This is a genomic window from Microbacterium sp. UBA1612 (assembly GCF_002321605.1).
Classification (GTDB): Bacteria; Actinomycetota; Actinomycetes; order Actinomycetales; family Microbacteriaceae; genus Microbacterium; species Microbacterium luteum.
Window position 1 is genome coordinate 14145 of the sequence record NZ_DCMW01000006.1, and the last position, 112278, is coordinate 126422.

A 112278-nucleotide genomic window follows, 5' to 3' on the forward strand; every position below is an offset into this window, starting at 1 on the left:
GCAAGCAGGATGTCAGGAGTTCGAATCTCCTAGGCTCCACAATGAAACGCCCCGGCTCCTGCCGGGGCGTTTTCGTGTCCGATTCCCTCTCCATGCAGACGGATAGTCTGTCGTCATGGACATGCGGGTCGCGGCTTACGCGGTGATCGTCGATGACGGTCGCCTGCTGCTGGCCCACTGGATCGAGGGACGACGAGCAGCCTGGACGATGCCCGGGGGCGGTCTCGAACCCGGTGAAGACCCCGAACGAGCCGCACGCCGCGAGGTGCGGGAAGAGACCGGCTATCGCGTCGACATCGACGAGCTGCTCGGCATCCACTCCCGTGTCATCCCCGAGGGGCGGCGCCTCGCAGACGCTGCGGGCGGCCCGCTGCACACGTTGCGCATCGTCTACCGCGCCCATGTCACGGGCGGTCGACTGCGGAACGAGGTCGACGGCTCGACGGACCGAGCCGAATGGTTTCCGATGAGGACCGTGCGCAACCTGCAGCGCGTGCGTCTGGTCGACATCGCCCTGCGGATGGCGGGCGAGGGATGATCACACGCTCTCGAGCGGCTTCGTGATGTCGGCGACGATCGCATCGTAGGCGGCGATGAGCTCGTCGGCCTCGACGAACATGCTGTATCCGTGAGCGCCCGCTCCCATCGCGATGCGCTCCCCCACGATGGTCTCATCGACGAAGATCGGCAGCGCCGTGCTGCTCCCGACCGGCACGATCGTGCCGCGCTCGTACCCCGTCGCCGCGAGCGCCTGCTCCGGCGGAGCCAGCTGGAGCCGGTTCACGCCGACCAGCGCACGCAGCTTCGGCCAGGAGATCGCCCGGTCCCCGGGCACCAATGCGAAGAGGTACGTGTCATCCGAGCGCTTGACCACCAGGGTCTTCACGATTCCACGTGGCGGGATGCCCAGAAGCGCCGCAGCCTCCGCGAGACTGTTCGCGGCCGGGCGTTCGCGGAAAGACACATCGAGCCCGTGCGCCTGGGCGGCGTCACGGGCTCGATGAAGTGAAGGCGGCGTCTCGATCACGCGTCGGGAGCGCGCAGCGGGTCGTCGGCGACCCACAGCTCGTCATCGGCGCGAAGCGTCTGCCACGCAGCGTAGAGGACACCCGCCGCGGCGGCGACACCGAGGAGAATGGCGATCACCCCGCCCGCACCGATGCCCTTGCGCTTCGGCTCCAGAGCCGCGAGCTTCTTGGCGAGCTTCTTCTGCACGTCCTTGCCGTACTTGTCGGCCTTCTTGGCGTACTTCTTCGAATCGATCTCGCCGAATCCCTTGCCGGCCTTGAGCCGGCCGCGAGTGTCGTTGGCGGCATCCCACACCGACAGCGCCGAGCCCACCAGGGCACCGGTTGCCGGCACGACCTTGTCGCTCAACACGTTCTTGGAGTAGGCCAGGCTCTTGTCGACGTACGGCGCCGCGTACTTGCCGTAGGCCTGCTGCACCTGAGGAACGATCTGCTCGCGGTTGTAGTTGCCGAGCTGACGACCGGCCTCGCGGGCGATGCCCGCAGCCTCGTCCACCAGCACCTGCTGCGAATCCCACACCTTGTTCGCGTGCTTCTGGAGCTTGCGGAGTTCCTTCTTGCGCTTGCGGCTCAGGCTCACGGGGCCCTCCCTAAATCCGGGACTGTCGGTTCGTCCCCATCTTGCCAGACGCATCCGGTGGACGGAGGGCCTTGCACGCAACTCTGCGAGAATATAGACATGCCTCAGCACACCGCCGTCGCCACACTGCACACCAACCACGGCGACATCGTCGTCAACCTGTTCGGAGATCACGCCCCGCGCACGGTGAAGAACTTCACCGGGCTCGCCGACGGGACCGGCTCCTGGACTCACCCCTCCACCGGTCAGCCCGGAGAAGGCCCGCTGTACAAGGACGTCGTCTTCCACCGGATCATCCCCGGCTTCATGATCCAAGGCGGTGACCCCCTCGGACAGGGAGTCGGCGGCCCCGGCTACACCTTCGACGACGAGATCAACGGCGACCTGAACTTCAACGAGCCCTACAAGCTCGCGATGGCCAACGCCGGTCTGCGCCGCAACGCCCTCACGGGCAAGCCCGAGGGCACCAACGGCTCGCAGTTCTTCATCACCACCGACCCGACCCCGTGGCTGCAGGGCAAGCACACCATCTTCGGTGAGGTTGCCGACGACGAGTCGAAGAAGATCGTCGACGCGATCAGCAAGGTCCCCACGGCCGCCGGTGACCGCCCCATCGAGCCCGTCGTGCTCGAGTCGGTCGATATCGTCGCAGCCTGACGCCTCGCCGCGATCTTCCATGACCTCGGCCGACTTCCAGCGGAACACCGACAACTACTGCTATCGCCACCCGGACCGGCAGAGCTTCGTGCTCTGCCAGCGGTGCCTGCGGACGATCTGTCCCGAGTGCCAGACCCAGGGGGCGGTCGGTGTCATCTGTCCGGAATGCATGGCCGAGCAGCGGAAGAAGCAGACTCCCGCTCAGCGCAAGGCCGAGCGGCGCTGGTCCCGACCCCGGGCGGTCGCCACCTACGGCGGCCGCCCGGTGGTCACCTACGCCATCATCGCGATCACCGCGTTCGCGTTCCTGCTCGGGCTGATCCCCGGCTTCGGGGATCTCGTCCGTGGCTCGCTGCTGTTCTGGGCGCCGAGCATCTATCCGACGCTTCCGGTGCCGTTCCAGCCCTGGACGGTCCTCACCGTCGCACTCGTGCACTCGAGCTTCTGGCACATCGGGCTGAACATGCTGGCACTGTGGCTGATCGGCCGCAGCCTCGAACCCCTTCTCGGTCGCTGGCGGTTTCTGACGCTGTACCTGCTCAGCACGCTGGGCGGTTCGGTCGCGGTCGCACTCCTGTCGTTCCCGACCCAGGTCGTCGGCGCATCGGGCGCGATCTTCGGACTGTTCGGTGCCCTGCTCGTCATCGGACGCCACCTCGGTGCGAACGTCACCGGCATCGCCATCATCCTCGGATTGAATCTCGTCATCGGGTTCATCCCGGGCTTCAACGTCTCGTGGCAGGCCCACGTCGGCGGGCTCGTCGTGGGGGCACTCGTCGGACTGATCTTCTCGGTGACGCGGTCCCCCCGTCGGCGCGCTCTGCAGATCGCGCTGCTCGCCGCCGTGGCGCTGGGCCTGGTCGCGCTGCTCCTCCTTCCGCCGGTTCTCTTCTTCTGACGACGGAAGTTATCCACAGTTTCATCCACAGGTGGGGATGAATCACACGCGTGTAATTACCGTCGAGGGAAAAGAAAAACACCGCCCCATCGGGGACGGTGTCGTTCGTCGGACCGGGCGGTCAGCGCCACCGCGTCGTCATGAGGAATCCCACGAAGGCGATGCCGAACCCGATCACGAGATTCCACGCACCGATGCCGGGGATCGGGAACTGGGTGCCGCTCAGGTAGAAGACCAGAACCCATGCGAGACCGAGCAGCATGAGGCCGAGCATGATCGGCTTGAACCACACCGGGTTCGGTGCCGGCTCGCCCTCGGGGCGTTCCGCCATCGCATCGTCTTCTCGTCCGGGTCGTGCCATGCCGACAGTCTAACTGCCAGGCCTGCCACAGCATGCGGTCATTAGACTCGCCGTGTGGGCGAGCAGACCAGTGCCGAGCAGCAGCAGGCAAACCCTGCTGTGCGCGACCGTTCCCGACGCCGGCGCCCGCGTCGCCGCACCTCTGTGACCGGAGTGATCGGCGAGCTGCTGATCACCGCCGGCATCGTCGCGATGCTCTATGTCGCGTGGCAGCTGTGGATCGGGGACTTCATCTACGGGGCGCAACGCAATGCCGCCGGCGCAGAACTGTCCGAGCAGTGGGCGCAGCAGGCGCCCCCCCTCATCCCCGAGCCGTCCGCTTCGCCCGAGGACGACGTCGAAGAGGATGTGGCGCAGGAGATGGAGATTCCCGTCCTCCCAGAACCGGCCGACACCGAGATCTTCGGTGTCATGCACATCCCGCGCTTCGGCGACGACTACGCCGTCGAGATGGCCGGCGGGACCTCGCGGGCGGGAACCCTGGACCCGATCGGAATCGGGCACTATCCGGGATCGCCCATGCCCGGCGAGACGGGGAACTTCGCCGTCGCCGCCCACCGCACCACGTACGGCAAGCCCTTCAATCGCATCGCCGATCTGCAGGTCGGCGACGCCATCGTGGTCGAAGTGGAAGAGGGCTGGTACACCTACCGCTTCCGAACGCTCGAGTACGTCACGCCCACCGAGGTCGATGTGCTCGCCGCCGTGCCGCAGGTGCCGAGCGCCGAGGCGAACGGCAAGTACATCACCATGACCAGCTGCAGTCCGATGTACTCGCTCGCGGAGCGCATCGTCGCGTACGGCGTCTTCGAATCGTTCACGCCTCGCGACGCGGATGATCCTGCGGCCCTCCCCGAAGCCCTGACCGAAGGAGTGCCCGCCTGATGTATGCCGCGCTGTGGCGGATCCTCCCCGGTCCGTGGTGGATCCGTCTGTTGCTGGTCCTCGTGCTGCTGGCCGCCGTGCTGTACGGGCTGTTCTTCTACGCGTTCCCGTGGATCAGCGAGTTCGTCAATCCGCAGGAAGTCACCGTCGAGTAGCCGCCGCGACCGGATCAGGAGGAGCCGGAGCAGTAGGTCAGGGTGATCTCGGAATGCACGGGCACCTCACCGGGAGCGAGTGACTGCGACCGCACCACCGGAGGTGCGGATGCTGCGCACGACTGATCCTCCTGAGTGAGGACCGACAGCCCGACGTCTTCGAGCTCACGCGTCGCGGCTTCGACGGTGTAGCCGGTGACGTCGTTGATGACGACGCGACCGCTCGCGACCGTGAGGTCGACGGTCGTCCCGACCGGAACCTCGTCGCCGGCCGTCTCATCAGCCGAGATCACGATGCCCTCGGCGAGGTCGGGATCATTCGTGCGATTTATCGTGCCCACGGCGAGACCGGCGTCCTCGAGCGCCTGCACGGCCGCATCCTGACCGAGTCCCTCGAGAACCGGGACTTCGGCCAGCTCCTGCCCGGTCGAGACGAACACGTCGACCTCCTGCCCCGGATTGACGGAGGTCTCCGCCGCCGGCTCGGTGCGGATGACATTGCCCTCGGTGACATCGGCACTCGATTCGGACTGCTCCACGGCAACCAGATCGAGCGCGGCCAGGGACTCCTCGGCGCGTTCGAAGGTCATGCCGGAGACATCCGGAACGACGCGAGCCGTCGACGGCGCCTCGGTGGTGGGCCGCACCGAGAGTGCCCAGAACAGCACCGAGATCAGCAGCACCGCGATGATCGCGACGCCCGCCCAGATCCAGGCGATCGGCGGACCCGGCTGGGTTCGCTTCATCGTGGTGTCCGTGCTGAGCTGACGCAGCGACCGGGCGGTCTCGGCGGCTTGGCGCGGGTTCGGACCGTAGAGCTCGCTCGTGAGAGCGCCGACCTGCCGCTTGGACGGGGCCTTTCCGTCGACGGTGGCGTCGAGGGCTTCACGGAAGCCGGCAGCATCCTGATAGCGCTGGTAGGGGTCCTTCGCGAGAGCGCGGAGCGCGATCGCGTCGAGCGAGCGCGGAACCGACTCGTTGATCTCGCTCGGCGCGACCGGGGTCTCACTGACGTGCTGGTAGGCGATGGCCACCGGCGTCTCACCGCGGAAAGGCTGCTTGCCCGACAGCAGCTCGTAGAGCACGACACCCGTCGAATAGAGATCGGCGCGTGCGTCGACCGGGTCGCCCTTGGCCTGCTCCGGCGAGAAGTACGCGGCGGTGCCGAGGATCTGCGTCGTCTCGGCGACGGTGGACGACGAATCCGAAACGGCGCGGGCGATTCCGAAGTCCATGACCTTGATCTGACCGGCCTCGGTGATCATGACGTTCCCGGGCTTGATGTCGCGGTGCACGACACCGGCGCGATGGGAGTACTCGAGAGCTTCGAGGATGCCGTCGACATATCGCACGGCGTCATCGACGGGTACCGGACCGTCGGCGATCACATCCTTGAGCAGGCGACCCTTGACGAGCTCCATGACGATGAACGGCACGGCGCGGGTGGACCCGTCGGGATTGCGTTCGGTGTCTTCGCCGGCGTCGTAGACGCGCACGATAGCCGGGTGGGACATGCGGGATGCGGCCTGTGCTTCCAGCCGGAACCGCGTGCGGAAGGAGTTGTCGTCGGCGAGTTCGCGATCGAGGATCTTGATGGCGACCTCACGGCCCAGCGTCAGATCGTACCCGCGGAAGACGGTGGCCATGCCGCCACGTCCGATGTTCTCGTCGACGCGGTAGCGTCCCGAAAGCACGCGTGGTTCAGCAGTCACGTTCACTCCCCCGGTGTTTCCGTCCCCAGCCTAGTCGACCTCGATCCCGGGCCAGCGGTCCGCCAGGTGGCGTCAGGGTGTGGGGGAAGCCGTCGGTGCCGGCTCGATCGTCGCGGTGGCTTCGCCGGAACCGGGCGACTCGCGCTGACCGGCCTCACCGCCGCTGCACGTGACGGTGTAGGTCACGATGACCGTGCCCGTCGCGTTGTTCGGCACGGTCAGCTGCGCGTTGCGCTCGCTCTGACCGAAGGAGGACTCGGACTGCCCGTTGGAGAAGGTCCCGTTGGTCGCCGTGAGGTTGTAGGAGCTCGGCGATCCCTCGCCGGCCGGACAGCTGTATCCCTCCCACGTGACGGTGAGGGTGTCGCCGGGTGCGACGGTCTGCGCGTCGAGTGACGGCGTCGCGGGCGTGGGCATCTCCACCTGGTCGCCGTAGGCGGTCAGGGTGATCGTGGTCCCGGGCTCCACGCGGCCGGTGGGGTTCACCTCGTAGATGATCCCGACCTGGTCGGCGGTGCCGGCGGCATTGCCGGTCTGGCAGTCGGCCACGAGGTCGTTCTCCTCGAGCACGCCGCGCGCGGCGTCGCAGGTCTGGCCCGTCAAGCCCAGTGCGCTCACGTCGACCCGGTCCTCGGTGGGCGTGGGGGTCGGCGTGGTCTGCGTCGGGGTGGGGGTGGCCGACGACGTCGTGGTGGTCGGCTCCGGTTCCGGATCCCCGGCGAAGAAGAGCGCCCAGAGCGTGCCGCCCAGCACCAGCACGAGGAGGATGATCAGGGCGATCAGCGGCCACGTCCAGGGGCTGCGCTTCTTCTTCTCCGGCTCCTCCTCGCCGTCGGCGAGCGGTGCCGCGGCGGTATCGGTCGGCAGCAGCTGCGTCGCCGCGGCGGTCGCGCCCCCGGCGGTGAGCAGCTGAGTGACGTCGTCACCGGCCTCGCCGCCCGCGATGGCGGGTACGGCGGATGCCGCCGCGGCGAGGTCGCCGCGGCGCAGCGCCGTCGCCGCGCGGGCCACCGTCGCGGCCGAGCCGGGACGCTCCTCGGGCTTCTTCGCGATCATCGCCGCGACGAAGTTCTGCACGGGCTGCGCCACGGTCGCCGGAAGCGGCGGCGCCTGCTCGTTGATCTGCGCCATCGCGATGGCGACCTGCGACTCGCCCGTGAAGGGACGCTTGCCGGCCAGCGACTCGTAGGCGACGATCCCGAGCGAGTAGATGTCGGTCGCGGGCGACGCCGGGTGACCCGAGGCCTGCTCGGGAGAGAGGTACTGCACCGTGCCCATGACCTGGCCGGTCGCGGTCAGCGGCACCTGGTCGGCGATGCGGGCGATGCCGAAATCGGTGATCTTGACCCGGCCGTCGGGGGTGATCAGCAGGTTGCCCGGCTTGATGTCACGGTGCACGAGACCGGCGGCGTGTGCGGCCTGCAGGGCGGCCGAGGTCTGGGCGACGATGTCGAGGGTCTTGTCGGTCGAGAGGGACGTCTCACGCTCGAGGATCGTCGAGAGGGCCTCGCCGGGAACGAGCTCCATCACGAGGAAGGCGCTGCCGTTCTCCTCGCCGTAGTCGAAGACGCTCGCGATCCCCTCGTGGTTCACGAGCGCGGCGTGCCGGGCCTCGGCGCGGAAGCGCTCGAGGAACCCGGGGTCCCCCATGTACTCGTCCTTGAGGATCTTGATCGCGACGGTACGCCCGATGACGTGATCGGTGGCCTCCCACACTTCGCCCATACCGCCGACGGCGATCCGCGAATCCAGTTCGTAGCGCCCGCCGAAGGTCGCACCCTGCGTCGGTCTCATTGTCCCAGCACCGCCTCCATGACCTGCTTCGCGATGGGCGCGGCGATCGTGTCGCCACTCCCGGATTGCCCTTGACCGCCACCGTCTTCGACCACGACCGCTACGGCGATCTCCGGATCTTCTGCGGGGGCGAAGCCTGTGAACCAGAGCGTATACGGGTCATCCGTCCCGTTCTCTGCGGTGCCGGTCTTCCCGGCCACATCCACTCCGTCTATTCTTGCACCGCCCGCAACGCCGCTTTCGACGTTGTCGACCATCATCGTCACCATCTCCGCGGCGAGGTCGGACTCCAGGGCGCGACCGAACTCGGTGTCGTCGAACGTCTGCTGCACCGAGAGGTCGGGACCGATGACGCGGTCGACCATGCGCGGATTCATGACGATGCCGTCGTTGGCGATCCCGGCAGACACCATCGCCATCTGCAGCGGCGTCGCGGTGACCTGCCCCTGGCCGAAGCCGCTGAGCGCGGTCTGCGCGTCGTCGAGGCCGCGGGGATAGCTGGAGGGTGTCGAGGCGAGCGGCGTCTCGAAGGCGACGTTGAAGCCGTACTTCTCCGCCTCTTCGAGGATCGTCTGGTCGCCGAGTTCCACGGCCAGTTCGGCGAAGGGGATGTTGCAGCTGAGGCGCAGAGCATCGGCGATCGTGACCGTGTCGCCCGATCCGCACGCGCCGCCGGAGGCGTTGCGGATCACACTGGACGAGCCGGGGAGCGTGTACGTCGACGGGTTCGGCAGCTCGGACTCGGGGGTCCAGTCCCCCGTCGCGAGGGCGGCCGAGGCGGTCACGAGTTTGAAGGTCGATCCCGGTGGGTTGAGGTCGCCGCCGATCGCCCGGTTGGACAGCGGCTGCGCCGGGTCGGACTCGAGCTGGTCGTAGAGGTCGAGCACCGCCGAGGTGTCGTGCGAGGCGAGCGCGTTCGGATCGTAGTCGGGGCTCGTGACCATGGCGAGGATGCGGCCGGTCTCCGGCTCGATGGCGAGGACGGCACCGGTCAGGTCGCCGAGTGCGTCGTAAGCGGCCTGCTGGGCCGTCGCGTCGAGCGAGAGCACGACGTTCGAGCCCGCCGCCGGCTGCCCCGTGATGATCCGCTCGATGCGCGAGAGGAACTGCGTGCTGCCGGTGCCGCTGAGCTCCGCGTTCATCGCCTGCTCGATGCCCGTCGCCGATCCGAGGACGGGATTGATGTATCCGGTGACCGGCGCCCAGACGTTGGCGTTCTGATAGACCCGCTGCCAGGAGTAGACATCGTCGGACGGCACCGATGACGCGATCGCCGCGCCGCTGGCGATGATGGATCCGCGCTGCACCTCGTAGGAGTCGTAGAGCGCGCGCGTGTTGGCGGGATTCTCCGCCAACGCATCGGCCTGCACGACCTGGATGACGCTCACCGACGTGAACAGGGCGAGGAACATCGCCAGCAGCACGATGCTGAGGCGGCGCAGTTCGCGGGTCATCCGATCACCACCCGGGGCTTGTTGCGGACGGCGTCGGAGATGCGCAGGAGGAGGGCCACGATGAGCCAGTTGGCCACGAGGGAGGATCCGCCCGCCGCGAGGAACGGCGTGGTCAGACCCGTCAGCGGGATGACCCGGGTGACACCGCCCACCATGATGAACACCTGGAGGCCGATGGTGAAGGCGAGTCCGGTCGCGAGCAGCTTGCCGAAGTCATCCTGTCCGGCGAGTCCGATGCGGATGCCGCGGCTGATGAAGACCATGTACAGGCAGAGGATCGCGAAGACGCCGACGAGGCCGAGCTCTTCGCCGAGGCTCGGCAGGATGTAGTCGCTTTCGGCCACCGGGGTCAGCTGGGGCCGGCCCTGACCGAGGCCCGTGCCGATGAGGCCGCCCTGCGCGAGGCCGAAGATGCCCTGCACGAGCTGATAGCTCGGGCCCTCGATCGTGTCGGGGTTGAAGGCGTCGAGCCAGTTCGAGAAGCGCTCGCCGACGTAGGGCAGCACGCGCGAGGCGAGGAAGGCCCCGAGTGCGGCGAGGGCCACCCCGATGAGGGCCCAGCTGGTCTTGCCGGTGGCGACGTAGAGCATCGCGATGAACATGCCGAAGATCAGGATGCCGGTGCCGAGGTCGCGCTGCATCACGATGATGCCGAGGGAGACGACCCAGACCACGAGCACGGGGCCGAGTTCGCGCGCGCGCGGCCATGTCATCCAGAGGAAGCGGGTGCCGGTGGAGGTGAGCGACTCGCGGGTGCGCACGAGATAGCCGGCGAAGAAGATCGCCAGGGCGATCTTGGCGAGCTCACCGGGCTGGAACGACACGAAACCGAGCGAGACCCACACGTCGGCGTTGGCGTCGGTTCCGAGGCCCGGGATGAACGGGAGGAGAAGGAGGAGCAGACCGATCAGGCCCGACAGATACGTGTAGCGGAACAGCACGCGATAGTTGCGCAGCACCAGGACGAGAGCGATGGCGCCGGCCAGGGCGATCGCCGCCCACGCGAGCTGACGGGTCGAGAAGGCATCCCACCCCGTCGCGTCCTTGGCGAGGTCGATGCGGTAGATCATCGCGAGGCCGAGACCGGTCAGCAGCGTCGCGATGGGCACGACGAACGGGTCGGCCGACAGCGCGACGAACCGCAGCACCACGTGGAGTGCGAGCACCAGCAGGGTGACGGCGCCGGTGTAGATGAGGAAGGTGCCGTCGATCGCCCCGAGCGCGCCCAGCTGCACCAGGGCGACCGCGGAGCCGTTGATGAGGGTGGCGAAGAGGATCAGGGCCAGCTCGCGGTTGCGTCGGGTCTGCGGAACGCGGATCTTCCGCAGCGCCCGTACGACCGCGGTGTCGGTGGAGACCTGGCCGGTCTGGTCGGTGGGCGCGCTCATCCGTAGGCCTCCGCGGTGTCGCGCAGGCGATCGACGATCACGTCCGCCGCCTCGAGCGAATCGGCCGAGATCGTGCGCTCGACGGTGCTGCGGGTGAACGACGGCAGATCGTCGAGATCGATCCCGGTATCCCGGTAGACGGTGGACAGCGAGATCGGACCGATGTCCTGCTGGATGCCGCGGTAGATCACCACGGTGTCCTCGTCAGCGCCGATGAAGTACCGCGTCTGCGTCCACTGATAGGCCACGACACCGGCCGTGGCCAACAACCCGAGGACGAGCACGAGACCGACGATCCAGCCGATGCGCCGCCGGCGCGCACGCCGGCGATCCTCTTCGATGAGCTCTTCGAGGAAGTCGGCGTCGGGCTCGAAGTGCGTCGGCTCGTTCGCCGCCTGACGGTTCGGATGCAGCCAGCTCGACCGGCCGGGGCGAGCCGCGGGCACCTCGATACCGGCCGGTGTGGAGGCCGATCCGACGATCGTCGCGGTGCCGGTGAAGATCGGATGCGCCCCGCCCACGTCGACGATCACGATCGTGACGTTGTCGGGCGCTCCGCCGTCGAGTGCCTGCTTGAGCAGCGCGTCGGCGGTTCGCCCGGGCGCGTTGCCGGCGGCGAGGGCCTTCTCGGTGTGCGCGTCGTCCACGACTCCCGAGAGTCCGTCGGAGCACAGCAGCCAGCGGTCGCCGGGCTGGGTGGGCATGATGAACGTGTCGATCTCGGGATCGGGATCCATGTCGCCGAGCACCCGCATGAGAACCGAGCGGCGCGGGTGGTATCGGGCTTCCTCGGGGGTGATGCGACCCGACTCGACGAGGCGCTGCACGAACGTGTGATCGGTGGTGATCTGGGTGAGCGAGCCGTCGCGGTAGAGATAGATGCGGGAATCGCCGATGTGCGCGATCACCGCGAGATCGTCGACCATCACCAGGGCGCTGACCGTGGTGCCCATCCCGGCCAGCTCAGGACGGCGGCCGACGGTGTCGATCAGTTCGGTGGCGCTGTCGGCGATCGCATCGCGCAGGGCCCGCTCCGCGTCTGTCGGCGAATCGAACGGGTCGTCGTCGAGGTGCTTCAGGCGATGGATGACCAGTGCCGAGGCGACGTCGCCGCCCGCGTGCCCGCCCATGCCGTCGGCGACGACGAACAGGTTCGACCCGGAGTATCCGGAATCCTGGTTGTTGGAGCGGACCTTCCCGGTGTGGGAGATCGCCGCGCTCGAGCCCTGAAAGACCATCCGTGTCGACTCCGCTGCTTACTTCCGCAGCTCGAAGGTCGTCGCCCCGACCTTGATGGGCGCGCCGATCTTGATGGGCACCGGGGCGCTGACCCGCGTGCCGTCGTGCCACGTGCCGTTGGTCGAGTCGAGGTCTTGGATCATCCACTGCTCCCCGCGCTGAACGAGACGCGCGTGGTGGCTGGAGGTGTAGTCGTCGCGGATCACGAGACCCGATTCGCTGGAGCGGCCGATCGTGACGGTGTCGTCGCCGAGAGGCACCTCCAGACCGGCCTTCGGGCCGCTGGTGATGACGATGCGCGACACGGCGTCGCGCGTGGCCATGCCACCCGCCTTGGACGGCGCCGTGGAACGGGCGACGGCGGCGGTCGGCGCGTCGGGCGACGACGCGGGAGCCTTCGTCGCGGCGCCCGCCGCAGCCGGTTCCGGCATGCGGCGCACCTTGACCCCGAACAGGTCGGCGCGCAGGGAGTAGACCACCGCGAACACGAAGAACCACATCAGCACCAGGAATCCGATGCGCAGGAGGAGCAGGGTCAGTTCGCTCACGACAGTCCCTCGCGCTGGTCGAATACCCGGGTCGCGTCGCTCACGGGACGCGACGGGCGTGACGGCGCCGCGTGTGCGACGACATGGAACACGATATCGGTGCGGCCGATGGTGATGGTGGAATCCGGGGCGAGGGAGGCTTCGCCGACCTTCACACCGTTGAGCTTGGTGCCGTTGGTCGAGCCGAGGTCGCGCACCATCGCGCGCTCGCCGTCCCATAGGATCTCGACGTGCTTGCGGCTGGTGCCGCTGTCGGAGATCGTGATGTCGGCGTCGCTGCCGCGCCCGATCACGGTGCGCGACGCGGTGAGCGGGTGACGTCTACCCTCGACGTCGACGACCGCGCGCCACGACACGCGCCCCTGCGCCGTCTCGGAATCGACGCGGAGCGTGCCGGTCGAGACCGATTCGTCCCGGCGGAGCTCGATGGTCACCGCGCCCGCGAAGCTGTAGCCCTGCGCACGCGCGTGCTTCTTGACGAGGCCGTCGAGCTCGTCGAGCAGCGCGGGTCCGACCGCGGCCATCTTCTCCTCATCGGCGGGAGACAGCCGCACGGTGAAGGTGTTCGGCGCGAGGATGCGGTCGCGGCTCACGACGGCGGCCTTCTTGTCGAGCTCGGACCGCAGCGCCGAGGCGATTTCGACAGGCTGAATTCCGCTGCGGAAGGTCTTCGCGAAGGCGCTGTTCACAGCGCGTTCGAGTCCCTTCTCGAAGCTGTCCAGTAGTCCCACGGGGCTCCTCAGGCAGGCAGACGGTTCGGTACATGCTAATTGCACACGCTGAATGCACCATGGTGGTGTCATCCCGTGGCGGGTCGCCCGATGCGTCGGGCCGCGTTCCCTCGTGTTATTCTCGGTTGGTTGACGCGCTCGATGTGTATTCGAGCGCTTCGCGCGAGTGGCGGAATAGGTAGACGCGCTGGCTTCAGGTGCCAGTGCCCGCAAGGGCGTGGGGGTTCAAGTCCCCCCTCGCGCACCCAGAGAAACCCCCGGTTCTCCGGGGGTTTTCGCGTTCCCGCCTCCCGTCGTTCCCGCCCCGGCGCGGCCCGGCGCGGCCCGGCCTGTCGAGAAACGCCTTTCCGCGCGAGACACCGCGCGACGCGTGGTTTCTCGGGCCGAATGTGGTTTCTCGCTGTGGTCGCGGGCGGGTCACTCGAGGACCGGAGCGAGGGTGAGCGTGATCTCCTCGACCTCGCGTCCGAGGGCAGGTGCGAACGACATCGTGCGCGACACCTCGGTGAAGCCGGCCTTGGCGAGCACCGCCAGAGAGGCGGTGTTGGATGCGGCCGCGCGGGCGAACAGCGGGCGCTCGGGCTCCCGCGAGATGAGCAGGCGCAGCGCCTCGCTCGCGACCCCACGTCCCCATGCGTGATGCGCGATCCAAAAGGTCACCTCGCGGTCGCCGTCGACGGTGAACAGCGCCGCCGTCCCGGCGAAGCCGCCGTTCTCGGTCACGACGTACATCTGCACGCCGTCGGCGGCTCGCTCGCGGGCGATCCAGGCGTCGAAGGCCTCCCGGTCACTCGGGTCGGCCGCGGTGAAGGCGGCCATATCGACCGCATCGGGCGTGCGCATCATCTCGAAGACGGCGTCGAGGTCGTCGTCGCCGAGGTCGCGGAGTTCCACGTGTGCAGCCACGACACCAATTTAGTCCCCGACCGCATCGACCACGCGGTCGCGCGTCAGTCCAGTCCGTAGACGGCGCGAACCGCGCGCTCGGCGCGGATGCCGTCGCGAGCCAGAAGGGCGTCGCGCAGCTCGCGGTACTTCGCGGTGCGCTCCTCGACATCGGTGAAGTACGGCTGCCATTGGCTGGTGTATCGGCGAATCGCCAGCTGCGCTTCCTTCATCACCTTCAATCGCATGACGTTGCCGGCCGTGAACATCAGGTGCGAGAACAGGCGCCACGACGCCTGCACGATGGCCGGGTAGTCGTCGGAGGCGGAGGCTTCGACGACGACGTCGGCGAGATCGACGGAGGTGGCGATGTCCTCGTCGCTCCCGCGCTTCATCGCGAATCGCGCGGCGTTCGCGGCCGAGAGCACCAGGAACTCCCGGACGTCTTCGCGGCTCTTCTGCGAGGGGATCGACACGCGGGTGTAGCGGTTCGGCGCGACCTCGACCAGGCCCACGCGCTCCAGGCGCTGAAGCGCCTCGCGCACGGGGGTGCGCGAGACCCCGAGGCGTCGGGCGAGTTCGTGATCTCGCAGGCGCTCGCCCGGTGCGAGGGTGCCGTCGATGATGGCCTCGCCGACGCGCGCGTACACCTCGTCACCGAGGACGGTGCCGCGAGGATCGAAGGGCCGGAGCGACTCGGACATGTCGTCGGCCAGTGTAGGCCGCGGGTCTGGGAGCGACCCCGCCTTCGCAACGTTTGGGTCACTGTCTGAAACGGGGGGTGTGCCGGAGGGCCACGTTCAGTAGCGTGTACCGTGATTCGCGCCGAACGTGCGCGGACACCCAGTAAGAACGGCACGTCATGAGCACGCAGGGTACGGTCAAGTGGTTCAACGCGGAGAAGGGCTTCGGCTTCATCGCTCCCGATGAAGGCGGCGCAGACGTCTTCGCCCACTACACCGCGATCGAGTCCAAGGGATACCGCTCCCTCGAAGAGAACCAGCGGGTCGAGTTCGAGATCGCCCAGGGGCCCAAGGGTCTCCAGGCTGAGGCCATCCGACCCCTCTGAACCTGAATCCGCGGCCCGTCCGCGGATTCGCGGCGGAGCCCGGTCCGTATCCTCGGACCGGGCTTCAGTCGCGCTCGCCGCGCACGAGCTCCAGGCCCGCGCCGGCGAACTGACGCAGCGTCGCGTCGGGCAGGAAGGCCTTCGTGAGCCCCGCGGCGATGGCCGGCAGATCCCCTTCGTCGCGGTAGAGCAGATACATGGTCTCGTACCGCGGATTGAACTTCTGCTTGAAGCGGTGCAGTGACCGGAAGCCGTAGACCGGCTCCAGCGTCTCGGCGAGCCGGTCGGTGAGGTCGGCGATGAGGCCCGCGTCGGCGGGATTCTCGTGCGCGAGCGGTGCTCCCGACAGCGACAGGATCTGCGCCCCCTCCTCAGCGAAGTGCCTGGCGGACGAGCCGATCAGGAATTCCATCACCGGCCCGAAGCCGCCCTCGCGGCGGCGCATGAGATCGAGGGTCCACCCGCGCACCACACCGTCCGGGCCGTACACCGGCAACCAGGACAGGAACCCGTCGACATCTCCCTTCGGCGACAGCGCGAGCGCCAGCCGCACCTCGGGATCCCGGGCCTCGGTGAGGGTTCCGAGCGTGAAGCCCATCTCGGGGAGGCCCTTGTCGCCCACCCACATCTCCGAGATCGCGCGGATCTGCTGCTGCACCCCCCACGGCTCGTCGCCGTACCGCGACATCCGAAAGGTCATCTCCTCGCGACCCGCGCGGTTCAGGGAGGACCGCACCGAGTTCCACGCCTTGCCCTTGAACTCCAGACCAGGAAGATCGACGATCGTGTCGTCGGCGACAACGAGGGAGCGCCACCCGGCGGGGATCGCGGCGCGCGTCGCCTCTCCCGCGCTGAAGAAGCACGGTGTGAGCGCCGCGCGTTCGGCCGCGTCGATGAAGCCCCGCACCACATCGGGGCGACCGGCTTCCGGACCGAGGGGATCGCCGAGCGCGATGGCGACACCGCGGCGGTTCTGGAATCCGACGACACCGCCGGCGATCGTCGCGTACGACATGTCGGACCACGTTGTCATCCACGACAGTGTGCCGCCGCCGTCGGTGCGGATCACGTCCTTCACCTCGGTCACGGTGGGTGGGGTTGCCGTGCCGAGGCCGGTGCGCCGGCGAACCGCGAACGCGCGACGCACCCACAGGATGTAGACGAGCATCAGCAGCCACATGACGGCGCTCGTCATCGCGAGTTCGGTCTCGGCGTCGATGACGGCCTCGAGCTGCGCTTCGCTGGCGACGATGATGACGGCGAGGACCAGGGCGCCGGTGAGCACGTTCAGCGACGCCAGCACGATGCTCACCACCCACGCCCATCGCCGGCCGCGGCGCATGCCGTTGGCGACCAGGAGGATGATCACGACGTCGATCGCCGCATCGAGGTAGCCGCCGGATGCCGGCTCGGTGGGACCGAACATCCCGTCGGTCGGGACGAGGAGCACGACCACCTGCACGGCGCCGATGACGACCATGCCGAAGAACGCCAGGAACCGCTGCTCCCGCACGCTGGAGCGCTGGACGGTGAGGGACCGATCGACGAACAGCACGAGCAGCACGGCGAGCAGATGCTCGACATCGGCGATCTGGCCCCAGAAGAGCAGCGCGAGGAAGGACAGCGCGATCAGCAGCAGCCACGCGCGCACTCGCCAGGGAGAGACGAAGAGACCGACGGCCGCGGCGATGCAGGCCATCGTGCCGCCCGAGGCGCCGACATCGAGCGCGGCGGCTTGCGTCTGCGCCCATTCCCACGGAGCCATCGCGGCCAGCCACAGCACGAGCGCGGTCGCGAGCACCGCGAAGGCCTGCCCGATGGCGTAGTAGAGGAGTGCGACGCGTAATCCGCGGCGGTACTCCAGGTAGGCCATGCCGGCGAAGCTCGAGATCGTGAAGATGTAGACCCACGGCTGGTTGACGAAGAACGTGCCCGTCACGACCGTCCACCATCGTCCCTCGGCGAACGCCGGCAGGCCGTAGGCGACCGCATCGAACAGGTCGTTCTCTTCGAACGGAGACCACAGTCCGCCCCACACCACGCCGACGATGAGGATCACGCCGATGAAGGTGAGAGTGGCTGGCATGCGCCGGATGACGGCGAAGACGGGGCGGGACGTTTTCGTCGAGGCCTCACTCATGGCCCTCACCCTATCGAGCGGGATGCGGCGCGCGTGGCTGCGGATCAGGCCTTCGGATCAGTGGCCGTGCAGGCGGTCGTAGTCGGCGAGGGCCTTCGCGTCCTCGGCCTCGCGCATGGCGCGGCGCGCGGCGTCGAGCGCGGCGACCGGGTCGGCGGATGCGCGGGCGTTGGCGAGCTCGCGCTGCGCGGAGCGGAGTCGCGATCGCGCGTCCGCGCTGCCGTGGGTGTGCGTGGCGACCGCCTCGGCCATCGCCACCGCGTTGCGGGCGGCCGCGAGGGTTCCGGGCAGGGCCGTGCGCGCGCCACGGAGTCGCTGCTGCGCCGTGCGGGCATCGCCCAGCGCGAGGTCGAGTCGATCGCGCAGCCGGGCGATACGGTCGATCGTCCACGTCGGGCGACGGGCGGCATCCCGTTCGAGGGCGTTCAGGTCCGCCTCGATCGCCCGCACCTCATCGGCCAGGCGATCGGCGTCGTCGGGGGGCAGCGATCCTCGCGACAGCACCGCCTGCCGCATCGCCGTGCGCGTGGCCTCGAACTCGCCCGAGAGGGCCTGCGAGGCCTGCGTGATGAGGCGATACGACTCTTCGAAGGCGCGGGCGTCGGCCTCGGCCTGGCGCAACGCGCGTTCCGCCGCTGCGATGTCGGCCAGGGCATTGCGGGACGGGTCCTCGGCGGCCGCGGCCGCCGCATCGAGTCGTACCTGCGCTTCGGCGGCTTCGGTGACGGCGTTGGTCGCGGCATCCGATGCGGTGCGCCATTCGTCTTCGGCGAAGCTCGCTGCGAGCTGATCCAGCAGCGGGGCGGGGTCGCCCATCGAGGCGCGCAGATCGTCGAGGCGCCGCCGCGTGGCGGCCAGCTGAGAGCCCGCGGTGACGTGGCGACCCATCCACTCGACGTGGTCGGAACGGGCGTGGCGGATGGCCGTGGCGGCCTTGTCGGCCTGCTCGCGGATGCGCGCGGCGCCACGGCGCACCTCAACCGGCGTCGCGGCCGGCAGGGAGATCGTGCGGTACAGGTCGAAACCCGCGTCGCGGGTGTGCTGCGCCGTCAGGCGCGCGCGTCGCAGTGAGGCCGGGGCGTCACCGCCGTAGAGCGCGCCCGACAGTCCCACCTCGAGCTCGAGCTCCGCGATCGCGTCGTCCAGGCGCACCAGAACCGCGCCCGCTTCGAGGCGCTCCGCCTCCGCGCGCTTCCGCGCGGCGGGCGAGCGGCGTGCGCGGCGCACTCCCCACACCAGCACGGCGACCGCCAGCGCCGCGACGCCGAAGACCACAACAGCCGGGATGACCCAGCCGATCACCGTGCCTGCGACGTCATCCATCGGCGTCGGTGAGGAGCAGCAGGTCGCGCAGCTGAGCCACGTCGTCGACGGCGGCCTGGGCACCCTCAGCCTCGTGCGGCCAGCTGAAGCCCCAGCCGACGAAGATCACGGGCACGTCGTGCGCCGCCCCGCCCTCGACGTCGTGGTGCCGGTCGCCGACGAGCACCGGTCGCGACGTGTCGACACCGGCCGCCGCGAGCCGCCGCAGCGCCTCGGCGACGATGTCGGCCTTCGTGGCGAGCGTCTTCTCGTCGGGGGTGGATCCGACCGTGGCGGTGAAGCACGGGGCCAGATCGAAGTGGTCCATGAGTGCCGCGACCTGGTTCTCGGGCTTGGAGCTGGCGGTCGCCTGCGGGATGCCGCACGCGTGCGCCTCCTGGATCAGCTCACCGACCCCCGGGAAGAGCTTCGCGCCGGTCGTGTATCCGTCGGCCTTGCCGAGCGTGCGGTAGAACGCGACGGCCTCGGTGGCCTGCTCGGGGCTCATGCCGACGTTCGTCTGGAACGACTCGTACATGGGAGGGCCGATCCAGTGCACCAGCTCGGCGCGGGTCGGCTTGGGCTTGCCGAAGTGCTCGAGGGCCACGGTGAGGCGACGCAGGATGCCGTCGGACGCATCCACGATGGTGCCGTCGACATCCCAGAGGATGCAGGTCCAGGGGGAGCGTGTCGCCATGCTCCCAGACTACGGGGCCGGGAAGCGGCCTCGCGTCGGCAGCCGGCGCGCGGGACCGCTCAGAACAGCCGCGGTGCGCCCGACTCGATGCCCTTCATGCCCTCGTAGTCGAGGGTGACGCAGCGGATGCCGCGGTCGGTCGCGAGCACCTTCGCCTGCGGCTTGATCTCCTGCGCGGCGAACACGCCGGTGACGGGGGCGAGGTGCGGATCGCGTCCGAGGAGCTCGAGGTATCGCGTGAGCTGCTCGACGCCGTCGATGTCGCCGCGCCGCTTCACCTCGACGGCGATCGTGCCGCCTGCGGGGTCGCGCAGCAGCAGGTCGACGGGGCCGATCGCGGTCGGGAATTCGCGGCGCACGAGCGTCAGGTCGTCACCGATCACGTCGACCTGCTCGGCGAGGAGGCGCTGCAGATCCGCCTCGACGCCGTCCTTCTGCAGGCCCGGGTCGAGACCGAGCTCGTGCGAGGTGTCGTGCAGCACCTCGTAGATCCGCACGAGCAGGGCGTCACCGCTCTTGGCGTGCGTGACCCGCCAGTGCTCGAGAACGCCGGCGCGCGCGGACTCCTCGTCGGGCTCCTCGACCTCGAGACGGCACGGGGGGCTCATCCAGTTGAGCGGCTTGTACGAGCCGCCGTCGGAGTGCACCAGGAGGCTGCCGTCGCCCTTGTGGACGAGCAGGCGCGTCGCGAGGGGCAGGTGGGCGGTGAGGCGCCCGGTGTAGTCGACCGAGCAGCGGGCGATGACAAGACGCACCCGACGAGCCTAAACCCGACCCGCACCCTCATGCGGGTGGCCTGCTCCGACGGTGGCGCCGGCGATGGGACGGGCGGCACCGGACGCGAGACCCGAGGCGACCACGAGCGCGACCAGGATGAACAGCGTGTTCAGCAGTCCGATGTGGTCGCTGATGAATCCGAGCGCCGGCGGACCGGCGAGGAACGCCACGTAGCCGATCGTCGCCGCCGCACTCACGCGGGCCGCGGCCTTGGCGGGGTCGTCGGCGGCGGCGGACATCCCGAGCGGGAACCCGAGCGAGGCGCCCAGACCCCACAGCGCCGCGCCGACGAAGACGAGGGGCAGGCTCGGGGCGAGGATGAACAGCAGAATGCCGACGGCGGCCGTCGCCGAGAGCACGCGCAGGGTCGCCACCCGGCCGAAGCGATCCACAAGCGGGCCGCCAAACACGCGCACGACGGTCATGGAGACGGAGAAGACCGCCAGCGCGGCGGCCCCGAGCGTGGCGCCGCCGCCGTGCTCCTCGCTGACGCCGAGGGCCAGCCAGTCGTTCGCGCCGCCCTCGGCGAACGACATCCCGAGCATGATCACGCCCAGTGCGTAGGTGCGCGGCTCGCGCCACGCCGACAGGGACAGGGCGAGCCGCGCCCGCCAGCCGGGCCGGTCGTCGACGGCGGGATCGCCCGCGACCTCGCGCCGCGGCACGTTGGCGAACGATGCTGCAGCGATGACGACCACGATCGCCGCGATCACGGCGGCATGCACGGCGACGGTCACGTCGAGGCCCGCGGCCAGCGCCCCGAGTCCCGCGCCGATCACGGTGCCGAAGGAGAAGAACGCGTGGAACAGCGGCAGGATCGTCTTGCCGGACTGGGTCTCGATCGCGGCTCCCTCGACGTTCATCATGACGTCGACGGCGCCGTTGCCGAAGCCGAAGAGTGCGAGCCCGATGATGACCACGGGGAAGGATCCCCAGACGTCGGTGCCGAGGCCGATGAAGACGACGCCGGCGGCGAAGACGAGCATCGCGCCGAACATGCCGCGACGGGTGCCGAAGCGGGCGATGATCACGGATGCCAGGGACAGCCCGACGATCGATGCGACGCCCATTCCGAGCAGCAGCAGACCGATCTGGCTGTTCTCGATCCCGAGCGCGATCTTGATGTCCGGGACGCGCGACGCCCACGTCGCGATGCTCAGTCCGCTCGCGAGGAAGATCGCGAAGACGGCGGTGCGCCAGCGCACGTACTGCGCGCGGGTCAGGGGCAGATCCATGACGTTCATGGTACCGGTGAAACGATTCGCATCGAAACGATTCGAGACGGGAGAGGCCGAGCGCTACGATCGACGCAGGATGAGCGCGCGCAGAGCCACGATCGCCGACGTCGCCCGCGAGGCGGGCGTCTCGCCGTCGACCGCTTCCGTCGTCTTCAGTGGCAAGACCCCGGTCACCGAGGCGACGCGGGCGAAGGTGCGCTCCGCCGCAGCCCGCCTCGGCTACGCCGGACCCGACCCCCGCGCGGCCTCCCTGCGGCGCGGGCGCAGCGGCATCGTCGCGGTGGTGTTCGAGGAGCACCTCGGCACTGCCTTCCTCGACCCGGTGAAGACCCTCATGATGGATGGGCTCACCGACGAGGTCGCGCCCCTCGGCGCGGGCCTGCTGCTGCTCCGCGACCACGATCCCTCCGGCGCCGGCCCGTCGCTGACGACGGCGCCGATCGATGCCGCCGTGCTGATCGGCTGCAGCGGGATGCTGCGCGAATCGCTTGCGACCGTGACCGCCCGCGGCCTCCCCGTGGTCGTGATCGAGGGCGACGCGGGCGAGAGCGTGCCGCGCATCATGCTCGACAACCGCGACGCGCAGCGCCAGGCCGCCAGTCACCTGCGCTCGCTCGGTCACCGCCGCGTCGTGGTGCTCTCGCTTCCCACGCGGTCTCAGCGTCCGCGCGGATGGGTGGCCGCCGACGAGCCGGTCGAGGTCGACGTCACGCGCGACCGCCTCGCCGGCGCGCGGGATGTGTTCCCCGACGCGTCGGTGTACGCCGCGGGGGCCAGCTCGATGGACGAGGGCTTCCATGCCGCCCGCGACATCCTGAACGTACCCATCGATCGCCGCCCCACGGCCATCATCGCTCAGAGCGACCTGCTCGCCGCCGGGGCGGTACGGGCGGCCGAAGACCTGGGGCTCCGGGTGCCCTTCGACGTCAGCGTGACGGGGTTCGACGGCGTCGCCGTGGACGGTCTCGCACCCCATGAGCTCACGACACTCGTGCAGCCTGCGCTGGAGAAGGGCCGTGCCGCCGGTCGCGCGGTCGCCGCGATGCTCGAGGACGCATCGCCGCCGACGATCACGTTCACGTGCGAATTCCGCGTCGGGAATACTACGGCCGAGCCGGCGGCGTTCCGGGATTGAGCTGGTCGACGGGCGCGCGACGTCGGCAGCTCGACGAGGCCACGCGCGCCTCCCCTCCCGGTAGAGTGGACGTACAGACCCCCTATCGCCCGAGCCGACGGTGATCACCGTTCCCGGCTGACGACTTTCGAGGAGGCCGCCATGCTGGTCCTCCTTGCCGCGTTCGCCGTCGTCCCGCTGGTGATGCCGTGGCTGGTACACCGCCTCGGGGCGCGCGCGTTCCTCATCGCCGCGCTGCTCCCGACCGCCGCGTTCGTGCAGGCCGCCGCGCAGACAGTGCCGGTCATGTCGGGAGAGATCCCGTTCGAATCCGTCGCGTGGATCCCGCCGCTCGGCGTCGACCTGTCGATGCGCATGGACACGCTGTCGTGGCTGATGACCCTCGTCGTCACCGGCATCGGTGCTCTCGTGCTGGTCTACTGCCGGTGGTACTTCGCCGACGGCGGTTCCGGGCTCGGGCAGTTCAGCGCCGTGTTCCTCGCCTTCGCCGGGGCGATGTACGGGCTCGTCCTCACGGACGATCTCGTGGTGCTCGTGATGCTGTGGGAGGTCACGAGCGTGCTGTCGTACCTGCTGATCGGGTACTACAACCGGCGCGCGTCCAGCCGTCGCGCCGCCCTGCAGGCGCTGCTCGTGACCACGCTGGGCGGTCTGGTGATGCTGATCGGCGTCGTGCTGCTCGTGGTCGACGCCGGCACCTCGAGCATCTCGACCATCCTCTCCGAGGCCCCGACGGGGCCGATCGTCGACGCCGCGGTCGTCATGCTCCTCGTGGGCGCCCTGTCGAAGTCCGCGATCTTCCCCTTCCACTTCTGGCTGCCGGGCGCGATGGCCGCCCCCACGCCCGTCAGCGCGTATCTCCACGCCGCGGCGATGGTGAAGGCGGGCATCTATCTCATCGCCCGCTTCGCACCCGTGTTCGCGTTCTCACCCGTCTGGCAGCCGATCGTCATCGGACTCGGCGTCTTCACGATGCTCCTCGGCGGATTCCAGGCGCTCCGCGAGACCGACCTCAAGCGCATCCTCGCCTTCGGAACCGTCAGTCAGCTCGGCTTCCTCACCGTCGTCCTCGGATACGGCACGCGCGACGCGATCCTCGCCGGTCTCGCCCTGCTGCTCGCGCACGCGCTGTTCAAGTCGGCGCTGTTCCTGGTCGTCGGCATCATCGACCACCAGCTGTCCACCCGCGACATCCGCGAGATCAGCGGACTCGGACGTCAGACGCCCGTGCTCGCGACGGTCAGCATCGTCACGATCGCCTCGATGGCCGGCGTCATCCCGACCCTCGGCTTCGTCGCCAAGGAGGCCGCGCTGACTGCGCTGCTGAACGATGCCCTGCAGGGCGCCCCCTTCGCGATCATCGCGCTGGCCGGCGTCACACTCGGCTCGGTGTTCACGGTCGCCTACGGCATCCGCTTCATCTGGGGAGCGTTCTGGACCAAGCGCGACGCCGAGGGCGACGCGCTCACGCCCGTCGAGTGGCCCCGCCCGCCGATCGGCTTCGTCGCCGTGCCGGTCGTGCTGGCCGTGCTCACCGTGGTCGCGGGGTTCGCCTCCCCCCTCCTCGACGCCGTGCTCGCCCCCTACGCCGACACCGCGCCGGCGGCCGCCCCGGGTCTCACCGCCCCCGAGGAGACCTACCATCTCGAACTGTGGCACGGGCTCGAGCCGGCGCTGTTCCTCTCGCTCGGCACGCTCGCCCTCGGCGCCCCGGTGTTCTGGAGCACGAAGCGCCGACCCTGGGGTTCGCGGATGCTGCCGTTCAGCGCGCCGGATGTCTACAACGCCGCGCTCCGCGGCGTGGCACGGCTCTCGGTGGAGGTCACGAGCCTCACGCAGCGGGGCTCGCTCCCGATCTACGTCGGCACCATCTTCGTCGTACTGGTGGTCGGTGAGGCGGTGGCGCTGTTCGCCGGATCGGAGTGGCAGGCGGAGCTCGACGCGTTCCAGACCCCCGTGCAGCTGCTCGTCGCGCCCATCATGATCATCGCGGGGCTGATCGCGGTCCGTGCCCGCAAACGCTTCACCGGCGTCGCGCTCGTATCGGTCACCGGCTTCGGCATGGCGCTCCTGTTCGCCTCGAGCGGTGCGCCCGACCTCGCCCTCACGCAGATCCTCGTCGAGACGGTCACCCTCGTCGCCTTCGCGCTCGTGCTGCGCCGCATCCCCTCGCGTCTGGGGCAGCACAACGCCTCGGTCCGGCCGATCGCGCGCGCTGTGCTCGCCGCCGGGGTGGGCGTGACGATGGCCGCGATCGCGATCGTCGCGACAGCGTCGCGCGTGGCCGACCCGATCTCGCGCGAGTGGCCCGACCTCGCCTATGACATCGGGCACGGTCGCAACGTCGTCAACGTGGCGCTGGTCGATATCCGCGGGTGGGACACCATGGGCGAACTCACGGTGCTCGTTCTCGCGGCGACAGGTGTCGCCTCGCTCGTCTTCGTCACCCACCGCTCCGACACGCTGTCGGAGTTCACCGAGCCGCTGCCGCGCTTGGACGCGCGGCGTCAGCCCCTCATCGAGACGGACGAGGGCGTGAAGCCCCGCACCGACAGCTCCGAGGGCCGCCGCCTGGCCTGGCTGCTCGGCGGCACGCGCGTGCGGGCGGAGAACCGCTCGATGATGCTCGAGGTCGTCGTCCGCATCCTCTTCCACACGATCATCATCGTGTCGCTGTACCTGCTCTTCGCGGGGCACAACCTGCCCGGCGGCGGCTTCGCCGGCGGGCTCGTCGCGGGCATGGCCCTCGTCATGCGATACGTCGCGGGAGGACGGTACGAACTCGGCGCCGCCGCTCCGACCGACGCCGGACGCCTGCTGGGCATCGGCATGACCATCGCGGTCGGGTGCGCCATCCTGCCCCTGCTGTTCAGCGCGCCGCCGCTCACCCGCTGGTTCATCGAGGCCGAGACCGAACTGCTCGGTCACGTCGAGTTCGTCACGTCGACACTGTTCGACGTGGGGGTCTATCTCGTCGTCGTCGGACTCGTGCTCGATGTGCTCCGCAGCCTCGGCGCCGAGGTCGACCGGCAGGCCACCGCCCAGCGCAGCGAGGCGGTGAGCGTCCGGTGACCGTCTCGCTCGTCCTCATCGTCATCATGGCCGTGCTCTTCGCCTGTGGCGTCTACGCGATGCTCGAGCGCAGCCTCACCCGTGTGCTCATCGGCTTCCTGCTGCTGGGCAACGCGGCGAATCTCCTGCTGCTGATCGTCATCGGCCAGCCCGGGATCGCCCCGTTCTACGGCGCGGGCGAGGCCGACCAGATGTCGGATCCCCTCCCGCAAGCCCTCACGCTGACGGCCATCGTCATCACGTTCGCGATCTCGGCCTTCCTGCTCGCCCTCATCTACCGCTCCTGGCAGCTCGGGCAGGCCGACACGGTGCAGGACGACGAGGCCGACCTCGCCGTGCGGGCCCGCGACGCCGAGGCCGAAGAGGTCATGGACGACGAGACCGAGCTCGAAGACGACGACGCCACGACCGACTTCATCGGCACCGCGACCTCACCCATCCGCGTCGTGCACAGCCGCGACTTCCCGGGCGTGCGCGACGACGCCCCCGTCGATCGCCCGCGGCGCGGCCCCGCCGACCCCTCGCGGGCATCCGAGAGCGAGGACGGCGCATGATCGCCCTCGTTCCGCTCCTGGTCACGCTGCCACTGCTCGGCGCGGCGATCGCGCTCATCGCGGGAAAGCATCGCCGCGTGCAGGTGGGGGTCTCGGTCGTCACGCTCACGGTGGTGTGTGCGATCGCGGCGGTGCTGCTGGTCGTCGTCGACATCGGCGGCAACCCGCTCGCGGTCTCGGTGGGCGGCTGGCCCATCCCCTTCGGGATCGTGCTCTACGTCGACCGGCTGTCGGCGCTGCTCATCGTCGTCTCGAGCATCGTGCTGCTGGCCGTTCTGCTCTTCTCGGTCGGTCAGGGCGCGGCGGACGGCGACGACGACACCCCGGTGTCGATCTTCCACCCGTCGTACCTGATCCTCGCCGCGGGCATCTTCAACGCGTTCATCGCAGGTGACCTGTTCAACCTCTACGTCAGCTTCGAGATCCTGCTGGTGGCCTCGTACGTGCTGATCACGCTGGGCAGCACGGAATCCCGCATCCGCACCGGCGTCGTCTACATCGTCGTGTCGCTGGTGTCCTCCATCCTCTTCCTCTCCGCGATCGCGATGATCTACGGCGCGCTCGGCACCGTGAACATGGTGCAGATCGCCGAGCGGATGGGGGAGCTGCCTCAGGAGACGCAGACGGTGCTCCACCTGCTCCTGCTCCTCGCCTTCGCGATCAAGGCCGCTGTCTTCCCCCTGTCGTTCTGGCTCCCCGACTCGTACCCGACCGCTCCCGCCCCGGTGACGGCGGTGTTCGCCGGGCTCCTCACCAAGGTCGGCGTCTACGCGATGATCCGCACCGAGTCGCAGCTGTTCCTCGACAACGACCTCAACCTGCTGCTGCTGATCGCGGCGCTGGCGACGATGATCGTCGGCATCCTCGGCGCCCTCGCCCAGGCCGAGCTGAAGCGCATCCTGTCGTTCACGCTCGTCAGCCACATCGGATACATGGTGTTCGGACTCGCGATCGCGACACCGCTGTCGATCGGCGCGACGATCTACTACATGGTCCACCACATCGTGGTGCAGACCACGCTGTTCCTCGCCGTCGGCCTCGTCGAGCGGCAGGCGGGGTCGACCTCGATCCTGCGCGTGAAGGGCCTCATGCGCGGCGCGCCCCTGATCGCGGCGCTCTACTTCATCCCGGCCATCAACCTCGGCGGCCTTCCGCCGTTCTCCGGATTCATCGGCAAGTTCGCGCTCTTCGACGCCGCCGCCGAGGTGGGGACCCCGATCATGATGGTGATGATGGTCGGCGGCATCGTCACCAGCCTGCTCACCCTCTACGCCCTCATGCGGGCGTGGAACCTGTCGTTCTGGCGGGAAGAGGACGACTCGGCCGAGACCGAAGCGCGCATCTCGTACCTGGATGCCGCCCCGGAGGCGTCCGTGCAGACCGAGCGACGCGTCATCCCGCGCATCATGACCGCCTCGACGACGGGCATGGTGGCCATCACCGTCGCGCTGACGGTGTTCGCCGGGCCCATCTACGACGTCTGCACGCGGATCGGATCGGCCCTCCTCGAGCCGATGACGCTCGTGCAGCTCGAGCAGGACGAGCAGGAGTCGGAGTCATGACCTCGACACCCGTGGATCGACGCACGGCCCGCCGTGGCGCCCTGGCGCGGGCCTGGCGTCAGCTGCCGTTCCTGCTGTGGCTGGTCGCAGTCTGGATGCTGCTGTGGGGGCAGTTCACGCTCCTGGCGTTCCTCACCGGCCTCGTCGCGGCACTGCTGGTGACGCGCGTCTTCCGGCTGCCGGCTGTCGAGCTGTCGGGCCGGGTCAACCTCTGGTACGGCGCGATCTTCATCGTCACGTTCCTCGCCGCCCTGGTGCGCGGCTCGCTCACCGTGGCGTGGCAGGTGATCTCGCCTCGGCCGGTGCCCCGGTCGGCGATCATCGCCGTGCCCTCGGTCGTGGCCGACGACCTCATCATGACGCACACCGCGATCACGGCCTCGCTCATCCCGGGATCGCTCGTGATCGACATCGACCGCGACAGACGCGTGATGTATCTGCACGTGCTCGGCGTGCACAACCTCGCCGACGTCGAGCACCAGCGCGAGCACGTGCTGGTGTGGGAGCGGCGCATCGTCCGCGCCGTCGGATCGCGCGCCCAGGTCGAGCAGATCCGCGAGGCCGAGCGCACGGCCGCGGAGGCGGCCCGCCCGGCCCGGAACCGGGAGGGACGATGACCGACATCCTGCTGTTCGCGATCTACGCCGTCTTCACCGCCGCTGCGCTGCTGGCGCTGTGGCGCATCGTGGTCGGCCCGTCGATCCTCGACCGTGTCGTCGCATCCGACGTGCTGCTCACCGAGATCCTGTGCGTGCTCGGCGCCGAGATGGCGCTCAACGGCCACACGCGCTCGCTGCCGGTCATGCTCATCATCGCCGCGGTCGGGGTGTTCGGGTCGATCTCGGTCGCCCGCTTCGTCGCGAGAAGGGACAACGTGGAACGATGACGACGTCGCTGCCCTTCGCCGTTGCCGCCGAGACGGTGGGATCGGCTTACCCCGCCGACGGCTGGATCGACGTCGTCGCGCTCGTGCTCATCCTCGTCGGCGCCGGGCTGTGCCTGACGGCCGCGATCGGCCTGCTGCGGCTGAAGGATGTGCCCTCCCGCCTCCACGCGGCGACCAAGCCGCAGGTGCTGGGCCTCATCCTCATCTGCATCGCCGTCGCGCTGTCGCTGCGCTCGTGGCCCGTCGTGGCCTTCCTGCTGCCGGTCGTGCTCATCCAGATGGCCACGTCTCCGCTGTCGGCCCACGTCATCGGCCGGCAGGCCTATCGCAACGGGACCGTCGACGAGCCCGGCCTGATCGTCGACGAGCTCGGCGGGTCGACCCAGACGCCCCCCGGCGCCGGCGGCTGACCCGCGCGAGCGGCATCCACCCGAGCGCCGCCCCTGGCCCGAGCGCCATCCCCGGCCCGGGCCCATGCGGGCATCACACCCGCACGCATGTCGGAGAATCACGCGGATGTCGGAGGATTCGGCCGAAAACCTCCGACATCGGGCCGAATCTCCGACGTCGCAGGTGGAGCAGTCCGACGTCGCGGGGCGGATCAGTCGGACGATGCGGGCGTCAGTCGGCGCCGAAATCGAACGACGCGGCCTCGTTGGCCTCGTCGACGGCCTCGGCGAGCTCCTCGCGGTCGGCGTCGTAATCGATGGCGTGCTCGGTGATCTCCTGCGCGCCGCCCTTCTCCAGCTCGCCGACCAGCTCTCCGGTCGCGCCGCCGATGAACCCGGCGGCGGCGTAGTGCTCGAGACGGAAGCGCGAGTCGGCGATGTCGAGGTTGCGCATGGTGAGCTGGCCGATGCGATCGGTCGGGCCGAAGGCGGCATCCCCGACGCGCTCCATCGACAGCTTCTCGGCGGCGTACGAGAGCATCGGAGACGACGTGTCGAGGATGGTGTAGTCCTCGCCGCGGCGCAGACGCAGGGTGACCGAGCCGGTGATCGCCGACCCGACCCACTTCTGGATCGACTCGCGCAGCATGAACGACTGCGGCTCGAGCCAGCGTCCTTCGTACATCAGGCGCCCGAGGCGCCGACCCTGCTCGTGATAGGTCGCCAGGGTGTCTTCGTTGAGGATGCCGTTGACCAGGCGCTCGTACGCGATGAACAGCAGCGCCATGCCCGGCGCCTCGTAGATGCCGCGCGACTTCGCCTCGATGATGCGGTTCTCGATCTGGTCGCTCATACCCAGACCGTGGCGCCCGCCGATGGTGTTCGTCTCGCGCACGAGGTCGACCGGGTCGGAGTACTCGACGCCGTTGATGGCGACCGGGCGGCCCGCGTCGAAAGCGATCGTGACCTCCTCGGTGTCGATCTGCACCGACGGATCCCAGAACTTCACGCCCATGATCGGCTCGACGATCTCGAGCGACACGTTCAGGTGCTCCAGCGTCTTCGCCTCGTGGGTGGCGCCCCAGATGTTCGCGTCGGTGGAATAGGCCTTCTCGGCCGAGTCGCGGTAGGGGAAGCCGTGCTCGACGAGCCACTCGCTCATCTCCTGGCGGCCGCCGAGTTCGGTGACGAAGTCGGCATCCAGCCACGGCTTGTAGATGCGCAGCGCGGGGTTGGCGAGCAGACCGTAGCGGTAGAACCGCTCGATGTCGTTGCCCTTGTAGGTGGAGCCGTCGCCCCAGATGTCGACGCCGTCCACCTTCATCGCCCGCACGAGCATGGTGCCGGTCACGGCGCGGCCGATCGGGGTGGTGTTGAAGTAGGTGCGTCCGCCCGAGCGGATGTGGAACGCCCCGCACGCGAGGGCGACGAAGCCCTCCTCGACGAGCATCGTCTTGCAGTCGAGGAGCCGCGAGGCCTCCGAGCCGTACTCGGTGGCGCGGCCCGGGATCGACGCGATGTCGTCTTCGTCGTACTGACCGAGGTCGCCGGTGTAGGTGTAGGGGATTGCGCCCTTGTCGCGCATCCACGCGACGGCCACGGAGGTGTCGAGACCACCGGAGAAGGCGATGCCGACGCGCTCGCCGACGGGTAGGGACTGGAGGACCTTCGACATGCCCTCCACCCTACCGATCCGCGTGCACCGGCCGATCCACGGGTGCGCGGCGCCGGCCCACCCACACGACGCCGTAGGCGACCACGACGATCGCTGCGGCGATCCCGACGACGTACACGGCGACGCCGGCATATCCGGGCGGCACGAGGCCGGGGTTGTTCGGGTTGAGGAACGGGTAGGGATACCAGTACCCCGGGCCGATCGTCGGATCGGTCACGAGCGGACCGCGCACGAGCGTGTAGATCACCCACGCGATCGGGAACCCGAGCACCCACAGGGTGTCGCGCCAGGCGAGCGGGCGGCGCCGCACCGCGACGAACGCATCGGCGAGCAGGAACAGCGGAGCGACCACGTGGAGAACCTCGTTGGACCACGGCACCGGTTCGGACCCCTGCGGCAGCTCCACGCCGCGCAGCAGGATGTTGTAGACGACGCCGGTGATCACCATGTAGGTCGTCACCGACACGAGCGCGATCGCGAGGACGCGCGGTTCGCGGCGGCGCTCGCCGCCGGCATCCCTCCCGCGGGTGAGGAACCAGACGACGGCCCACGTCAGCACGATCGCCGACGACACGTTGGAGAGGATGGTGAAGAAGCTGAAGAAGTTCGCGACGGTGACGCCGAGGTCGCGGCCGTACTCCAGGGCGGATGCGATGGATGCGGCCAGCTGACGCGCCACGGCGGCGAGGATGACCACGGCCATCACGCCGCGCAGTACCGTCCAGACGCGTTCGGGTGACATGGGCGTCACGCTATCCGCTTCGGGGCCCGCCAAGGTCGGAGAATCGCGCCGATGTCGGAGGTTCTGCGAGGAATCCTCCGACATCGGGCCGATTCTCCGACCTCGGGTCACGCGGCCGGGGTCACGCGGCCGGGGTCTCTCGGGCCAGGGTCACGGGGCCAGGGTCACTCGCCGTCGGGGTCCGCGGGCTTCGCGCGTGTGGGCGACGCGGGCGGCGCCTGCTCCCGGCTCGTCGTCGCCTCGGCGAGGCCCTCGCCGACGCCGCGGCCGAAGGTCTGGCCCTGGATGAGCGCGGCGAGGTCGATGCCGGTGGCCGCCTCGACGCTGTCGAAGACGGATCGCATCGCCTTTGCGCTGTCGCCGCCGATGACGCTTGATGCGCCGTCGTCGCCGGAGCCGCCGATGATCGACACGTTGCCGATCGCGGCGTAGCCCTTGGCGAACTCGGTCATGATGGCCGGCAGCACCTCGAGCACGCGCTGCGACAGGAACGCCTCCTGGTTCGACGCGATGGCCTCCGCCTCGGCCTGGACGGCCGCGGCACGGGCTTCACCCTCGGCACGGATCGCTCCGGCCTCGGCCTGCGAGGTGAGGCGACGTGCCTCGGCCTCGGCATCGGCGCGGGCGCGCAGCGCGCCGGCCTCACCGGCGGCCTTCGCCTCGGCGGCCGCTGCTTCACCGGCGGCGCGTGCCTTGTCGGCTTCCGCCTGCTGCTCGGCGATGCGCGTGCGCGCCTCGGCCTGCTTGACCTGCTCGATCGCGGCGGCCTCGGCCGAGCGCTCGCGCGTGTAGAGGTCGGCCTGTGCGCGGGTCTCCGCCTCGTAGCGCTGCGCATCGGCGACGCGCTTGACGTCGGCGTCGAGCTGGGCCTGCTTGTTCTCGGCCTGCTGCTGCAGCACCGCCTGCTCGGCCTTCGCGCGCGCCAGCTGCTCGGCCTGCTCCGCCTCGGCGCGGGCGCGACCGACACCTGCCGCCGCGTTGGCGGTGTTGGTGTCGAGCGCGGTCTGCTCGATGAGGTTCGCTTCGTCGTTGGCGATGTTCTTCTGGTTGATCGCGCGGTCGGCGTTGGTCTGCGCGATCTCGGCGGCCTGACGCTTGGCCTGGATCTCCGGCGAGCCCAGTGACTGGATGTACCCGACGGAGTCCGTGATGCCTTTGATCTGGAACGAGTCGAGGATGAGACCCTGCTCGGCCAGCTCGTGCGAGACGTCGGCGGCGATCTGATCCGAGAACTTCTTGCGCTCGCGCATGAGCTCGACCACCGACAGCGTCGCGACGATGCCGCGGAGGGCTCCCTCGAGCTGCTCGGTCGTGAACTGCTCGATCGCGGCGTCCTGCGAGGCGAAGCGCTCGGCGGCGCGCCGCACGAACAGGGGATCGGAGCCGATCTTCACGATCGCCACGCCGTCGACGTTCAAGGTGACATTGTCGAGCGACTGCGCCTCGGCGTTGAGCATCACCTGCCGCGATCGCAGCGAGATGATCTCGTGCCGCTGCGTGATCGGGTTCACGAGCGACTTGCCGTTGACGATGACGGTCACCGGCGACTCCGAGAGTTCGGAACGGCTGGAGCCGTCGGCATCCAGCACGGTGCTCTGCACCTTCTGCTTGCGACCCGAGATGACCAGCGCCTCATCGGCACGGGCGACCTTGATCCAGCTGCGTGCGAACAGCAGCAGGATGAGGCCGACGATGATGACCGCGACGACCGCGATCCCGACGATGATGAGAATGCCGACGAATCCGGCGACTTCCATGAAACCCCCCATTGAGAAGGGTGCGCCGGCTGTGCGCACCCGCTCACACCCTGCCAGAACGCCGCCGCCACCGCGCCCCCTTTCTGTAGCACGCGGTACCTGTCCGCGCGCAAGCGGGTCCGCCCGACCGCCTCCCGCACGTTAGCGTGGTCGGCGGCGCGGCATGAGTTCCGCGTGCACGGCACCCGACGCGAGAGGAATCCATGGCAGTGGACACGAAGAAGATCTCGCTGGTCGGATCGATCTCCCTCGGAACCGGCGTGATGATCGGCGCGGGGATCTTCGCCCTCGTCGGACAGGTGGCGGGCATCGTCGGTCCGTGGTTCCCGCTGGCGTTCCTCATCGGCGCGGTCGTCGCCGGCGTCAGCTCCTACTCCTACATCCGGTACTCGAGCGTCAACCCGTCGTCGGGCGGCATCGCGATGCTGCTCAAGGGCGCGTACGGCCCAGGCGTGATCGCCGGGTCGTTCTCGCTGTTCATGTACGTCTCGATGGTGGTGGCCGAGAGCCTGCTGGCGCGCACCTTCGGCACCTATCTGCTGCGTCCGTTCGGGCTGCAGGACTCCCCCGTCCTCGTGCCCGTGCTCGGGATCGCCGCGATCGTCGCCGCGACGATCGTGAACCTCGTCGGCAATCGTTTCGTCGAGGGTTCGGCGACCACCACCGCGGTGCTGAAGATCCTCGGCATCGCGGTGCTCGCCGTCGCCGGGCTCATCGGCGCCGCCGCGTCCGGCGGCCTCTTCTCGAGCGAAGGCTCGGGCGAGTCATCCGGCCTGTGGGGCCTGCTGGCCGGGTCGACGCTGTGCGTGCTCGCCTACAAGGGGTTCACCACGATCACGAACCAGGGCGATGACATCCGCGACCCGAGCAGGAACCTCGGTCGCTCGATCGTGCTGTCGATCCTCATCTGCACCGTGCTCTACCTGCTCATCACCCTGTCGGTGGATGCGAGCATCGGCGCGGAGGGGGCGGTGGATGCGCGCGACTACGCGCTCGCCCAGGCTGCCGAGCCGCTTTTCGGCGCGTGGGGCGTGGGCATCACGGTCGCGATCGCCGTGGTCGCGACGCTTTCCGGTCTGCTCGCGAGCCTGTACTCCGTGTCGCGCCTGTACGCGATGCTGCAGGACATGCGGCAGGCGCCCGCGCTGCCCGATCGCATCCCGCGGCAGCCGCTTCTCATCACCGCCGGCCTCGCGATCGTGGCGACGGCCTTCCTGGATCTCACGCAGATCGCGTCGATGGGTGCGTTCCTCTACCTGACGATGGACATCGCCGTGCAGTTGGGCGTCATCCGTCATCTCCGCGACGAGATCGACGCGAAGCCGTGGCTGCCGGCGATCACGATCATTCTCGACCTGGCGATCCTGGTCCCGTTCACGATCTTCAAGGTGCAGAGCGATCTGCTCACGGTCGTGATCGCCGCGGCGGTTGCGGCGGTGATCTTCCTCGCCCAGATCATCACGGTGCGTGCCCGCTCCCGCGCCGACGCCGCCTGAGCACCTCGCCGGACGCGCGAGGAAAACACGGGAGCCGGGCGCGCGCAACCCCCTGGCACCGAAGCGGAAGGTGGTCGATCGTGACGGCATGAGCGATGAAGACGACCTCCCACAGCCGAAGGACCACCTCCCGCCGCGCGACGAGCGCGAGCACGACGTTCCCCAGGAGACGTATCCCGACGGCGGCGCCCCCGAGGGCGAGGCCGGTGTCTCGCCCGAGACGGCCGCCGAGCCCGACAAGCCCAACCGTCACGGCGTGGATCAGATCCCGCCGCGGGGCCGCTGAGTCGGCGAGTTCGCCTTCGCTTGTCACTGAACGCCCTCACTGCGCGCTGAAGCGACCGATGGTGACAGGCGAACGCGTGGTGCGCGGTGCGCGAGGTCAGCGTGGCAGACGCGGGACCGAGGCCACGAGCTGCCTGGCGTATGCCGTGCGCGGCGCAGTGAGCAGGTCGACCGTCGTTCCTTGCTCGACGATGCGCCCGTCGCGCAGCACCGCGGTGCGCTCGCAGACGGCGGCGACGGCGCTGAGGTCGTGCGAGACCAGCACGAGGGCGAGCCCGGTCTCGCGGCGCAGGTGTGCGAGCAGGTCGATCACCTGAACACGGGTGGTGAGGTCGAGCGCCGAGACGGGCTCGTCGGCGAGCAGCACGCGCGGGCGCGAGACCAGGGCGCGCGCGATCGCGATGCGCTGGCGCTGACCCCCGGAGAACTCGTGCGGGTATCGCCGCATCGTGTCGGCGTCGAGGCCGACCGAGGCGAGGGCCTCGGCGACGGATGCGCGTGCACGGTCGCCCGACGCGATCCGCAGGGAGCGCAGCGGCTCCCCGACGATGCGGTCGATGCGCTGGCGGGGGTCGAGGGACGAGTACGGGTCCTGGAACACCGGCTGCACCGTGCGACGGAAACGGCGCATGAGCCGTCGGTCGCGGCGATCGAGCGGAGCGTCGTCGAACACGACGCGGCCGGCGTCCGGTGAGTCGAGACCGAGCAGCAGCCGCAGCGCGGTGGACTTGCCGGCACCGGACTCTCCCACGAGGCCGATCGCCTCGCCGGCTCCGACCGAGAGGGAGACGTCGTCGAGCACCGGGGTGGCGCCGTAGCCGAATGCCGCGTTCTCGAGGGCGAGAAGGGTCATGGCGAGTCACCTCCTGACCCGGGGGTCGCATCGAGTGCGGCGTCGAGATAGCGGGCGCTGTCGACGAGCGCACGCGTGTACGGATGCTGCGGGTCGCGCAGCACGTGGCCCACGGCGCCTTTTTCGACCACGCGTCCGTGCTGCAGCACGAGGGCGCGATCGACCATGCGCGAGACGACGGCGAGGTCGTGGCTGATGAACAGCAGGGCCATGTCGCGCTCGGCGACCAGGCGCTCGAGGAGAGCGAGCACGTCGTTCTGCACCGTCACATCCAGCGCCGTGGTCGGCTCGTCCGCGATCAGCAGACGCGGGTCGGCGGCGAGGGCGATCGCGATCGCGACACGCTGGCGCTGCCCGCCGGACAGCTCGTGCGGGTAGGCCCGCACGATCCGCGCTTCGACGAGTGAGACGTCGGCCAACGAGCGGGAGACGGCCTCGCGCAGGTCCGCACCGCGCAGACCGCGGTGACGGCGGAGCGGCTCGGCGATCTGTCGACCCACGCGCATGAGCGGGTCGAGGGCGGACAGCGGCTCCTGGAAGACGATCCCGGCGACGGGGCCGCGCAGGCGGCGCGTTGCGGCATCCGTCGATCCGACGATCTCGTGTCCGTCGAGCCGGGCGGAACCGGTCGCGACGACGGCATCGGGAAGGAGGCCGAGGACGGCCAGGGCGGTCATCGACTTGCCCGAGCCGGACTCGCCGACCAGGCCGACGCGCTCGCCGGCGCCGAGGGCGAAGGTCGCGTCGTCGACGAGGGTCGTGTCGCCGGCGCGGAGCGTGAGATGCGAGACGTCGAGGAGGGTCATTGGCCCCTCCGTCTCGTCGGATCGGCGACATCGCGCAGGCCGTCGGCGAGGAAGTTGACCCCGAGCACGAGCACGATCACCGCGACGCCGGGCGCGATGGCCCCGACCGGGGCGGTGAGCACGGTGCCCTGCGCCTCCTGCAGCATCCGGCCCCACGACGCGTTCGGCGGAGGTGCGCCCAGTCCCAGGTACGACAGGCTCGCCTCGGCGAGCACGGCCACGCCGAACTGCAGCGCGAGGCTCACCGCGAGGGTGGGCGCGATGTTCGGCAGGATGTGGTGCCACACGATCCCGGCGGTTCGCGTGCCGCTCGTGCGTGCGGCCGTCACGAACTGCTCCTGCAGCACCCGACGCGAGAGGATGCGCGTGAGGCGAGCGATCACCGCCGACATCGCGAGGCCGATCGCGAGGATCGCGGAGCCGAGCGACGGACCCTGCACGGCGACGACGAGCATCGCCAGCAGCAGCACCGGGAAGGCGATCACGACGTCGAGCCCGGCCGAGAGGGTGTCATCGAGCCACGGCCGCGCGAAGGCGGCGGCGAGGCCGATCGCGGTGCCGAGGACGGCGGCGATCGCAACGGCGCCGGCCCCGACGGCCAGGGCGATGCGGGCGCCGACCATCAGCTGCGACAGCAGGTCGCGGCCGAGGCGATCGGTGCCGAGCGGATGCGCGGGGCTGGGAGCGCTCAGGCGTCCGCCGCTGATGTCGGTGAGGGGATAGGGCAGCCACACGAGCGACACGAGGGCGACCACGACGACCGTCGCCGTGAGGACGAGGCCGATGACGAGGGTCGCGCGCCGGCGCCGCGGCGGGCGCGCGGCAGCGGCTCGCGGCGCGGTGGAGGCCGGTCCGGAAGCGGTCTGCACGGGCGCGGTCATCGCAGGTTCCCCGAGATGCTCGTACGCAGACGCGGATCGATGAGGCGCTGAGCGATGTCGGCGGCGAAGCCGACCAGCACGACGAACAGCGTGCTGACCACGAGCACGCCTTGGATGTTGGCGAAATCGTGCTGCTCGATACCGGTCAGCAGCATGTTCCCGAGCCCCGGAAGGGTGAACACGCTCTCCACGACGACGGCGCCCAGCAGTGTCGTGGACAGCTCGATGCCGAGCACGGCGATCACGGGCACGGCGCCGTTGCGCACACCATGCCGGAGCAGCGCCTCGCGCATGCTCGCCCCGCCGGCGCGGGCGGTGCGCAGGTAGTCGCTGCCCAGCACGTCGACCGTCGCCGAGCGCACGTAGCGCGACAGCGACGCGCTCATGACGAACGCGATCGTGATCACGGGCAGGGCGAGGGAGCGGAGGGCGTCGGCCGGGTCCTCCCAGTCGTCGCGGGGGAAGCCGCCGGAGGGGAGCATCCCGAGCTGCAGCGCGAAGATCCACACGAGGATGACGCCCACCCAGAACACCGGCACGGCCACGCCGAGCTGCGAGAAGCCCGACAGGGCGATGCCGTACCACCGGTCGGCCTTCATCGCCGCGGTGACGCCGATCACCAGGGAGAGCACGAGGGCGAGGGCGAACGACAGCAGCGTCAGCGGGATGGTCACCCCCAGCCGCGCGGAGATCTCGGGGCCGACCTCGCGCGAGCTGATGAACGACTCCCCGAGGTCGCCCCGCAGCAGCTGCGCCGACCACGTGGCGAACTGCTGCCACACCGGCTGGTCGGAGCCGACCTGCGCGCGTGCCGCCGCGATCTGCCCGGGAGTCGCGTCCACCGACAGCAGCGCGTTCGCGGGGTCGCCGGGCAGCAGGCGCAGCAGCACGAAGATGACGACCATCGCCACCGCGAGCGAGAGCACGAGCAGGGCGGAACGGCGCAGCAGGTAGATGAGCATGAGGGGAGGATGCGCCGGTGCCGGGTGCGAGCGCCCGGCACCGGCGGCGGGTCAGTTCTTGACGATGTCGTAGACGAAGAACTGCGAGTTCAGGCCGTTGACGGGGTAGCCCGACAGGTCGCTGTCGGCGACGACGATCTGCGGGTAGAGGTAGAGCCACACGCTCGCGGCGTCTTCGGCGATCTGCTCGTTGACCTGCGTGAGCAGCTCGGTCTGCTGCTCGACCGTCTCGGCCTGCTCGGCCTCGGCGACCCACTGCTGCACGTCGGCGTTGTCGTAGCCCCAGTAGAAGTCGGGGTTGCCGTACCAGACGACGTCGCGGTCATTGACGTGCTCCTGCAGGGTGGCCTCGAAGTCGCGCTCGGCGAACACCTTGGTGTACCACTCGTCGGCGCTGATCGTGTTGATCTCGACGGTGATGCCCACCTCGGCCAGCTGCGCCTGGAGGAACTCGGCCACGACCGGGTGCGGGTCGTAGCTCGGCGTGTCCAGGGTGAAGGTGAACCCGTCGGCGTAGCCGGCGGCATCCAACAGCTCGCGAGACAGCTCGGGGTCGTACGGGTTGACGTCGGTCAGGTCGACGTACCACGGGTCGGTCGGGGGGACCATCGAGCCGATGAGCGTGCCGTAGTCGCCCCAGATCGAGGTGAGCAGCTGCTCGCGGTCGATCGCGGAGTAGACGGCCTTGCGCACGAGGGCGTCGTCGAAGGGGGCCACGCGGTCGTTGAAGGCGAGCAGCTCCTTGGTGGTCGAGGTGCCCTCGCTGACGGTGAAGTCGGCGTTGTCCTCGAACTGCGCGAGCGAGTCGGGGTTCTGGATGCTCGTGACCAGGTCGATCTCGCCGCTGAGCAGCGCGTTGTTCTCGGCCGTCGCGTCGGTGAAGTAGGTGAAGACGACCTCGGCGTTCGCCGCGGCCTCGCCCCAGTAGTCGTCCCAGCGCAGCAGCGTCAGGGTGGATCCCTGGCGCCACTCGTCGAGCGTGTACGGACCGGTGCCGTCGGTGGTCTCGGCGCTCGCCTCGGGACCGGTGATCCACACGTAGCTGAGGTTGTAGGGGAACGAGATCGATCGCTCGGACAGCTCGAAGACGACCGTCTGGTCGTCGGGAGTGGTGATCTCGCTGATGGGTCCGAAGCTGGACTTGCGCGCCGACTGCGAGTCCTCGGCGATGACCGCCTCGACGCTGGCCTTCACGTCGGCGGAGGTGAGAGGTGCGCCGGAGTGGAACGTGATGCCCTCGTGCAGCGTGACGGTGTAGGTGAGGCCGTCTTCGCTCAGCTCGGCCGACTCGGCCAGCAGCGGCTCGACCTCGCCGTCGTCGGTGAGCTTGTACAGACCCTCGTAGACGTTGCCGTTCAGCGCCTCGGTGACGCCCTGACCGCCGCCCTGGGTGTTGCTGAGGTTCTGCGGCTCGTACAGCGAGCCGATGGAGATCGTGGCGTCGTCCGACGAGGCGTCGCCGGCGGCGTCGCCACCGGTGCTGCATCCGGCGAGCACGAGCGCCGAGACGGCGACGGCGGACAGGGCGAGCAGGGGCTTTCTCATACGGATACTCCAGTGCTGTGCATGCTGTGGTGCGGGGGAAGATGCGGCTCAGGCCGCGGAGATGTCGAAGCCGTCGCGGAACACGACGTTCTTCTCGCCGGCGGGCACCCGGAAGGGGAACCGGTTGGACGCCGGAGGCAGGGGGCAGTTGAACTGCGCCGAGAACCCGCACGGCGGGACGAAGGCGCGGTTGAAGTCGAGCACGACGGTTCCCGCAACGCCGGCCGCGTCGGCATCGCGCGGTACGAAGAGGAATCGTCCGGGCCCGTAGGTCTCCGACCCGTTCGTCGCGTCGGCGAACACGAGCAGCAGCGTGCCGCCGTCGTCGAAGGCCGCGAGGGTGAATTCCTCGCCGCGGATCGTCACATGGATGTCGCCGGGGACGACGAGATCGCGGGTGCCGCCGTTGTCGCGGATGTGCTCGAAGGGCACCGTGCGGGCGGACCCGTCGCCCTCGACCGGGGTGAAGCGGCCTTCGATGACCCAGTCCGGGTCGTAGCCGAAGGCATCGATGTGCTCGAAAGCGCGGATCGCCGCGGAATCGGCATCCCAGCGACGCAGCCCGTATTCCGGTTCACCCGTGTCGATCGACGTGCGCGAGAGCTCGGTGACGGTCACGGTCGGGCCGGCGACGGCCCGCTCGGCGTCGACGTCGGGGCGGGTGGCGCCGCTCCAGCGGGTCTCGACGAGAGCGAGGTTTCCGGTGGCGGCGGTCACGGTGCGGGCGCGCTGGTCGCGCCAGCGGGCATGGTCGGAGGCAGACATGTTCGGGGATGATTCTCTCGCGTGCGGCGGTGAACGGCACATCGGCCGTCACGGGTGGTAATGCGGCGCGAGCGCCGGGTATTCCCATCCGCCGCCGGCCGTCGCGGCGAGCACGCGAGCATCGCGCCGATGCCGGGATAATGGTGGCGACGTCGATCCCTGCGAGGTGTTCATCCGTTTTGACGGTGGAAGAGTCAGCCGCGACCCCTCACCTTGTCGATGCCGGCGCGGTCAGCGACCTGTACATCTATCCGATCCGCGGTCTGTCCGGACAGAGACTCGAGCGGGTGACCGTCGACCCCGATCGGGGATTCCCCTTCGACCGGTGCTGGGCGCTGCCGAAGCGTGAGGCGGCCGAGGCCGCATCAGGCGACCGACCGCTCACCTCCGCCGAGGCCTACGGGCTGACGGTCTTCCCGCGTCTCGCAGGCGTCTCGACGCATCTGGATCCCGAGACCGAGAGACTGCGTGTGCACGTGCAGGAGCACGTCGTGCTCGATGTGTCGTTGCGAGATGACACCGACGTGCGGGAGGCCGAGCGCTTCTTCGCGCGGGTGCTCGACCTCGACGAGGCGGACCGACCCCGCCTGGTGCGCCGCGCGAATCGCACCTTCAACTTCTCCTACACGGCCTCGGTCTCCGAGCATCTGACGTGGGCGTGCCACCTCGTCAACCTCGCGTCGATCCGTGATCTCGAAGAGCGCATCGGGCACGAGGTGGACCCGCGACGCTTCCGGGCCAACCTCTACGTCGATCTCGGCGAGCCGTGGATCGAGCGCGACCTCATCGGGAAGGAGTTCCGCGCGGGCGAGGTCGTGCTGCGCGGAGAGATGATGGCCGCGCGGTGCGCGGCGACCGAGGTGAACCTCGAGACGACCGAGCGTGACCTGCCGATCCCCCGCCTCCTGAAGCAGCACTACGGCCACACCGACCTCGGCATCTACGCGAACATCCTCTCGGGCGGCGACCTGGCGCCGGGACTGCCGGTCGCGGTTCCCGCCGGGATCGGAGCCGGGCGCCCATGACCCGCGGTGAGACCGACATCCCGGTCGTCGTCACCGGCCGCCGCCGTCTGGCCCCGACGATCGACGAGTTCACCCTCGCCGCGGCCCATGGTGGTGCGCTGCCCGCATTCGAGGCCGGGGCGCACATCGACGTCGAGACTCCCGGCGGCCATCGACGCAGCTACTCGCTGTGCGCTCCGACCGCCGCTCGTCCGCGGGCGTACACGATCGCGGTGGATCGCCGTGCCGACGGCGAGGGCGGCTCGGTGAGCATGCATGACCGTGCCGCCACCGGCTCGCCGGTGCGGATCTCCTCGCCGAGCACGGGGTTCGACCTTCATCCGACGACGCGCCGGGCGGTTCTCATCGCCGGCGGAGTGGGAATCACCGCCGTGCGCGGAATGCGACGCGACCTGCAGGAGGCGGGGGTGGCGAGCACTCTCGTCTACCTCGTGAGAGACCGATCCGCGGCGGCCTACCTCGACGAGCTCAATGCGCCCGATGTCGTCGTGCACGCCACCCGCGAGCACGATGGGCGACGATTCGACCTGTGGCCACTCCTGGCCGACCCCACCGACAGCGAGGTCTACTGCTGCGGACCGGCGCCGCTCATGCGCACCGTGCGGGCCATGACGATGCACTGGCGTCCCGCGCGGCTGCACTTCGAGGACTTCGTCGGCGTCTCCGCGGTCGACCCGTTCGCCCAGCCCTTCACCGCCGTGTGGCAGCCGACCGGCGAACGCGTGTCGGTCGGCAGTGACCACTCCCTCCTCGACCGGCTCACCGAGAACGGAATCGCCGTTCCGAGCTCGTGCCGGTCGGGAACGTGCGGGACGTGTCGGGTGCGCCTGATCTCGGGGACCGCGCAGCACCGCGACATCGTGCTGGAGAACCACGAACGCTCCGACCGCCTCATCACCTGCGTCTCGCGCGCCGAGCGCGAGATCTGCATCGGTCCTGCCTGACAGCGCCGCGGGGCGCGTCGGTGCGGCTGACTAGACTGGGACGGGACGGTGGCACCGCCGGTGCGCGTCCTGCCGGCGTCGTGCGGCGTCGGACCGCCATTCGAGGGGGCTCTCCCATGCCAGGCATCGTGATCGTCGGCGTCCAGTGGGGCGACGAGGGCAAAGGCAAGGCCACCGATCTGCTCGGTGACCGCACCGACTGGGTCGTGAAGTTCAACGGCGGCAACAACGCCGGCCACACCGTCGTCATCGGCGATGAGAAGTACGCGCTGCACCTGCTGCCCTCCGGCATCCTCTCCCCGGGCGTGAACGCCGTGATCGGCAACGGCGTCGTCGTCGACCTCGAGGTGCTCTTCGACGAGCTCACCGCCCTGCAGGCCCGGGGCCTGGACACATCGCGTCTGAAGGTCAGCGCGAACGCGCACATCATCACGCACTACCACCGCACCCTCGACAAGGTCACCGAGCGCTTCCTCGGCAAGCGGCAGATCGGCACCACCGGGCGCGGGATCGGCCCGGCCTACGCCGACAAGATCAACCGTGTGGGCATCCGCGTGCAGGACCTGTTCGACGAGAACATCCTGCGTCAGAAGGTCGAGGGCGCGCTCGACCAGAAGAACCACCTGCTCGTGAAGGTCTTCAACCGCCGCGCGATCACGTGCGACGAGGTCGTCGAGGAGCTGCTGTCGTACGCCGAGCGGCTGCGCCCGATGGTCGCCGACACCGGCCTCCTGCTCGACGAGGCCCTGAAGCGCGACGAGGTCGTCGTCTTCGAGGGCGGCCAGGCCACGATGCTCGATGTCGACCACGGCACCTACCCGTTCGTGACCTCGTCGTCGGCGACCGCCGGGGGAGCCGCGACCGGATCGGGCGTCGGACCGGGGCGCCTGGACCGCATCGTCGGCATCGTGAAGGCGTACACGACCCGTGTCGGCTCGGGGCCGTTCCCCACGGAGCTGTTCGACGAGAACGGCGACTTCCTGCGCTCGCGCGGCTTCGAGTTCGGCACGACCACCGGCCGCCCGCGCCGCGTCGGCTGGTACGACGCGCCCATCACCCGCTACGCGACGCGCATCAACGGCATCACCGACCTGGTGCTCACCAAGCTCGACATCCTCACCGGCCTGGACCGCATCCCGGTCTGCGTCGCGTACGACGTCGACGGCACGCGCTTCGACGAAGTGCCCGTGAACCAGACCGACTTCCACCACGCGAAGCCGATCCTGGAGTACTTCCCCGGGTGGAAGGAAGACATCTCCGGCGCCCGCAACTTCGACGACCTGCCGCAGAACGCGCAGGACTACGTGCTCGCGCTCGAGGGGATGAGCGGCACCCGCATCTCGGTGATCGGCGTCGGGCCGGCTCGAGACGCGGTCGTCGTGCGGCACGACCTGGTCTGACGGCTCGCCGCATGCGGTTCTTCACGGGCGGCTACACCGCCGACATGGGCGGTGAGGCCACCGGCATAGGGATGCTGCACGCCGGCTCGGCCGACACGGCCTACGTCGACGGCGCCCTCGGGTTCGGCGGCGACGTGGTGGCGGCCGACTCTCCGTCGTGGCTCGCGGCGCATCCCACCCGCGACGTCATCTATGCGGCGCTGGAGAAGACCGGCGCCGTGCAGGCCTACGCCCGCACCGGTGACTCCACGCTCGTGCCGCTCGGCGCCGCGGTTCCGGCCGGCGCAGCGACGTGTCACGTCGCGGTCGCGCCCGACGGTGGCAGCCTGCTCGCCGCCTGCTGGGGCGACGGCTCGGTGGTGCGGATGACGCTCGACGCGGAGGGCCGCCCGACCGACCCGCGTCGTGCGCCTGCCGCATCCGACCCCTACGACGCCGAACCCGACGTCGACGCCATCCGCACTCAGGTCCTCGGGGCGACGGCCGAAGAGGCGGGTGAGGTGCCCTCGGCGCGTCCCTCCCGCGCGCACCAGTCCCGTTATCTTCCGGACGGCACGGTCGTGACGACCGACCTCGGCCTCGATCTCGTGCGGGTGTGGCGGCCGGTCGACGGGCGACTGCGTGCGCATCAGCAGGTCGCGCTTCCTCGCGGCTCCGGCCCTCGGCACACGGCCTGGCATCCGAGCGGGCACCTGTACGTCGTCACCGAGTTCTCGCGCGAGGTCTTCGTGCTCGCCCCGGATGCGACCGGAGCGTGGCGCGTCCTCGGCGGCGTGCCGCTCGGCGGCCTCGCCGGCGACACGGGAGCGGAGATCGCGCTGGGGCGCGACGCCGCCTTCGTCTATGCGGGCCTGCGTGGCAGCGACACGATGGCCGTGCTCCGCGTGCGGGGTGGGGGCGATGCGCTCGAGCCGGTGGCGCTTGTCGAGACCGGCGTGGTGTGGCCACGCAACCACGTCGTGGTGCGGGACACGCTGCTGGTGGAGGGGGAGCGCTCGCACGAGGTGGTCTCGTTCACCCTCGATCCGCGTACCGGAGTGCCCGGGCGCATCCGGCACCGCACGACGGTGCCCTCGCCGACGCACCTGCTGCCGGTGCGCTGATCCGCGGCCCGCGTTTCGTCTCGTCGCTCCGCTCCTCGCTCAACGACCGGAAGGGCTTCGGTTGGCGGGTGTTGTCGTTTCGGACCGTGCATGCGACATCCCGTGACAGGTGAACGTCGGTTGCGCGGGTTTGGTTGACGCTGGCTGCCGATATGTGGCGGGGATGCGACATCCGGTGACAGGTGAATGGGTCAAGACGAAGGCAGGCGGGGCTTCGGTTGCCGAGGGTTGTCGGTATGGGGCGGGGATGCGACATCGCGTGACAGGTGAATGGGTCAAGGCGAAAGCCGCGGGAGCGGCGGCGTCTGGGTTCGCTGGCGCTGGATGTCCTCGGGGACGGGCGACAGCTCGGCGCGGGCCGGCACCCCTCCTAAGGCAGCACGATCTCGAAGTCGGGATCGCCGGGGTCGAGGACCGAGAACAGCGACTCCAGCACTCCTGCATCGCCGTCGATCTGCAGCCCCGGCGACGACGTGTCACCGGCGGCGAGGGCGATCATGCGGGCCTTCGTCAGCGACAGGTGCAGCGCGGCATCCGATCCCGGCTCCCTCTCGAGGTAGATCAGCACGCCGTTGCGCAGCGTCACCCGGAAGCTGCGGCCGAGGTCGGTGAAGGTCAGGTCGGTGACGAGGTCGAGATCCCACGCCTTCGGCCCGTCGACAGTGATGGCGAACGCGTCGAGCAGCTGCTCCGGCGTCAGCTGCGCCACGATCGTCGGCGCACTCGTCGATTGGGGTGTTCCGAAGCTCCCCGACTGCAGCTCGGTCGCTCCGGAGAGGAAGAAGTTGCGCCACGTGCCGTTCTCGGAGCCATAGCCGAGCTGCGTCAGCGTCTGCGCGTACAGCTCCCTGGCTGCGGCGTGGTCGGCGTCGGTGAAGATCGCGTGATCGAGCAGCGTCGCCGCCCACCGGTAGTCGCCGCCGTCGAAGGCGGTGCGTGCGAGGGTCACGACACGATCGATGCCGCCCATCGCGTCGACGTATCGCTTCGCCTGCTCGGCGGGAGGATGCGGCCACAGTCGAGCGGGGTTGCCGTCGAACCATCCCATGTACCGCTGGTAGACCGCCTTGACGTTGTGGCTGACCGAGCCGTAGTAGCCGCGCGCGTTCCAGGCGTTCTCGAGGGCCGGCGGAAGCTGGATGATCTCGGCGATCTCGGTGCCGGTCAGGCCCGTGTTCAGCATCCGCAGCGTCTGATCGTGCAGGTAGGCGTAGAGGTCGCGCTGGGTCGACAGGAACGACACGATCTCATCGTGTCCCCGCGTTGGCCAGTGGTGCGACGCGAAGACCACATCGGCGCGGTCGGCGAACACGTCGATCGCCTCGGTCAGATAGCGGGACCACACGTGCGGATCGCGCACGAGCGCACCGCGCAGCGTGAGCAGGTTGTGCAGGTTGTGGGTGGCGTTCTCCGCCATGCAGAGGGCGCGGTAGCCGGGGAAGAAGAAGTGCATCTCAGCGGGGGCCTCGGTTCCGGGCGCCATCTGGAACTCGATCGGCACGCCGTCGATGACGTGACTCTCGCCGGTCCGTGTGATGGTGAGGGTCGGCGGGATGAGGCCGACGGTGCCGTTGCGCGACGTGGTCTGCCCCAGACCCGCGCCCACCTGGCCCTCGGGTCCGCGGGCCAGGGCGGCGCCGTACATGTAACCGGCGCGACGCCCCATGGCGGTGCCGGCGTAGACGTTCTCTTCCACCGCGTGCTCGACGAATCCGTCCGGCGCGATGACGGCCACGGCTCCGGCATCCACCTCCTCCTCGGTGGTCACGCCGAACACCCCGCCGAAGTGATCGATGTGACTGTGGGTGTAGATGACCGCCCGCACCTCACGATGCCCGCGGTGCTGCCGATACAGCGCCAGCGCGGCGGCCGCGGTCTCCGCCGAGATCAGCGGGTCGATCACGATCACGCCGGAGTCGCTCTCGACGAAGGTGACGTTCGACAGGTCGAATCCGCGCACCTGGTAGATGCCGTCGACGACCTCATAGAGACCGTGCTTGGCGACCAGTGTCGACTGGCGCCAGAGGCTCGGGTTCACCGAGGTCGGGGCTTCACCGCCGAGGAAGTCGTAGCTCTGGCCGTCCCAGACGACATCGCCCGCCTCGTTGCGGATGATCATCGGATCGATCGTGCCGAGGAAGCCTCGGTCGGCGAGCTCGTGGTCGCGGGAGTCGTGGAACGGAAGCGTGTTCGTCAGCCGCGCGTGCTCGGCAGCGATGGTGGGCGAGGGCTCTGTGGAGGTCATGATGCTCCTTTCGCCTCGATCATGGCCCGATCGAGCGAGCGGCGAAAGGCCCTCCGCGACCTACACCTTGGCGTCCTGCCGGGGGATCAGCACCTGCTTGATGATCAGCAGGATCGAGGCCGTCACCGGGATCGCGACCAGGGCACCCAGCAGGCCAAGCAGCGTGCCGCCCACGAGGGCGCCGATGACCACGAGCGACCCGGGGATCGAGATCGTGCGGTTCATCACGCGCGGGGTAAGTACGTAGGCCTCGATCTGCATGTAGACGAGGTAGGCGGCGGCGAAGATCAGCGCCAGAAGCGGGTCGGCGAACAGCGCGACGGTCGATCCGATGATCCAGAACAGCACCGGACCCACGAGCGGGATGATCGTGATGCAGAACGAGGTGACCGCGAGCAGGGCGGGGAAGGGCAGCCCGAGGATCAGGTACATGATGAACGTGAACGTCGCGTTGAAGAACGCCAGGATCACCATTCCCATGAGATAGCCGCCGACGGAGTCGGTGATCTGCTCGGTGAGGTCGGCGATCCCGGCGCGATTGCGTGCCGGAGCCAGGCGGTAGAAGGCCTGCTTCATCGTCGGCAGCGACGCGAGGAAGTACAGGCTCAGCACGATCACGATGATCGCGCCGGAGATGCCCGTGGCGAGGGAGATGCCGGCCTGCAGCACGCCGCCGCCGATGGCGGCGATGTTGCTCGGATTGGTCACGAAGCTCTCGACCTCGCCGAGGATGTCGCCGAGCGAGTCGCCGAAGTTGTCCTCCGCCCAGAGGAAGACGTCGCTCTGCATGAAGTTGTTGATCAGGGTGGGGATGTCGGTGATGAACTGGGCGATCTGCTCGACGACCGTGGGCAGGATCAGCAGGAGCACGCCGGCGAGCACGATGGCGAACCCGAAGTAGACGATGACGATGCTCCACACCCGCGACACGTTCTTGCGCTCGAGCGCGCGCACCACCGGGTCGAGGCCGAGCGCGACGAAGAGGGCGAACGCGATGTACACGATGACGGTCACGATGTTGGTCACCGCGATGCCCAGCGCGAGCGCGACGAGGCCGCCGAGCACGGCGTAGAAGCCGACGGCGAACGGATTGCGCAGTCCGAACCAGCGCGCCGGTTCGCTCTCCTTCGGGGGCGCCGCGGGTGGCGTCGCGGCGTCGTCGGGCGAGTCGGTAACCTCGGTCATGCTCACACTCTATTGCTGAGCCCGCCGCGCCGAGGAGGACGACATGACCGAGACGCCCGAGCAGACCCTGCTGCGGCTGCGCGCCACGATCGACAACATCGATGCGGCGCTCATCTTCGTGCTCGCCGAGCGCTTCCGTGCGACCAAGCAGGTGGGTGAGTTGAAGGCCGATCACGGGATGCCCGCATCCGACCCCTCGCGCGAAGAGCAGCAGGTCGCGCGCCTCCGACGCCTCGCCGAAGAGGCCGACCTCGACCCGGCCTTCGCCGAGAAGTGGTTCAACTTCGTCGTCGCCGAGGTCATCCGTCACCACACGGCCGCCGCCGACGCCCGCTGACCACGATGGCCGCCGAACTCCCCATCGGGACCCTGCTCGAATCGAGCGACGGCGCCCACGCGCACGTGCTCGCCCGCAAGCTCAACCGCCACACGTTCTGGTGCGGCCAGAGCGGGTCGGGCAAGACCTACGCGCTCGGCGTGCTGCTCGAGCAGGTGATGCTCGAGACCGAGCTTCCCCTGGTCATCCTCGACCCCAATTCGGACTTCGTGCGTCTCGGGGAGATGCGGGCGGGCGCGGATCGTGCATCCGCCGACGAGCTGCGCTCGCGCGACGTGCGCGTGCTCGGCAGGAACGGCGACCACGACCTTCGGGTGCAGTTCACGAACCTGCCGCTGAAGTCCAAGGCCGCGGTCGCCCAGATCGATCCGATCCTCGACGCCGACGAGTACAACCACCTGCTGCGCCTCGAAGACGAGGTGCACTCGATCGACGACCGCGACCTCGTCGCCCACCTCCGGGCCAAGGGGTCGGCGGTGCACGACAAGCTCGCCAATCGCCTCGAGAACCTGGGGATCAGCGAGTGGGATCTGTGGGCGTGGGGCGGACGCAACGTCGGCGACCACCTCGACGAGCGTGCGGATGCGACCGTTCTCGACCTCGGCGGGTTCCCCACACCGGCGGAGTCGCGGGCTGCCGCGCTCGCCGTGCTCGACCATCTGTGGGAGCACCGCGAGGAGCGCGTCGGACGGCTCATCGTGATCGACGAGGCGCACAACCTCTGCCGCCCCGACCCGTCGACCCCCGTCGAGCGGCTGCTCACGGAACGGATCGTGCAGATCGCCGCCGAGGGCCGCAAGTACGGACTGTGGCTGCTGCTGTCGACGCAGCGCCCGTCGAAGGTGCACATCAACGCCCTGTCGCAGTGCGACAACCTCGCCCTCATGCGGATGAGCTCGCCGAAGGACCTCGCCGAGCTCGCCGACGTCTTCGGCTACGCGCCGGCGTCGATGCTGGAGCGCTCGTCGGCGTTCACGCAGGGGCAGGCCCTGTTCGCGGGCGGGTTCGTCGATTCGCCCGTGCTGGTGCAGATGGGCGCGCGACTGACCGAGGAAGGCGGCTCCGACGTCGCCGTCCCCCTGCGCTGACCGGAACCGGCGCAGAGGGACGGATCGTGGCGGACGGCCTCAGGGTGTCGCGCGACGAAGGGTCAGGAACGATCCCGCTGCGAGCACCACGGTCAGCAGCAGTCCCCACAGGGTGATTCCGACCGCCCCCTGATCCGCGAACCAGGTGAACACCTGCCCCCAGGCGTCGAGGCGCCCGATGACCCACATCACGCCGACGAGCAGCAGTGCCAGCGCCGTGTAGACGAGCGCCACCCACAGGGGCCCGAAGCGCTTGTAGAGCGTTGCCGAGGCGAAGCCGATCGTGAACACCAGCACCGTGAAGGCGAAGTAGAACAGCCACGCGGCCCACCATCCCGCTTCCCAGATCCAGGTCAGCTGGAAGAAGTATCCGTTCATGCCCCAGCCGCCGGTGGCGTCTTCGAGGAACCCGCCGATCACGAACACCGTCGCGAGCAGGATCGCGGTGATCGTCGCGGTGGCGAGGGTGCCGAGATAGAACTCGCGTCGCGTGATGCTGAGGGCCTGGGAGAACGGGAAGGTCATCGTCAGCGCCTGGATACCGACGAACAGGAAGTACCACAGCGGCGCGTGCGCGCTACCGCCGTAGAACGGTCCCGGAAGGCCCGAGCTGCTCAGCAGCGCGTAGATCGCGAGGGTCACGACGAAGGCGCCCGTGAGCACGATGAGAGGCACCCAGACGTAGGTCTGGCGATTCACCAGCTGCAGACGGATGACGTTCAGGGTGCGGTTCATCGCGACACCTCCGGGGATGCGGTGCTCGACGCGTGCTGCGTCAGTCGCACGATCAGCTGCTGGAGCGATACCGGGGCGACCTCGAGGTCGGCCTCGACGAGACGCCGGCGGTCGTCGTCGGTGAGGGCGCCGAGCACGGTCACGCTCGCGACGCGGCCGAGGCTCTCCCGGTGGATCACCTCGCGGCCGGCTGCGAAGGCGTTGACGGCCGCAGCATCGCCGACGATGTTGGCGGCACGATCCCGCACGTCGTCGGTGCTCTCGTCCATCAGGATCCGGCCCTCGTCGATGACCAGAACGCGCTCGATGAGATGGGAGACCTCGTCGATGAGGTGACTGGAGAGCACGACCGTGCGCGGATGCTCGCTGTAGTCCGCGACGAGCCGGTCGTAGAAGATCTGCCGCGCCACCGCATCCAGCCCCAGGTAGGGCTCGTCGAAGAACGTGATCTCGGCGCGCGAGGCAAGACCGATGATGACGCCCACCGCCGAGAGCTGGCCGCGGGAGAGCTTCTTGATGCGTCGCTTGAGAGGCAGGCGGAAGGCGGCGACGAGCTCGTCCGCCAGCGCCTGGCTCCAGTTCGGGAAGAACAGCTTCGCGGCGCGGAACGCGTGCAGCGGTGTGGCGTCGTCGGGATACTTCTGGCTCTCGCGCACGAAGCACATGCGCTGAAGCACGTGCGCATTCTCGTAGGGCTGCTGGCCGAACACGGTCACGTCACCCGACGTGGCGAAGTTCTGCGCGGTGAGGATCGACATCACGGTCGTCTTTCCCGCGCCGTTGCGGCCCAGGAGCCCGTAGATGGTGTCCTTCTCGATGGTGAAGCTCACGTCGTCGACCGCGACGGTGTCGCGATAGCGCTTCGTGAGGCCGTTGACCTCGATCACGGCGGTCATGGTGTGGTTCCCCCTGTTTCGGTTCGGTCGGTCGCGATGGTCTGGTCGGATGCGGCGGCTCGCTCGCGCACGAGCCGGCCGAGGTCGTCGGGCCCGAGGCCGAGCTTGCGCGCCTCGACGAGGAGCGGTTCGACGTAACGGTCCGCGAAGGCGGTGCGGCGCTCGTCGAGGAGCCGTTCGCGGGCTCCGGGCGCGACGAACATGCCGATTCCGCGGCGCTTGTGGAGCACCCCTTTGTCGACGAGCATGTTCACTCCTTTCGCGGCGGTGGCCGGATTGATGCGGTAGAAGGCGGCGAGCTCGTTCGTCGACGGCGCCCGCCCCTCTTCGGGAAGGCTGCCGTCGACGATGGAGTCTTCGACGCTCTCCGCGATCTGCAGGAACAGCGCCCTGCCTTCTTCGATCACTTGCGCCCCCTCGGTTCATTAGTTGACTAACTAACCATGCAACAGATTGAGGTGACCTGTCAATAACGATGGGGTTACCTTCTGCTGTTCGTCTTTGCCCCACCCCGGGGGCTGGGGTTAGGCTGTTTGTCGGGCCTCGTGCCCCGATGACGACCAGTCCGCGGTCGGCGCAGGTCGATTCCTGGGGAATCCCCGCGCAGAGCGTATGGTCGACGGTCTTGGTGACGAACCCGATGTGAGTCGCCGGTTGCGCAGGTGCTCCTTGTACTGCGCTCTGCGCCGATGACCGTCACCCGGACGTAACCGAAAGCCGATGCGTGGGCACCGCCCGCGCGGTCGCTGAGGTACGAACGTGACATCCGATCTAGCCATCGAGGCGAAAGGCCTCTTCAAAGTCTTCGGGCGCAACGCGCGCGGAGCAGTGGACAAACTGAAGAACGGTGCGAGTCGATCCGAGGTCGCGGCGCAGGGTGCGACGGCCGCGGTCATCGACGCCGGCTTCGACGTGAGGCCCGGCGAGATCTTCGTGATCATGGGCCTCTCCGGCTCGGGCAAGTCGACCATCATCCGCATGCTCAACGGACTCCTCGAGCCCACCGCCGGAGACGTGCTCGTGCAGGGGCAGAGCGTGACGAAGGCCTCCGACGCCGAGCTGCGCCGGATCCGCCGCAGCTCGATCTCGATGGTCTTCCAGCACTTCGCTCTCCTGCCGCACCGCACGGTCATCGACAACGCCGCCTACGCGCTGGAGATCCAGGGCGTCGGCCGCGATGAGCGCCGGGCGAAGGCGCAGGAGATCCTCGAGAAGGTGGGCCTCGGCGACCGCGCCGAGGCGATGCCCGACGAGCTCTCCGGCGGCATGAAGCAGCGCGTGGGGCTGGCCCGCGCCCTGACCGCCGGCACCGACATCATGCTCATGGACGAGGCCTTCTCGGCACTCGACCCGCTCATCCGCCGCGAGATGCAGGAGCAGCTCATCGAGCTGCAGCAGGAGCTCGGCCGCACCATCGTCTTCATCACCCACGACCTCAACGAGGCCATGTTCCTCGGCGACCGCATCGCGGTGATGCGCGACGGTCGCATCGTGCAGAACGGCACGCCAGAAGAGATCCTCACCGACCCGGCCAACGACTACGTCGCGCAGTTCGTGCAGGATGTCGACCGCACGCGCGTGCTCACCGCGGCGTCGGTGATGGAGCCCCCGGTCGCCGTCACGCCGCTGCACGCCGGCGCCCGCGGTGCACTGCGCATCATGCGCGACCTGCAGGTCGGGGCCGTGTCGGTCGTGGAGAGCCGCAGCAAGTTCATCGGCTCGGTGACCGACCGCGACGTCATCCGCGCCGTGAAGAACGGCGACACCGACCTGCGCGGCATCTTGCGCCAGGATCAGCCGGTCGTCCACCCCGACGAGCCGCTCGCCGAGATCGTGGAGCGCGCCGTCGAGAGCCCCGCCCCGATCGCGGTCGTCGACGACAAGAACCGCCTCATGGGTGTCATCCCGCGTGTCACCCTCCTCGCCGCCCTCGGGAACGTGCCCGCGGTCACGCGGGAGAACCCGATCATCGACGTGCCGGTCTCGGTGCCCGCGAGCGAGCTCGACAGCACGCTCGCGACCGTGGAGGCTGCCCCGGCGGCGTCCGCACCGACGGAAGGAGGCGTGTGATGGACACTTTCCGCCTTCCCTTCGGCGAGTGGGTCGAGGCGATCGTCGACTTCATCGGCGTGGTCTTCGGATGGCTCTTCGACGCCATCTCCGTGGTTCTCGGCGTGGTCTACGAGGCGCTCGACTGGGTGCTGATCACCCCTCCCTTCTGGGTGATCATCCTTGTCTTCGCCGCGCTCGCGTGGTGGATCAAGGGATGGAAGCTCGCCGTCGGCACCGCCCTCGGACTGCTGTTCATCGTGCTCGTCGACCAGTGGGACAACGCGATGGACACCCTGGCCCTCGTGCTGGTCGCCTCCGCGATCGCGGTCATCATCAGCGTGCCGACGGGCATCTGGGCCGCTCGCAACGACACGGTTTCCCGGCTCGTGCGCCCGGTGCTCGACTTCCTGCAGACGATGCCCGCGTTCGTCTACCTCATCCCCGCCATCATCTTCTTCGGCGTCGGTGTGGTGCCCGGCATGATCGCGACGATCCTCTTCGCCCTCGCTCCCGGCGTGCGGCTGACAGAGCTCGGCATCCGTGGCGTCGACGCCGAAGTGGTCGAGGCGGGCCAGGCGTTCGGTGCGACCAGAGGCCGCATCCTGCGCCAGATCCAGCTGCCCCTCGCTCTGCCGAGCATCATGGCCGGCGTCAACCAGGTGATCATGCTCAGCCTGTCGATGGTCGTCATCGCGGGCATCGTCGGCGCCGGCGGCCTGGGCGGCGAGATCACGCGTGCCATCGGCCGCATCAACGTCGGTCTCGGGTTCGAAGCCGGTGTGGCGATCGTCATCCTCGCGATGATGCTCGACCGCATGACATCGGCCCTCGCCGACAAGGGTGGGGCGCGTGCGAAGCGTCGCAAGAAGACGTCGCCCGACAACTCGACAAAGGATACCCAGGCTTCCGCCGAGACCGCCCAGCCGGCCGGCGCGCAGGCCTGATCGACTCGCGGGCGCCACAGCGACCGCGACCCAAGACCAGGCGGGTTCATCGCCCGCCGGAGGCGTCCGAGACACGGACGCCTGACAACACGACCAGTCCGCGAACAGCACGCGGATGGAGAGGGAGTCAACATGATGACCAAGAGAAAGCACCTCGCAACCGGAATCGCCCTCGCGGGCGCCTCGGCCCTCGTGCTCGCGGGCTGCAGCTCGGACTCGGGCGACAGCGGCTCCGACGCGGGCGGCGACACCTCGGGTGCCGACCGCGCCATCGAGCTGGCCGTCTTCAACGGCTGGGATGAGGGCATCGCGGCGTCGTACCTGTGGGAGGCCATCCTCACCGAGCAGGGTTACGACGTCGAGCTCACCTATGCCGACGTGGCCCCGGTCTACGCCGGTCTCGCCGGCGGCGACTTCGACCTCGTGCTCGACACGTGGCTGCCGGTCACCCACGCCGACTACATGGAAGAGTACGGCGACGACCTCGAGGACCTCGGCGCGTGGAACGACGAGGCTGCCCTCACCATCGCGGTGAACGAGGACGCCCCGATCGACTCGCTGACCGAGCTCGCCGAGAACGCCGATGCGTTCGGCAACGAGATCGTCGGCATCGAGCCCGGCTCGGGCCTCATGCGCATCACGAGCGAAGAGGTCGTTCCGGGTTACGGCCTCGAGGACATGAACCTCATCGAGTCGTCGACCCCGGCCATGCTCGCCGAGCTGCAGTCGGCCACCGACGCCGGCGAGAACATCGTCGTGACGCTGTGGCGTCCGCACTGGGCCTACGACGCCTTCCCGATCAAGGACCTCGAAGACCCCGAGGGCCTGCTCGGTGACGCCGAGGGCATCCACTCCGTCGCCGCGACGTCGTTCGCCGACGACTTCCCCGAGGTCCACGAGTGGATCTCGAACTTCGAGATGGACAGCGAAACCCTCTACTCGCTCGAGAACGCCATGTTCAATGAGTACGACGGTGACGACTACGGTCCCGTCGTCGAAGAGTGGATCGCGGACAACCAGGAGTGGGTCGACTCGCTGACCTCCTGATCCCGTTCCTCCTCGAGGACCCTGCGGGGCGTCCGGCTTCGGCCGGGCGCCCCGTTCTCGTGTGCTGGACGAGAGAGCCGGATGCGCGGGTCAGGGGGCCGGAGCGTCGGGCTTCGGCGGTGGGGCCGTGCCGGGTGTGATCTCCAGCGCCACCTTCTTCTCGAGGCGGTCGACGGCGTCGTCGGAGACGGAGATGAGGCCGTCGAGCTCCTCCCGCACCCGCTTGTACGCCACCTGGCGCTCCGCCGGGGTCGCCGCCTGGTCGACCGCGACCGCGAGCAGCTGCTGGGCGGTGTCGAGACGCTTGCGCTCGGCCGTCGAGAACGTCGAGTCCTTGAGGCGCCGCGCGTCGCGTTCGGCGAGGTCGAACGCGACCTCGTAATCCGTCACGGCATCCCGGTACTCCGTCAGCTCCTCGCGGCTGACCTTCGCGGATGCGGCCGCCGGCCGAGCGTTGTCGGCCACGCGCTTGGCGCGGAGGAACGCCGCCGTCAGCGGCTGACGCCCGTCGCTCATCGCGGGGAAGGCGATGAGCTTCGCGACATCCAGCTCGTACTCGAGCCACCGGTGAGTGACGTCGTCGTGGGCGGCGAAGAGCTTCTCGAGCTGCTTGGCGGTCGACTCCTCCGGTGCGGGTGCGTCGGATGCGGTCGGCGCGGCCGAGATCGGCACGCCGCGCGTGGCGGCCTTCACCTCGCCCTTCGCCTTGATGATCTCGAGCCGCCGCTTGTGGCGCCGGCGGGCGCCACGCTCCCACGCGCTGCCGGCCGAGGCCAGCACGCCGAATAGTGGGAACGCCAGCCACCAGTAGTTCCCGAGGAAGGTGAAGAACGGCTCCACCCTGCCATGGTATCCGCGGCCGCCGGGCCGGCTACGGGCGGGGTGGCTCGACCGGCGGGGGGCCTTCGCGGCGCGCGGTGCGCCACGCATCCTGCTCGGCCACGCGGAACGCGGCCTCGGCGGCGGCGACGGCCTCCCGGTAGGCGACGAAGTCCTCGGGGGCGACCCTGGCACGAGGGTCGGCGGGGCGCAGCGCCCGAGCATGGTGCTCTGCGGCGACGAACTCCGCCGTGACGGGGTGGCGCGCATCCGACATCTGCGGGATGGCGACGGCGCGCGCGGCGTCGGTCTCGTACTGCATCCAGCGCGAGGTCAGCATGTCGTGGCGGGCCATGAGACGCGCGAGCGGGAGGCGGGTGTCGTCGCCCTTGCCCGGCGATGCGGAGACCGCGCGCAGCTGTGCACGGGCGGCCTTGACGCCGGTGCGCTTGGCCCGCAGGGTCATCCACGCGACGCGGTGTGCGTGCTTCGCGCGCTGGAGCTCGTCACGGGCGACCGGCACACTGATCGCGCCCGGGGCGCCCGGGTTGGCGCGGGCGGTCTGCAGCGCGGCACGGGCGGTGCGCATGTCGGCTCGAGCCGACATCAGCGCCGTATACGCACGTGACATCTCGTGGCGCGCGGCGTCGAGCTCGAGCCGTCGCGCCCGCCGGCGACCGCTCGTGGCGACGCCGTACCCGGCCGCGCCCGCACCGATCGCGGTGGGTGCGACCCACCACCAGGCGCCGAGCAGCTCGAACCAGAGGTCCACACTGCCATGCTAATCAGCGGGCGAGCGCGGCGCTCGGATGCCGGACGGCCGCGGATTCAGGCGAACAGCAGGGTGAAGATGGTGGAGCCGCCGGCCACGAGGATCAGCGACACGATGGTCACCCACGCGACGATCTTCATGCGCCGCTGGCGGGCCTCGCCGTAGCCGGCGTATTCGTCGTCGTCGGACATGGTTCCTCCTACGCGGTCGGTTCGGCGATCGTCGCGCCGAACGCGGCGGGAAGTGTCGCGGCGGAGCGCTCGCGGAGCTCGGACACGGCGACGGTGAAGACATCCTGCACCTCGAGGGCGGCCCCGCCGTCGGCCGGGACGTCGGTCACGCCGATGCGCAGCACCGGATAGCCGCGGCCCTCGCAGAGGCCTCGGAACTTGACGTCCTCCTCGCGCGGCACCGACACGATCACGCGTCCGGTCGACTCGCCGAACAGCGCGGTCGCCGCATCCACCCCGTCGCGCTCGCTGATCTCACGCAGCCACACGCGGGCGCCGACACCGAATCGCATCGTCGCCTCGGCGAGGGCCTGGGCGAGGCCGCCGGAGGACAGGTCGTGGGCGCTCGAGACGAGACCCTGCTGCGACGCGGCGTGAATGAGCTCGGCGAGCTTCTTCTCGCCGGCCAGATCGACCGCCGGCGGCAGGCCGCCGAGGTGGCCGTGGATCGTTCCCGCCCACTGCGAGCCGCTCAGCTCGGTCGCGGTGACGCCGAGCAGATAGATGTTCTCGCCCGCATCCTGCCAGCCCGAGGGGATGCGGCGGGCGACGTCGTCGATGATGCCCATCACGCCCACGACCGGGGTGGGGAAGATCGGCTGGTCGCCGGTCTGGTTGTAGAACGACACGTTGCCGCCCGTGACGGGGATGCCGAGCTCGAGGCATCCGTCGGCGAGGCCCGCGACCGCCTGCGAGAACTGCCACATGACCTCGGGGTTCTCGGGCGAGCCGAAGTTCAGGCAGTCGGTCACGGCGGCGGGCACCGCGCCGGTGACGGCGACGTTGCGGTACGCCTCCGCGAGGGCGAGCTTGGCGCCCTCGTAGGGGTCGAGCTGGCAGTACCGGCCGTTGCAGTCGGTGGCGATCGCGAAGCCGAGGCCCGATTCCTCGTCGACGCGGATCATGCCGGCATCGTCGGGGAAGCTCAGGGCGGTGTTGCCCAGCACGTAGTAGTCGTACTGGTTGGTGATCCACGACGTGTCGGCGAGGTTCGGGCTGGCGACGAGCGTCAGGAACTGCTCGCGCAGCACCTCCGGGTCGATGCTGCGGGGGAGGGCCGCGGCCGACTCCTCGCGCAGGCTGTCGATCCACGTCGGGTAGGCGACCGGACGCTCGTAGACCGGGCCGTCGACGGCCACGGTCGAGGGGTCGACGTCGACGATCTGCTCGCCGTGCCAGAAGATCTGCAGGCGGCCGTCTCCGGTGACCTCGCCCAGCACGCTGGTCTCCACATCCCACTTGCCCACGACGGACAGGAACGCGTCGAGCTTCTCCGGGGCGACGATGGCCATCATGCGCTCCTGCGACTCGCTCATGAGGATCTCCTCCGGCGTGAGCGACGGGTCGCGCAACAGCACGTTCTCGAGGTCGACGCGCATCCCCGAACCGCCGTTGGCGGCCAGTTCGCTGGTCGCGCACGAGATGCCGGCGGCGCCGAGATCTTGGATCGCCTCGACGAGCTCGCCCTGGTAGAGCTCCAGGCAGCACTCGATGAGCACCTTCTCGGCGAACGGGTCGCCCACCTGCACGGCCGGCCGCTTGGTCGGGCCGCCGTCGGCGAACGTGTCGGAGGCGAGGATGGATGCCCCGCCGATGCCGTCGCCGCCGGTGCGGGCGCCGAAGAGCACGACCTTGTTGCCGGCGCCGGTGGCGTTGGCGAGCTTGACGTCTTCGTGGCGCATGACGCCCACCGCGAGCGCGTTCACGAGCGGGTTGCCCTGGTACACCGGGTCGAACACCGTCTCGCCGCCGATGTTCGGAAGCCCGAGGCAGTTGCCGTAGAACGAGATGCCCGACGTGACGCCGTGCACGACGCGGGCGGTGTCCGGGTTGTCGATCGCGCCGAACCGCAGCTGGTCCATGACGGCCACGGGGCGCGCACCCATCGAGATGATGTCACGCACGATGCCGCCGACGCCGGTCGCGGCGCCCTGGAACGGCTCGATGTAGCTGGGATGGTTGTGCGATTCGACCTTGAAGGTCACGGCCCACCCCTCGCCGATGTCGACGACGCCGGCGTTCTGACCCATGCCGACCATGAGCTTCTCGCGCATCTGGTCGCTGACCTTCTGGCCGAACTGGCGCAGGTAGATCTTGCTCGACTTGTAGGAGCAGTGCTCGCTCCACATCACCGAGTACATCGCCAGCTCGCCCGATGTCGGGCGGCGGCCGAGGATCTCCCGGATGCGGTCGTACTCGTCGGGCTTGAGTCCGAGCGCGCCGTAGGGCTGCTCCTTCTCAGGCGTCGACTGGGCGTTCTCGACGGTGTCGGCGACGGGGCGCGACGACGCGGAGGTGTCGGAAGGAGAGGTCATGCGGCTGAGCTCCAGGAATCACGGGCGCCGGACGATCCCATCCTAGATGGCGGCGATGATCCCGTGGTGCCGGGCACGTCGTCGCCCGGCAGGGCGGGCGGCGGGTCAGAAGCTGCGGCGGCCGGACACGTACTCAGGCCAGCGGATGACGGCGTCGTCGCAACCTGCGGAACTCCGGGGTTGGTTGGCGTGCCCCTGGGCGTTCAACCTGAATAAGTGCACGTGTAGGTGCGAACAGCGGACGGCGAGGGGTGCGATGGCTGCGGACGAGAAACGACCGGACACCGGCTGTTTGGTGCTTGACGGGCGAAGCGTCGGTCGCTAACGTACAACCAAATGGTTGCACAAACGGAGCTCACCGATGACGAGATCGACCGCGTCTTCCAGGCGCTCGCGGCGGCTACCCGCCGCGACATCCTGCGGCGCACGCTCACCGGAGAGCATTCCGTCTCGGCCCTCGCGCGCGACTACGACATGTCCTTCGCGGCGGTGCAGAAGCACGTCGCCGTGCTCGAAGCCGCGCAGCTCATCATCAAGCGCGCGGAGGGACGCGAGCGCCTCGTGCGCGCGGATCCGGCCATGATCGCCCGCGCTCGCGCTCTGCTGGCCCGCTACGAAGAGATCTGGCGTGCCCGCATCGACCGCCTCGACGCGCTCCTGGCCGAGCCCGAAACCCCGCCGTCATCCACACCCACGCCGCCACCGGCATCCACCATCTGAGGAGCACGCCATGCCCGTCACCGCCGTCACCAGCGATCCAGAAGCTCTCACCATGACCCTCGTGGGCGAGTTCGCCGCCCCCGTCGACAGGCTTTGGCGAGCGTTCACCGAACCGGCTCAGCTCGAGCGCTTCTGGGGCCCTCCGGGCTACCCCTCCACCTTCCGCGAATTCGACTTCGCGCCCGGCGGCCGTGCGTCGTACGTCATGACCTCCCCGAAGGGCGAGCGCTTCGGCGGCGTCTGGGAGTTCGTGCAGATCGACGACGGATCCTCGTTCACCGTGCTCGACTCCTTCGCCGACGAGCACGGCGTCGTGAACGCCGACATGCCCACCGGGAGGATGGTGTTCACCTTCGAGGCGACCGACGCCGGATCGCGCCTGACCAGTGTGAGCCACTATCCCTCGGTCGAGGCGCTCGAGCAGGTCGTCGCCATGGGCGCGGTCGAGGGCTCGACGCTCGCGATGAACCAGCTGGACACCGTGCTGCAGGGGCTGCGCGAGTACGCGCAGGGCAAGGGGACCCGCACCGAGATCCTCACCGACACGCACGTGCGCATCACCCGCCTCATCGACGGCCCGCGCGAGCTGGTGTGGCGTGCGCACACCGAGCCCGAACTCATGAAGCAGTGGCTGCTGGGCCCGGACGGCTGGCGCATGTCGGTCTGCGAGATCGACCCGGCCGTCGGCGGACGCTACCGCTACGCGTGGGAGCCGCTGGAGGGCACCGAGGGTGAGCCGTTCGGCTTCGACGGTGAGACGCTCGTGAGCGAGGCCCCCCGCCGTTCGGTCACGACCGAGCACATGACAGGCACCGACTTCCCGTCGACGACGAACGACCTCTCCCTCTATGAGGAGGACGGCGCAACGCTCACCACCACGCTGATCGAGTACCCCGACAAGGAGACCCGTGACATGGTTCTCGCCACCGGAATGACCGACGGCATGGAGGCCAGCTACGCCCGCCTCGAACGCGAGCTCATCTCCGCCTGACCAGCGCGCAGGCAACGCGACGGGCTCCGGTCTTCCCCGGGGCTCGTCGCCTACGATGGCGGCGTGGACTTCTCGTTCGACTTCACCCCGGACCTCATCGCCGTCTTCCTGACGCTGTTCGTGCTCGAGGTCGTGCTCGGGGTCGACAACGTCATCTTCATCTCCATCCTCGCTTCGAAGCTCCCGCAGGAGCAGCAGGCCCGCGCACGCAACCTGGGCCTTACGCTGGCGATGCTGATCCGCGTGGTGCTGGTGCTCTTCGCGGGATGGATCATCACGTTGACCGAGGAGGTCTTCACCCTCTTCGGCATGGGCTTCTCGTGGAAGGACATCATCCTCATCGCCGGGGGTCTCTTCCTCGTCTACAAGGCCGTGACCGAGATCCACCACAAGCTCGAGGGGGCCGAAGACGAGCACGGTGCGGGCGGCAAGGTCGCCACCGTCACCTTCGGCTCCGTCATCGCGCAGATCCTGCTGCTGGACATCGTCTTCTCGCTCGACTCGGTGATCACCGCGGTCGGGATGACCGAGAACCTCGTGATCATCATCACGGTCGTGGTGCTCTCGTTCGGCATCATGCTCTTCGCCGCCCGGTTCATCTTCGCGTTCGTGAACAACCATCCGACGGTGAAGATGCTCGCCCTGTCATTCCTGCTGCTGATCGGTGCGTTCCTCGTCGCGGAAGGCTTCGGCTTCCACATCGACAAGGCCTTCATCTACGGCCCGATGGCGTTCGCGATCTTCGTCGAGGTGCTGAACCTGGCCTACAGCTCGCGCAAGGCCAAGCGCGAGCAGAAGACGCCGCACGCCGTGCAGCTGCGCCCCCGCTATGTCGACGTCGACGAATCGGTCGCCGTCGGAGCCGCGCTGTCGAAGAACCCGGCATCCGGATCGGTGGGTCTGTCGGGCAAGCCCGTCGCCGGCGCATCCGACCCCGAGGAGCACCGCACCGGCCTGGGCTGATCCCACCGCCGGCACGCGCCGAGGAGTAAGGTGCGGGCATGGCGGATGCGACGGCGATCCACACCCGCGGCCTGCGCAAGGCCTACGGTGCGCACATCGCGCTGCACGGCCTGGATCTGACCGTCGCGAGAGGATCGGTCTTCGGCCTCATCGGCCCCAACGGCGCGGGCAAGACGACGACCCTGCGGCTGCTGCTGGATGTGATCCGGCCCACCGACGGCGAGATCACTGTGCTCGGGCAGTCGCCGCGTGCCGGCGGCGCGGCGCTGCGACGACGCATCGGATTCGTGCCGGGAGAGCTGCGCCTGGAAGGACGCGTGAAGGGCGGCGCGCTCCTGCGCCACCTCGCCGAGATCAGCGGGCCGGTCGAACCGGGCATGATCGAATCCCTCGCGGAGCGCCTGGGTCTGGACCTCACCCGCCCGGTGCGCACCCTCTCCAAGGGCAACAAGCAGAAGCTCGGGCTCGTGCAGGCCTTCATGCACCGGCCCGAGCTCCTCGTGCTCGACGAGCCGACCAGCGGCCTCGACCCGCTCATCCAGCGCGAGTTCCTCGCCATGGTGCGCGAGGCGTGCGACGCGGGCCAGACGGTGCTCCTCAGCTCCCACGTGCTGAGCGAGATCCAGCAGGCCGCCGATGACGTCGCGGTGCTCGCCGACGGGCGGCTCGTCGCCGAAGGGGATGTCGCGTCGCTTCGCATCGCGAGTGTGCGGCGCATCCGAGCCATCGTCGAGGGCGCCGCCGAATCCGTGCGCGACGCGCTCGCGCCGACCGGCGTGGAGGACATGGCTGTGCGAGCGGTGGGGAGCGACATCCACCTCGCCGCCACGGCGCGCGGCGACATCGACCCCGTCGTCAAGGCGCTCGCGCGCTTCACGGTGCGCGAACTCACCGTCGAGGAACCGGACCTCGAGGAGTCCGTGCTCGACCTGTACGGACGCAGGGCGAACGGCGACGCCGCGCGCGGCGGCTCGGGCGGTGCGGCATGATCCCGATCCTCCGCCGCTGGCTCGTCGACGGGTGGCGCGGAACTGCCGGGTGGTGCGCCGGGATGATCGTCGTGATGGCGGTGTACCTGCCCCTCTTCCCGTCGATGCAGACCCCCGAGCTCGCCGGAATGCTCGACAGCCTGCCGCCGGAGCTCGTCCGCACCCTCGGCTACGACGACATCACCTCCGGCGCCGGATACACCCAGGCGACCTTCTTCGGCCTCGTCGGCTTCGCGCTCATGGCCGTGGCCGCGGTGTCGTGGGGCGCATCCGTCATCGCCGGTGCGGAGGAGTCGGGTCGCCTCGAGCTCACCATCGCCCACGGCGTCGGTCGGGTGCAGTACGCGCTGGAGAGCGCCGCGGCCGTGCTGGTGCGCGTGCTCGTGGTCGGCGCCGTGGTGCTCGCGACGCTGCTGGTGCTGAACGAACCGTCGCAGCTCGATCTCGAGGTGGGACGGATCGTCGCCGAGGTGGCGGCGTGGACCGGGCTCGGCTTCCTCTTCGCCGCGGTCGCGCTCGCCGCCGGCGCGATCACCGGCGCGCGGTCGTGGGCGATCGGCGCCGGAGCGGGAGTGGCCGCGGCGTCGTTCGTCGTGCAGGCCGTCGCGAACAACAGCGAGGACCTCGCCGACCTCGAGCGCTTCTCGCCCTTCTTCTGGGCATACGGGCAGTCGCCGCTCGGGAACGGGTTCGATGCGCCCGGCCTTGCGCTCCTGTGGGGCTTCGCGCTGGCCTTCGTCGCCGTCGCGACGTTCGCGCTGCGACGGCGCGACATCCTCGGCTGACCCGGCGGGTGCGGTGCCGGCACGGCTCAGGCGCGGGTGAGGTTCAGGCGCGGGCGAGGGTGTCTTCGAGGGCGACCCACGCGAGCATCGCGCACTTGACGCGTGCGGTGTACTTCGACACCCCCGACAACGCCGCGGCGTCGCCGAAGGTCTCCTCGTCGAGCGGGATGGCGCCGCGCGAGCGCAGCGCCTCACGGAACTTCTCGATGAGGACGTGGGCGTCGCCGACCGGCATCGGGGCACCGTCGGCGAGGTCGCGCTCCTCATCGACGAGCGCGACGAGCATCGACGCCGACGCCTGGGAGATGGAGCAGCCAGCGCCGTCCCAGGTGATGTCGCGGATTCCCGCGCCGTCGTCGGTGAGCCGCACCTGCAGCGTCACTTCGTCGCCGCAGATCGGGTTGCGCTGGTGCGAGATCGCCGACCGCTCGGTCGCCTCGGCGATCCCCTTGCCCTTCGGGCGCTTGGAGTGGTCCAGGATCAGCTCCTGGTAGAGGGATTCGAGACTCATCAGACCTCCCCGAAGAACGGGCGGATGCCGGCGACGGCGTCGAGGAAGGCATCGATGTCGGCGTCGGTGGTGTACAGGGTGGCGCTCGCCCGCACCGATGCGGTCATGCCGAAGCGCCGGTGCAGCGGCGCGGCGCAGTGGTGTCCGACGCGCACGGCGATGCCGCGCGCATCCAGGAACTGCCCCGCGTCGTGCGCGTGCACGCCCTCGACGTCGAACGCGGCCAACGCCACGCGCTCTGTGCCGTCGGCGTCGCCGAGCAGGCGGATGCCGGGGATCTCGCGGAGTCCGTCGCGCATCCGTCGCTCCAGGCGCGCTTCGTGCGCGTGGACCGCGGGCATGCCGACGTTCTCGAGGTAGCGCACGGCGGCGGCGAGCCCCACGGCCTGCGACACCGGCTGCGTGCCCGCCTCGAAGCGCTGCGGCGCGGGCAGGTAGTCCGCCTCGTCGAGCGTGACGGTCGTGATCATCGAACCGCCGGTGAGGAAAGGCGGCAGCGCCTCGAGCACGTCCGCGCGGCCGTAGAGGCCGCCGATCGCGTTCGGGCCGAGCATCTTATGGCCCGAGAAGACGGCGAGGTCCACGCCAGACGCCGGCAGGTCGAGGGCGAGATGCGGCGCCGACTGGCAGGCATCCATCAGTGTCAGAGCGCCGACCTCTCGCGCCAGGGCGACGACCCGGTCGACCGGGTTGACGATGCCGAGCACGTTCGACACGTGCGGGAAGGCCACGACCCGCGTCCGTGCGCCGATGATCTCGGCAGCCGCGTCGAGGTCGAGCGTGCCGTCGTCGTGCACTCGGATGTGGCGCAGCAGCGCTCCGGTGCGGGCCGCGAGCTCCTGCCACGGAATGAGGTTCGCGTGGTGCTCGCTCTCGGTCACGACGATCTCGTCGCCGGGTCGCAGCGCGAACCGGGCGCTCGCGGGAGCGCCGCGGCCGGCGGTGGCATTGCCGATCGCGTACGCGACGAGGTTGATGCCGGCGGTCGCGCCGGAGGTCCAGACGAGCTGATCGGCGTCGGCGCCGACGAATCCGGCGACCGTGGCGCGCGCATCCTCGAACAGCTCCGTCGCGTCGGCGGCGAGCGTGTGCGCACCCCGGTGCACGGCCGCGTTCGCCCGCACGATGTAGTCGACCTCGGCGTCGATGACCGCCCGGGGTCGCTGCGCGGTCGCCGCCGAGTCGAGGTAGATCAGCGGTTCATCACTCGCGCGGTCCGCCAGCAGCGGGAAGTCGGCGCGGAGCGCGGCGGCGTCGAGCGCCCCGGCAGCCGCGGGTGCGCCGCCGGACGAGAGGGCGTGGGAGTTCACACCATCCAGGCTACGCCGCGCAGCATCCGTGGTCGCTGGGCGCCGGCCGCGTTCGTCGGAGAATCGCGTCGATGTCGGAGGATCGGTGTGAAATCCTCCGACATCGGCTTGATTCTCCGACCTTCGGGGATGCCGGGCTGGGGCTGAGCGGCGGGCCGGGGCTGAGCGGCGGGCCAGGCCGGGTCGGGCCGGGCCGGGGCGCGCGGGGCGCCGCGCCGGGCCGGGGCGGGTCAGCGGGCGGCCAGGAATTCGCGGGCGGCGACCACGACGTTCGCCACGCCGTTGTCGAGCGTCGGCTGCAGCACCGGGGCGAAGAACGGGGAGTGGTTCGTCGGGATGTCGCGCTCCACCGTGTCCGCCGCGATGGCGGCCGCATAGGCGTCGGCGTCGATGCCGCCCCAGAACCAGTAGACCAGGGGTGCGCCGGACTCGCGGGCGAACCACGACACGTCCTCGCTGCCGGTGAACATGCCCGGGTCGACGACCGTTCCCTCACCGAAGTGGCGGTCGAAAGCGGCGCTGAGGCGCTCCGTGGCGCCGGCGTCGTTCACGGTCGGCGGCAGCGTGTGGTCGATGACGATCGAGGGTGCCTGCTCGGCTCCGGATGCCGCCGCCTCGGCCCGCACGATGCGCTCCACCTTCTCCATCACGCGCTCCCGCGCTTCGTCGTCGGGGTAGCGCAGGCTGAGCTCGAGCACGGCCTCGGCCGGGATGATGTTGTTCTTCAGACCCGCGTGCAGCGCACCCACGGTGACGACCGCGACATCCCGCGGGTCGACCTCGCGCGAGACGATCGTCTGCAGCCGCATGACCGTGGCCGCGGCCATGACGATCGGGTCGACCGTGGCGTGCGGGCGCGATCCGTGCCCACCGCGCCCGAAGAGCGTCACGCGCAGGCCATCGGAGGCGGCCATCTGCGTGCCGCTGCGCACGCCGATCGTGCCGGCGGGCAACGGTGTGACGTGCTGGCCGAGCACCACATCCGGTCGCGGATACCGATCCAGCACGCCGTCGGCGATCATCGCCTTCGCGCCGGCGCCGTACTCCTCGGCGGGCTGGAAGACGACCACGACGGTGCCGACCCACTCGCTCCTGGTCGCGACGAGCCGGCGCAGGGCGCCGAGCATCGCGCTGACGTGCATGTCGTGGCCGCAGGCGTGCATGACCGGAACATCGGTGCCCTGCGGATCGGTGCCGCGCGCGGTGCTCGCGTAGTCGAGTCCCGTGCGCTCCTCCACCGGCAGGGCGTCGGTGTCGGCGCGCAGCCACACCGTGGGCCCGGCCTCACCCGTCTCGCCGGGATTTCGGATCACCCCGACGATGCCGGTCTTGCCGACGCCCTCCTCGTACTCGATCCCGAGCGCGTCGAGCTCGCGGGCGATGACCCCGGCGGTGCGCGTCTCCTGGAAGGACAGTTCCGGGTGGCGGTGCAGATCGATGTACAGGCGTTCGAGGTCGGTGCGGGTGTCGAGGTCGGAGGCCATGTCCCGAGCCTACGTCGTCACCTCACACCCGTCGCGGCTCGCTCCCTCGCCTCGAGCCACCCCCTTCGCGTCGAGCCGGCCCGTTCCTCCGGTGTGGATGGGGGTGGCTCGGCGAGAAAGGGGCGGGTCGGCGAAGCGCCCTACGCGTCGGCGAGCCACACGGCGGTGTCTGCGGGCAGGGTGTCGCCGGCGAGGGGGCCGCTCTGTGCCACCACGACACCCGACGGCAGGGTCACCGCATCCGTGCCCGTGTTCGCGACCACGGTCAGCCCGCCGTTCCGGAACGCCATGACGTCGTCGCCGAACCCGTCGAGCCACTCCAGCTCCCCGGCGCCGAGCGCACGCTCGCGCCGCTCGGCGAGAAGGGTGCGGTACAGCCACAGGGTCGAATCCGGATCGTCCTCCTGCACGTCGCGAGCGAAGCCGGCGAACTCCGCCGGCTGCGGCAGCCACGACGCGCCCTCGGGACTGAAACCGTAGGCGGGGGCATCCGAGACCCACGGGATGGGCACACGGCAGCCGTCGCGGCCGTAGCGCTCGCCGCCCGTGCGGAACCAGGTCGGATCCTGACGCGCCTCATCCGGCAGGTCGATGACCTCCGGCAGGCCCAGCTCCTCGCCCTGGTAGACGTAGGCGGAGCCCGGCAGCGCGAACATCAGGGTGGTGGCGGCCCGGGCACGGCGCAGGCCCACGACCGGGTCGGGCTTGCCCTTGCTCTTCGGCCCGATGCCGGCGCCCTGGGGGTTCTCGGCGGTGAGGGCGAGACGGGATGCGTGCCGCACGACGTCATGGTTCGACAGCACCCACGTGGCCGGCGCACCGACGCCGCCGAAGGCGCGGAGGGAGTCGGTGATGACCTCGCGCAGATCAGCGGCGCGCCACGCCGTCTCGAGGTACGGGAAGTTGAACGCCTGGTGCATCTCGTCCGAGCGCACCCACAGCGCGGTGATGTCGGGTCCGGGCATCCAGGCCTCAGCGCACAGGGCGCGGTCGCCGTCGTACTCCTCCATCACGCGGCGCCAGTCGCGCCAGATCTCGTGCACGCCCGGCTGACCCCAGTACGGCACGTCGGCCTCTTCGCCACCCATCGACGCGGCGTCCTCCGGCGGCGTGTAGTCGGGCAGGCCGTCCGCCTTGACCAGGCCGTGGGCCACATCCACCCGGAATCCGTCGACGCCGCGGTCGAGCCAGAACCGCAGCACCCCGCGGAACATCTCCTGCACCTCGGGGTTGGACCAGTCGAAGTCGGGCTGCGACGCGTCGAACAGGTGCAGGTACCACTGCCCGGCCGTGCCGTCGGCCTCGGTGATGCGCGACCATGCCGGGCCGCCGAAGACGGACTCCCAGTTGTTCGGCGGCACCGATCCGTCGTCGCCCCGGCCGTCGCGGAACATGTAGCGCGCGCGCTCGCGGCTTCCGGGAGCGGCGGCGAGAGCCTGCTGGAACCAGGCGTGCTGGTCGGAGGAGTGATTGGGAACCAGGTCGACGATGATGCGGATGCCGCGCGCGTGCGCGCCGGCGAGCATCTCGTCGAAATCGGCGAGCGTGCCGAAGATCGGATCCACATCGCAATAGTCGGCGACGTCGTAGCCGGCGTCCTTCTGCGGGGAGGTCTGGAACGGGCTCAGCCACAGCGCATCCACTCCGAGGGCGGCCAGGTCGTCGAGGTGCTCGGTGACGCCCCGCAGGTCGCCGATGCCGTCACCGGACGTGTCCGCGAACGAGCGCGGATAGATCTGGTAGATGACCGCCGTGCGCCACCATTCGGTGCCGGAGCGAGGGGATTCCGTCATGCGCGCCAGTGTAATGGCCGCGGTCATCCGCCGATCCGCTCCCGAAGCCCCCGTGTAACAGGCCCGTGACACGCGCCTCCTAATGTTCACCACATGAAGATCCTGATCATCGGCGCCGGAATCGGCGGCGCCAGCGCGGGCATCGCGCTGCAGCGCCTCGGGCACGACGTCGTCATCTACGACAAGATGCGCGAGAACAAGCCGGTGGGAGCGGCCCTGTCGCTGTGGTCGAACGGGGTCAAGGTGCTCAACTGGCTCGGCCTGGCCGAGGAGGTCGCCGCGCTCGGCGGCCGCATGGATGACATGGCGTACTACGAGGGCGTCTCCGGCGAGGTCATGTGCCGCTTCTCGCTCGAGCCGGTGACGACCCTCACGGGGCAGCGGCCGTACCCGGTCGCCCGAGCCGACCTGCAGGGACTGCTCATGGAGACGTTCGGGATGCACCGCATCCACCTCTCGAGCACGGCCACGGCCATCGAGGACGACGGCGAGATCGTGACGGTCACCTTCGCCGACGGGTCGACCGACACCGCCGACATGGTGATCGGCGCCGACGGCGCGCGCTCCTTCGTGCGCGACTACGTCACCGGCGGCGGCATCGAGCGGGAGTACTCCGGCTACACGAACTTCAACGGACTCGTGCCGGCGAACGAGGCGATCGGCCCGGTGAACCAGTGGACGACCTACGTCGCGGAGGGAAAGCGGTGCGCCGTCATGCCCGTCGCCGACGATCGCTTCTACTTCTTCGTCGACATCCCGCAGCCGGCGGGGCTTCCCTACGACCGCGCCGACGGGGTCGCGCCGCTGCGCGAGGCGTTCGGCTCGTGGGCGCCGGGCGTGCAGGCGCTGCTGGACTCGATCGATCCGGATGCTTCCCTCAACCGCGTCGAGATCTGGGACATCGCGCCGTTCCACACGTGGGTGAAGGGGCGCGTGGCGATCCTCGGCGACGCAGCCCACAACACCTCGCCCGACATCGGGCAGGGGGCGTGCTCGGCGCTGGAGGACTCGTTCGCCCTCGCGACCGCGGTCGCCACCAACACCATTTCGGTCGAAGACACCCTCAAGCGCTACGAGAAGTCCCGCGCGGCGCGCGCCGGCGAGCTGGTGGAACGCGCCCGCAAGCGCGCCCACGAGACCCACGCGTTCGATCCGGCGGCGACCGAGGCGTGGTACGAGAGCCTGCGCGGCGCCGACGGGGCGGGCATCATCCGCGGCATCGTCGGCAACATCGAGGACAGCCCTGTCAACCTCGGCGTCGGCACCCTCTGACCCGCCGCCGAAGGGGCGGTGCGGCGCGGCCGGCGGGCGGCACGGGTGTGGAGGCGGGCGTTCGGTTGCCGCGAGGTGTCGTCACGGGGCGGCTGTCCGACATCCGGTGACAAGTGAGCCGGGCGCGGGTGTGGATGCGGGCGTTCGGTTGCCGCGAGGTGTCGTCACGGGGCGGCTATCCGACATCCGGTGACAAGTGAGCCGGGCGCGGGTGTGGATGCGCGCGTTGGGCATCAGGGATGCACGGGAGCGTCACGGTAGGCGGCGACGGTCGCGAGGGACCCGGTGACGGCGAACCGGTCGGGCATGTCTTCCGGCACCGCGCGATCCCACGCGAAGAGTGCGATGTCGCCCAGGGTGGCCGTCACGACCGTCGCGGCAGGGTCTGCGGCAGCATCCGTCGTGCGCCGCACGGTCCAGTCCGGCGCGAGATGCCACGCCACGGCCGCGTCGACGGGCACGAGTTCGAGCGGGGTCGGCAGGGGCGCGAGACCGCCGCGAACGGCGCGTGCGAGGAAGACGGCGTAGAGCTCGTCGACGATGTCGGCGGCCATCTCGTGCCCGCCGGCGTCGGGCATCTCGGGCACGGCGACGGATGCGGTGCGGATGTCCCACAGGTGCTTGCGCGCTTCGTGCGCCTGCCGGCGCGCCCAGAAGCCGACCGTGCCGCTGGGAACGAAGGCCCAGCACTCGTCCGACGCGTCGCGCGACTCGAGCTCGGTGGCCAGCGCCGACGATCCCTCGACGAACCAGGCGATGCGCTCGCGGTCGGCAGGCCGCGCGAACGGGGCACGGTCGACGGATGCGCCGGTGCGCACGACCTCCGTCGCCCAGCGCTGGATCTGGCCGAGGTGATCGACCATCGCGCCGACGGTCGGCCATGCGTCGGAGTCGATCGGATGGTCCGGATCGAGCTGCGCGGTTTCGGCGGCGAACCGGTCGGACAGGCTGCGGATCGCGCCGGCGAACGCTCCTGAGGCGGGCGCCGTTCCGAGCGGCGCGCGCGTGTCGGAGGCGGTCATGCGTCCATCCTGGCAGGGCGTCCGCCCGGTAGTGTTGCCGGGTGCACGCAGACCTCGCCCGCGCCGAGCAGCTCATCGCCGTCGTCCCGGACTTCCCCGAACCCGGCGTCCTCTTCCGTGACATCGCTCCGCTGCTCGCCGACGCAGCGGCGTTCCGCGTCTGCGTCGAAGCGCTCGTCGAGCCCTTCCGCGGAGGCTTCGACGTCGTGGCCGGAATCGAAGCGCGCGGATTCCTGCTTGCCGGTGCCGCCGCCGTCGCGACCGGCACCGGGATGGTGCCGATCCGCAAGGCCGGCAAGCTGCCGCGGCCGGCCGCATCCGTCTCCTACGCCCTCGAATACGGCGAGGCGGCGGTCGAGGCGTCGGACGACATCCCCGCCGGATCGCGCGTGCTCGTGCTGGATGACGTGCTCGCCACCGGCGGCACGCTGCGCGCGAGCCATCGACTGCTCGCCGAGCTCGGCGCCGAGGTGATCGGCAGCGCCGTGCTGCTCGAGCTCGAGGCGCTCGGCGGGCGCGCGGTCGCCGGCGACGTGCACACCGTCTTCACGGCCTGATCGCCTCCGCGGCAGCGGTGGAGCGTGTGGGAGGTCGGCGCTACGGTGAGCGTCATGAGAGCCGATGAGCTGTTCCTCGCCTCCGATGCCGCTCTGCGCAGCGTCATCGACCGGATCGACGTCGCCGACCTCGATCGCCCCGCGCCGTCCGAGTGGACGAGCACACCCGACCCCACCTACCGCGACATCCTCTTCGCCCACGCCTACGACGAAGCGTGGATTCCCGGCGTGCTCGCCGGTCGGTCGATCGCCGAGGGCGACGAGTTCCGTGAGGCCGACCTGTTCGGTGGCGACCCGGTGGCCGCCTACGACGCGCTCAACGACACCGCCGGTGAGGCGGTGCGAGCCGGGGTAGCCGACGACGCCGTCTTCCGGTTCCAGTACGGGGACTATCCCGCCGCCGAGGGATTCGCTCACCTGGCCACCTATCGTGCGTTCCAGGCCTGGCTGATCGCGAAGAAGCTCGGGATCGACTTCCACCTCTCGCCGGAGCTGCTCGCCGGCCTGAACGAGCACGTCGTGGTGCATGCCGATGAATGGCGTCAGTGGGGTGTCTTCCCGCCCGCGATCGATCCGCCCGCCGATGCCGACGAAGAGACACGGGTTCTCTGCGCCGTGGGGTACTGGATCCCCTGAGCCGCCCGGCCGACGGCAGTCGCGGCTGCGTGCGAACAACACAGGAGATCTGCGGCGGCGAGCCGATCCAGATCGATGGATGCGGCACGAGCCCGCAGGATCTCCTGTGTTGGCGACGCTCGCGGCCGGCCTTTGTACTCGGCTCAGCTGCCGCGGTAGGTGGAGTAGGCGAATGGGCTGAGCAGCAGCGGCACGTGCAGGTGGGGCGTCTCGTCGTGGGCGGCGGGCGCGACGCTGAAGCTGACCGTCACGAGCGGGTAGAAGGTCTCCACCTGCTGCGCCGCGAAGTAGGCGCCGGTCGCGAAGGTCAGCAGGTAGGTGCCGGGATCGAGCAGCTCCGGCCCGAGAGCGAGGCGACCGTCGTCGTTCGTCAGACCGTCGGCCAGGTGCGAGACCTCGCCGGTGTCGTGCAGGCGGGCGAGGGCGATGCTCACCTCTCGGGCCGGGGCGCCGCGCGAAGCGTCGAGGACGTGCGTGGTCAGGTGCGTGCTCATGGGGATGATCCTGCCGTTCAGATGGGCTTGTGTCCGACCGCGCCGCGCAGGCGCAGCAGAGCGATCTCGGCCAGCTGCTCGCACGCCTCGCGCACTTCGGTGTCGTCGTCGTTCCCGAGTCGGCGCTGCAGCTCTCGCAGGATCTGCTCGGGCGTGCGACCGGCGGCGCGCACGAGGAAGACCCGGTCGAAGCGGGCCTCGTACTCCGCGTTGCCGGTTGCGATCGCCGCCGCCACGGCGGGATCCGCGTCGGTCATCGTCGACTGCTCGCGACGGGATGCGGCCGCCTCGGCGTTCGCCCCCTCCGGCTTCTCACCGATGCGCGGGTGCTGGGACAGCGCCTGCTCGAGCTCGGCGCGGCCCCAACCCTTCGCCAGATCGGCGGCGTGCGTCGTCAGGGTGTCGATGGAGGCGTACGGCCGCGCGGAGACGACGCCGTCGACCCAGCTCGGGACAGCTGCCCACACCCGCACGAGATCGCGGGCGGTGGCGTCGTCGAGGTCGTTGAAGTCGCTGAGGTGCACCCGCCGCACGTTACACCGACCAGGTTTCCCGGCCGTGACGGCGGTGTCGTCACAGGATTTACACCCGCGCAACCCACCCCCTCTCCCCGCGCAATAACCTCGGCGGATCGGAAGCGCCTTTCCATCGCCGGTCGCACCGTCCGCACCATCGCGGGCGACCTGCTTCACCGCATCGAGGGAGAACGACATGACGAGCACCGCCGCAGGTCCGCACGAGTCCGAGCCGTTCGACACCGATGCCGGTGCGCACCCGCATCCCTCGCTCTACAACGACGATCTCGCGCCGTTGCCGCGCGAGAAGCGGCGGTGGACGGCCTTCGAGATCTTCAACGTGTGGACCAACGACGTGCAGTCCCTCGCGGGCTACACCCTCGCCGCGGGCCTGTTCGTGACGGCCGGGATCAGCGGGTGGTGGGTGTTCGCCGCGATCGTCCTGGCCGGCCTGTTCGTGAACTGGCTGGTCAACCTGACCGGCAAGCCCAGCGTGAAGTACGGCATCCCCTACGCCGTCATGGCGCGGTCGAGCATGGGGGTTCGCGGCGCGCAGTTCCCCGCTCTGATCCGCGGCATCGTGGCGATCTTCTGGTTCGGCGCGCAGACCTACTTCGCCTCCACGGCAGTCTCCCTCGCGCTCGACGCGATCTTCGGCGACCCCGAGTTGCCCGCGGTGCTCGGCATGGATGCGATCGACTGGGTCTCGTACGCGATCGTCGCCGGTCTCCAGATCCTGCTCTTCACGCGCGGCATCGCGTGGATCGAACGGTTCCTCAACTTCGCAGGACCCGCGGTCTACGTCGTCATGGTCGTGCTGCTCGTCGCCATCTGGATCCAGGCGGGTGACGACCTCATCCCCGCCGTGGGCCAGATCTTCAACAGCTCCGAGGTCGAAGGATGGGCCGCCGTCGCGGCCTTCGTCGGGGTGATCGGCACGATGATCGCGTATTTCTCTGCAGTGATCATCAACTTCGGCGACTTCTCGCGGTTCGCCAAGAGCGAGAAGGCGATGAAGCGCGGCAACTTCCTCGGCCTGCCGGTGAGCCTGACCTTCTTCACCTTCCTCGCGCTGTTCATCACCGCCGGCGCCTACATCGTCTTCCAAGACGGTCAGGGCGAGCCGCTCACGAACCCCGCCGACATCGTCGGACAGGTCGGCAACGTCTTCCTCACCATCGTCGCCGCGATCACGTTCCTGCTCGCGACGGTCGGCATCAACCTCGTCGCGAACTTCATCCCGCCGGCGTACGACCTGTCGAACCTCGCTCCGCAGCGCATCAGCTTCAAGACCGGCGGCTACCTCACCGCCCTGTTCGGCTTCATCATCGGCGCCCTCTGGGTGGTGACGATCGGCGACAACCTCCCCGTCTTCGTCGACACCCTCGGCGCCGTCCTCGCCCCGCTCTACGGGGTGCTCGTCGCGGACTACTACATCGTGCAGCGACGCGCCCTGAAGATCGCCGACCTCTTCTCGATGGACCCCGCTGCGCGGTATCACTATCAGCGCGGGTGGAACGTCCGGGCGGTGATCGCCGTGGCCGTGGCGGCGGTCTTCTCCGTCGCAGCGGTGTGGGTTCCCGCGGTCGGCGCGCTGAGCGGTTTCGCGTGGGTCATCGGTGCCCTTCTCGGGGCGGCGCTGTATGTCGCTGTGATGTGGAATCACCGCGGGACGCCGGCATCCGCCCGCGCGTCGGCCGTTCCGGAATCGGCAGCCGGATAGCGCGTTCGCCGGTGTGCGGCGCCGGCACACGAAATGTTCATGCGGGTAACACTGCGGAAACGCGTCCCGCGTAACGTCGGCCGCGTGAAACCCGTGCGCACCGCGATCCGGGCTCGGCGAGCCTTCGTCGACGGATCCTTCCAGCCCGCGACCGTCGTGCTCGACGGCGGCTGCATCGTCGACATCCTGGGGGCACGCGAGCGGGTCGACACCGAATGGCGTGTGCTCGTGCCCGACGATGCCGTGCTGCTGCCGGGCCTGGTGGACTCGCACGTGCACGTGAACGAGCCGGGACGCACCGAGTGGGAGGGATTCCGCTCGGCCACCCTCGCGGCCGCCGCGGGCGGCATCACGACGATCGTCGACATGCCGCTGAATTCCGTTCCGCCCACGACCACGCCCGAGGCGCTGGAGATCAAGCGCGAAGCGGCCGCCGCATCCGCTTTCATCGATGTGGGCTTCTGGGGCGGAGCGGTTCCCGAGAACCTGGGCATCCTCGCGCCGCTGCACGACGCCGGCGTCTACGGGTTCAAGTGCTTCCTCGCACCCTCGGGAGTCGACGAGTTCGGGCACCTCAGCACCACGCAGATGGAAGAGGCGATGACCGAGATCGCCGCGATCGGATCGCGGTTGATCGTGCACGCCGAGGATCCGACGTTCCTTGGCCCCGACGGGCCGCTCGGGCGCGACTACGACGGCTTCCTGCGCTCGCGCCCACCGGCGAGCGAGGCAGCGGCGATCACCACCGTGATCGACGCGATGCGACGCACCGGGGCCCGCGCCCACATCCTGCACCTGAGCGACGCGCACGCGCTGCCGGTCATCCGTCAGGCGAAGGCGGAGGGGCTCCCCCTCACGGTCGAGACGTGTCCGCACTACCTCACGCTGATCGCCGAGGAGATCGCCGACGGTGCCGGCGAATTCAAGTGCTGCCCGCCCATCCGCGAGGCGGCGAATCGCGATCTGCTGTGGGAGGGAGTGCTCGACGGCACCATCGACGGCATCGTCAGCGACCACTCGCCGTCGACGGTCGAGCGCAAGCGCGACGGCGACGGCGACTTCGGGCTCGCGTGGGGCGGGATCGCCGGCCTGCAGGTCGGGATGTCCGCGGTGTGGACCGAGGCGCACCAGCGCGGCATCGCGCTGGAGACGATCGTGCCGCTGTTCACCACCGGCCCGGCCGCGATCGCGGGCGTCGATGCCGGACGCATCGAGATCGGCGCGGCCGCCAACCTCACCGTCTTCGGGGCCGACGATCCGCTGCATGTCGACGCGCGGCGGCTGCTGCATCGCAATCCGATCTCGGCATACGACGGGCGCGACCTCACCGGCCGCACCCGCCGCACGTGGCTGCACGGGCGATCGGTGTTCGACGTGACCGAGGGCGGAGCGGGCGAGGCGCCGCAGTGGCGGGGCAACCCGTGCGGCCGCCTGCTGTCGCGCGACGGTGACGGAGCCTGACGTCATGCGTTTGGATGAGGGCATGATCGCGTCGTTCGAGATCCTGCAGCCGGGGCGGGGCGAGATCCCCGGCGACCACTACCTGCCCGCGCGACTGGACACCGTGTCATGGGGGCGGCTTCCCTGTGAGACGGATGCGGCCGTGCTGCGCATCGGTGCCGGCGAGACCGTCACGATCGACACCGTGAGCCACGAGGGAATCCTCGAGGATCAGGGCAAGGACCCGCACGCCTTCTTCGCCCGCCACGGTGTCTCGGCCGACGCCGTGCTCGAGGACGCGGCGGCGATCGCCGCCGACGGGATGCGGGACCCCGAGCGCGACGGCCCGCACGTGGTGACCGGCCCCATCCATGTGGAGGGTGCCGCCGTCGGCGACCTGCTCGCGATCACCGTCGAGCGCCTGGACCCGCGCGTTCCCTACGGCGTCATCTCGAACCGTCACGGCAAGGGCGCACTGGTGGGCGAGTTGCCGCGCGGTGAGTCCAACGTGAGTGTGTTCACGCCGGTCCACGAGCGGGCCGGCCGGCTGTTCGGAGCGTTGCCGCTGCGCGACACCCTCGGCGCCACCGCCGACGTCGAGCGCGAGGTGGAGTTCCCGCTGGCGCCGTTCCTCGGCACGATGGGGGTGGCGGTCGCCGGCGACCGGCATCCGCATTCGGTGCCGCCGGGAAGCCATGGCGGCAACATCGACATCAAGCTCCTCACCGTCGGCGCCACGCTCTACCTGCCCGTTCAGGTCGCCGGTGCGCTCGCCTACGTCGGCGACCCGCACTTCGCGCAGGGCGACGGCGAGGTCGCGCTGACCGCGCTGGAGGCGTCGCTGCGGGCGACGCTGAGGTTCGACGTCGTGCCCGCCGCCGAGGCTCGGGAGCGCTTCGGCGAGCTCGCCGGTCCGCTGGTCAAGACCCGCGAGTATCTCGTCCCCACCGGCATGCACGAAGACCTCGGCGAAGCCATGCGGCGATGCGTGCGCGCCTCGCTGTCGCTGCTCCATGCCCGATACGGCATGGATGAGCACCTCGCCTACGCCTATCTCTCGGCGGCGGTCGACTTCGACATCTCCCAGGTGGTCGACATCGTCTGCGGCGTGCACGCGCGCATTCGCGAAGCCGACTTCGACGGCCCGGCTGCGGTGGCCGCGGCCCACGCCACCACGACCGGATTCGACGCCGTCGGCGGCGCGTTCGACGGTTCGGTCTGGCGCACCGTGGGCGACCCGCTCTACCAGGGCGCGTGGGATGGTCCGCTCTCCGGTCTCACGGTCGCCGTCAAGGACGTCTTCGCGATCAAGGGCTACCGCGTCGGAGCCGGAAACCCGACGTTCCTCGACGGCGCCCGGCCCGAGACCCGCACGGCGCCGGCGGTCGGCGACCTGCTGCGCGGCGGCGCTTCGCTCCGGGGCATCGCGCGCACCGACGAGTTCGCGTACTCGATCGCCGGTGACAACGTGCACTACGGAACCCCGCCGAACCCCGCCGCGCCGTGGGCGCTGCCCGGCGGCTCGTCGAGCGGTCCCGCCGCGGCTGTCTCGCTCGGCCACGCCGACATCGGCCTCGCGACCGACACCGCCGGGTCCGTCCGCGTCCCCGCCTCGTATCAAGGGCTGTGGGGGCTGCGAACGACGCACGACTTCGTGCCGCGCCAGGGGATGCTGCCGCTCGCGCAGTCCTTCGATACCGTGGCGTGGCTCACCCGGGACGGCGATACGCTGCGCCGCGTCGCGGACTGGTGCCTCAGCTACGACGGATCGGAGTCGACCGAGAGCGTCTACGGTCCGTCGGCCGAAGACCTGCCGTGGCGCTTCCTCGTGCCGCGGGAGGCGCTGGCCGTGGTCGAACCCGAGACGCGCGCGGTGTTCGAGCGGATGCTCACCCTCCTCGCGGCCGCTGACGAACCGCCCGAGGTCGACAGCGTGTCGATCGGCGACCTCGACGACTACGCCGTGCCCTTCCGCACCGTGCAGGGTGCGGAGGCCTGGCGCAACAACGGCGACTGGCTGCGTGAGCACCCGGGCGCCGTCGGACCCGCCGTCGCCGAGCGCTTCCGCGCCGCGTCGCAGGTGACGTCGGCCGAGGAGCGCGAGGCGCGCGAGAAGGTCACGGCGATCGCCCGAGGCCTGGCGAGCATCGTCGCGGGCGGAGTTCTCCTCCTGCCGACCGCGCCCGGTCCGGCGCCGTCGCGCACCGCGGAGCCGGCCGACGTCGACGCGACCCGCTTGGCGAGCCTGCGCATGACCACCCCCGCCGCCGTGGCGGGGCTCCCCTCGATCTCCGTGCCGCTGCTGACGGTGGCCACACCCGACGGACCCGCACCGGTGGGTGTGTGCCTGGTCGCGCCCGCCGGCACCGACCTCGCCCTCGTGCGGCTGGCGCAGCGCCTGGCCGCCACGGTCACCCGCACGGTGTGACCGGCATCCCGACCACCGCATCCGAACCCCGAACGACATCGATCAGAGACACCATGAGCATCCCCGCCCCCATCGACCCGCCCGCCCGACTTCTCATGGGCCCCGGGCCCATCTCGGCCTACCCGAGCGTGCTGCGCGCGATGTCGGCGCCGCTGGTCGGGCAATACGACCCCTTCATGACCTCGACGATGACCGAGACGCAGGCGCTCTACCGCGACGTCTTCGCCACGACCAACGACGCCACCGTGCTCGTCGACGGCACCTCGCGCGCCGGCATCGAAGCGGCGATCACGTCCCTTGTTCGCCCGGGGGAGAAGGTGCTCGTGCCGGTGTTCGGACGCTTCGGGCACCTGCTGGCAGAGATCGCCGAGCGCGCGATGGCCGAGGTGCACACCATCGAGGTCGAGTGGGGTCAGGTGTTCACCCCATCCGCGATCGAAGAGGCGGTGCTGCGGGTGAAGCCGATGCTGCTCGCGCTCGTGCAGGGGGACACCTCCACCACCATGTGCCAGCCCCTCGATGAGATCGGCGAGATCTGCCGACGGCACGGCGTGCTGTTCTACACCGACGCGACGGCGTCGCTCGGCGGCAACGACTTCGAAGCGGATGCGTGGGGTCTGGATGCCGCGACCGCGGGCCTGCAGAAGTGCCTGGGCGGGCCGTCGGGTTCGGCGCCGCTGACGCTGAGCGACCGGGCCGTCGAGGTCGTGCGCTCCCGCAAGCGGGTCGAGGCCGGCATCCGCGAGGAGGGCGACGCGAGCGCGGACGACTTCGTGCGGTCGAACTACTTCGATCTCGGCATGATCCTCGACTACTGGGGCCCGAGGCGGCTGAACCATCACACCGAGGCGACCTCCATGCTCTACGGCGCCCGAGAGTGCGCGCGGGTGCTGCTGCTCGAGGGGCGGGATGCCGTCATCGCGCGGCACCGCCGCATCGGCGACGCGATGCTCGCCGGGGTTCGGGGGCTCGGCCTGACCGTGTTCGGCGACGTCGCGCACAAGATGACGAATGTCGTCGCCGTGGAGATCCCGGAGGGCGTGGCCGGCGACGCCGCGCGACAGGCGATGCTGGAGGACTTCGGCATCGAGATCGGAACGTCATTCGGCCCGCTGCACGGGCGGGTGTGGCGCATCGGCACCATGGGCTACAACGCTCGCCCCGACGCCGTTTTCACCACGCTCGTCGCGCTCGAGCACGTGCTGCGCCGCTTCGGTGCGCGCGTGCCGGTCGGCGGCGGCGTCGACGCGGCAGCCGAGGTGCTGCGGTGACGGCGGCTCTCCTCGACATCTCCCCCGACGCGATCGCCGCATCCGCTCGACGCGTGATGGCGCGCTGCGACGAGCTGGCCCGCGAGACCTCGATGGAGGGCGGCCTCGAGCGCGTGTATCTGTCGCCCGAGCACGCCCGCGTGAACCGTCTCGTCGCGGAGTGGATGCGCGAGATCGGCATGACCACCCGCCAGGATGCCGCCGGCAACCAGGTCGGCCGGCTCGGATCCGACCCGCGCGGCATGACGACCGGCGACGAACCGGCGCTCCTGCTCGGGTCGCACCTCGACACCGTTCCGGACGCTGGTCGCTTCGACGGCATGCTCGGCGTGCTCATGGCCCTGGAGGTCGTGCGCCTGCTGCGTGTGCGCACCGACGAGCAGTGGCGGTCGGCTCTCGGCTTCGCGCTGGAGATCATCGCCTTCTGGGACGAGGAGGGAACCCGGTTCGGCACGGCCCTGCTCGGATCCTCCGCGGTGGGAGGCGTCTGGCGCGACGAATGGTGGGGCCTCACCGACGCCGACGGCACGACGCTTCGTCAGGCGTTCCTGGAGTTCGGGCTCGACCCGGGCCGCATCGGCGAGGCGGCCCGCCGTCCCGACGAGCTCGTCGGATACCTCGAAGCGCATATCGAACAGGGCCCCGAGCTCGACCGTCGAGGCGAGTCGCTCGCCGTCGTCTCCTCGATCGCCAGTGCGCGCCGCTTTCTGCTCACGGTCGAAGGGGAGGCCCGGCACGCCGGCGGAACCCCCTACGACATGCGCCGCGACGCGCTCCTCGGGGCGAGCGAAGGTGCCCTCGCCGTCGAGCGGCTCTGCCGCGCCGAGCACCACATCATCGGCACGGTCGGCCGCTTCGAGGCCTTCCCCGGCGGCGTGAACGTCGTACCGGGCGAGGTGCAGTTCTCCCTCGACCTGCGCGGAGAGTTCGACGGTGAGCGCGATCGCGTGTGGCACACCCTGTCCGGTGAGCTCGACGAGATCATGGGGCGCCGAGGGCTGCGCTGGCGCGCCCGCGAGATCCACTCCGCGGCCGCCGTGTCGTGCGCACCGCTCCTCCAGGACGTCATCCGCGAGGGCATCGGTGCGACCACGTCGACGGCTCAGGATCCCGCGACCATCTTCAGCCGGGCCGGCCACGACGGCATGGCCATGGGCGGCATCACCGACATCGGCATGCTGTTCCTGCGCAACCCCGACGGCATCAGCCACCATCCGGCCGAGTCCGTCTCGACCGGCGACGTCGCCCACGGCATCCGCGCCCTCGCCGAAGCCGTGCTGCACCTCTCCCACGCCCGCGCCTCCTGACCGCCTCACCCCCACCAGCTCACCCCCACCACCCCTCCCACCTCCCCTCCCACCTCCCACCTCCCACCAACCCGCCCATGTCCCCATTTCTGCTGGTCTCGGCCCCTGAGAGAGCAGAAATGGGGACATGCTCCACAGCTTCAGTCGACCCACAGACGGGATCCCCATGACCACCCTGCTCATCACGAACGCCCGACTGATCACTGTGCCCACCGGCACCGACGATGCTGGATACGTCGACGGCGGGTGGATGCTCGTCGACGACGATCGCATCGCCGCGGTCGGAGAGGGGGAGCCGCCCGCCGGCACCACCGCCGACGAGACCCTCGACGTCGGGCGCAGCTTCGTCGCGCCCGGCTTTGTGTCCTCGCACAGCCATCTCTTCACCAGCGGGCTGCGCGGGCTGGGCGTCGGTGAAACGCTGTACGGCTGGTGCGACTCGATGCTTGGGATGACCTCCGGAGCGAGCGCCGATGACATCTACTGGTCCACGCTGCACGGCGCCCTGGACTTCCTCGGAAACGGCGTGACGACCGCCTACAACTTCACCGATCCGCTGCAGTCATGGGAGCGGATGGTCGACGGCAAGCGCGTCGGCGATGCTCCCATGCGCGAACTGGAATATCACACGCGACAGGCGGATGCCTGCCTCGACGCCGGCATCCGCTTCGTCGACTCGATCGGCATGGACGCCACCGTCGGCACCGACGAGGAGATCCACGACCGCTTCGCGCAGAGCGTCGCCCACACGCGGTCGCTTGACGCGGACTACGCTCTGGGTGCCTCGATCATGGGCCAGGTGCAGTGGTCGCCCCGCGAGGATGCCGCCGCGATCGAGGTCGAGGCGATGCGCCGACTCGGCGTGACGAACCAGGCGCACTTCCTGGAGTCGCCCGAAGCGGTTCCCCTGCAGCAGTCGAAGTTCGCGATGTACCGCGACGCGGGAGCGCTCGGTCCCGACATGATGTTCGGCCACTTCATCCAGACCACCCCCGAGATCATCGCGGAGACGGCAGCAGGCGGTGCGTCGATGTCGTGGCAGCCCGCCTCGAACGGGCGTCTCGCCTCCGGTGTGGCGCTGGTGCCCGAGATGCTCGAGATGGGGATGAAGGTCGGCATGGGCCTCGACGACCAGGCGTGCACCGACGTGTCGGATCCGTGGCAGAACATGCGCATGGGGATGGCGATGCAGCGCGCGCGCACGAAGGATCCCCGGTCGATGATGCCGGAGACGCTGCTGCGCCTGCACACGCTGGGAGGGGCGGAGATCATGGGCGTTGCCGATCGTGTCGGAAGCCTCGAGGTCGGCAAGTTCGCCGACTTCGTCGTCGTCGACCCGCGGCGTCCGGACGTGGGACCCCTGTGGCATCCGGTGCGCTCGTACGTGCTGTCGATGAGCCTGCGCAACCTCACCCGCGTCTACGTCGGCGGTCGCCTGGTCTCGCAGCACGGCCTGTCGACGAACCCGCTGTCGGCCGAGGCGAGCGTGCGTGTTCACGCCCAGCTCCCGCAGATCGCCGCACGACTCGGGCACCCGCACTGACACCGCCGCGGATATCGCCGGGTGTAACGAGGTCGAAACACCCCGGCAAGTGTTCGTGAAATCTACATCCCGTAGCGTCCTCAGCACGTGACTCGGGATGCATCCCGGATCGCGCTCCCTTACCCGAGGCACCACCGCATCAGAGGACATCTCACATGACCTTCCTTTCTTCCCGACGGGGCCGCATCTCCGCGGCGCTGGCCGGCATCGCCGTCTCGGCGCTCGCGCTCACCGCCTGCGGTGGGTCGTCCGACTCCGAGCCCGCCGCCGACACCGACGACGCGGCATCCGAAGAGATGATCACCGACATCACGGTGCAGCTCAGCTGGATCAAGAACGAGGAGTTCGCCGGCGAGTTCTTCGCCGACAGCAAGGGCTACTACACCGACGCCGGCTTCGACTCGGTCACCCTGGTGCCCGGCCCGTCGACGAGCGCCGCCGAGCTCATCTCGGGCACCGCAGACTTCGGCATGAGTGACGCCGTCTCCATCGGCGCGGTCGTCGCCTCCGAGGGCGCGCCGCTGAAGATCATCGGCACGACCTACCAGAAGAACCCCTTCACGATCTTGTCGCTTGCCGACGGCGGAGACATCGCCACCGTCGACGACCTGGCCGGCAAGAAGATCGGCGTGCAGGACTCCAACATGGGTCTGTTCAACGCCTTCCTCTCTGCCAACGGCATGAGCGCCGACGACCTCGAGATCGTGCCGGTGCAGTACGACCCCGCGCCGCTGACCAACGGCGAGGTCGACGGCTTCATGGCCTACCTCACCAATGAGGCCCTGATCGTCGGCTCGGAGTACGAGACCACGAACCTGCCGTTCGCGGACAACGGGCTGCCCTTCGTCGCCGAGACGCTCGTGACGACCGACGACATGATCGCCAACAACCCCGCCACCGTGAAGGCCTTCCTGAAGGCCGAGATCCAGGGCTGGACCGATCTCGTCAACGACCCCGCCGAGGGTGCGCGTCTGGCCTACGAGGAGTACGGTTCCGACCTCGGCCTGGACCCGGCACTGTCGGAGGAGGGCTCCTTCGCACAGGTTGAGCTCATGATCACCGACGAGACCCTCGAGAACGGTCTGTTCACCATCAGTGACGACCTGCAGGCGGCCACCATCGAGAGCCTCGCCGGCGCCGGCATCGAGCTGACCGCAGCAGACCTCTTCGACCTGTCGCTGCTCGCAGAGGTCTACGAAGAGAACCCCGACCTGGTCGACTTCCAGGGCTGATTGAGAGTTCCACTGTGACGATTCCCGTCGCCCAGACCGGTGCCCAGGGGACGACCCTGGGCACCGGCCTGCAGATCACCGACCTGAACAAAGTCTTCTCGAGCGGCCGCAAGCAGGTGGTGGCCCTCCAGGACGCCAACCTCCACACCGATCAGGGCACGTTCCTGTCACTGCTCGGGCCGTCGGGATGCGGCAAGTCCACCATCCTGCGCATCCTCGCCGGGCTCGAGCAGCCGACCAGCGGCACCACCCGCGTCGACGGCAAGAGCCCGAAGGAGCTGCGCAAGGAGAACAAGCTCGGCATCGCCTTCCAGGACTCGGCGCTGCTGCCCTGGCGCAGCGTGCTGTCGAACATCCGCCTCCCCTTCGAGATCGCCGGGCAGTCGGTCGACAAGGCGTACGTCGACGAGATGATCTCGCTGGTGGGGCTCAAGGGCTTCGAGAAGGCCAAGCCCGCGCAGCTTTCCGGCGGCATGCGTCAGCGCGTGTCGATCGCCCGTTCGCTGATCATGCGCCCCGAGGTGCTGCTGTTCGACGAGCCCTTCGGCGCCCTCGACGACATGACCCGTCAGAAGCTCAACCTCGAACTGCTGCGCATCTGGACCGAGAAACCTGCCACCACGCTGCTGGTGACCCACGGCATCTCCGAGGCCATCTTCCTCTCCGACCAGGTCGCGGTCATGAGCCCGCGTCCGGGTCGCGTGAAGGAGGTCATGACCATCGACCTGCCTCGTCCGCGCCTTCCGGAGATGATGCGCAGTCCCGAGTTCCACTCCTACGTCGACCAGGCTTCCGAGCTGCTGTTCGGCGAGGGAGGCGCGGCGGCCGATGACCACTGAGGCCCCCTCGAGGTCCCGCACGATCGAGTGGGAGGATGTGCGCCTGCCGCCGTGGCTCATCGGCACGATCGGCGGCGTCGGGCTCATCGCCTTCTGGTGGATCATCTCGGCCGTCTGGGTGAGCTCGACCGGGGCGCATCCGATTCCGAGCCCGCCCGAGGTGATCGGCGCCTACATCGCCTCCGGATGGGACTTCTTCGCCCGCAACTTCACGGTGACCCTCGCCGAAGCGGGTATCGGCTACCTGTGGGGCAACGGTCTCGCCCTGCTGATGTCAGGGATCGTGCTCATCGTGCCGCGCCTGGAGGGCGTGGCGATGCAGGTCGCCATCCTCACGTACTGCGTGCCGATCGTCGCGATCGGAATGCTCGCGGTCGTGCTGATCCCGCCGCCCGCTGTCGGTGAGCCCTCAGGTACGGCGATCCTCCTCGCCGCACTGTCGTGCTTCTTCACGACCGTCGTCGGAGCGCTCCTCGGTCTGAAGTCGGCCGACAAGACGAGCCTTGACCTCATCACCGTCTACGGAGGCTCGAAGTTCACGCAGCTGTTCAAGGTGCGTCTGATCGCGGCGCTGCCGGCCATCCTCAACGCGCTGAAGATCGCCGTTCCCGCCGCCTTCCTGGGCGCGGTGCTCGGGGAGTTCTTCGGAAAGATCGAGGTCGGTGTCGGCCTGGCGATGGTCCTCGCTCAGCAGGCATCGGATGCGCCGCTCGTGTGGGCGCTCGCCCTCGCCTCCGGCGCCGTCTCGCTCGCCGGTTTCGGCATCGTCGGCATCGCCGCGCGCGTCGTCGCGCCCTGGTCGAAGGGAAGTGCGTCATGACCTCCGTCACGAGTCCGCCCGTCGCTTCGCCGCCCGAACCCGCCGGGCAGCAGGACACATCCGAGCAGCTCCAGAGCGCGATGCGAAAGCAGGCGGCCACCGGAGCGCTGAAGGCCTTCCTGTGGGGCGTCGCCACCTTCGTCGGAACGATCGTCGCCGTGCTGGTGATCTGGGTCGGCGTGCTGTCGATCTTCCAGATCTCGCCGCTGATCGCCAAGGGCCCGATCGACGTGTGGAACTACCTCTTCGAGGTGCCCGCCGCCGAAGCCAACCGCGAGATGATCTTCGGCAACCTCATGGTCACGCTGGGCGACGCGGCGATCGGGTTCATCTCAGGGCTCGTGGTCGCGACGCTCGGTGCCACCGTGTTCCAGCTCAACAAGGGAATCGAGCACGCCCTGATGCCGGTCGCGATGCTGCTGCGCTCGGTGCCGCTCGTGGCGATGGCGCCGGTCATCATCCTGATCTTCGGTCGCGACTTCTGGACCCTCGCGGTCATCGGCGGCATCGTCGTGCTCTTCCCCGCGCTGGTGAACATCTCCTTCGGCCTCCGCTCGGCCTCGCCGCAGATGAACGACCTCGTCGACGTCTACGGCGGCGGCGCGTGGACGAAACTGCAGAAGGTCGCCATGCCCACCTCCCTGCCGGCGTTCTTCGCGGCCGTGCGCATCTCGGTGCCCGGCGCCATCACGGGTGCGCTTCTGGCCGAGTGGCTCGCCGTCGGCGGCGGCATCGGCGGATCGATCGCCGGCTACGTCCCGCAGGCGCAGTTCAGCGCCTTGTGGACCTCGGTCGTCGCGATCACCGCGGTGTCCCTCATCCTCTACAACGTCGTCCAGATCGTCGAGGACGTCGTGCTGGCCCGCATGGGCATGCATCCCCAGAAGGGCGTTTGACTCCTTGAGCACCATCGATCTCGCCGCCTTCGCCCACGGGCTTCCGAAGGCGGAACTGCACCTGCACCTCGAGGGAACGCTCGAGCCCGAGCTGAAGTTCGCCCTCGCGGCGAGGAACGGTATCGAGCTCGACCAGAAGACCGTCGAAGACGTGAAGGCCAGCTACGACTTCACCGATCTGACGAGCTTCCTCGCGGTGTACTACCCGGCGATGCAGGTGCTGCAGACCGCTGACGACTTTCACGATCTCGCCTGGGCGTACCTGCAACGCGCGAAGGCGCAGGGTGTCGTGCATGTCGAGATGTTCTTCGACCCGCAGGCCCACACGAGCCGTGGCGTGCCCTTCGCCGAGGTCATCACCGGCTATCGCCGGGCGGCCGTGCGCGCACAGGACGAACTGGGCATCTCGGCCGAGCTCATCCTGTGCTTCCTTCGCGACTTCTCCGCCGAGTACGCCATGGCCACCCTCATGGAGGCGCTGCCCTACAAGGCGTGGATCGTCGGCGTCGGCCTCGACTCCGACGAACGCGGCAACCCGCCGGAGAAGTTCGCGGCCGTGTTCGCCCGGGCCCGGGCGGAGGGTTTCTTCCTGACGATGCACTGCGACATCGACCAGGTCGGGTCGATCGACAACATCCGCACCGTGCTCGAAGACATCGAGGTGGATCGCATCGACCACGGCACGAACATCGTCGAAGACCCGGCGCTCGTCGATGCGGCGATCGCCAAGGGCATCGGCTTCACCACGTGCCCGGTGTCGAACTCGTTCGTGACCGATCAGATGAAGAGCGACGAGATCGTCTCGCTGCTGCGCAAAGGCGCCCGCGTCATGGTCAACTCCGATGACCCCGCCTACTTCGGCGGCTATGTCGGCGACAACTACGTGGCACTCGCGGAACAGGCCGGGCTGACAGCGACCGATCTGGTTCAGCTGGCGATCAACTCGTTCGAGGCATCCTGGCTCACGGCACGCCGTCGAGACGCGTTTGTACAGGACGTGCGCGACTACGCCGTCTCCGCCGGCGTCGAACTGCCCGTCTGAGGGTCGGCCCGGTGACGAGCACGCTTCCGGCCGGCACCTCGTCCGTCGGAGTGGACGCCGCGGACGGCGAGACGTCGGGGCTGCGCCTCGGGGCACACATCCGGCGCCTGAGGAAAGGGCACGGGCTGACGCTCGTGCAGGTCGCCGAGGCGACGGGACTGTCGCATCCGTTCCTCAGCCAACTCGAGCGAGGGCTTGCGCAGCCCAGCCTCGGGTCGCTGCGACGCATCGCCGTTGCCCTGCAGACGAGTCCCATCGAGCTCGTCGCCGCCGCCGACGAACCCGTCGCCGACCTTCCGCCGGTCGAGATCCAGCGCCGAGACGACCCGCGCGGCACGACGGTGCCAGACGGCTTCGCCAGCGGCACGGCGCGCCTGCTGGCCGCGGCGTCGCGGCCACTGCATCCGGTGGAGATCAGCGCCGCGGCGACCTCACCCGGGGAAGCATTCCAGCATCCGGAAGACGAATTCGTCTACGTCGTCGAGGGCACGGTCGTCCTCGATCTCGACGGCGAGACGCGCACCCTGTCGGTCGGAGACTCCGCGTACTACGCCGGCGGAGTGGCCCACCGGTGGTGGTCGGCCGACGGCGCCCCCTACCGCCTCGTTGTCGTGAAGCAGGGCTCCCGCCGCGCCTGACCCGCTCCGCGGCGATCGCCGGCCACCGGTCACTACCCGGCGCGCGTGCCGGGCTTATTGGCCGTCGCGTGGGAGTGTCAGGCTGGCCACCGTGCGGATGTCGTACCGGCCACCGCGCGAGCGTCGTGGCTTGCGACCGTGCACGAATTCAGGCTGGTTCCGTTCGGGTGCGCTGTTCTGGCCGGGATAGGGGACTTGACCCGAGCGCCAGCCTGAATTGGTGCACCGGTGGGGTTGGTGCCGGCGCGTCGAGTACCGCCGGTGGGTCTCCGGCAGTGGGCGGGTCCTCGCTCGCCATCGTGCCGCAATTCAGGCTGGCCGCTCTCGGCGGTGCGAGCGCGGCCGGAATTTGGCCTCGGACCCCGGCCTCAGCCTGAGTTGGTGCACGGACAGTGCCCGCGCCGGCACCCGGGTGGGTCGGTGGCTGGCGCGTCGAGCGCCGCCGGTGGGTCTCCGGCAGTGGGCGGTTCTTTCGAGCGGGTTCTCGCTCGTCACCGTGCCGCAATTCAGGCTGGCCGCTCTTGCCGTCGCCGGTTTGGTCGGTTGTGGGACCGCCGGCGCGTTGCCAGCCTGAATTGGGGCACGAGGGCGAATCGAGTCGGCAGCAGGTCGACCCCCGGCGTCCCGATGTCCGGGCGCGCCGTCCCCGGGTGCCCCGTTCCCCGGGCGCCCCGTCCCCCTGTGTCCCGTCCCCCGGTGCCTCGGCGCCCCGGTGCCCCGGGCGTCCTGGTCACCGGTGCGCCTCGGGCCTTGGGTCAGGCGTCGCCGCGGGCGTTGTAGACCAGGCTCTCGCTCGCGCCGTAGGCGCGGTACACCTCGAGGGCCTCGTCGCGGGCCACTCCGATCGTCACCTCGATGCCGCGGGCTCGGAACTGGTCCGCCCAGTCGGCGACGACCGGCCCCTCGTCGAAGCCGGTCAGCTCCTCCAGTTCGGGACCCTCGCCGGCGACGACGAGCGAACGGACCCCGCTCCACATCGTCGCGCCGTAGCACTGCACGCAGGGGCGCCAGTTGACGATGAGCGCCAGACGCGCGCCGTCTTCGCCGAGGTTCCAGCGGCCGAGGGCCCGCTGCGCGAGGGCGAGCGCCATGACCTCGGCGTGTCCGGATGTGACCCCGGTGCTCAGCACGACGTTCACGCCGGCGGAGACCAGCTCGCCGGTCGACTCGTCCACGACGATTGCGGCGAACGGGCCTCCGTTGCCGGCTCGCCAGTTGCGGTCGGCGAGCTGGTTGACCAGCGCCATCCGCTCCTCGTTCGTGGAGAGGATGCGCGGGAGGCCGTCGAGTTCCGACGTCAGCCACTCCGGCAGCGTCATCGTGTAGGTCGTGGCGAGCTGGGGCATGGCGGTGCTTCTTTCGTGCGGGGGATCACCTCGACGCTAGAGTGCGCACGTTTCGCGGCGTCGGTGCGCGTGTTTCCGCCGCGTATCGCCGATCTCTCCCTGGCGCCGACGACGGGACGAGAAGTCGCCGTGCGTGCCCGGAGCGCCGGCCGGAGGTGCGGCGCAGTGCGGGTCAGCGGCGGGGGCGAATGAGGATGCCGACGACGGCGCCGAGCAGCGCGAGAACGCCAGCGGCGGTTGCGACCAGAGCGAAAGCCGCGGCGGGACCGCCGCCGGCTGCCAGCGCGCCTCCGGCCGAGGTGCCGATCGCGACGCCCAGCACGACGCCGCTGCCGGTCAGGGTCATGAGGATGCCGGCCCGGCCGGGCTGCGCGATGGACCCCGCGACACTGAACATCGTCAGCAGTGCCGGCCCCTGGAAGGCTCCGGCGAGCACGGCCCACACCAGCAGGACGACCACGTTCGGCGCGAGCATCATGCCGACCGCGCCGAGAGCCATCCCGGCTCCGGCGAGCACCCACCGCGTCGCGAGCCCGATGCGGTCGGGCACCGCGACCATGGCGACCGTCGTCACCGCGGAGCCGACCGCCATGACGGCGTACAGCAGGCTTCCCGAGTCGCCGAGCCCGTTCGTGAGGGCGAAGGAGGTCAGCCCGGCCTGGCTCGCGCCGAAGAACGTCCCCATCGCGAGCATGCCGCCGAGCACGACGGCGCCGAGGGAACGTCGCATCCAGGCGGGCAGTGGCACGCGCGTCGTCTCGGGAGCGTCGGCCGGCGCCGCATCCGGTCGACGCAGGGCGAAGCGAGCGGTGGGGTGCAGAGCGAACTGCGTCACGAACACCGCGATCAGCCCAGCCGCGGACAGCAGCGCGATCTCCGGGGAGACGGTCACGGCGAGGATGCCGACCACAGCGGGGCCGATGATGTAGACGACCTCGTCGGTGACGCCCTCGAACGCGAAGGCCGCCGAGAGGTCGTCGCCACTCATCGCCATCCAGCGCACCCGCGAGAGCGGTCCGACCTGGGGCAACGAGAGGCCGGTCGCTCCGGCCAGGGCGACGATCACGAGGTCGGGCGCGTCGGCGATGGTCGCGACCAGGGCGACCGCGAATGCGACGTTGAGCACGACGCCGGTCAGGAGCACGGGGCGCTGTCCGAAGCGGTCGCTCAGCGCGCCGCCGGTCGGAGCACCGATCGCCTCGCCCACCGCGGCGGCCGCGGCGGCTGCTCCCGCGAGCGCGATCGAGCCGGTGGATGCGCTGACGAGTGTGAGGATCGCCAGCGGCATCATCGACAGCGGCAGGCGTCCGAGGGAGGTCGCGATGAGGTAGCCCCACCCCGCGCGGGCGGGAAGTGTGCGGTAGGCCGCGAGCGCGGATCGGGCAGAGGTGTCTGCAGACATGACGGGTCGCTCTCTGATGCCTCCCCCGGCCCGGAGGACATCGGTCGCCCACTGCTTTTCTGCTCTTCGGGGTGATCCTATCGGAGGAAGGTCACAGGCCGGATGCGGTCGCGCACGCGACGCACTGCGTGGCGTTCGGGCGGGCCTCGAGCCGTGCGGCGGGAATCGCGCGGCCGCACGTCTTGCACGTGCCGTAGGCGCCGGATGCGCTGCGCGCCAGTGCCGCATCGATCTCGTCGAGTTCGCGCTCGGCAGCCGCGCGCAGTCCCTCCAGGCGCGACCACTCCGCCGAGAGCGTCACGCCCTCGGGGTCGTGTTCATCGTCGGCGGATTCCGCCCCGCGGTCGGTGCGCAGCCGGTCGATGTCTGCTCGAACGCGCGCGAGTCGTCGCATGGCGTCGTCGCGCTGTGCGTTCAGGCGTTCCTCGGGACCGCTCATTCTGCGTCAGTCTACGTCTGGGCACCGATCGCGGCACGCGCTGCGACCGCCGCCTCGCGGCGAGGTGGCGGTGCGGTCAGTCCGTGGATGCGTCTCGCCCGTGCGGCGGCGTCCACGCGCCGGGTCCGATGCCTTCGGCGATCCGCGTGGAGATCTCGCGCAGCTGCTGGGCCTGTGCCGACGTCAGGCGATCGAGCACGAGTCGGCGCACGAGCTCCTGGTGGCCGGGCGTCGTCTCGCCGACCTTTCCGAGGCCGGCGTCGGTCAGGATCGCGAGAGTGAATCGCCCATCGCTCGGGTCGGGTGTGCGGCGCATCCACCCCCTCGCCTCCAACCTGGTCGCCGCGCGTGACAAGCGCGAGAGGGAGCTGTTCGCGTACGTGGAGAGAGTGCTCATCCGCAGCGTCGCGTCGGGGGCGTGGGCCAGGGCGTAGAGCACCCCGAACTCGAAGTGCGTGAGCTGGGCATCGCGCTGCAGCTGCGCATCGAGGGCCGCCGGCAGCCACTCCAGCACGGTCGCGAGCGACGCCCAGGTCGCCAGCTCGTCATCGGTGAGGGGTGCGGATGCGTCGGGCGGCGTCACGCCGGCAGTCTATCGTCGCGACGGAATTCACTTGCTCAGGAAACTCAGATCGCCTATGGTCACGTGACGAGGAAAGTCATGCGCGCCGGATGGTGCGAGGAAGGATCACCGTGGAACAGGAACTGGCCGGCAAGACGGCGTTCGTGAGCGGGTCGACGCAGGGGATCGGCTACGCCATCGCGGCCGCCCTCCTGCGCCAGGGGGCATCGGTGGTGATCAATGGACGCACCGAGGCGCGGGTGGCCGCGGCGGCGACGAGCTCGGGCGCCTGACGGGAATCATCGACGGCGTCGACATCCTCGTGAACAACGTCGGCGTCTTCGAGCTGAAGGCGTTCGCCGACATCTCCGACGACGAGTGGCAGCGATACCTCGACGTGAACCTGCTGAGCGGCGTGCGGCTGGCACGACACGCGCTGGCGCCGATGCTCGCGCGAGGATGGGGTCGCATCCTCTTCGTCGCCAGCGAGTCCGGGGTCGACGTGCCCGCCGACATGATCCACTACGGCGTCACGAAGGCGGCCACGATCGCGCTCGGCAACGGTCTGGCAAAGCTCACGCGTGGCACGAGCGTGACGGTGAACACCATCCTCGGCGGACCGACCTACTCCGACGGTGTCGCCGAGACCGTCGCGCAGATCGCCGCGTCGCAGGGCATGCCCGTCGACGACCTGAAGGCCGCGATCGCGGCCGGGAATCGCACGTCGCTCCTGCAGCGATTCATCGAGCCGGACGAGATCGCGCACCTGGCCGCATACCTCGCGAGTCCGCGTTCGTCCGCGACGAACGGCGCCGCTCTGCGCGCCGACGGCGGCACGCTGACGACGATGCTCTGATCCGGGAATCAGCGCGCGACGTCGCGCCGGCCCGTCGAGCCGGCCGGCGCACACGCGTGCGGTCGGCGACGAGTGACGCGGACCCCCCGCTTGCGCGGTTCGCCGCGCCGGAGGATGCTCGCCGCATGGAGCCTCGTCGTCTGCTCGTCGACGTCGGCCGCGGGTGCGTCGACGTCGATGTGGTCGGGTCGGGCGAGCCGGTCGCCGTCACCCAGACAGCGCTCGATGTCGACGAGATGTCGCACGTTGCGAACAGCATCGCCCGCTCGGGCACTTTCCGCGTCATCCATGTGCGGCGTCGCGGGTACGGTGCGAGCAGTGCCCCGCATGCGCCGGGGTCGATCTCCGCGGATGCCGCCGATGTCGCCGCCGTCATCCGTGCGCTCGACGCGAAGCCGACGCATGTGGTCGGCGCGAGCTACAGTGCGGCGGTCGCGCTGACGCTCGCGACGATGGCGCCGGAGCTGGTGCGCACGGTTTCCGTCATCGAACCACCGCCGTCTGATGACGACGACTTCCGACGGCTCAACGACGCGCTCCTGAAGCGATGGCAGGAGTCGGGGACCGAGGCGGCCCTCGAACACTTCGCTGCGCTGCTGAGCGGCGCGCCCGGTCGTGATCAGACCCGTGTCGCCTCACCGCCGGCGGCTCCCTCGGCGCGCCACGCGGAGACCTTCTTCTCGACCGATCTTCCCGCTCTCGCGGCATGGCGATTCGGTCCGCGTGAGGCCGCGTCCGTGTCGGCGCCTGCACTCGTGGTCGGGGGCTCGGAGTCCGCCGCGATGTTCGCCGGGATGCGCGCACGGCTTGCGCGGGCCCTCCCGACGATCGAGGAGGTCGTCATCCCCGGTGCCGGTCACGATCTCGCCGCGACACACGCAGGGGAGCTGACCGCGGCCGTCGTGATGCACATGTCCGCACATCCGATCGGTGACCATGCATCCCCATCCGAGACGCATCCATAGCGGGTGGCGGGCGCGGTGGCAACCCTGGGGTTCGCTTCCGTCGCCCTGACGGAGGATGCTCACATGGCGGAACCATTCGGCGCGGCACCATCGCAGGCGGATCTCGATGATCTTCTGGCGGCGGTCGCGAACGGGGATGCCGGTGCTTTCGCAGACCTGTACGCGCAGATCTCGCCGGCCGCTTTCGGCCTCGCCATCCGGGTCATCGGGGACCGGCATCTGGCCGAGGAGGTGCTGCAGGAGGTTTTCCTGCACATCTGGCGGAACGCCTCGACGTTCGACGCCGATCGCGGGGCGGCGAAGGGGTGGATCCTCATGCTGACGCACCGTCGTTCGGTCGATCGGGTGCGCGCGGTGCAGTCCGCCCGCGAGCGCGACATCGCGGATGCGGCGCGCGTCGCCGCGACGCCCGGCGGCGACACCGCGACCGAGGCCGAGCTGCGCATCGACGGCGCTCGCCTGCGGCAGCAACTCTCGGGTCTCACCGCAGCGCAACGCCGGGTGATCGAGCTGTCGTACTTCGGCGGTCACACCCACGCGGAGATCGCCGAGCTGATCGGCTGCCCCCTGGGCACCGTGAAGTCCCGCATCCGCGACGCGTTGCCCCGGCTCCGGCGACACCACAGCGTGCCCGCTGAACCTGTGGTGGCCTGACGTGCAACCGGGTTGAGCGCTCGACGCACGTCGGGTTCAGTGGACACATGGTGACATCCGAAGTGAGACGTTTCGCGATCGACGCCGTCACGGCGCTGCGCATCGTGCGCGACGATCCCGAGATCGGCGCACGGCATCCCCTCGTCGGGCCGTCGGTGCTGCGCAGTCATGTGCTGTCGATGCTCTATCAGGAGACGCGAGAGGGTGTTCTGGATGAGGCGGACGCCCGAGCTCAGCTGGACACGCTCGCGGGGCTGAAGATCCGGCTGCTCGGCGATCGTGTCTCACGGGCGACCGCCTTCACGCTCGCACACCGGCTCGACTGGCCTGACACGGCGTCGGCGGAGTACCTCGCCGTCGCCTCGCTGCAGGCCGACGTCCTGGTCGCCGGCGACGGCCGCATCGCCGCGGCCGCGGCGGACATCGTGCCCTTGGCCGACTACGACGAGCTCCACCAGGACTGAGCCACCCGCGGCTTTCCGAGGCGCGGATGGTGAGGAGATCCGGCCTCAGGAGGTCCCCTGCGACGTTACCGTCCTCGGGACGGTGTACCTCCTCCGCAAGCGGCGGATGTCGCGGTCAGCGCAACGCGGAGAGGGCGAGGACGGCGGCGTCGACGTCGGCGAGCATGCGCGCCTTCTGATCGTCGTCGCACCAGGCTGCCTCGAAGCCGGCGCGCGCGATGCGCGCGGCATCCGCATCGTCGAGACCCATCGCCGGCAGGGCGTGGGTGTACTCCCGGCCGATGTCGGTCTTGAAGAAGACGGCGTCGTCGGTGGCGAGTGTGACGGGCAGGCCCGCACGGACCATCTGCGCGATGCGGTGCTCGGGGGAGAAGTCCCAGTGCGAGAGCATGTGCGTCGAGTGCGGCGTGCACGTGAAGGGCACTCCGGATGCGGCGGCACGCGCGAGCGCATCGGCGTCGTCGACGACGCGGTAGCCGTGGTCGACCCGGTCGACCTCGAGCGTCTCGATCGCGTCGATCACGTTCCACGGTGAGGCGGTCATGGTCTCGCCGGCGTGCGCGGTGCGTTTGAGGCCGTGGCGGCCTGCCAGGTCGTACGCCTCGCGGAACCGCAGCGGATCCTCGGTGAGTTCGGGCGTGAGGTCGTCCTGCCCGATGCCGACGACCTGCTCGCGAGGGTGCGCCAGCACCGTCTCCACCATTGCGGTTGCCGCTGCCGCGGGGAGGGACCGATTGATGGCGGCGACGATGCGGAACCCGACGCCGAAGTCGCGCTCGGCCTGCGTGAGGCCGTCGGTGATCGCGTCGATGAGGCTCGGATAGTCGATCCCGCGGGGTGCGAAGTTGTCGGGGTTGATGAAGTACTCGCGGTAGCGGAGGTTGCCGTCGCGCACCGCATCCTCGACCCCCTCATAGGCGACGCGCGCGATCTCGTCGCCGGTGGTGAGCGCCAGGTGCGCGGCGTTGAAGACGTCGAGGAAGTCGGGCAGGCCCTCGTACTCCAGCAGCGCGTCGAGGTCGTCCGTCTTCAGCGCCACGTCGTGCTTCGCCGCGAGTTCGATGAGGGTCGGTACGCGCATGACCGACACGAAGTGGCAGTGCAGCTCGGCCTTCGGGAGCAGGCGCAGGAAGTCGGTGGTGGAGAGCATGGTGATCCTTCGGGTGCGGACTTCCTGTCTATCCCACCGAGATTTCGGATGCGTGACGCTCGCCGCTGACCGCTGCTGCGCCGGTGTCGGACGACCCTGCGAGGATGGGGGCACGATGACACCTCTCGCGCACTCCTTCTCCTGGCGCGGCCGCACCGTGGCGTGGGATCGCTTCGGCGATGGGCCCCCTCTCGTGATGCTTCACGGCACACCATGGTCGTCGGAGCTGTGGCGCCCGATCGCTCGGGTGCTGGCCCGCACGCACACCGTGTATCTCTGGGACATGCCTGGCTACGGGCAGTCGTCGATGCACCGCGATCATCCCGTCGACATTGGCGTGCAGGCAGAGCTCTTCGCAGAGCTCCTGGAGCACTGGGGTCTTGACCGGCCGCGCGTGATCGCCCATGACATCGGTGGCGCGGTCGCGTTGCGTGCGAGGCTGTGTCACGGCACTCGCTACGCGGCGATCGCCCTTGTGGACGTCGTCGCCCTTGCGCCATGGGGTTCGCCCTTCTTCCGTCTCGTTCGCGATCAGGAAGCGGTATTCGCGCAGATCCCGCCCGCGATTCATCGCGGAATGGTCGAGGCCTATATTCGTGGAGCGAGTCACCGTGGTTTGCGGCCGGACGATCTCGCCATGCTCGTGGAACCGTGGACGACGAAGGTGGGCCAGGCTGCTTTCGTACGCCAGATCGCCGAGGCTTCCGAGCGTTTCACCGACGACATCGAATCCCGATACCGCCAGATCAACGAGCCGGTTCACATCTTCTGGGGCACCGAGGACACGTGGATCCCGGTTGATCGCGCCCACCGGCTCCTGGAAACCTTTCCGCATTCTGCCCTCACCCTCATCGAGGGTGCGGGACACCTCGTGCAGCTGGATGCCCCGGCCGACCTTGCCGCGGAGCTCGTGCGGTGGGCCGCCGACGTCGCACCCTCCTGAGCGGGCGGGCACCGTCGGTCACGCCCGCAGCAGGTCGGCGGCGCGTTCGGCGATGGCGACGGTGGGCGCCTGCGTGTTCGCGGTGGGGATGACCGGCATGACGGAGGCATCCGCCACCCACAGGCCCTGCAGGCCTCGCACCGCGAGGGATGGATCGACGACGGCCATCTCGTCGGTGCCGATGCGCGCGGTGCCGGCGCAATGGAAGAACGAGCCGATGTTCTCGCGCACGAACCGCACGCGGTCCTCGCGCGCGGTCATCGACACCGGTGGCGTGATCGGTCCCTCGGCGAGGTCGGCGTAGGCCGAGGTGGCGACAAGATCCTGCACCGCATCCAGCGCCTCGACCATGGCGGCGAGGTCGGTCGGGTCGGCGAGGTAGTTCGGCTGGAAGTCGGCGGGAACCGTCGGATCGGCCGAGCGCGATCGCACCCAGCCCACGCTGCGCGAGCCGTACAATCCCGGCACGAGCGCGAAGACGCGGTTCCCCGACAGGTCGTGGCGGGCGTGGAGGGCGTCTTCGCCGCGGGAGCCGTGTGCGATGACGGTGTGCAGGTCGGGCCCCGCCTCGGCGTACGAGCTGCGCCAGTTGACCATCGCGCCGCCGCCGTTTCCGAGCACCTCGCCGAGATCGTGACGGGCGCGGAAGTTCACGCCGAGGATCAGCGGGTGGTCCTGGAAGTTCTCGCCGACGCCGGGCAGGTCGTGGCAGGGGCGGATGCCGGCCGCGCGCAGTCGCGCCGGATCGCCGATGCCCGAGCGCTGCAGCAGGCGGGGCGTGTCCAGCGCGCCGGCCGCGAGGACGACGCGGGATGCGCGGGTGGTGACGAGCGCCCCGTCGACCTCGTGACGGATGCCGGTGGCGACCGTGCCCTCGAGCACGACGTCGTGCACCGGGCTGTCCACGATCACGTGCAGGCCCGGCCGGTGGAGTGCGGGTTCGAGGTAGGCGCGGGCGGTGCTCCAGCGCTCGAACGACCCGTCGTCGCCTTCGACCGCGTTGTAGTCGGCGTACACGGCGCCCTCGTTCGAGGCCGCGTTCGCGTCGTCGATCACCGGGATCCCGCGCTCGCCGGCGGCATCCATCAGCGCGTGCGCGATCGGATGCACACGGGTGAGCGGACCGACCCGCACGGGGCCATCGAGCCCGCGGAGGGCAGGATCGCCGCCGGGCCGCGACTCGGAGCGGCGGAAGTACGGCAGGAGGTCGTCGTATCCCCATCCCGTCGCCCCGCCCGCGGCCCAGGCATCGTAGTCCGCGCGGGCGCCGCGGTACCAGAGCATCGCGTTGGTCGACGAGGAGCCGCCGAGCACGCGTCCGCGCGGCATCGCGATCGCGCGTCCGAGGACGTGCTCGGTGGGGGTGGAGGCGTAACCGTGGTCGTAGGGGCCGCCGATCATGGCGTCCCAGTGCGCGGCTTCGAGGATCTCGCGCACCCCGCTGTGGGAGGGGCCGGCCTCGACGAGCAGCACCGTCGCAGCCGGGTCTTCCGACAGGCGTGCGGCGAGCACGCATCCGGCCGCGCCGCCCCCCACGACGAGGAAGTCGTAAGAGGCGGCGGGCGTGGCGACGAACGGCATCAGGCCGCCGCCTTATCGGCGTGGCGCCGTGGCGTGTCCCACTTTCCGCTGCGTTGAGGGGGTGTTGAGCGCAGAAGTTGGGACATGCCGGCGGTGGAGGCGCTGACCGCGGTGGAGGCGCTGACCGCGGCGGAGGGGCTGACCGCGGCGGAGGGGTTGACTGCGGCGGAGGGGTCTTCCGCCTGGGGTGTGTCCCATTTTCTGCTGCTAAGAGGGGGTGTTGAGCGCAGAAGTTGGGACATGATCGCGGATGAAGGGCCGCCGATCGCGGATGAAGGGCCGCCGGTCGCGGAGGGGGGACCTTCAGAGGGACGGACGTGCAGCATCAGTTGTGCTCGCTCGGGCCCATGATCGTGATGCCCTCGGTCTCTTCGACGTGGCGGACGAAGATGTACTTGTCCTCGCGTCCGTCGGAGTGCTTGCGCTTGATGCCGGGCTCGAGGATGCCGTCGGTCTTCGCCACGACGATGTAGGGCTCGTCGGCGGCGAGCCCCGCGGCGCAGTGCTCATCGAACTCCTCGAGCGTCTGCGCGGTGAAAGCCTTCTCGACACCGGCGCCGCGGGCGATCGCGGCGAGGTCGACGCGTCCGCCGTTGGTGTGGGTGCGGGGGCCGCCGATGGACTGGTACTGCTCGTTGTCCCACACGACGATGAAGAGGTTCTTCGGCTGCTCATTGCCGAGGGTGGCGAGGATCCCGAGGTTGAACAGCAGCCCACCGTCGGTGTCGAGCGACACGATCTGCCGGTGGGGGAGGCCCACGGCGAGGCCGAACGCCTCGGCCGAGACGCATCCGAGCTGCTGCTGGAACAGGCTCGCCTCGCGCATGTGGGGGGCGGCGTTGTACCACTCGTCGACGGCACCGCCGAGCGAGAGGATGACCAGCTCGTCCTGCAGCCGCGCGGCGAGCAGCTTCATGGCTTCGAAACGGGAGTAGCTCATCGGACCAGACCTCCTCCGAGCACGACGGCGGTGTGGTGGTACGAGGCATAGGCGTGTTCGTACGCGTTGACCACCGCCTGCTCGATCTCCTCGACTTCGCGCACGATCGTGTAAGGGGTGCGCAGGGTCTGCAACAGCGGCTCCATGGTGATTCCGTGGGGGATCGCCCACCAGTTGTTCTCGCCGAGCTCGCCGCGGTAGCTCATGATCATGACGACCGGGATGCCGGCGCCGAGGCCCAGGCGGGCGAGGTGCTCGGTCGCGGCGCGCAGGCCCGAATTCTCCATGACGAGCACGGCGCGCTTGCCCGAGAGGAACACGCCGCCGGCGATCGCCGCACCCTCCCCCTCGTTCGTGACGGGGATGGTGCGGATGTCGGCGTCGGCATCGAGCGCCGGATACAGCTCCTTCAGGAGCGAGTCGGGAAGGTAAGTGGCGACGCTGACCCCGGCGCGCTTGAGGCCCCGGATCACCGCCTCGACGGCTTCGGCTTTCATTCGGTCTCTTCTCTCTGGCGTTGCTCGTGGGGTGGGGACGCGGGTATCCCGCTCCGCTTCGCAGTCACGTTGTGCGGGTGCTGCGGCGGCGCATCCGCAGTTCGTGACTGCGGTACGGGGGGTGCAACCTGCTCCGCAGTCATGTTGTGCGCCCGTAGCGGGGAGGAATCCGCAGTTTGTGACTGCGGAGCAGGGGTCTCGGGCACGGGTCAGGCGGGAACGGGGGTGGATGCGGCGCTCGCCGTCAGCCGATGGGCGCGGTGGGTGGGCGAAAGCCGCGGGCGGCCGGTGAAGCGTTCGCGCAGCGTGGGCGCCGGGGCGCTCGCGCGTCCGCGGTCGACGAGGATCGGCAGGACAAGATCGATGAACGCTCGGTAGGAGTCGGGGCCGCCGAAGGTCGGCTCGAGCATGAGGCCGTCGATGCCGGATCCGTCGATGATCGCCTCGATCTCGTCGGCGACCTCCTCCGGGTTCCCGGTGATCTGGAACCCGCGGATGGCCTTCGTGCGGAACTGGTCCAGTACGCCGCGCACCCGCACATCCGGGTCGCTCTTGGCATAGCGGTCGACGAGGGTCTGCCCGTAGTCGGTGCGCAGATCGACCAGCCGGGTGTCGGGGTCGACGCCCGTGAGGTCGATGCCGGTGATCCCGGCGAACATGACCGCAGCGTCGTCGAGGCCGAGGAGCGCTTCGTACTCGGCGCGCAGCGCCCGGGCCTGGTCGGTGGTCGGCGCGACGGTCACGGTCATGCCGCTGACCACCTTCACGTCGGCACCGTCGCGGCCGTGGGCCTCGGCCTTCGCGCGGATGTCGGCGACGTGCGCGGCGGCGGAGGCGATCGACTGACCCTGGATGAACACCGCCTCGGCGTTGCGCGCCGCGTACGCCCGGCCGCGGTCGGAGGTGCCGGCCTGGAAGAGCACGGGCGTGCGCTGCGGCGTGGGCGGCACGGCGAAGATGCCGTGCGACCGCTGATACTCCCCCTCGACCTCGACGCGATGCAGCTTCTCGGGGTCGGCGTAGAGGCCCCGAGCCCGGTCGCGCAGCTCGGCGGCGTCGTCCCAGCTGTGCTCCCAGAACCGCAGGCACGTGTCGAGGAAGTCATCGGCGGCGTCGTAGCGCTGGTCGTGCGTGAGCTTCTGCGTCACGCCGAACAGCTCGTCGGTGGTGGCCTGGGAGCTTCCCGTGACGATGTTCCAGCCGATGCGGCCGTCGGTGAACCGGTCGAGGGTCGCGAAGCGCCGGGCGGTGGCGTAGGGCTTTTCGACCGTGGTAGGCGAGGTGACGACGAAGCCGATGTTCTCGGTCGCCCGCGCGAGCGCCGGGATCGCGAGCATCGGGTCGAGGGCGGGGAACTGGATGCCGTGGGCGGCGACTTCGTGCGGCATCCGCCCCTCGAGGGTCGCGTACCCGTATGTGTCGGCGAAGAAGAGGAAGTCGAACCCCGCCTCGTCGAGCATGGTCGCCAGGTCGACCCAGTAGTCGAGGCGGTCCCAGTCGTCGCCGCGGCCGCGTGGGTCGGTCCAGGTCGGCATCCCGTTGCTGGGGTTCATCATTTCGAACGCGCCCAGCAGAATCGGCTTCGTCGGCTCGCTCATCGTCAGATCACCATCGCCACGGTCTTGGTCTCCAGGTAGTTCTCCAGCCCCTGCGGGCCGTTCTCGGTGCCCCAACCGGACTCCTTGTGGCCCCCCTTGGGGAGCTCAGGTCCGAGGAACGAGTGGCAGTTGACCCACACGGTTCCGGCCTCGAGCTGCGCGGCGACGCGGTGGCCGTTGCTGAGACCCTCGGTCCACACGCTCGCAGCGAGGCCGTAGCGGGAGTCGTTGGCCCACGCGACGACCTCGTCGAGCTCGTCGAACGGGGTGACCACGGCGACGGGGCCGAAGATCTCCTCGCGCATGAGGGGCATGTCGGCGCGCACGTCGGTGAGCACGGTCGGGGTGTAGAAGGTGCCCTCGCGCTTGCCGCCGGTGACCACGTTCGCGCCGTCGGCGGCGCCGGCGTCGACGAGGGAGGCGACGCGCTCGGCCTGCGGCGTGCTCACGAGCGGACCGAGGTCGGCTTCAGGGTCGAGGCCGTGGCCGAGCCGCAGCTTCTCGCCGGCGGCGGCCATCCCCTCCACGACGCGGTCGTAGACGTCGCGGTGCGCGTAGACGCGGGCGCTGGCGACGCAGACCTGGCCGCCGTTGTCGAAGATGCCGCGCGAGACGCCGTCGATGGCGGCGTCGATGTCGGCGTCGGGGAGGATCAGCGACGGCGACTTGCCGCCGAGCTCGAGGGTGAGGCGGGTGAGGTCGGTGGATGCGGTCTGCACGAGTCGCTTGCCGACGGCGGTCGATCCGGTGAAGGCGACCTTCGCGACATCCGGATGCTCGACGAGGGCTTGGCCGGCCTCGGCGCCGTAGCCGCTGATGATGTTGACGACGCCGTCCGGAACCCCGGCGCGCTGCAGGAGTCGACCGAGGAACGCCGCGGTGAGCGGGGTGTTCTCCGCGGGCTTGAGCACGATGGTGCAGCCGGCGGCCAGCGCCGGCGCGAGCTTCATCGCCGTCATGATCAGCGGCGAGTTCCACGGCACGATCGCCCCCACGACACCGACGGGTTCGCGACGCGTGTAGGCGAACAGCTCCTTGCCGGCGGGCGTGCGCGAGACCGACGTGGGGATGGTCTGCCCGAAGATCTTGGTGGGCCACCCGGCGTAGTAGCGGAACTGGTTGATCGCCGCCGGCACTTCGCCGAAGCGCGAGGTGCGCAGGTTCTTGCCCTGATCGAGCGTCTCGAGCTCGGCGAGGTCGTCGAGGTGCTCCTGCATCAGGTCGGCGATGCGCCACAGCATCGCGCCGCGATCGGCGGGGCTCATCGCGCGCCAGTCGGGGCGGTGCAGGGCGTCGCGCGCGGCGGCCACGGCCTGCGCGACGTCGGCGGCTTCGCCACGGGCGACGGATGCCAGCACCTGGCCGGTTGCCGGATCGAACGTGTCGAACGTCGCACCGGATGCTGCGGCGTGCCACGACCCGCCGATGAGGAGGCGGCCGGGGTCGTCGGCGAGGAATCGCGCGACACCGTCGCGGAGCGTCGGTGCGGAGGGGGGAGTCATGCGGGCACCTCACGTCGGGAACAGGAGCTGCCCATGATGCTACGGAGCAATCATTGATTGCTTGTAGCTATCACGTTTCGGGGTTGTTTCGTGGCTCGTGCCCAGCGGCTCACGCGGCGGCGACGGAGTGGACGTCGGAGGAGAAGGCCTGTCCGTTAAGCTCCAGATAAAGGTGTCGCTCCGTCAGCGACAGGCTCATCGTCGTGCGACGCTCGATGTGCGCGGACGCCGCCTCGAGGAACCCGCGGTCGAAGCTGTGCACCAGGATGTCGGCGCCGCGGTGGATGCGCTTGCCTTTCCAGCCCGCGACCAGCTTGGCCGGATCGCGGTGCGCATAGACCGCGACGCGGCCGGCCTTCATGCTGCCCTCGTGCAAACGAGCGGCCTCCGGAGCGCCCACTTCGATCCATCCCGTCAGCGAGCCGGTCGCATCCCGGATGACGATGGCCGGCTCATCTGTCGCCGAGATGCCCTCGGTGAACGCGATGCCGTCGGCGTACTCCAGACCGTACGCGAGCACCCGGGTGAGCATGTAGACGTCGGTCTCGGACGGGTGCCGCGCCACCCGGAGCGAGAGATCCTCGTACACCCCGCGATCCACATCCGCGAGCGTCACGGTGAAGGTGTGGATCGTCGCGCCGGCAGCCATCCCGTCAGCCTATGCCGCGCCGAGGAAGAGCTCGCTGCCGTCGGAGCGGTACGTTCGAGGGTGCTGAGCGAGAGGGGCGCGATGACCGGGGGACGACCGCTGTACGTCGAGACGTTCATCCGCGCCGACGTCGAGCGGGTCTGGACCCTCACGCAGAGTCCGGAACTCCATCCTCTCTGGGACCTGCGGTTCAGCGCGATCCAGCCGATCGGAACGGATGACGCCGGGCGCACGCGGTTCCGATACGAACGCGCGCTGCCCTTCCACGTCATCCGCGGCGAGGGCGTCTCTCTCGGCGAGAAGGAACGCGCCGATGGCACACGCACCTCCGCGCTCGGATTCTCCACCGACGACCGCACCTCGCCGTTGCGCAGCGGACGCGGGTACTGGCGATACGTCCCCACCGACGGCGGTGTCCGTTTCATCACCGGCTACGACTACCGCCCTGGCTGGGGCCCTCTGCTGGATATCGTGATGCGCCCCGTCATCCTGTGGATGACGGCGTGGAGTTTCGACCGGCTGCGCATCTGGGCGGAGTCGGAAGAGACCCAGCCGCGATGGAGGCTGCGCTCGGCGCTCGCCCTCTGGCGAGCCGATCGGCCGCGAGCATCACGGTGTCGTACGACGCCACCGCCGAAGGGTGCCATGGCTGACGCGCCCGAGAACCTGCGGGAGGTGGCGATCTCGTGAGCGAGAAGGCGATCTTCCGATCAGCGCTCGGCGACGACTTCAACCGGTTGCATCCGATGATGCAGCGCCGGTTCGGTGTCTCCCTGGCCGACGGCTACGCGTGCGTCGGGCGCGGCACGATGACCCGCATCCGGCGCGGCCCGTGGTGGACCGTGCCGTTCCTGCTCATCGGCCGGCTCCGCCACATCCTCGTCGCCGACACCGGAACGGACGTGCCCTTCATCATCGAGAACTATCCGTACCGTGACCCGCTCGGTCGCGAGACGGTGACGTTCGTGCGCGAATATCGTGCGCGCACGAAACCCGCTCGATTCGACGCGACGATGGTGCTGGACTCCGATCGCGGCACGATCGTGGACTACCTCGGGACGCACCAGCACCTGGCCGTCGATCTGCACCTGGAGGTCGACGATCGTGGCGGTCTCATCCTGAGATCCGACGCGCAGCGGTTCTACGAGGGGCCGGTGGCGTTCCGCTTCCCGATGCTCTTCTCCGGGCGTGCGGAGCTACACGAGCACTACGACGACACGGTCGGCGCCTTTCACATCTCCCTGGAGGTGCGCAATCGCCTGTTCGGGTTCCTCTTCGGCTACGAGGGCTGGTTCACGTGCGAGTATCCCGCGGCGAGCGACGCACCCGACCGCCTCAAGCCCGTCCGTCACGAGCACCGGCTCTGACCGGCGCGACCAGGTGCGGGGCGATCTCGGCCTAGGGGCGGCCGTGTTCCCTACCTCGAAGGCAGGCCGCGCTGCTCCAGGGCGTCGCGCATTACGTGCCGACCGCGCAGACTCGCCTCGTCGCGCACGCGAGCGAGCACGGTCGGCGTCCACGGCCGCGCGCTGCCCTGGGAGGCGTAGTAGGCGGAGAGTGCGTCGTCGTAGGCGTCGATCGCTGAGTCCGCAGGCCTGGTGTAGGTCTCGCGGTGGCGCACGACGTCCTGCGGCAGGCGCGGCTTGACCCGGGCCGCGTCATCGGGATGCGGATGCCCGATGGCCATCCCCGCGACCGGGAACGCCCCGGCGGGCAACTGGAGCAGCTCGCTGAGGGCGATCGGGTTGTTCCGCACCGACCCGACGTAGGTGATGCCCAGACCCAGCGACTCGGCGGCGATCGCGGCGTTCTGCGCGGCGACACCCGCATCCACGAAGGACACCAGCGTGCTCTCGAGATAGTCGATGCCGGCATCGGGCTGATCGTGGTGCTTCGCGATCGCGCGGTTGCGCGCCCAGTCGGCGATGAACACGAGGAAGACCGGTGCCTGCCGGATGAACTCCTGGTCGCCGGCAAGTTCGGATGCCGCCGACTTGCGCTCGGGGTCGCGGATCTCGATGACCGACCACGACTGCATGTTCGAGCTCGTCGACGCCGACTGCGCCGCCGCGATGATCGCGGTGACCGCGTCGTCGGAGACGTCCTCCGACGTGAACTGCCGCACCGACCGATGGCGCAACTGCAGCGCGATGACATCGTTCACCGACTCGATCGTGTCGGGGGCGGCGTCGCCGTATCGTGCGCCGAGGCTTTCATCGATGGCGTCGGCGTCGGGGGTCGTCGAGGTCGTCGTCGCTGATTCGGTCATGTCAGGGACGACGATAACCCGCCGCCAGGTATTCCCTCGACGTCAGTGGAACAGGCCCTCGGGATCGCCATGGGCGTCGAGCCACTCCTGTCGGCGCTCGAACAGTCCCGGCACCAGAGTTCGCACGCGGGCGATGAGCTCGGCGACATCGGCCGTGACGAGCTCGCCGCCGCGCACCACGACCTCGCCGGCGACCATCGTCAGGTCGACGTCCGACCCGCGCACTGCGTGCACGAGGTTGTGGTGGATGTTGGCGTAGCCGCCGGAGGGGAGGAACGGTGTCATGCGGGGCGTGTCGGTGCGCACCGCGACGAGGTCCGCTTGGAAGCCGGGCGCGATTCGGCCGAGCCGGTCGCCCTGACCGATGGCTGCGGCACCGCCGTGGGTGGCCATGTGCATGACCTGCCACGAGTCCATCGCGGCGGCATCCATCGACCGCAGCTTGCCGAGGAGCGAGGCGACCTTCATCTCCTCGAACATGTCGAGGTTGTTGTTCTCCTTCTCGCCGTCGGTGCCGAGCCCGACGTTGACCCCGGCGGCGAGCATCTCGGCGACCGGCGCCATGCCGGAGGCGAGCTTCATGTTGGAGATCGGGTTGTGCGACACGCCGACGCCGCGCTCGGCGATCAGGTCGACCTCGGACTGATCGAGCCACACCGCGTGAGCGAGCATCGCGCGGGGAGTGTCGAAGAAGCCGTGCTTGTCGAGTGCGTGCATGGGCCGCATCCCGTATCGGCTGTCGAAGTCGGCCAGTTCGACCTCGGACTCGCTGCAGTGCGTGTAGATGCCGGTGTCGAAGTGGCGCGCCATGTCGATCGCGCGCTTCTGGCCGGCCTCATCGGCGTAGAACCAGTGCTCGAGCCCCACCCAGGGCATGATGCGGCCACCGGCGGCCCCGGTCCACTCGCGCAGCATTCGCTCGTTGTCGTCGAGGGTGTCGAAGTAGTCGAAGTCCGGATGCTCGCCGACGTAGTTCACGGTCACGACGCGGTTGCCGAGCGTCTGGGCGGCGCGGGCGGCGCCATCCATGTACCGCCACATGTCGACCACGGTCGTGGTGCCCGACAGGAGGCCCTCCGCGTAGCAGAGCCACGCGGCCGCCTCGGCCTCGTCGGGCCGCAGCACGCGGTGCATCGGGTCGATGTGCAGCCGCAGCCACTCCCACACCGGCAGGTGCTCGGCGGTGCCCCGCAGCATCCCGGAATGGTGGTGGGCGTTGACCAGGCCCGGCATGAGGACGCGGTCGGTGAGGTCGACCCGCTCGGCATGCGGATGCTGCGCCGCGAGGTCGGCGGCGGCACCGACGGCGGTGATCGTGTCGCCGGAGACCAGCACGGCCGTGTCGGTCAGGACGTCGAGCGAGTCGTTCATGGTCACGACGGCGTCGGGAACCAGCAGGGTGGAGGTCATGTGCGCGCTTTCACGAGGGAAGGGGCGGCGCGACTGCGCCGCCCCCGGGAGGAAGGACTCTACTGCTCGTAGGCGACGAGGTCGGGGTTCTCGTCATACACCTCGGCCAGCAGTGACAGGTCGAACAGCGCCTCCGCGTCGATGTCGATCCCGGCCGCGGCGAGGCTGGCGAGGTTCTCCTCGACCAACGCATCCGAAATGGTGAACAGGCCGTTCTCGAGCGTCTCGTCGGTGCTGATGAGGGCGACCTGCGCCTCGGCGCCCGCGAGCGAGTGCTCCTCGTCGAGCCCGAGATCGGCGCCGTACTCCGTCATGGCCAGCTCGACGCCGACGGCGGGATCGGCGAGGGCCTCGGTCCAGCCGCGGATCTCGGCCTCGAGGAAAGCCTTCACCATCTCGCGGTCGTTCTCGATCGTCTCGTCGGTGACCGTGTAGGTCTTCGCGACGAACGGCAGGCCGTTGTCGGCGAACGCCAGGTCGACCGTGTCGTAGCCCTCCATCGCAACGGTGAGGGACTCGTTGGTGAGGTACGAGATGAAGCCGTCGACTTCACCGGTGGTCAGGGGCGATGTGTCGTACTGCACCGGCACGATCTCGACCTCATCCGCTCCGATGTCGTTCGCCAGGAGGAGTGCGTCGAAGATCGCGCGATTGGAATCCTGCACGCCGATGCGCTTGCCGATGAGGTCTTCGGGCGTCGCGATGTTTCCGGCATCGGCCAGGGAGAGGACCGAGAACGGGTTCTTCTGGAACAGTGCGCCCACGATCTTCAAGGGCGCACCCTCGCTCGCGACGACCGAGCCGATGGCGACCGCGTCGCTGATGGCGACGTCGGCGGTGCCGCTGATGAGCTCGGTGGCGCCCGAAGACGGGCCGGGTACGAGGCTGACCGTCTCGAAGCCGGCTTCGTCGTAGTAGCCCTCGGTGTCGGCGATGTACTCGCCCGAGAACTCCTCGTTCTTGATCCAGCTCAGCTGGACGGTGAGGTCGCCGAAGTCGTCGGCGGATGCGGCGGCTGTGGAGCCGGAGGTCGTGTCGGAGGTGGAGGTGCCGGAGCACGCCGAGAGGGCGAGGGCCGAGGCGGCCAACGCGGCGGCGACACCGATGCTGCGGGTGAGGAATGCCATCGATCGTCTTTCGTGGGGTGTCACAGGACACGCGGGTCGGGATGCGATCGATAGTAGATAGCTATCGTTGATAACAAATAGCGATGACGTTACGGATGTGTTTCCTGCGGTCAGCTGTCGCCGGCGTACACCAGCACGATGCGGGTGCGCCCGTTCCCCCGCACCGACCAGTGGTTTCGAAGGGCCCCGGGATGCGCGATCGCCTCACCCTCGTCGAGCTCCCACGAGCCGCGACCCTCGACCTCGACCGTGATCGATCCCTCCGCGACGTAGACGGTGAGCTCACCGTCGGACTGGTACCAGTCGCCCAGACGCTGCCCGGGCTCGAGCACGTACTCCTGCACCGTCGCCCGTCGGGCGGTGCCCGAGGACACCACGCGGTGAAATCCCGTGTCCGGATGGTCGGTGATCGGCGCCCACCCGCTGGCATCCCGTCGCGACACCGTGATCGGCTCCGGTTCCCCCGCCGCCGGGAGGAGGTGCGACGGCGACACCTCGAGCGCCGCCGCGATGCGATACAGCGATGCCAGCGACGGCATCGTCTGCCCGCTCTCCACGGTGCTGAGGAACGGCTGGCTCACGTTCGCGCTCGCCGCCAGGGCTCGCATGGAGAGCTTGCGCGCCTGGCGTGCTTCGCGGATCGCCGCGCCGAGCAGCGAGCTGATGGCCGCGTCGGAGACGGCGGGGTTCTCTGCGGCGCGGGATTCGGGCACGGCTCCACGATAGACGGCCCGTCCTCCCGGCTGTCGAGCGAGTGGAGCCCCCTGGTCGTTGAGTGAGCGGAGCCCCCCGGTCGTTGAGTGAGCGGAGCGAGTCGAAACGAGGGCGGCCTGCGTTTCGGTCTCCTCGCCCAGCGACCGGGACGGAGGCGGGGGCCGGGGTCAGCGCCAGCTGGTGAGCTTGTCGGGATTGCGCACGAGCCACACGTCCGACACGCGGTCGGCGCGCACCCCCAGCACCATGACGGTGTCGACCACCGCGTTCTCGCTGACGATGAACCCGAGTCCGTCGGCCGTTGCGATCGGGTCGACCCTCGCATCCGGGCGCTGGGTGAGCACACCCAGGATGAAACGCGCGACATTGACCGCGCCGAGCACCGGGCGCCGCGCGGCGCTGACCTTGCCGCCCCCGTCGGAGGTGAGTGTCACATCCGGATCGAGGAGCGCGACCAGCGCGTCGAAGTCGCCCAAACCGGTCGCGGCGGCGAAGGCGGCCGCGACCGCGTCATGCCGTTCGCGCGGCGCGGCGTCATCGGTGCGGGAACGCACCTTGCGTCGGGCGGAAGAGGCCAGCTGCCGCGTCGCCTCCACCGACCGTCCGACGGTCTCGGCGATCTGCGCGAACGGCAGCTCGAACACGTCATGCAGCACGAACGCCACCCGCTCGGCCGGGGTGAGCGTGTCGAGCACGACCTGCAGCGCCATGCTCACCGAGTCGTCGAGGGTGACCCGCTCGAGAGGATCCGACACCGGCGGCTCTGCCAGCGCGGGAACCGGTTCGGGGAGCCACGGCCCGACGTAGGTCTCTCGACGTGCGCGGGCAGACCCGAGCATGTCGAGGCAGATGCGCGAGGTCACCCGCATCATCCACGCCCCCGGATTCTCGATCGACGCCCGTTGCTCATTCGTCAGGCGCACCCACCGCACGAACGCATCCTCGGCATCGCTCAGGCTGCCCAGCATGCGATACGCAAGCCCCCGCAAGGCCGGCCGCTCAGCATCGAGCACGGCGGCAACATCGTCGGCGGTCATGGGCTGCCTCCCTCTGCGGCGGCGGTGGTGTCCATCATCGCCCCCTGAACAACACGACGAGGAACCGGGTGGATCTGTGAGGCTCACGTTCGTCGGGGCTACGTCGTCGATCCGGCAAGGGGCCCATCGGGGCATCCGGAACGGAGAGAGGAAGAGCATGAGAATCGCAGTCGCCGGGGGAACGGGACTCATGGGCGGGCTGGTCGTCGCCGACGCCCGCGCTCGCGGACACGAGGTCGTCGTGCTGGCGCGCTCCCGCGGCGTCGATCTGAGCACGGGCGCGGGCGTCGACGCGGCCCTGCGCGGCGCCGAAGGGGTCGTCGATGTGACGAACGTGGGAACGATGAATGCGGATGCGTCCACGGACTTCTTCGAGACGGCGACCCGCACGCTCCTCGCCGCCGAGCAGCGCGCCGGCATCGAACGGCATGTCGCGCTGTCGATCGTCGGCGTGGAGCGCGCCCCGTTCGACTACTACGCCGGCAAGCGCGCGCAGGAGATCGCCATCGAGGCCGGGCCGGTGCCGTGGACGATCCTGCGCGCGACGCAGTTCCACGAATTCGCCGAGCAGATCTACGCCACCGCGCATGCCGGGCCGCTGCACCTCGCACCGAAGATGCGTACGCAGCCGATCGCCGCGCGCGAGGTCGCGTCGCGCCTGGTCGACCTGGTGGAATCCCCCGCGCGCGGTGGCTATGTCGAGCTCGCGGGTCCCCGCGAGGAGTCGCTGGTCGACATGGTTCGCCGGTGGGCTCGCGCATCCGGGCACCGCGGGTGGATTCCGGCCGTCCCGCTGCCCGGCGGGCTCGGCAAGGCCCAGCGAGACGGCACCCTGCTGCCGAGTGCCGGGGCGGAGCTCGGCGTCGAGACCTTCGACGCCTGGCTGGAGCGCACCACGGGCTGAGCGAGGAC

Annotated in this window: 111 protein-coding genes and 1 tRNA gene; 54 read left to right on the plus strand and 58 right to left on the minus strand. The window is 69.7% G+C overall.

From position 1 onward, the window contains the following. Positions 1-115 precede the first annotated feature (115 nt). On the plus strand, positions 116-538 hold the full coding sequence (locus tag B3S45_RS03225) for an NUDIX hydrolase (protein ID WP_286717366.1): 423 nt from the start codon (positions 116-118) through the stop codon (positions 536-538). Here B3S45_RS03225 and B3S45_RS03230 read toward each other — a convergent pair whose 3' ends face one another. Next, entirely contained in the window at positions 539-964 is a 426-nt protein-coding gene (locus tag B3S45_RS03230; protein ID WP_286717368.1) for an aminoacyl-tRNA deacylase, read from the minus strand. Positions 965-1023: 59 nt separating this feature from the next. Beyond that, the gene (locus B3S45_RS03235) at positions 1024-1608 is read right to left on the minus strand and encodes a DNA helicase (protein ID WP_071044224.1); all 585 of its coding nucleotides are present in this window, start codon (positions 1606-1608) and stop codon (positions 1024-1026) included. 99 nt (positions 1609-1707) lie between these two features. Between B3S45_RS03235 and B3S45_RS03240 the strand changes: the two genes are divergently transcribed. Continuing rightward, positions 1708-2265 carry a peptidylprolyl isomerase gene (locus tag B3S45_RS03240; protein WP_286717371.1) on the plus strand — a complete coding sequence of 186 codons (558 nt, stop codon included), beginning with the start codon at positions 1708-1710 and terminating at the stop codon, positions 2263-2265. Between the two features lie 19 nt (positions 2266-2284). Beyond that, a complete protein-coding gene (locus B3S45_RS03245; RefSeq protein WP_286717373.1) occupies positions 2285-3163 on the plus strand; it encodes a rhomboid family intramembrane serine protease in 879 nt (292 codons plus the stop codon). Between the two features lie 121 nt (positions 3164-3284). Here B3S45_RS03245 and B3S45_RS03250 read toward each other — a convergent pair whose 3' ends face one another. Beyond that, positions 3285-3524: a cell division protein CrgA gene (locus B3S45_RS03250; RefSeq protein ID WP_071044227.1), complete on the minus strand. Its 240-nt coding sequence runs from the start codon at positions 3522-3524 to the stop codon at positions 3285-3287. Positions 3525-3578: 54 nt separating this feature from the next. Between B3S45_RS03250 and B3S45_RS03255 the strand changes: the two genes are divergently transcribed. Next, a complete protein-coding gene (locus B3S45_RS03255; protein ID WP_143003679.1) occupies positions 3579-4409 on the plus strand; it encodes a class E sortase in 831 nt (276 codons plus the stop codon). Further along, positions 4409-4564: a hypothetical protein gene (locus tag B3S45_RS03260; protein WP_176759396.1), complete on the plus strand. Its 156-nt coding sequence runs from the start codon at positions 4409-4411 to the stop codon at positions 4562-4564. Before B3S45_RS03255 ends, B3S45_RS03260 begins: the two co-directional genes overlap by 1 nt. A 14-nt stretch (positions 4565-4578) precedes the next feature. Here B3S45_RS03260 and pknB read toward each other — a convergent pair whose 3' ends face one another. From pknB to B3S45_RS03295, 7 genes are all read right to left on the minus strand, one after another. Beyond that, complete coding sequence (gene pknB / locus B3S45_RS03265) at positions 4579-6276, minus strand: Stk1 family PASTA domain-containing Ser/Thr kinase (RefSeq protein ID WP_286717374.1); 1698 nt, start codon at positions 6274-6276, stop codon at positions 4579-4581. 72 nt (positions 6277-6348) lie between these two features. Next, entirely contained in the window at positions 6349-8070 is a 1722-nt protein-coding gene (locus B3S45_RS03270) for a serine/threonine-protein kinase (RefSeq protein WP_071044229.1), read from the minus strand. After that, complete coding sequence (locus B3S45_RS03275) at positions 8067-9524, minus strand: peptidoglycan D,D-transpeptidase FtsI family protein (protein ID WP_071044230.1); 1458 nt, start codon at positions 9522-9524, stop codon at positions 8067-8069. The genes B3S45_RS03270 and B3S45_RS03275 overlap by 4 nt, the downstream gene beginning before the upstream one ends. Beyond that, positions 9521-10912: an FtsW/RodA/SpoVE family cell cycle protein gene (locus B3S45_RS03280; protein WP_286717376.1), complete on the minus strand. Its 1392-nt coding sequence runs from the start codon at positions 10910-10912 to the stop codon at positions 9521-9523. Before B3S45_RS03280 ends, B3S45_RS03275 begins: the two co-directional genes overlap by 4 nt. Further along, positions 10909-12150, minus strand: a complete 1242-nt coding sequence (locus B3S45_RS03285; RefSeq protein ID WP_071044232.1) for a PP2C family protein-serine/threonine phosphatase — start codon at positions 12148-12150, stop codon at positions 10909-10911. Before B3S45_RS03285 ends, B3S45_RS03280 begins: the two co-directional genes overlap by 4 nt. 18 nt (positions 12151-12168) lie before the next feature. After that, entirely contained in the window at positions 12169-12699 is a 531-nt protein-coding gene (locus B3S45_RS03290; protein ID WP_071044233.1) for an FHA domain-containing protein FhaB/FipA, read from the minus strand. Further along, positions 12696-13430 (minus strand): FhaA domain-containing protein, encoded by a 735-nt coding sequence (locus tag B3S45_RS03295; protein ID WP_194385374.1) that lies wholly within the window; start codon positions 13428-13430, stop codon positions 12696-12698. Before B3S45_RS03295 ends, B3S45_RS03290 begins: the two co-directional genes overlap by 4 nt. 160 nt (positions 13431-13590) lie before the next feature. Here B3S45_RS03295 and B3S45_RS03300 point away from each other — a divergent pair. Continuing rightward, a tRNA-Leu gene (locus B3S45_RS03300) sits at positions 13591-13674 on the plus strand. A gap of 173 nt (positions 13675-13847) precedes the next feature. Here B3S45_RS03300 and B3S45_RS03305 read toward each other — a convergent pair. Together B3S45_RS03305 and B3S45_RS03310 are read right to left on the minus strand one after the other, a co-directional pair. Then, a complete protein-coding gene (locus tag B3S45_RS03305) occupies positions 13848-14336 on the minus strand; it encodes a GNAT family N-acetyltransferase (protein ID WP_194384143.1) in 489 nt (162 codons plus the stop codon). 44 nt (positions 14337-14380) lie between these two features. Beyond that, entirely contained in the window at positions 14381-15019 is a 639-nt protein-coding gene (locus B3S45_RS03310) for a GntR family transcriptional regulator (protein ID WP_071044235.1), read from the minus strand. A 158-nt stretch (positions 15020-15177) separates the two neighbouring features. Between B3S45_RS03310 and B3S45_RS03315 the strand changes: the two genes are divergently transcribed. Continuing rightward, entirely contained in the window at positions 15178-15384 is a 207-nt protein-coding gene (locus tag B3S45_RS03315; protein ID WP_071044236.1) for a cold-shock protein, read from the plus strand. Between the two features lie 64 nt (positions 15385-15448). On the opposite strand, the gene B3S45_RS03320 is transcribed toward B3S45_RS03315, so the two are convergent. The 5 genes from B3S45_RS03320 to B3S45_RS03340 are packed head-to-tail and all read right to left on the minus strand — an operon-like array spanning position 15449 to position 21535. Continuing rightward, a complete protein-coding gene (locus tag B3S45_RS03320; protein WP_286717380.1) occupies positions 15449-17524 on the minus strand; it encodes a bifunctional lysylphosphatidylglycerol flippase/synthetase MprF in 2076 nt (691 codons plus the stop codon). A gap of 57 nt (positions 17525-17581) precedes the next feature. Beyond that, positions 17582-18847 carry a hypothetical protein gene (locus B3S45_RS03325; RefSeq protein ID WP_071044238.1) on the minus strand — a complete coding sequence of 422 codons (1266 nt, stop codon included), beginning with the start codon at positions 18845-18847 and terminating at the stop codon, positions 17582-17584. Further along, complete coding sequence (locus B3S45_RS03330; protein WP_071044239.1) at positions 18840-19523, minus strand: HAD hydrolase-like protein; 684 nt, start codon at positions 19521-19523, stop codon at positions 18840-18842. The genes B3S45_RS03325 and B3S45_RS03330 overlap by 8 nt, the downstream gene beginning before the upstream one ends. 59 nt (positions 19524-19582) lie before the next feature. Next, positions 19583-20278 (minus strand): endonuclease NucS, encoded by a 696-nt coding sequence (gene nucS / locus B3S45_RS03335; RefSeq protein WP_071044240.1) that lies wholly within the window; start codon positions 20276-20278, stop codon positions 19583-19585. Positions 20279-20287: 9 nt separating this feature from the next. Beyond that, positions 20288-21535 carry an MFS transporter gene (locus B3S45_RS03340; protein WP_194384145.1) on the minus strand — a complete coding sequence of 416 codons (1248 nt, stop codon included), beginning with the start codon at positions 21533-21535 and terminating at the stop codon, positions 20288-20290. A 79-nt stretch (positions 21536-21614) separates the two neighbouring features. Here B3S45_RS03340 and B3S45_RS03345 point away from each other — a divergent pair, with 79 nt between their 5' ends. The 7 genes from B3S45_RS03345 (at position 21615) to mnhG (ending at position 29157) form a co-directional block, all read left to right on the plus strand. Then, positions 21615-22673, plus strand: a complete 1059-nt coding sequence (locus B3S45_RS03345; RefSeq protein WP_194384146.1) for a substrate-binding domain-containing protein — start codon at positions 21615-21617, stop codon at positions 22671-22673. Between the two features lie 141 nt (positions 22674-22814). Continuing rightward, positions 22815-25745 (plus strand): Na+/H+ antiporter subunit A, encoded by a 2931-nt coding sequence (locus tag B3S45_RS03350; protein WP_286717383.1) that lies wholly within the window; start codon positions 22815-22817, stop codon positions 25743-25745. Next, entirely contained in the window at positions 25742-26299 is a 558-nt protein-coding gene (locus tag B3S45_RS03355; protein WP_194384148.1) for a Na(+)/H(+) antiporter subunit C, read from the plus strand. Before B3S45_RS03350 ends, B3S45_RS03355 begins: the two co-directional genes overlap by 4 nt. Next, a complete protein-coding gene (locus B3S45_RS03360; protein WP_071044243.1) occupies positions 26296-27861 on the plus strand; it encodes a Na+/H+ antiporter subunit D in 1566 nt (521 codons plus the stop codon). The genes B3S45_RS03355 and B3S45_RS03360 overlap by 4 nt, the downstream gene beginning before the upstream one ends. Beyond that, positions 27858-28478, plus strand: a complete 621-nt coding sequence (locus B3S45_RS03365; protein WP_194384149.1) for a Na+/H+ antiporter subunit E — start codon at positions 27858-27860, stop codon at positions 28476-28478. The genes B3S45_RS03360 and B3S45_RS03365 overlap by 4 nt, the downstream gene beginning before the upstream one ends. After that, a complete protein-coding gene (locus B3S45_RS03370; RefSeq protein ID WP_071044245.1) occupies positions 28475-28747 on the plus strand; it encodes a monovalent cation/H+ antiporter complex subunit F in 273 nt (90 codons plus the stop codon). Before B3S45_RS03365 ends, B3S45_RS03370 begins: the two co-directional genes overlap by 4 nt. Then, positions 28744-29157 carry a monovalent cation/H(+) antiporter subunit G gene (gene mnhG / locus B3S45_RS03375; protein ID WP_083336458.1) on the plus strand — a complete coding sequence of 138 codons (414 nt, stop codon included), beginning with the start codon at positions 28744-28746 and terminating at the stop codon, positions 29155-29157. Before B3S45_RS03370 ends, mnhG begins: the two co-directional genes overlap by 4 nt. 211 nt (positions 29158-29368) lie before the next feature. Here mnhG and argG read toward each other — a convergent pair whose 3' ends face one another. From argG to B3S45_RS03390, 3 genes are all read right to left on the minus strand, one after another. Beyond that, complete coding sequence (gene argG / locus B3S45_RS03380; protein WP_286717385.1) at positions 29369-30811, minus strand: argininosuccinate synthase; 1443 nt, start codon at positions 30809-30811, stop codon at positions 29369-29371. Between the two features lie 10 nt (positions 30812-30821). Then, positions 30822-31553, minus strand: coding sequence for a Pr6Pr family membrane protein (locus B3S45_RS03385; protein WP_286717387.1), 732 nt, complete (start codon positions 31551-31553; stop codon positions 30822-30824). Between the two features lie 164 nt (positions 31554-31717). Next, on the minus strand, positions 31718-33310 hold the full coding sequence (locus B3S45_RS03390; RefSeq protein WP_071044247.1) for an SPFH domain-containing protein: 1593 nt from the start codon (positions 33308-33310) through the stop codon (positions 31718-31720). 203 nt (positions 33311-33513) lie between these two features. Here B3S45_RS03390 and B3S45_RS03395 point away from each other — a divergent pair, with 203 nt between their 5' ends. Both B3S45_RS03395 and B3S45_RS03400 read left to right on the plus strand, forming a co-directional pair. Further along, the gene (locus B3S45_RS03395) at positions 33514-34806 is read left to right on the plus strand and encodes an APC family permease (RefSeq protein ID WP_286717389.1); all 1293 of its coding nucleotides are present in this window, start codon (positions 33514-33516) and stop codon (positions 34804-34806) included. Between the two features lie 88 nt (positions 34807-34894). After that, on the plus strand, positions 34895-35092 hold the full coding sequence (locus B3S45_RS03400) for a hypothetical protein (RefSeq protein ID WP_071044347.1): 198 nt from the start codon (positions 34895-34897) through the stop codon (positions 35090-35092). 96 nt (positions 35093-35188) lie between these two features. Here the strand turns inward: B3S45_RS03400 and B3S45_RS03405 are convergent, their stop codons facing one another. From B3S45_RS03405 to B3S45_RS03430, 6 genes are read right to left on the minus strand one after another with little or no spacing between them, the layout of a single operon-like run. After that, positions 35189-35944 carry an ABC transporter ATP-binding protein gene (locus B3S45_RS03405; protein WP_286717392.1) on the minus strand — a complete coding sequence of 252 codons (756 nt, stop codon included), beginning with the start codon at positions 35942-35944 and terminating at the stop codon, positions 35189-35191. Further along, positions 35941-36750, minus strand: coding sequence for an ATP-binding cassette domain-containing protein (locus B3S45_RS03410; RefSeq protein WP_286717394.1), 810 nt, complete (start codon positions 36748-36750; stop codon positions 35941-35943). The genes B3S45_RS03405 and B3S45_RS03410 overlap by 4 nt, the downstream gene beginning before the upstream one ends. Further along, a complete protein-coding gene (locus B3S45_RS03415) occupies positions 36747-37631 on the minus strand; it encodes an ABC transporter permease (RefSeq protein WP_286717396.1) in 885 nt (294 codons plus the stop codon). Before B3S45_RS03415 ends, B3S45_RS03410 begins: the two co-directional genes overlap by 4 nt. Beyond that, on the minus strand, positions 37628-38593 hold the full coding sequence (locus B3S45_RS03420; RefSeq protein ID WP_286717398.1) for an ABC transporter permease: 966 nt from the start codon (positions 38591-38593) through the stop codon (positions 37628-37630). Before B3S45_RS03420 ends, B3S45_RS03415 begins: the two co-directional genes overlap by 4 nt. Before the next feature lie 51 nt (positions 38594-38644). Beyond that, complete coding sequence (locus B3S45_RS03425) at positions 38645-40138, minus strand: ABC transporter substrate-binding protein (RefSeq protein ID WP_286717400.1); 1494 nt, start codon at positions 40136-40138, stop codon at positions 38645-38647. A gap of 48 nt (positions 40139-40186) precedes the next feature. Further along, positions 40187-40903 carry a DUF1684 domain-containing protein gene (locus B3S45_RS03430; protein ID WP_286717402.1) on the minus strand — a complete coding sequence of 239 codons (717 nt, stop codon included), beginning with the start codon at positions 40901-40903 and terminating at the stop codon, positions 40187-40189. A gap of 185 nt (positions 40904-41088) precedes the next feature. Between B3S45_RS03430 and B3S45_RS03435 the strand changes: the two genes are divergently transcribed. The 4 genes from B3S45_RS03435 (at position 41089) to B3S45_RS03450 (ending at position 45375) form a co-directional block, all read left to right on the plus strand. Next, positions 41089-41928 carry an MOSC domain-containing protein gene (locus B3S45_RS03435; RefSeq protein WP_286717404.1) on the plus strand — a complete coding sequence of 280 codons (840 nt, stop codon included), beginning with the start codon at positions 41089-41091 and terminating at the stop codon, positions 41926-41928. Continuing rightward, positions 41925-42872, plus strand: coding sequence for a PDR/VanB family oxidoreductase (locus tag B3S45_RS03440; RefSeq protein ID WP_071044255.1), 948 nt, complete (start codon positions 41925-41927; stop codon positions 42870-42872). Before B3S45_RS03435 ends, B3S45_RS03440 begins: the two co-directional genes overlap by 4 nt. 116 nt (positions 42873-42988) lie before the next feature. Continuing rightward, positions 42989-44272, plus strand: a complete 1284-nt coding sequence (locus B3S45_RS03445; protein WP_286717406.1) for an adenylosuccinate synthase — start codon at positions 42989-42991, stop codon at positions 44270-44272. Between the two features lie 11 nt (positions 44273-44283). Beyond that, complete coding sequence (locus B3S45_RS03450; RefSeq protein ID WP_286717408.1) at positions 44284-45375, plus strand: lactonase family protein; 1092 nt, start codon at positions 44284-44286, stop codon at positions 45373-45375. Between the two features lie 370 nt (positions 45376-45745). Here the strand turns inward: B3S45_RS03450 and B3S45_RS03455 are convergent, their stop codons facing one another. Then, a complete protein-coding gene (locus B3S45_RS03455) occupies positions 45746-47620 on the minus strand; it encodes an alkyl/aryl-sulfatase (protein ID WP_286717410.1) in 1875 nt (624 codons plus the stop codon). A 60-nt stretch (positions 47621-47680) separates the two neighbouring features. Further along, positions 47681-48805 (minus strand): AI-2E family transporter, encoded by a 1125-nt coding sequence (locus B3S45_RS03460; RefSeq protein WP_075807101.1) that lies wholly within the window; start codon positions 48803-48805, stop codon positions 47681-47683. Between the two features lie 43 nt (positions 48806-48848). Between B3S45_RS03460 and B3S45_RS03465 the strand changes: the two genes are divergently transcribed. Both B3S45_RS03465 and B3S45_RS03470 read left to right on the plus strand, forming a co-directional pair. Beyond that, entirely contained in the window at positions 48849-49142 is a 294-nt protein-coding gene (locus tag B3S45_RS03465) for a chorismate mutase (protein ID WP_071044258.1), read from the plus strand. Positions 49143-49147: 5 nt separating this feature from the next. After that, on the plus strand, positions 49148-50230 hold the full coding sequence (locus tag B3S45_RS03470) for an ATP-binding protein (protein WP_286717413.1): 1083 nt from the start codon (positions 49148-49150) through the stop codon (positions 50228-50230). 39 nt (positions 50231-50269) lie between these two features. Here B3S45_RS03470 and B3S45_RS03475 read toward each other — a convergent pair whose 3' ends face one another. Genes B3S45_RS03475 through B3S45_RS03485 form a run of 3 tightly spaced genes read right to left on the minus strand, consistent with a single transcriptional unit; the run spans position 50270 to position 52268 of the window. Further along, positions 50270-50965: a hypothetical protein gene (locus B3S45_RS03475; RefSeq protein WP_286717415.1), complete on the minus strand. Its 696-nt coding sequence runs from the start codon at positions 50963-50965 to the stop codon at positions 50270-50272. After that, complete coding sequence (locus B3S45_RS03480) at positions 50962-51861, minus strand: ABC transporter ATP-binding protein (RefSeq protein WP_286717417.1); 900 nt, start codon at positions 51859-51861, stop codon at positions 50962-50964. The genes B3S45_RS03475 and B3S45_RS03480 overlap by 4 nt, the downstream gene beginning before the upstream one ends. Next, complete coding sequence (locus B3S45_RS03485) at positions 51858-52268, minus strand: GntR family transcriptional regulator (RefSeq protein WP_071044261.1); 411 nt, start codon at positions 52266-52268, stop codon at positions 51858-51860. The genes B3S45_RS03480 and B3S45_RS03485 overlap by 4 nt, the downstream gene beginning before the upstream one ends. 352 nt (positions 52269-52620) lie before the next feature. On the opposite strand from B3S45_RS03485, the gene B3S45_RS03490 reads away from it, so the two are divergent. The 3 genes from B3S45_RS03490 (at position 52621) to B3S45_RS03500 (ending at position 55904) form a co-directional block, all read left to right on the plus strand. Next, on the plus strand, positions 52621-53931 hold the full coding sequence (locus B3S45_RS03490; protein WP_228480877.1) for a quaternary amine ABC transporter ATP-binding protein: 1311 nt from the start codon (positions 52621-52623) through the stop codon (positions 53929-53931). Beyond that, a complete protein-coding gene (locus tag B3S45_RS03495; RefSeq protein ID WP_071044262.1) occupies positions 53931-54857 on the plus strand; it encodes an ABC transporter permease in 927 nt (308 codons plus the stop codon). Before B3S45_RS03490 ends, B3S45_RS03495 begins: the two co-directional genes overlap by 1 nt. A gap of 132 nt (positions 54858-54989) precedes the next feature. Beyond that, positions 54990-55904 carry a glycine betaine ABC transporter substrate-binding protein gene (locus B3S45_RS03500; protein WP_286717420.1) on the plus strand — a complete coding sequence of 305 codons (915 nt, stop codon included), beginning with the start codon at positions 54990-54992 and terminating at the stop codon, positions 55902-55904. A gap of 90 nt (positions 55905-55994) precedes the next feature. On the opposite strand, the gene B3S45_RS03505 is transcribed toward B3S45_RS03500, so the two are convergent. The 4 genes from B3S45_RS03505 to purL are packed head-to-tail and all read right to left on the minus strand — an operon-like array spanning position 55995 to position 60040. Then, complete coding sequence (locus B3S45_RS03505; protein WP_286717421.1) at positions 55995-56744, minus strand: hypothetical protein; 750 nt, start codon at positions 56742-56744, stop codon at positions 55995-55997. Between the two features lie 31 nt (positions 56745-56775). Continuing rightward, entirely contained in the window at positions 56776-57495 is a 720-nt protein-coding gene (locus B3S45_RS03510; RefSeq protein ID WP_286717423.1) for a hypothetical protein, read from the minus strand. Positions 57496-57551: 56 nt separating this feature from the next. Further along, positions 57552-57686, minus strand: a complete 135-nt coding sequence (locus B3S45_RS03515) for a hypothetical protein (RefSeq protein WP_272872942.1) — start codon at positions 57684-57686, stop codon at positions 57552-57554. An 8-nt stretch (positions 57687-57694) separates the two neighbouring features. Further along, positions 57695-60040: a phosphoribosylformylglycinamidine synthase subunit PurL gene (gene purL, locus B3S45_RS03520; RefSeq protein ID WP_071044266.1), complete on the minus strand. Its 2346-nt coding sequence runs from the start codon at positions 60038-60040 to the stop codon at positions 57695-57697. 336 nt (positions 60041-60376) lie between these two features. On the opposite strand from purL, the gene B3S45_RS03525 reads away from it, so the two are divergent. The 5 genes from B3S45_RS03525 to B3S45_RS03545 all read left to right on the plus strand — a co-directional run bounded on the left by B3S45_RS03525 (position 60377) and on the right by B3S45_RS03545 (position 64488). Continuing rightward, positions 60377-60760 (plus strand): ArsR/SmtB family transcription factor, encoded by a 384-nt coding sequence (locus B3S45_RS03525; RefSeq protein ID WP_071044267.1) that lies wholly within the window; start codon positions 60377-60379, stop codon positions 60758-60760. Positions 60761-60770: 10 nt separating this feature from the next. Beyond that, on the plus strand, positions 60771-61751 hold the full coding sequence (locus tag B3S45_RS03530) for an SRPBCC family protein (protein WP_286717426.1): 981 nt from the start codon (positions 60771-60773) through the stop codon (positions 61749-61751). 63 nt (positions 61752-61814) lie between these two features. Then, positions 61815-62714: a TerC family protein gene (locus tag B3S45_RS03535; protein WP_194384256.1), complete on the plus strand. Its 900-nt coding sequence runs from the start codon at positions 61815-61817 to the stop codon at positions 62712-62714. A 38-nt stretch (positions 62715-62752) separates the two neighbouring features. Then, positions 62753-63703 carry an ABC transporter ATP-binding protein gene (locus B3S45_RS03540; protein WP_286717429.1) on the plus strand — a complete coding sequence of 317 codons (951 nt, stop codon included), beginning with the start codon at positions 62753-62755 and terminating at the stop codon, positions 63701-63703. Then, positions 63700-64488: an ABC transporter permease subunit gene (locus B3S45_RS03545; RefSeq protein ID WP_286717430.1), complete on the plus strand. Its 789-nt coding sequence runs from the start codon at positions 63700-63702 to the stop codon at positions 64486-64488. The genes B3S45_RS03540 and B3S45_RS03545 overlap by 4 nt, the downstream gene beginning before the upstream one ends. A gap of 43 nt (positions 64489-64531) precedes the next feature. Here the strand turns inward: B3S45_RS03545 and sufU are convergent, their stop codons facing one another. The 4 genes from sufU to B3S45_RS03565 all read right to left on the minus strand — a co-directional run bounded on the left by sufU (position 64532) and on the right by B3S45_RS03565 (position 69586). Next, positions 64532-64999, minus strand: coding sequence for a Fe-S cluster assembly sulfur transfer protein SufU (sufU, locus tag B3S45_RS03550; protein WP_286717432.1), 468 nt, complete (start codon positions 64997-64999; stop codon positions 64532-64534). Then, positions 64999-66309, minus strand: a complete 1311-nt coding sequence (locus B3S45_RS03555; RefSeq protein WP_286717434.1) for a SufS family cysteine desulfurase — start codon at positions 66307-66309, stop codon at positions 64999-65001. Before B3S45_RS03555 ends, sufU begins: the two co-directional genes overlap by 1 nt. 230 nt (positions 66310-66539) lie before the next feature. After that, positions 66540-67793 carry an amidohydrolase gene (locus B3S45_RS03560; protein WP_286717436.1) on the minus strand — a complete coding sequence of 418 codons (1254 nt, stop codon included), beginning with the start codon at positions 67791-67793 and terminating at the stop codon, positions 66540-66542. Positions 67794-67933: 140 nt separating this feature from the next. Beyond that, positions 67934-69586: a glycoside hydrolase family 13 protein gene (locus B3S45_RS03565; RefSeq protein ID WP_228480883.1), complete on the minus strand. Its 1653-nt coding sequence runs from the start codon at positions 69584-69586 to the stop codon at positions 67934-67936. Positions 69587-69679: 93 nt separating this feature from the next. On the opposite strand from B3S45_RS03565, the gene hpxO reads away from it, so the two are divergent. After that, positions 69680-70858: an FAD-dependent urate hydroxylase HpxO gene (gene hpxO / locus B3S45_RS03570; RefSeq protein ID WP_194384263.1), complete on the plus strand. Its 1179-nt coding sequence runs from the start codon at positions 69680-69682 to the stop codon at positions 70856-70858. Positions 70859-71091: 233 nt separating this feature from the next. Here hpxO and B3S45_RS03575 read toward each other — a convergent pair whose 3' ends face one another. Beyond that, positions 71092-71880: a maleylpyruvate isomerase N-terminal domain-containing protein gene (locus B3S45_RS03575; RefSeq protein ID WP_194384264.1), complete on the minus strand. Its 789-nt coding sequence runs from the start codon at positions 71878-71880 to the stop codon at positions 71092-71094. A gap of 41 nt (positions 71881-71921) precedes the next feature. Here B3S45_RS03575 and B3S45_RS03580 point away from each other — a divergent pair, with 41 nt between their 5' ends. Further along, entirely contained in the window at positions 71922-72437 is a 516-nt protein-coding gene (locus tag B3S45_RS03580; RefSeq protein ID WP_071044278.1) for an adenine phosphoribosyltransferase, read from the plus strand. Positions 72438-72491: 54 nt separating this feature from the next. Then, positions 72492-73073, plus strand: a complete 582-nt coding sequence (locus B3S45_RS03585) for a hypothetical protein (protein ID WP_194384265.1) — start codon at positions 72492-72494, stop codon at positions 73071-73073. Between the two features lie 143 nt (positions 73074-73216). On the opposite strand, the gene uraH is transcribed toward B3S45_RS03585, so the two are convergent. Together uraH and uraD are read right to left on the minus strand one after the other, a co-directional pair. Beyond that, entirely contained in the window at positions 73217-73567 is a 351-nt protein-coding gene (gene uraH, locus B3S45_RS03590) for a hydroxyisourate hydrolase (protein WP_194384266.1), read from the minus strand. Positions 73568-73584: 17 nt separating this feature from the next. Beyond that, positions 73585-74091 carry a 2-oxo-4-hydroxy-4-carboxy-5-ureidoimidazoline decarboxylase gene (uraD, locus tag B3S45_RS03595; protein WP_071044280.1) on the minus strand — a complete coding sequence of 169 codons (507 nt, stop codon included), beginning with the start codon at positions 74089-74091 and terminating at the stop codon, positions 73585-73587. A 187-nt stretch (positions 74092-74278) separates the two neighbouring features. On the opposite strand from uraD, the gene B3S45_RS03600 reads away from it, so the two are divergent. The 12 genes from B3S45_RS03600 (at position 74279) to B3S45_RS03660 (ending at position 89261) form a co-directional block, all read left to right on the plus strand. Continuing rightward, positions 74279-75805 (plus strand): NCS1 family nucleobase:cation symporter-1, encoded by a 1527-nt coding sequence (locus B3S45_RS03600; protein ID WP_194384268.1) that lies wholly within the window; start codon positions 74279-74281, stop codon positions 75803-75805. 84 nt (positions 75806-75889) lie between these two features. After that, the gene (allB, locus tag B3S45_RS03605) at positions 75890-77266 is read left to right on the plus strand and encodes an allantoinase AllB (protein ID WP_286717443.1); all 1377 of its coding nucleotides are present in this window, start codon (positions 75890-75892) and stop codon (positions 77264-77266) included. Positions 77267-77270: 4 nt separating this feature from the next. Continuing rightward, positions 77271-79673, plus strand: a complete 2403-nt coding sequence (locus tag B3S45_RS14640; protein WP_336510681.1) for an amidase family protein — start codon at positions 77271-77273, stop codon at positions 79671-79673. 53 nt (positions 79674-79726) lie between these two features. Then, entirely contained in the window at positions 79727-80944 is a 1218-nt protein-coding gene (locus B3S45_RS03620) for a pyridoxal-phosphate-dependent aminotransferase family protein (protein WP_194384270.1), read from the plus strand. Then, on the plus strand, positions 80941-82251 hold the full coding sequence (locus B3S45_RS03625) for a Zn-dependent hydrolase (protein WP_286717446.1): 1311 nt from the start codon (positions 80941-80943) through the stop codon (positions 82249-82251). The genes B3S45_RS03620 and B3S45_RS03625 overlap by 4 nt, the downstream gene beginning before the upstream one ends. A 166-nt stretch (positions 82252-82417) precedes the next feature. Next, positions 82418-83794, plus strand: a complete 1377-nt coding sequence (locus B3S45_RS03630) for an amidohydrolase family protein (protein ID WP_286717447.1) — start codon at positions 82418-82420, stop codon at positions 83792-83794. Between the two features lie 155 nt (positions 83795-83949). Then, on the plus strand, positions 83950-85026 hold the full coding sequence (locus B3S45_RS03635) for an ABC transporter substrate-binding protein (protein WP_286717448.1): 1077 nt from the start codon (positions 83950-83952) through the stop codon (positions 85024-85026). Between the two features lie 20 nt (positions 85027-85046). Further along, positions 85047-85865 (plus strand): ABC transporter ATP-binding protein, encoded by an 819-nt coding sequence (locus B3S45_RS03640; protein ID WP_414683069.1) that lies wholly within the window; start codon positions 85047-85049, stop codon positions 85863-85865. Further along, positions 85855-86685 carry an ABC transporter permease gene (locus B3S45_RS03645; protein ID WP_286717450.1) on the plus strand — a complete coding sequence of 277 codons (831 nt, stop codon included), beginning with the start codon at positions 85855-85857 and terminating at the stop codon, positions 86683-86685. Before B3S45_RS03640 ends, B3S45_RS03645 begins: the two co-directional genes overlap by 11 nt. After that, positions 86682-87581 (plus strand): ABC transporter permease, encoded by a 900-nt coding sequence (locus tag B3S45_RS03650; protein WP_286717452.1) that lies wholly within the window; start codon positions 86682-86684, stop codon positions 87579-87581. Before B3S45_RS03645 ends, B3S45_RS03650 begins: the two co-directional genes overlap by 4 nt. A gap of 4 nt (positions 87582-87585) precedes the next feature. After that, positions 87586-88623 (plus strand): adenosine deaminase, encoded by a 1038-nt coding sequence (gene add / locus B3S45_RS03655; protein WP_286717454.1) that lies wholly within the window; start codon positions 87586-87588, stop codon positions 88621-88623. An 11-nt stretch (positions 88624-88634) separates the two neighbouring features. Beyond that, positions 88635-89261 (plus strand): helix-turn-helix domain-containing protein, encoded by a 627-nt coding sequence (locus B3S45_RS03660; protein ID WP_083336462.1) that lies wholly within the window; start codon positions 88635-88637, stop codon positions 89259-89261. 755 nt (positions 89262-90016) lie between these two features. On the opposite strand, the gene B3S45_RS03665 is transcribed toward B3S45_RS03660, so the two are convergent. The 4 genes from B3S45_RS03665 to B3S45_RS03680 form a co-directional block, all read right to left on the minus strand. Further along, entirely contained in the window at positions 90017-90607 is a 591-nt protein-coding gene (locus tag B3S45_RS03665; RefSeq protein ID WP_194384275.1) for a nucleoside deaminase, read from the minus strand. A gap of 172 nt (positions 90608-90779) precedes the next feature. Then, positions 90780-92009: an MFS transporter gene (locus B3S45_RS03670; RefSeq protein ID WP_194384276.1), complete on the minus strand. Its 1230-nt coding sequence runs from the start codon at positions 92007-92009 to the stop codon at positions 90780-90782. A 91-nt stretch (positions 92010-92100) separates the two neighbouring features. Then, positions 92101-92448 carry a TraR/DksA family transcriptional regulator gene (locus B3S45_RS03675; RefSeq protein ID WP_194384277.1) on the minus strand — a complete coding sequence of 116 codons (348 nt, stop codon included), beginning with the start codon at positions 92446-92448 and terminating at the stop codon, positions 92101-92103. Between the two features lie 76 nt (positions 92449-92524). After that, positions 92525-93031: a MarR family winged helix-turn-helix transcriptional regulator gene (locus B3S45_RS03680; protein WP_194384278.1), complete on the minus strand. Its 507-nt coding sequence runs from the start codon at positions 93029-93031 to the stop codon at positions 92525-92527. Positions 93032-93141: 110 nt separating this feature from the next. Between B3S45_RS03680 and B3S45_RS03685 the strand changes: the two genes are divergently transcribed. The 5 genes from B3S45_RS03685 (at position 93142) to B3S45_RS03705 (ending at position 95949) form a co-directional block, all read left to right on the plus strand. Continuing rightward, on the plus strand, positions 93142-93303 hold the full coding sequence (locus B3S45_RS03685) for an SDR family NAD(P)-dependent oxidoreductase (protein WP_286717459.1): 162 nt from the start codon (positions 93142-93144) through the stop codon (positions 93301-93303). A 29-nt stretch (positions 93304-93332) separates the two neighbouring features. Continuing rightward, complete coding sequence (locus B3S45_RS03690; protein ID WP_286717460.1) at positions 93333-93866, plus strand: SDR family NAD(P)-dependent oxidoreductase; 534 nt, start codon at positions 93333-93335, stop codon at positions 93864-93866. A gap of 125 nt (positions 93867-93991) precedes the next feature. Further along, a complete protein-coding gene (locus tag B3S45_RS03695; RefSeq protein WP_194384280.1) occupies positions 93992-94831 on the plus strand; it encodes an alpha/beta fold hydrolase in 840 nt (279 codons plus the stop codon). 63 nt (positions 94832-94894) lie between these two features. Then, the gene (locus tag B3S45_RS03700; RefSeq protein WP_194384281.1) at positions 94895-95485 is read left to right on the plus strand and encodes a sigma-70 family RNA polymerase sigma factor; all 591 of its coding nucleotides are present in this window, start codon (positions 94895-94897) and stop codon (positions 95483-95485) included. 47 nt (positions 95486-95532) lie between these two features. Next, entirely contained in the window at positions 95533-95949 is a 417-nt protein-coding gene (locus tag B3S45_RS03705; RefSeq protein ID WP_228480889.1) for a hypothetical protein, read from the plus strand. Positions 95950-96064: 115 nt separating this feature from the next. Here B3S45_RS03705 and add (B3S45_RS03710) read toward each other — a convergent pair whose 3' ends face one another. Continuing rightward, a complete protein-coding gene (gene add, locus B3S45_RS03710; RefSeq protein WP_194384282.1) occupies positions 96065-97099 on the minus strand; it encodes an adenosine deaminase in 1035 nt (344 codons plus the stop codon). A 196-nt stretch (positions 97100-97295) separates the two neighbouring features. Here add (B3S45_RS03710) and B3S45_RS03715 point away from each other — a divergent pair, with 196 nt between their 5' ends. Beyond that, positions 97296-98042: an alpha/beta fold hydrolase gene (locus B3S45_RS03715; RefSeq protein WP_286717578.1), complete on the plus strand. Its 747-nt coding sequence runs from the start codon at positions 97296-97298 to the stop codon at positions 98040-98042. Positions 98043-98060: 18 nt separating this feature from the next. On the opposite strand, the gene B3S45_RS03720 is transcribed toward B3S45_RS03715, so the two are convergent. The 6 genes from B3S45_RS03720 to B3S45_RS03745 all read right to left on the minus strand — a co-directional run bounded on the left by B3S45_RS03720 (position 98061) and on the right by B3S45_RS03745 (position 104809). Then, positions 98061-99623 carry a GMC family oxidoreductase gene (locus B3S45_RS03720; protein ID WP_194384284.1) on the minus strand — a complete coding sequence of 521 codons (1563 nt, stop codon included), beginning with the start codon at positions 99621-99623 and terminating at the stop codon, positions 98061-98063. 325 nt (positions 99624-99948) lie between these two features. Continuing rightward, positions 99949-100563: a thiamine pyrophosphate-dependent enzyme gene (locus B3S45_RS03725; RefSeq protein WP_286717464.1), complete on the minus strand. Its 615-nt coding sequence runs from the start codon at positions 100561-100563 to the stop codon at positions 99949-99951. Continuing rightward, positions 100560-101060, minus strand: coding sequence for a thiamine pyrophosphate-binding protein (locus B3S45_RS03730; protein ID WP_286717466.1), 501 nt, complete (start codon positions 101058-101060; stop codon positions 100560-100562). Before B3S45_RS03730 ends, B3S45_RS03725 begins: the two co-directional genes overlap by 4 nt. Positions 101061-101269: 209 nt before the next feature. Beyond that, on the minus strand, positions 101270-102658 hold the full coding sequence (locus B3S45_RS03735) for an NtaA/DmoA family FMN-dependent monooxygenase (RefSeq protein WP_286717467.1): 1389 nt from the start codon (positions 102656-102658) through the stop codon (positions 101270-101272). A 2-nt stretch (positions 102659-102660) separates the two neighbouring features. Continuing rightward, on the minus strand, positions 102661-104160 hold the full coding sequence (locus B3S45_RS03740; protein WP_286717469.1) for an aldehyde dehydrogenase family protein: 1500 nt from the start codon (positions 104158-104160) through the stop codon (positions 102661-102663). A gap of 109 nt (positions 104161-104269) precedes the next feature. After that, positions 104270-104809, minus strand: a complete 540-nt coding sequence (locus B3S45_RS03745) for a YaeQ family protein (RefSeq protein WP_286717471.1) — start codon at positions 104807-104809, stop codon at positions 104270-104272. Positions 104810-104890: 81 nt separating this feature from the next. Between B3S45_RS03745 and B3S45_RS03750 the strand changes: the two genes are divergently transcribed. Both B3S45_RS03750 and B3S45_RS03755 read left to right on the plus strand, forming a co-directional pair. Then, entirely contained in the window at positions 104891-105499 is a 609-nt protein-coding gene (locus tag B3S45_RS03750; RefSeq protein ID WP_194384290.1) for an SRPBCC family protein, read from the plus strand. Then, positions 105496-106176: a DUF4166 domain-containing protein gene (locus tag B3S45_RS03755; protein ID WP_228480890.1), complete on the plus strand. Its 681-nt coding sequence runs from the start codon at positions 105496-105498 to the stop codon at positions 106174-106176. The genes B3S45_RS03750 and B3S45_RS03755 overlap by 4 nt, the downstream gene beginning before the upstream one ends. A 50-nt stretch (positions 106177-106226) precedes the next feature. Here the strand turns inward: B3S45_RS03755 and B3S45_RS03760 are convergent, their stop codons facing one another. The 5 genes from B3S45_RS03760 to sigJ form a co-directional block, all read right to left on the minus strand. Further along, positions 106227-107078 (minus strand): nitroreductase family protein, encoded by an 852-nt coding sequence (locus B3S45_RS03760; RefSeq protein ID WP_194384291.1) that lies wholly within the window; start codon positions 107076-107078, stop codon positions 106227-106229. A 42-nt stretch (positions 107079-107120) separates the two neighbouring features. Further along, positions 107121-108488, minus strand: coding sequence for an amidohydrolase family protein (locus tag B3S45_RS03765; RefSeq protein ID WP_194384292.1), 1368 nt, complete (start codon positions 108486-108488; stop codon positions 107121-107123). Between the two features lie 59 nt (positions 108489-108547). Next, on the minus strand, positions 108548-109615 hold the full coding sequence (locus tag B3S45_RS03770; RefSeq protein ID WP_286717475.1) for an ABC transporter substrate-binding protein: 1068 nt from the start codon (positions 109613-109615) through the stop codon (positions 108548-108550). Between the two features lie 110 nt (positions 109616-109725). After that, entirely contained in the window at positions 109726-110328 is a 603-nt protein-coding gene (locus B3S45_RS03775) for a helix-turn-helix domain-containing protein (RefSeq protein ID WP_286717477.1), read from the minus strand. Positions 110329-110496: 168 nt separating this feature from the next. After that, positions 110497-111366, minus strand: coding sequence for an RNA polymerase sigma factor SigJ (gene sigJ, locus B3S45_RS03780; RefSeq protein WP_286717479.1), 870 nt, complete (start codon positions 111364-111366; stop codon positions 110497-110499). A 157-nt stretch (positions 111367-111523) separates the two neighbouring features. Between sigJ and B3S45_RS03785 the strand changes: the two genes are divergently transcribed. Next, positions 111524-112270: an SDR family oxidoreductase gene (locus B3S45_RS03785; RefSeq protein WP_286717481.1), complete on the plus strand. Its 747-nt coding sequence runs from the start codon at positions 111524-111526 to the stop codon at positions 112268-112270. Positions 112271-112278: the final 8 nt, after the last annotated feature.

Coding starts and splice junctions, on each gene's coding strand:
- B3S45_RS03225 (WP_286717366.1), top strand. CDS start 116: ATGGACATGCGGGTCGCGGCTTACGCGGTGATCGTCGATGACGGTCGC.
- B3S45_RS03240 (WP_286717371.1), top strand. CDS start 1,708: ATGCCTCAGCACACCGCCGTCGCCACACTGCACACCAACCACGGCGAC.
- B3S45_RS03245 (WP_286717373.1), top strand. CDS start 2,285: ATGACCTCGGCCGACTTCCAGCGGAACACCGACAACTACTGCTATCGC.
- B3S45_RS03250 (WP_071044227.1), bottom strand. CDS start 3,524: ATGGCACGACCCGGACGAGAAGACGATGCGATGGCGGAACGCCCCGAG.
- B3S45_RS03260 (WP_176759396.1), top strand. CDS start 4,409: ATGTATGCCGCGCTGTGGCGGATCCTCCCCGGTCCGTGGTGGATCCGT.
- B3S45_RS03270 (WP_071044229.1), bottom strand. CDS start 8,070: ATGAGACCGACGCAGGGTGCGACCTTCGGCGGGCGCTACGAACTGGAT.
- B3S45_RS03275 (WP_071044230.1), bottom strand. CDS start 9,524: ATGACCCGCGAACTGCGCCGCCTCAGCATCGTGCTGCTGGCGATGTTC.
- B3S45_RS03280 (WP_286717376.1), bottom strand. CDS start 10,912: ATGAGCGCGCCCACCGACCAGACCGGCCAGGTCTCCACCGACACCGCG.
- B3S45_RS03285 (WP_071044232.1), bottom strand. CDS start 12,150: ATGGTCTTTCAGGGCTCGAGCGCGGCGATCTCCCACACCGGGAAGGTC.
- B3S45_RS03310 (WP_071044235.1), bottom strand. CDS start 15,019: ATGTCCGAGTCGCTCCGGCCCTTCGATCCTCGCGGCACCGTCCTCGGT.
- B3S45_RS03315 (WP_071044236.1), top strand. CDS start 15,178: ATGAGCACGCAGGGTACGGTCAAGTGGTTCAACGCGGAGAAGGGCTTC.
- B3S45_RS03320 (WP_286717380.1), bottom strand. CDS start 17,524: ATGAGTGAGGCCTCGACGAAAACGTCCCGCCCCGTCTTCGCCGTCATC.
- B3S45_RS03325 (WP_071044238.1), bottom strand. CDS start 18,847: ATGGATGACGTCGCAGGCACGGTGATCGGCTGGGTCATCCCGGCTGTT.
- B3S45_RS03330 (WP_071044239.1), bottom strand. CDS start 19,523: ATGGCGACACGCTCCCCCTGGACCTGCATCCTCTGGGATGTCGACGGC.
- B3S45_RS03340 (WP_194384145.1), bottom strand. CDS start 21,535: ATGGATCTGCCCCTGACCCGCGCGCAGTACGTGCGCTGGCGCACCGCC.
- B3S45_RS03345 (WP_194384146.1), top strand. CDS start 21,615: ATGAGCGCGCGCAGAGCCACGATCGCCGACGTCGCCCGCGAGGCGGGC.
- B3S45_RS03350 (WP_286717383.1), top strand. CDS start 22,815: ATGCTGGTCCTCCTTGCCGCGTTCGCCGTCGTCCCGCTGGTGATGCCG.
- B3S45_RS03360 (WP_071044243.1), top strand. CDS start 26,296: ATGATCGCCCTCGTTCCGCTCCTGGTCACGCTGCCACTGCTCGGCGCG.
- B3S45_RS03365 (WP_194384149.1), top strand. CDS start 27,858: ATGACCTCGACACCCGTGGATCGACGCACGGCCCGCCGTGGCGCCCTG.
- B3S45_RS03370 (WP_071044245.1), top strand. CDS start 28,475: ATGACCGACATCCTGCTGTTCGCGATCTACGCCGTCTTCACCGCCGCT.
- mnhG (WP_083336458.1), top strand. CDS start 28,744: ATGACGACGTCGCTGCCCTTCGCCGTTGCCGCCGAGACGGTGGGATCG.
- argG (WP_286717385.1), bottom strand. CDS start 30,811: ATGTCGAAGGTCCTCCAGTCCCTACCCGTCGGCGAGCGCGTCGGCATC.
- B3S45_RS03385 (WP_286717387.1), bottom strand. CDS start 31,553: ATGTCACCCGAACGCGTCTGGACGGTACTGCGCGGCGTGATGGCCGTG.
- B3S45_RS03390 (WP_071044247.1), bottom strand. CDS start 33,310: ATGGAAGTCGCCGGATTCGTCGGCATTCTCATCATCGTCGGGATCGCG.
- B3S45_RS03395 (WP_286717389.1), top strand. CDS start 33,514: ATGGCAGTGGACACGAAGAAGATCTCGCTGGTCGGATCGATCTCCCTC.
- B3S45_RS03400 (WP_071044347.1), top strand. CDS start 34,895: ATGAGCGATGAAGACGACCTCCCACAGCCGAAGGACCACCTCCCGCCG.
- B3S45_RS03405 (WP_286717392.1), bottom strand. CDS start 35,944: ATGACCCTTCTCGCCCTCGAGAACGCGGCATTCGGCTACGGCGCCACC.
- B3S45_RS03410 (WP_286717394.1), bottom strand. CDS start 36,750: ATGACCCTCCTCGACGTCTCGCATCTCACGCTCCGCGCCGGCGACACG.
- B3S45_RS03415 (WP_286717396.1), bottom strand. CDS start 37,631: ATGACCGCGCCCGTGCAGACCGCTTCCGGACCGGCCTCCACCGCGCCG.
- B3S45_RS03420 (WP_286717398.1), bottom strand. CDS start 38,593: ATGCTCATCTACCTGCTGCGCCGTTCCGCCCTGCTCGTGCTCTCGCTC.
- B3S45_RS03425 (WP_286717400.1), bottom strand. CDS start 40,138: ATGAGAAAGCCCCTGCTCGCCCTGTCCGCCGTCGCCGTCTCGGCGCTC.
- B3S45_RS03430 (WP_286717402.1), bottom strand. CDS start 40,903: ATGTCTGCCTCCGACCATGCCCGCTGGCGCGACCAGCGCGCCCGCACC.
- B3S45_RS03440 (WP_071044255.1), top strand. CDS start 41,925: ATGACCCGCGGTGAGACCGACATCCCGGTCGTCGTCACCGGCCGCCGC.
- B3S45_RS03445 (WP_286717406.1), top strand. CDS start 42,989: ATGCCAGGCATCGTGATCGTCGGCGTCCAGTGGGGCGACGAGGGCAAA.
- B3S45_RS03450 (WP_286717408.1), top strand. CDS start 44,284: ATGCGGTTCTTCACGGGCGGCTACACCGCCGACATGGGCGGTGAGGCC.
- B3S45_RS03455 (WP_286717410.1), bottom strand. CDS start 47,620: ATGACCTCCACAGAGCCCTCGCCCACCATCGCTGCCGAGCACGCGCGG.
- B3S45_RS03460 (WP_075807101.1), bottom strand. CDS start 48,805: ATGACCGAGGTTACCGACTCGCCCGACGACGCCGCGACGCCACCCGCG.
- B3S45_RS03465 (WP_071044258.1), top strand. CDS start 48,849: ATGACCGAGACGCCCGAGCAGACCCTGCTGCGGCTGCGCGCCACGATC.
- B3S45_RS03470 (WP_286717413.1), top strand. CDS start 49,148: ATGGCCGCCGAACTCCCCATCGGGACCCTGCTCGAATCGAGCGACGGC.
- B3S45_RS03475 (WP_286717415.1), bottom strand. CDS start 50,965: ATGAACCGCACCCTGAACGTCATCCGTCTGCAGCTGGTGAATCGCCAG.
- B3S45_RS03480 (WP_286717417.1), bottom strand. CDS start 51,861: ATGACCGCCGTGATCGAGGTCAACGGCCTCACGAAGCGCTATCGCGAC.
- B3S45_RS03495 (WP_071044262.1), top strand. CDS start 53,931: ATGGACACTTTCCGCCTTCCCTTCGGCGAGTGGGTCGAGGCGATCGTC.
- B3S45_RS03500 (WP_286717420.1), top strand. CDS start 54,990: ATGATGACCAAGAGAAAGCACCTCGCAACCGGAATCGCCCTCGCGGGC.
- B3S45_RS03515 (WP_272872942.1), bottom strand. CDS start 57,686: ATGTCCGACGACGACGAATACGCCGGCTACGGCGAGGCCCGCCAGCGG.
- purL (WP_071044266.1), bottom strand. CDS start 60,040: ATGACCTCTCCTTCCGACACCTCCGCGTCGTCGCGCCCCGTCGCCGAC.
- B3S45_RS03525 (WP_071044267.1), top strand. CDS start 60,377: ATGGTTGCACAAACGGAGCTCACCGATGACGAGATCGACCGCGTCTTC.
- B3S45_RS03530 (WP_286717426.1), top strand. CDS start 60,771: ATGCCCGTCACCGCCGTCACCAGCGATCCAGAAGCTCTCACCATGACC.
- B3S45_RS03540 (WP_286717429.1), top strand. CDS start 62,753: ATGGCGGATGCGACGGCGATCCACACCCGCGGCCTGCGCAAGGCCTAC.
- B3S45_RS03545 (WP_286717430.1), top strand. CDS start 63,700: ATGATCCCGATCCTCCGCCGCTGGCTCGTCGACGGGTGGCGCGGAACT.
- sufU (WP_286717432.1), bottom strand. CDS start 64,999: ATGAGTCTCGAATCCCTCTACCAGGAGCTGATCCTGGACCACTCCAAG.
- B3S45_RS03560 (WP_286717436.1), bottom strand. CDS start 67,793: ATGGCCTCCGACCTCGACACCCGCACCGACCTCGAACGCCTGTACATC.
- B3S45_RS03565 (WP_228480883.1), bottom strand. CDS start 69,586: ATGACGGAATCCCCTCGCTCCGGCACCGAATGGTGGCGCACGGCGGTC.
- hpxO (WP_194384263.1), top strand. CDS start 69,680: ATGAAGATCCTGATCATCGGCGCCGGAATCGGCGGCGCCAGCGCGGGC.
- B3S45_RS03575 (WP_194384264.1), bottom strand. CDS start 71,880: ATGACCGCCTCCGACACGCGCGCGCCGCTCGGAACGGCGCCCGCCTCA.
- B3S45_RS03585 (WP_194384265.1), top strand. CDS start 72,492: ATGAGAGCCGATGAGCTGTTCCTCGCCTCCGATGCCGCTCTGCGCAGC.
- uraH (WP_194384266.1), bottom strand. CDS start 73,567: ATGAGCACGCACCTGACCACGCACGTCCTCGACGCTTCGCGCGGCGCC.
- B3S45_RS03600 (WP_194384268.1), top strand. CDS start 74,279: ATGACGAGCACCGCCGCAGGTCCGCACGAGTCCGAGCCGTTCGACACC.
- B3S45_RS14640 (WP_336510681.1), top strand. CDS start 77,271: ATGCGTTTGGATGAGGGCATGATCGCGTCGTTCGAGATCCTGCAGCCG.
- B3S45_RS03620 (WP_194384270.1), top strand. CDS start 79,727: ATGAGCATCCCCGCCCCCATCGACCCGCCCGCCCGACTTCTCATGGGC.
- B3S45_RS03630 (WP_286717447.1), top strand. CDS start 82,418: ATGACCACCCTGCTCATCACGAACGCCCGACTGATCACTGTGCCCACC.
- B3S45_RS03635 (WP_286717448.1), top strand. CDS start 83,950: ATGACCTTCCTTTCTTCCCGACGGGGCCGCATCTCCGCGGCGCTGGCC.
- B3S45_RS03645 (WP_286717450.1), top strand. CDS start 85,855: ATGACCACTGAGGCCCCCTCGAGGTCCCGCACGATCGAGTGGGAGGAT.
- B3S45_RS03650 (WP_286717452.1), top strand. CDS start 86,682: ATGACCTCCGTCACGAGTCCGCCCGTCGCTTCGCCGCCCGAACCCGCC.
- B3S45_RS03665 (WP_194384275.1), bottom strand. CDS start 90,607: ATGCCCCAGCTCGCCACGACCTACACGATGACGCTGCCGGAGTGGCTG.
- B3S45_RS03670 (WP_194384276.1), bottom strand. CDS start 92,009: ATGTCTGCAGACACCTCTGCCCGATCCGCGCTCGCGGCCTACCGCACA.
- B3S45_RS03675 (WP_194384277.1), bottom strand. CDS start 92,448: ATGAGCGGTCCCGAGGAACGCCTGAACGCACAGCGCGACGACGCCATG.
- B3S45_RS03695 (WP_194384280.1), top strand. CDS start 93,992: ATGGAGCCTCGTCGTCTGCTCGTCGACGTCGGCCGCGGGTGCGTCGAC.
- B3S45_RS03700 (WP_194384281.1), top strand. CDS start 94,895: ATGGCGGAACCATTCGGCGCGGCACCATCGCAGGCGGATCTCGATGAT.
- B3S45_RS03705 (WP_228480889.1), top strand. CDS start 95,533: ATGGTGACATCCGAAGTGAGACGTTTCGCGATCGACGCCGTCACGGCG.
- add (WP_194384282.1), bottom strand. CDS start 97,099: ATGCTCTCCACCACCGACTTCCTGCGCCTGCTCCCGAAGGCCGAGCTG.
- B3S45_RS03715 (WP_286717578.1), top strand. CDS start 97,296: ATGCTTCACGGCACACCATGGTCGTCGGAGCTGTGGCGCCCGATCGCT.
- B3S45_RS03720 (WP_194384284.1), bottom strand. CDS start 99,623: ATGCCGTTCGTCGCCACGCCCGCCGCCTCTTACGACTTCCTCGTCGTG.
- B3S45_RS03725 (WP_286717464.1), bottom strand. CDS start 100,563: ATGAGCTACTCCCGTTTCGAAGCCATGAAGCTGCTCGCCGCGCGGCTG.
- B3S45_RS03730 (WP_286717466.1), bottom strand. CDS start 101,060: ATGAAAGCCGAAGCCGTCGAGGCGGTGATCCGGGGCCTCAAGCGCGCC.
- B3S45_RS03735 (WP_286717467.1), bottom strand. CDS start 102,658: ATGAGCGAGCCGACGAAGCCGATTCTGCTGGGCGCGTTCGAAATGATG.
- B3S45_RS03740 (WP_286717469.1), bottom strand. CDS start 104,160: ATGACTCCCCCCTCCGCACCGACGCTCCGCGACGGTGTCGCGCGATTC.
- B3S45_RS03745 (WP_286717471.1), bottom strand. CDS start 104,809: ATGGCTGCCGGCGCGACGATCCACACCTTCACCGTGACGCTCGCGGAT.
- B3S45_RS03750 (WP_194384290.1), top strand. CDS start 104,891: ATGACCGGGGGACGACCGCTGTACGTCGAGACGTTCATCCGCGCCGAC.
- B3S45_RS03760 (WP_194384291.1), bottom strand. CDS start 107,078: ATGACCGAATCAGCGACGACGACCTCGACGACCCCCGACGCCGACGCC.
- B3S45_RS03765 (WP_194384292.1), bottom strand. CDS start 108,488: ATGACCTCCACCCTGCTGGTTCCCGACGCCGTCGTGACCATGAACGAC.
- B3S45_RS03770 (WP_286717475.1), bottom strand. CDS start 109,615: ATGGCATTCCTCACCCGCAGCATCGGTGTCGCCGCCGCGTTGGCCGCC.
- sigJ (WP_286717479.1), bottom strand. CDS start 111,366: ATGACCGCCGACGATGTTGCCGCCGTGCTCGATGCTGAGCGGCCGGCC.
- B3S45_RS03785 (WP_286717481.1), top strand. CDS start 111,524: ATGAGAATCGCAGTCGCCGGGGGAACGGGACTCATGGGCGGGCTGGTC.